The 111,041-nt window shown below is 58.1% G+C and carries 113 protein-coding genes and 1 tRNA gene (2 of these 114 only partly in view); 60 read left to right on the plus strand and 54 right to left on the minus strand.

Going from position 1 to position 111,041, the window contains the following annotated elements:
• The 5 genes from thrC to GOV79_RS15255 form a co-directional block, all read left to right on the plus strand.
• Positions 1-317: the 3' end of a threonine synthase gene (gene thrC, locus GOV79_RS15235; protein WP_170790400.1), read on the plus strand. Its footprint begins 1,072 nt before the window's first position; 317 of the gene's 1,389 nt are visible here — the last part of the coding sequence; the start codon falls outside the window, past its left edge; the stop codon is at positions 315-317.
• A complete protein-coding gene (locus GOV79_RS15240; RefSeq protein WP_170790401.1) occupies positions 314-1,576 on the plus strand; it encodes a M16 family metallopeptidase in 1,263 nt (420 codons plus the stop codon). The genes thrC and GOV79_RS15240 overlap by 4 nt, the downstream gene beginning before the upstream one ends.
• Entirely contained in the window at positions 1,576-2,160 is a 585-nt protein-coding gene (locus tag GOV79_RS15245; protein ID WP_170770610.1) for a GNAT family N-acetyltransferase, read from the plus strand. The genes GOV79_RS15240 and GOV79_RS15245 overlap by 1 nt, the downstream gene beginning before the upstream one ends.
• Before the next feature lie 102 nt (positions 2,161-2,262).
• Positions 2,263-3,081 carry an MBL fold metallo-hydrolase gene (locus GOV79_RS15250; protein WP_170790402.1) on the plus strand — a complete coding sequence of 273 codons (819 nt, stop codon included), beginning with the start codon at positions 2,263-2,265 and terminating at the stop codon, positions 3,079-3,081.
• A gap of 38 nt (positions 3,082-3,119) precedes the next feature.
• Entirely contained in the window at positions 3,120-4,535 is a 1,416-nt protein-coding gene (locus GOV79_RS15255) for an FAD-binding oxidoreductase (RefSeq protein WP_170790403.1), read from the plus strand.
• Between the two features lie 34 nt (positions 4,536-4,569).
• Here GOV79_RS15255 and GOV79_RS15260 read toward each other — a convergent pair whose 3' ends face one another.
• Entirely contained in the window at positions 4,570-5,049 is a 480-nt protein-coding gene (locus GOV79_RS15260) for a fasciclin domain-containing protein (protein WP_170770003.1), read from the minus strand.
• 170 nt (positions 5,050-5,219) lie between these two features.
• Positions 5,220-5,759: an adenine phosphoribosyltransferase gene (locus tag GOV79_RS15265; RefSeq protein ID WP_170770004.1), complete on the minus strand. Its 540-nt coding sequence runs from the start codon at positions 5,757-5,759 to the stop codon at positions 5,220-5,222.
• A gap of 312 nt (positions 5,760-6,071) precedes the next feature.
• Between GOV79_RS15265 and GOV79_RS15270 the strand changes: the two genes are divergently transcribed.
• Entirely contained in the window at positions 6,072-6,254 is a 183-nt protein-coding gene (locus GOV79_RS15270; protein ID WP_170770005.1) for a hypothetical protein, read from the plus strand.
• On the opposite strand, the gene GOV79_RS15275 is transcribed toward GOV79_RS15270, so the two are convergent.
• Complete coding sequence (locus tag GOV79_RS15275; RefSeq protein ID WP_170770006.1) at positions 6,251-6,880, minus strand: LysE family translocator; 630 nt, start codon at positions 6,878-6,880, stop codon at positions 6,251-6,253. The genes GOV79_RS15270 and GOV79_RS15275 overlap by 4 nt on opposite strands.
• A 52-nt stretch (positions 6,881-6,932) precedes the next feature.
• Entirely contained in the window at positions 6,933-7,949 is a 1,017-nt protein-coding gene (locus tag GOV79_RS15280; RefSeq protein ID WP_170790404.1) for a DUF418 domain-containing protein, read from the minus strand.
• Between the two features lie 241 nt (positions 7,950-8,190).
• On the opposite strand from GOV79_RS15280, the gene GOV79_RS15285 reads away from it, so the two are divergent.
• The gene (locus GOV79_RS15285) at positions 8,191-9,048 is read left to right on the plus strand and encodes an alpha/beta hydrolase (RefSeq protein WP_170790405.1); all 858 of its coding nucleotides are present in this window, start codon (positions 8,191-8,193) and stop codon (positions 9,046-9,048) included.
• A 3-nt stretch (positions 9,049-9,051) separates the two neighbouring features.
• Here the strand turns inward: GOV79_RS15285 and GOV79_RS15290 are convergent, their stop codons facing one another.
• On the minus strand, positions 9,052-9,924 hold the full coding sequence (locus GOV79_RS15290; RefSeq protein ID WP_170770009.1) for an S-methyl-5'-thioadenosine phosphorylase: 873 nt from the start codon (positions 9,922-9,924) through the stop codon (positions 9,052-9,054).
• A gap of 76 nt (positions 9,925-10,000) precedes the next feature.
• Positions 10,001-10,558: a hypothetical protein gene (locus GOV79_RS15295; RefSeq protein WP_170790406.1), complete on the minus strand. Its 558-nt coding sequence runs from the start codon at positions 10,556-10,558 to the stop codon at positions 10,001-10,003.
• Positions 10,559-10,721: 163 nt separating this feature from the next.
• Here GOV79_RS15295 and GOV79_RS15300 point away from each other — a divergent pair, with 163 nt between their 5' ends.
• On the plus strand, positions 10,722-12,356 hold the full coding sequence (locus GOV79_RS15300; protein WP_170790407.1) for a SulP family inorganic anion transporter: 1,635 nt from the start codon (positions 10,722-10,724) through the stop codon (positions 12,354-12,356).
• A 133-nt stretch (positions 12,357-12,489) separates the two neighbouring features.
• Here the strand turns inward: GOV79_RS15300 and GOV79_RS15305 are convergent, their stop codons facing one another.
• Positions 12,490-13,095, minus strand: a complete 606-nt coding sequence (locus tag GOV79_RS15305; protein WP_170782847.1) for a flavin reductase family protein — start codon at positions 13,093-13,095, stop codon at positions 12,490-12,492.
• Positions 13,096-13,167: 72 nt separating this feature from the next.
• On the opposite strand from GOV79_RS15305, the gene GOV79_RS15310 reads away from it, so the two are divergent.
• From GOV79_RS15310 to GOV79_RS15325, 4 genes are all read left to right on the plus strand, one after another.
• Complete coding sequence (locus GOV79_RS15310; protein ID WP_170790408.1) at positions 13,168-13,662, plus strand: GNAT family N-acetyltransferase; 495 nt, start codon at positions 13,168-13,170, stop codon at positions 13,660-13,662.
• Between the two features lie 53 nt (positions 13,663-13,715).
• A complete protein-coding gene (locus GOV79_RS15315; protein WP_170790409.1) occupies positions 13,716-14,459 on the plus strand; it encodes an EcsC family protein in 744 nt (247 codons plus the stop codon).
• A gap of 106 nt (positions 14,460-14,565) precedes the next feature.
• The gene (locus GOV79_RS15320; RefSeq protein ID WP_170790410.1) at positions 14,566-15,024 is read left to right on the plus strand and encodes an NUDIX hydrolase; all 459 of its coding nucleotides are present in this window, start codon (positions 14,566-14,568) and stop codon (positions 15,022-15,024) included.
• Positions 15,025-15,093: 69 nt separating this feature from the next.
• The gene (locus tag GOV79_RS15325; protein ID WP_170790411.1) at positions 15,094-15,549 is read left to right on the plus strand and encodes a DUF1178 family protein; all 456 of its coding nucleotides are present in this window, start codon (positions 15,094-15,096) and stop codon (positions 15,547-15,549) included.
• A gap of 8 nt (positions 15,550-15,557) precedes the next feature.
• Here GOV79_RS15325 and GOV79_RS15330 read toward each other — a convergent pair whose 3' ends face one another.
• Entirely contained in the window at positions 15,558-15,914 is a 357-nt protein-coding gene (locus GOV79_RS15330; protein WP_170790412.1) for a hypothetical protein, read from the minus strand.
• A 166-nt stretch (positions 15,915-16,080) separates the two neighbouring features.
• Between GOV79_RS15330 and GOV79_RS15335 the strand changes: the two genes are divergently transcribed.
• From GOV79_RS15335 to GOV79_RS15360, 6 genes are all read left to right on the plus strand, one after another.
• Positions 16,081-17,319, plus strand: a complete 1,239-nt coding sequence (locus GOV79_RS15335; protein WP_170782841.1) for an aspartate kinase — start codon at positions 16,081-16,083, stop codon at positions 17,317-17,319.
• 46 nt (positions 17,320-17,365) lie between these two features.
• On the plus strand, positions 17,366-19,609 hold the full coding sequence (gene ptsP, locus GOV79_RS15340; protein ID WP_170790413.1) for a phosphoenolpyruvate--protein phosphotransferase: 2,244 nt from the start codon (positions 17,366-17,368) through the stop codon (positions 19,607-19,609).
• A gap of 127 nt (positions 19,610-19,736) precedes the next feature.
• A complete protein-coding gene (gene zwf, locus GOV79_RS15345; RefSeq protein WP_170790414.1) occupies positions 19,737-21,182 on the plus strand; it encodes a glucose-6-phosphate dehydrogenase in 1,446 nt (481 codons plus the stop codon).
• A gap of 2 nt (positions 21,183-21,184) precedes the next feature.
• Positions 21,185-22,990 carry a phosphogluconate dehydratase gene (gene edd / locus GOV79_RS15350; RefSeq protein WP_174839491.1) on the plus strand — a complete coding sequence of 602 codons (1,806 nt, stop codon included), beginning with the start codon at positions 21,185-21,187 and terminating at the stop codon, positions 22,988-22,990.
• 3 nt (positions 22,991-22,993) lie between these two features.
• The gene (locus tag GOV79_RS15355; RefSeq protein ID WP_170782838.1) at positions 22,994-23,626 is read left to right on the plus strand and encodes a bifunctional 4-hydroxy-2-oxoglutarate aldolase/2-dehydro-3-deoxy-phosphogluconate aldolase; all 633 of its coding nucleotides are present in this window, start codon (positions 22,994-22,996) and stop codon (positions 23,624-23,626) included.
• Between the two features lie 51 nt (positions 23,627-23,677).
• Positions 23,678-24,868, plus strand: a complete 1,191-nt coding sequence (locus GOV79_RS15360) for a pyridoxal-phosphate-dependent aminotransferase family protein (protein WP_170790415.1) — start codon at positions 23,678-23,680, stop codon at positions 24,866-24,868.
• A 106-nt stretch (positions 24,869-24,974) separates the two neighbouring features.
• Here GOV79_RS15360 and GOV79_RS15365 read toward each other — a convergent pair whose 3' ends face one another.
• A complete protein-coding gene (locus GOV79_RS15365) occupies positions 24,975-26,084 on the minus strand; it encodes a pyridoxal phosphate-dependent aminotransferase (RefSeq protein WP_170790507.1) in 1,110 nt (369 codons plus the stop codon).
• A 95-nt stretch (positions 26,085-26,179) separates the two neighbouring features.
• On the opposite strand from GOV79_RS15365, the gene GOV79_RS15370 reads away from it, so the two are divergent.
• The gene (locus tag GOV79_RS15370) at positions 26,180-27,250 is read left to right on the plus strand and encodes an SMP-30/gluconolactonase/LRE family protein (RefSeq protein WP_170790416.1); all 1,071 of its coding nucleotides are present in this window, start codon (positions 26,180-26,182) and stop codon (positions 27,248-27,250) included.
• A gap of 64 nt (positions 27,251-27,314) precedes the next feature.
• Positions 27,315-28,097, plus strand: a complete 783-nt coding sequence (locus GOV79_RS15375; RefSeq protein WP_170790417.1) for a crotonase/enoyl-CoA hydratase family protein — start codon at positions 27,315-27,317, stop codon at positions 28,095-28,097.
• Here GOV79_RS15375 and GOV79_RS15380 read toward each other — a convergent pair whose 3' ends face one another.
• From GOV79_RS15380 to GOV79_RS15390, 3 genes are all read right to left on the minus strand, one after another.
• Positions 28,098-28,430, minus strand: a complete 333-nt coding sequence (locus GOV79_RS15380) for a DnaJ family domain-containing protein (protein WP_170790418.1) — start codon at positions 28,428-28,430, stop codon at positions 28,098-28,100.
• Between the two features lie 93 nt (positions 28,431-28,523).
• Positions 28,524-31,676 carry a valine--tRNA ligase gene (locus GOV79_RS15385; protein WP_170790419.1) on the minus strand — a complete coding sequence of 1,051 codons (3,153 nt, stop codon included), beginning with the start codon at positions 31,674-31,676 and terminating at the stop codon, positions 28,524-28,526.
• A 78-nt stretch (positions 31,677-31,754) separates the two neighbouring features.
• Entirely contained in the window at positions 31,755-32,486 is a 732-nt protein-coding gene (locus tag GOV79_RS15390) for a dienelactone hydrolase family protein (RefSeq protein WP_170790420.1), read from the minus strand.
• A 116-nt stretch (positions 32,487-32,602) separates the two neighbouring features.
• On the opposite strand from GOV79_RS15390, the gene GOV79_RS15395 reads away from it, so the two are divergent.
• The 3 genes from GOV79_RS15395 to GOV79_RS15405 all read left to right on the plus strand — a co-directional run bounded on the left by GOV79_RS15395 (position 32,603) and on the right by GOV79_RS15405 (position 38,072).
• Positions 32,603-34,894 (plus strand): xanthine dehydrogenase family protein molybdopterin-binding subunit, encoded by a 2,292-nt coding sequence (locus GOV79_RS15395; RefSeq protein WP_170790421.1) that lies wholly within the window; start codon positions 32,603-32,605, stop codon positions 34,892-34,894.
• Complete coding sequence (locus GOV79_RS15400; protein WP_170782830.1) at positions 34,872-35,948, plus strand: T6SS phospholipase effector Tle1-like catalytic domain-containing protein; 1,077 nt, start codon at positions 34,872-34,874, stop codon at positions 35,946-35,948. Before GOV79_RS15395 ends, GOV79_RS15400 begins: the two co-directional genes overlap by 23 nt.
• A 516-nt stretch (positions 35,949-36,464) precedes the next feature.
• Positions 36,465-38,072: a BCCT family transporter gene (locus GOV79_RS15405; RefSeq protein WP_170770029.1), complete on the plus strand. Its 1,608-nt coding sequence runs from the start codon at positions 36,465-36,467 to the stop codon at positions 38,070-38,072.
• Positions 38,073-38,147: 75 nt separating this feature from the next.
• Here the strand turns inward: GOV79_RS15405 and GOV79_RS15410 are convergent, their stop codons facing one another.
• On the minus strand, positions 38,148-38,561 hold the full coding sequence (locus tag GOV79_RS15410) for a universal stress protein (protein ID WP_170770030.1): 414 nt from the start codon (positions 38,559-38,561) through the stop codon (positions 38,148-38,150).
• Between the two features lie 242 nt (positions 38,562-38,803).
• Positions 38,804-40,750: a DUF3604 domain-containing protein gene (locus tag GOV79_RS15415; RefSeq protein WP_237218036.1), complete on the minus strand. Its 1,947-nt coding sequence runs from the start codon at positions 40,748-40,750 to the stop codon at positions 38,804-38,806.
• Positions 40,751-41,004: 254 nt separating this feature from the next.
• Here GOV79_RS15415 and GOV79_RS15420 point away from each other — a divergent pair, with 254 nt between their 5' ends.
• Entirely contained in the window at positions 41,005-42,441 is a 1,437-nt protein-coding gene (locus GOV79_RS15420; RefSeq protein ID WP_170790422.1) for an arylsulfatase, read from the plus strand.
• A 195-nt stretch (positions 42,442-42,636) separates the two neighbouring features.
• Here the strand turns inward: GOV79_RS15420 and GOV79_RS15425 are convergent, their stop codons facing one another.
• Complete coding sequence (locus GOV79_RS15425) at positions 42,637-43,215, minus strand: GcrA family cell cycle regulator (RefSeq protein WP_170770617.1); 579 nt, start codon at positions 43,213-43,215, stop codon at positions 42,637-42,639.
• Positions 43,216-43,341: 126 nt separating this feature from the next.
• Between GOV79_RS15425 and GOV79_RS15430 the strand changes: the two genes are divergently transcribed.
• Entirely contained in the window at positions 43,342-44,145 is an 804-nt protein-coding gene (locus tag GOV79_RS15430) for an ABC transporter permease (RefSeq protein ID WP_170790423.1), read from the plus strand.
• On the opposite strand, the gene GOV79_RS15435 is transcribed toward GOV79_RS15430, so the two are convergent.
• A complete protein-coding gene (locus GOV79_RS15435; protein ID WP_170790424.1) occupies positions 44,127-45,017 on the minus strand; it encodes a DMT family transporter in 891 nt (296 codons plus the stop codon). The two genes, GOV79_RS15430 and GOV79_RS15435, sit on opposite strands and share 19 nt — an antisense overlap.
• A 292-nt stretch (positions 45,018-45,309) precedes the next feature.
• On the opposite strand from GOV79_RS15435, the gene GOV79_RS15440 reads away from it, so the two are divergent.
• Positions 45,310-46,497, plus strand: coding sequence for an aspartate aminotransferase family protein (locus GOV79_RS15440; RefSeq protein WP_170790425.1), 1,188 nt, complete (start codon positions 45,310-45,312; stop codon positions 46,495-46,497).
• Between the two features lie 111 nt (positions 46,498-46,608).
• Positions 46,609-47,535 carry an ornithine carbamoyltransferase gene (gene argF, locus GOV79_RS15445; RefSeq protein WP_170790426.1) on the plus strand — a complete coding sequence of 309 codons (927 nt, stop codon included), beginning with the start codon at positions 46,609-46,611 and terminating at the stop codon, positions 47,533-47,535.
• Here argF and GOV79_RS15450 read toward each other — a convergent pair.
• Together GOV79_RS15450 and GOV79_RS15455 are read right to left on the minus strand one after the other, a co-directional pair.
• Positions 47,532-48,131: a ferric reductase-like transmembrane domain-containing protein gene (locus GOV79_RS15450; protein WP_170790427.1), complete on the minus strand. Its 600-nt coding sequence runs from the start codon at positions 48,129-48,131 to the stop codon at positions 47,532-47,534. The genes argF and GOV79_RS15450 overlap by 4 nt on opposite strands.
• The gene (locus GOV79_RS15455; RefSeq protein WP_170770038.1) at positions 48,132-48,611 is read right to left on the minus strand and encodes a peptidase associated/transthyretin-like domain-containing protein; all 480 of its coding nucleotides are present in this window, start codon (positions 48,609-48,611) and stop codon (positions 48,132-48,134) included.
• Positions 48,612-48,903: 292 nt separating this feature from the next.
• Between GOV79_RS15455 and GOV79_RS15460 the strand changes: the two genes are divergently transcribed.
• Positions 48,904-49,866, plus strand: a complete 963-nt coding sequence (locus GOV79_RS15460) for a pirin family protein (RefSeq protein WP_170790428.1) — start codon at positions 48,904-48,906, stop codon at positions 49,864-49,866.
• Between the two features lie 66 nt (positions 49,867-49,932).
• Positions 49,933-50,907 (plus strand): 2-dehydropantoate 2-reductase, encoded by a 975-nt coding sequence (locus GOV79_RS15465; RefSeq protein ID WP_170790429.1) that lies wholly within the window; start codon positions 49,933-49,935, stop codon positions 50,905-50,907.
• Here GOV79_RS15465 and GOV79_RS15470 read toward each other — a convergent pair.
• The 3 genes from GOV79_RS15470 to hrpB form a co-directional block, all read right to left on the minus strand.
• Positions 50,904-52,382: an inorganic phosphate transporter gene (locus GOV79_RS15470; RefSeq protein WP_170790430.1), complete on the minus strand. Its 1,479-nt coding sequence runs from the start codon at positions 52,380-52,382 to the stop codon at positions 50,904-50,906. The genes GOV79_RS15465 and GOV79_RS15470 overlap by 4 nt on opposite strands.
• Before the next feature lie 92 nt (positions 52,383-52,474).
• Entirely contained in the window at positions 52,475-52,933 is a 459-nt protein-coding gene (locus GOV79_RS15475; protein ID WP_170770042.1) for an NUDIX hydrolase, read from the minus strand.
• Positions 52,934-53,022: 89 nt separating this feature from the next.
• Positions 53,023-55,455, minus strand: coding sequence for an ATP-dependent helicase HrpB (gene hrpB / locus GOV79_RS15480; RefSeq protein WP_170790431.1), 2,433 nt, complete (start codon positions 55,453-55,455; stop codon positions 53,023-53,025).
• Positions 55,456-55,720: 265 nt separating this feature from the next.
• Between hrpB and meaB the strand changes: the two genes are divergently transcribed.
• The 4 genes from meaB (at position 55,721) to GOV79_RS15500 (ending at position 58,479) form a co-directional block, all read left to right on the plus strand.
• Positions 55,721-56,692 carry a methylmalonyl Co-A mutase-associated GTPase MeaB gene (gene meaB, locus GOV79_RS15485; RefSeq protein ID WP_170790432.1) on the plus strand — a complete coding sequence of 324 codons (972 nt, stop codon included), beginning with the start codon at positions 55,721-55,723 and terminating at the stop codon, positions 56,690-56,692.
• Between the two features lie 231 nt (positions 56,693-56,923).
• Positions 56,924-57,211: a 50S ribosomal protein L28 gene (gene rpmB, locus GOV79_RS15490; RefSeq protein ID WP_170326827.1), complete on the plus strand. Its 288-nt coding sequence runs from the start codon at positions 56,924-56,926 to the stop codon at positions 57,209-57,211.
• Between the two features lie 399 nt (positions 57,212-57,610).
• On the plus strand, positions 57,611-57,961 hold the full coding sequence (locus GOV79_RS15495) for a hypothetical protein (RefSeq protein WP_331252654.1): 351 nt from the start codon (positions 57,611-57,613) through the stop codon (positions 57,959-57,961).
• 44 nt (positions 57,962-58,005) lie between these two features.
• Positions 58,006-58,479 (plus strand): copper chaperone PCu(A)C, encoded by a 474-nt coding sequence (locus GOV79_RS15500; RefSeq protein ID WP_170790433.1) that lies wholly within the window; start codon positions 58,006-58,008, stop codon positions 58,477-58,479.
• 76 nt (positions 58,480-58,555) lie between these two features.
• On the opposite strand, the gene GOV79_RS15505 is transcribed toward GOV79_RS15500, so the two are convergent.
• Positions 58,556-59,164, minus strand: coding sequence for an HdeD family acid-resistance protein (locus GOV79_RS15505; RefSeq protein ID WP_170782814.1), 609 nt, complete (start codon positions 59,162-59,164; stop codon positions 58,556-58,558).
• A gap of 61 nt (positions 59,165-59,225) precedes the next feature.
• Positions 59,226-59,921 carry an NAD-dependent deacylase gene (locus GOV79_RS15510; protein WP_170790434.1) on the minus strand — a complete coding sequence of 232 codons (696 nt, stop codon included), beginning with the start codon at positions 59,919-59,921 and terminating at the stop codon, positions 59,226-59,228.
• Positions 59,922-59,949: 28 nt separating this feature from the next.
• On the opposite strand from GOV79_RS15510, the gene GOV79_RS15515 reads away from it, so the two are divergent.
• Positions 59,950-60,393 carry a low molecular weight protein-tyrosine-phosphatase gene (locus GOV79_RS15515; protein ID WP_170790510.1) on the plus strand — a complete coding sequence of 148 codons (444 nt, stop codon included), beginning with the start codon at positions 59,950-59,952 and terminating at the stop codon, positions 60,391-60,393.
• Here the strand turns inward: GOV79_RS15515 and GOV79_RS15520 are convergent.
• The 3 genes from GOV79_RS15520 to GOV79_RS22380 all read right to left on the minus strand — a co-directional run bounded on the left by GOV79_RS15520 (position 60,390) and on the right by GOV79_RS22380 (position 62,036).
• Positions 60,390-61,331 (minus strand): LysR family transcriptional regulator, encoded by a 942-nt coding sequence (locus GOV79_RS15520; protein ID WP_170790435.1) that lies wholly within the window; start codon positions 61,329-61,331, stop codon positions 60,390-60,392. The two genes, GOV79_RS15515 and GOV79_RS15520, sit on opposite strands and share 4 nt — an antisense overlap.
• Before the next feature lie 66 nt (positions 61,332-61,397).
• On the minus strand, positions 61,398-61,706 hold the full coding sequence (locus GOV79_RS15525; protein ID WP_170770048.1) for a hypothetical protein: 309 nt from the start codon (positions 61,704-61,706) through the stop codon (positions 61,398-61,400).
• Between the two features lie 84 nt (positions 61,707-61,790).
• Complete coding sequence (locus GOV79_RS22380) at positions 61,791-62,036, minus strand: hypothetical protein (RefSeq protein WP_237218043.1); 246 nt, start codon at positions 62,034-62,036, stop codon at positions 61,791-61,793.
• Between GOV79_RS22380 and GOV79_RS15530 the strand changes: the two genes are divergently transcribed.
• The gene (locus tag GOV79_RS15530; RefSeq protein ID WP_237218037.1) at positions 61,995-62,495 is read left to right on the plus strand and encodes an RNA ligase family protein; all 501 of its coding nucleotides are present in this window, start codon (positions 61,995-61,997) and stop codon (positions 62,493-62,495) included. The genes GOV79_RS22380 and GOV79_RS15530 overlap by 42 nt on opposite strands.
• Before the next feature lie 86 nt (positions 62,496-62,581).
• On the plus strand, positions 62,582-64,381 hold the full coding sequence (gene lepA / locus GOV79_RS15535) for a translation elongation factor 4 (RefSeq protein ID WP_170355008.1): 1,800 nt from the start codon (positions 62,582-62,584) through the stop codon (positions 64,379-64,381).
• Positions 64,382-64,415: 34 nt separating this feature from the next.
• Here lepA and GOV79_RS15540 read toward each other — a convergent pair whose 3' ends face one another.
• Positions 64,416-65,363 (minus strand): aldo/keto reductase, encoded by a 948-nt coding sequence (locus tag GOV79_RS15540; RefSeq protein WP_170790436.1) that lies wholly within the window; start codon positions 65,361-65,363, stop codon positions 64,416-64,418.
• A 191-nt stretch (positions 65,364-65,554) separates the two neighbouring features.
• Here GOV79_RS15540 and GOV79_RS15545 point away from each other — a divergent pair, with 191 nt between their 5' ends.
• The gene (locus tag GOV79_RS15545) at positions 65,555-65,869 is read left to right on the plus strand and encodes a hypothetical protein (protein ID WP_237218038.1); all 315 of its coding nucleotides are present in this window, start codon (positions 65,555-65,557) and stop codon (positions 65,867-65,869) included.
• Positions 65,870-65,985: 116 nt separating this feature from the next.
• Complete coding sequence (locus tag GOV79_RS15550) at positions 65,986-66,435, plus strand: hypothetical protein (protein WP_237215606.1); 450 nt, start codon at positions 65,986-65,988, stop codon at positions 66,433-66,435.
• Between the two features lie 1,078 nt (positions 66,436-67,513).
• Here the strand turns inward: GOV79_RS15550 and GOV79_RS15555 are convergent.
• The 4 genes from GOV79_RS15555 to GOV79_RS15570 all read right to left on the minus strand — a co-directional run bounded on the left by GOV79_RS15555 (position 67,514) and on the right by GOV79_RS15570 (position 69,739).
• Entirely contained in the window at positions 67,514-67,651 is a 138-nt protein-coding gene (locus GOV79_RS15555; RefSeq protein ID WP_170770051.1) for an entericidin A/B family lipoprotein, read from the minus strand.
• A 74-nt stretch (positions 67,652-67,725) separates the two neighbouring features.
• A complete protein-coding gene (locus GOV79_RS15560; RefSeq protein ID WP_170790437.1) occupies positions 67,726-68,520 on the minus strand; it encodes a metal ABC transporter permease in 795 nt (264 codons plus the stop codon).
• Positions 68,520-69,281, minus strand: coding sequence for a metal ABC transporter ATP-binding protein (locus GOV79_RS15565; RefSeq protein WP_170790438.1), 762 nt, complete (start codon positions 69,279-69,281; stop codon positions 68,520-68,522). The genes GOV79_RS15560 and GOV79_RS15565 overlap by 1 nt, the downstream gene beginning before the upstream one ends.
• Positions 69,260-69,739: a Fur family transcriptional regulator gene (locus tag GOV79_RS15570; protein WP_170790439.1), complete on the minus strand. Its 480-nt coding sequence runs from the start codon at positions 69,737-69,739 to the stop codon at positions 69,260-69,262. Before GOV79_RS15570 ends, GOV79_RS15565 begins: the two co-directional genes overlap by 22 nt.
• A 93-nt stretch (positions 69,740-69,832) precedes the next feature.
• Between GOV79_RS15570 and GOV79_RS15575 the strand changes: the two genes are divergently transcribed.
• Positions 69,833-70,954: a zinc ABC transporter substrate-binding protein gene (locus GOV79_RS15575; protein ID WP_170790440.1), complete on the plus strand. Its 1,122-nt coding sequence runs from the start codon at positions 69,833-69,835 to the stop codon at positions 70,952-70,954.
• Positions 70,955-70,961: 7 nt separating this feature from the next.
• Here GOV79_RS15575 and GOV79_RS15580 read toward each other — a convergent pair whose 3' ends face one another.
• On the minus strand, positions 70,962-71,303 hold the full coding sequence (locus GOV79_RS15580) for an ArsR/SmtB family transcription factor (RefSeq protein WP_170790441.1): 342 nt from the start codon (positions 71,301-71,303) through the stop codon (positions 70,962-70,964).
• Positions 71,304-71,623: 320 nt separating this feature from the next.
• Between GOV79_RS15580 and GOV79_RS15585 the strand changes: the two genes are divergently transcribed.
• The 6 genes from GOV79_RS15585 to GOV79_RS15610 all read left to right on the plus strand — a co-directional run bounded on the left by GOV79_RS15585 (position 71,624) and on the right by GOV79_RS15610 (position 75,372).
• Positions 71,624-72,256 carry an ATP-dependent Clp protease proteolytic subunit gene (locus tag GOV79_RS15585; protein ID WP_170770057.1) on the plus strand — a complete coding sequence of 211 codons (633 nt, stop codon included), beginning with the start codon at positions 71,624-71,626 and terminating at the stop codon, positions 72,254-72,256.
• Positions 72,257-72,391: 135 nt separating this feature from the next.
• Complete coding sequence (clpX, locus tag GOV79_RS15590) at positions 72,392-73,657, plus strand: ATP-dependent Clp protease ATP-binding subunit ClpX (RefSeq protein WP_170790442.1); 1,266 nt, start codon at positions 72,392-72,394, stop codon at positions 73,655-73,657.
• 62 nt (positions 73,658-73,719) lie between these two features.
• Positions 73,720-74,079, plus strand: a complete 360-nt coding sequence (locus GOV79_RS15595; RefSeq protein ID WP_170790443.1) for a RidA family protein — start codon at positions 73,720-73,722, stop codon at positions 74,077-74,079.
• Positions 74,080-74,158: 79 nt separating this feature from the next.
• A complete protein-coding gene (locus tag GOV79_RS15600; RefSeq protein ID WP_170770060.1) occupies positions 74,159-74,542 on the plus strand; it encodes an NADH:ubiquinone oxidoreductase subunit NDUFA12 in 384 nt (127 codons plus the stop codon).
• A gap of 12 nt (positions 74,543-74,554) precedes the next feature.
• Positions 74,555-75,004 carry an outer membrane lipid asymmetry maintenance protein MlaD gene (gene mlaD / locus GOV79_RS15605; RefSeq protein ID WP_170770061.1) on the plus strand — a complete coding sequence of 150 codons (450 nt, stop codon included), beginning with the start codon at positions 74,555-74,557 and terminating at the stop codon, positions 75,002-75,004.
• Positions 75,004-75,372: a DUF2155 domain-containing protein gene (locus GOV79_RS15610; protein ID WP_170770062.1), complete on the plus strand. Its 369-nt coding sequence runs from the start codon at positions 75,004-75,006 to the stop codon at positions 75,370-75,372. Before mlaD ends, GOV79_RS15610 begins: the two co-directional genes overlap by 1 nt.
• Here the strand turns inward: GOV79_RS15610 and aat are convergent.
• From aat to GOV79_RS15630, 4 genes are all read right to left on the minus strand, one after another.
• Complete coding sequence (aat, locus tag GOV79_RS15615; RefSeq protein WP_170790444.1) at positions 75,327-75,959, minus strand: leucyl/phenylalanyl-tRNA--protein transferase; 633 nt, start codon at positions 75,957-75,959, stop codon at positions 75,327-75,329. The genes GOV79_RS15610 and aat overlap by 46 nt on opposite strands.
• A 48-nt stretch (positions 75,960-76,007) precedes the next feature.
• Positions 76,008-77,357: an acetyl-CoA carboxylase biotin carboxylase subunit gene (gene accC, locus GOV79_RS15620; protein WP_170782801.1), complete on the minus strand. Its 1,350-nt coding sequence runs from the start codon at positions 77,355-77,357 to the stop codon at positions 76,008-76,010.
• 9 nt (positions 77,358-77,366) lie between these two features.
• The gene (accB, locus tag GOV79_RS15625) at positions 77,367-77,867 is read right to left on the minus strand and encodes an acetyl-CoA carboxylase biotin carboxyl carrier protein (protein WP_170770065.1); all 501 of its coding nucleotides are present in this window, start codon (positions 77,865-77,867) and stop codon (positions 77,367-77,369) included.
• A 149-nt stretch (positions 77,868-78,016) separates the two neighbouring features.
• Positions 78,017-78,553 carry a LuxR C-terminal-related transcriptional regulator gene (locus GOV79_RS15630; protein ID WP_170770066.1) on the minus strand — a complete coding sequence of 179 codons (537 nt, stop codon included), beginning with the start codon at positions 78,551-78,553 and terminating at the stop codon, positions 78,017-78,019.
• 177 nt (positions 78,554-78,730) lie between these two features.
• Here GOV79_RS15630 and GOV79_RS15635 point away from each other — a divergent pair, with 177 nt between their 5' ends.
• From GOV79_RS15635 to GOV79_RS15655, 5 genes are all read left to right on the plus strand, one after another.
• Positions 78,731-80,026, plus strand: a complete 1,296-nt coding sequence (locus tag GOV79_RS15635; RefSeq protein ID WP_170790445.1) for a helix-turn-helix domain-containing protein — start codon at positions 78,731-78,733, stop codon at positions 80,024-80,026.
• Positions 80,027-80,103: 77 nt separating this feature from the next.
• Positions 80,104-80,484 carry a response regulator transcription factor gene (locus tag GOV79_RS15640; protein WP_170770068.1) on the plus strand — a complete coding sequence of 127 codons (381 nt, stop codon included), beginning with the start codon at positions 80,104-80,106 and terminating at the stop codon, positions 80,482-80,484.
• Positions 80,481-80,792 (plus strand): hypothetical protein, encoded by a 312-nt coding sequence (locus tag GOV79_RS15645; protein ID WP_170790446.1) that lies wholly within the window; start codon positions 80,481-80,483, stop codon positions 80,790-80,792. The genes GOV79_RS15640 and GOV79_RS15645 overlap by 4 nt, the downstream gene beginning before the upstream one ends.
• Positions 80,780-83,458: an ATP-binding protein gene (locus GOV79_RS15650; RefSeq protein ID WP_170790447.1), complete on the plus strand. Its 2,679-nt coding sequence runs from the start codon at positions 80,780-80,782 to the stop codon at positions 83,456-83,458. The genes GOV79_RS15645 and GOV79_RS15650 overlap by 13 nt, the downstream gene beginning before the upstream one ends.
• Positions 83,459-83,531: 73 nt before the next feature.
• Positions 83,532-84,605 carry a FliM/FliN family flagellar motor C-terminal domain-containing protein gene (locus GOV79_RS15655; RefSeq protein ID WP_170770071.1) on the plus strand — a complete coding sequence of 358 codons (1,074 nt, stop codon included), beginning with the start codon at positions 83,532-83,534 and terminating at the stop codon, positions 84,603-84,605.
• Between the two features lie 9 nt (positions 84,606-84,614).
• On the opposite strand, the gene GOV79_RS15660 is transcribed toward GOV79_RS15655, so the two are convergent.
• The 4 genes from GOV79_RS15660 to GOV79_RS15675 are packed head-to-tail and all read right to left on the minus strand — an operon-like array spanning position 84,615 to position 86,795.
• Positions 84,615-85,046: a protein tyrosine phosphatase family protein gene (locus GOV79_RS15660; RefSeq protein ID WP_170790448.1), complete on the minus strand. Its 432-nt coding sequence runs from the start codon at positions 85,044-85,046 to the stop codon at positions 84,615-84,617.
• A gap of 9 nt (positions 85,047-85,055) precedes the next feature.
• A complete protein-coding gene (locus GOV79_RS15665; RefSeq protein ID WP_170770073.1) occupies positions 85,056-85,487 on the minus strand; it encodes a DUF6691 family protein in 432 nt (143 codons plus the stop codon).
• A complete protein-coding gene (locus GOV79_RS15670; protein ID WP_170790449.1) occupies positions 85,487-85,909 on the minus strand; it encodes a YeeE/YedE family protein in 423 nt (140 codons plus the stop codon). Before GOV79_RS15670 ends, GOV79_RS15665 begins: the two co-directional genes overlap by 1 nt.
• 22 nt (positions 85,910-85,931) lie before the next feature.
• Complete coding sequence (locus GOV79_RS15675) at positions 85,932-86,795, minus strand: MBL fold metallo-hydrolase (RefSeq protein ID WP_170790450.1); 864 nt, start codon at positions 86,793-86,795, stop codon at positions 85,932-85,934.
• 244 nt (positions 86,796-87,039) lie between these two features.
• Here GOV79_RS15675 and GOV79_RS15680 point away from each other — a divergent pair, with 244 nt between their 5' ends.
• Positions 87,040-87,255: a hypothetical protein gene (locus GOV79_RS15680; RefSeq protein WP_170770076.1), complete on the plus strand. Its 216-nt coding sequence runs from the start codon at positions 87,040-87,042 to the stop codon at positions 87,253-87,255.
• Positions 87,256-87,264: 9 nt separating this feature from the next.
• Here GOV79_RS15680 and GOV79_RS15685 read toward each other — a convergent pair whose 3' ends face one another.
• Positions 87,265-87,483 (minus strand): hypothetical protein, encoded by a 219-nt coding sequence (locus GOV79_RS15685; RefSeq protein WP_170770077.1) that lies wholly within the window; start codon positions 87,481-87,483, stop codon positions 87,265-87,267.
• A gap of 163 nt (positions 87,484-87,646) precedes the next feature.
• Between GOV79_RS15685 and GOV79_RS15690 the strand changes: the two genes are divergently transcribed.
• On the plus strand, positions 87,647-87,916 hold the full coding sequence (locus tag GOV79_RS15690) for a DUF2312 domain-containing protein (RefSeq protein WP_170614681.1): 270 nt from the start codon (positions 87,647-87,649) through the stop codon (positions 87,914-87,916).
• A gap of 48 nt (positions 87,917-87,964) precedes the next feature.
• Here GOV79_RS15690 and GOV79_RS15695 read toward each other — a convergent pair whose 3' ends face one another.
• On the minus strand, positions 87,965-88,873 hold the full coding sequence (locus GOV79_RS15695) for a hypothetical protein (protein ID WP_170790451.1): 909 nt from the start codon (positions 88,871-88,873) through the stop codon (positions 87,965-87,967).
• A gap of 163 nt (positions 88,874-89,036) precedes the next feature.
• On the opposite strand from GOV79_RS15695, the gene GOV79_RS15700 reads away from it, so the two are divergent.
• Positions 89,037-89,112 (plus strand) — tRNA-Thr (locus tag GOV79_RS15700).
• A 512-nt stretch (positions 89,113-89,624) separates the two neighbouring features.
• On the opposite strand, the gene GOV79_RS15705 is transcribed toward GOV79_RS15700, so the two are convergent.
• Positions 89,625-90,014 (minus strand): hypothetical protein, encoded by a 390-nt coding sequence (locus tag GOV79_RS15705; protein ID WP_170790452.1) that lies wholly within the window; start codon positions 90,012-90,014, stop codon positions 89,625-89,627.
• Between the two features lie 618 nt (positions 90,015-90,632).
• On the opposite strand from GOV79_RS15705, the gene GOV79_RS15710 reads away from it, so the two are divergent.
• Positions 90,633-91,759, plus strand: a protein-coding gene (locus tag GOV79_RS15710; RefSeq protein WP_170790453.1) for an IS3 family transposase whose coding sequence is annotated in 2 segments (ribosomal slippage) — positions 90,633-90,897 and positions 90,897-91,759 — 1,128 coding nt in all. Because the reading frame shifts where the segments join, the coding sequence is not laid out codon by codon here.
• A 17-nt stretch (positions 91,760-91,776) separates the two neighbouring features.
• Here GOV79_RS15710 and GOV79_RS15715 read toward each other — a convergent pair.
• The 3 genes from GOV79_RS15715 to GOV79_RS15725 form a co-directional block, all read right to left on the minus strand.
• Complete coding sequence (locus GOV79_RS15715; protein WP_170790454.1) at positions 91,777-92,058, minus strand: adenylate/guanylate cyclase domain-containing protein; 282 nt, start codon at positions 92,056-92,058, stop codon at positions 91,777-91,779.
• A gap of 478 nt (positions 92,059-92,536) precedes the next feature.
• Positions 92,537-92,992: a luciferase domain-containing protein gene (locus GOV79_RS15720; RefSeq protein ID WP_237218039.1), complete on the minus strand. Its 456-nt coding sequence runs from the start codon at positions 92,990-92,992 to the stop codon at positions 92,537-92,539.
• Between the two features lie 149 nt (positions 92,993-93,141).
• On the minus strand, positions 93,142-93,732 hold the full coding sequence (locus GOV79_RS15725) for a YceI family protein (protein ID WP_170790456.1): 591 nt from the start codon (positions 93,730-93,732) through the stop codon (positions 93,142-93,144).
• Between the two features lie 124 nt (positions 93,733-93,856).
• Between GOV79_RS15725 and GOV79_RS15730 the strand changes: the two genes are divergently transcribed.
• The gene (locus GOV79_RS15730; protein ID WP_170790457.1) at positions 93,857-94,438 is read left to right on the plus strand and encodes a TetR/AcrR family transcriptional regulator; all 582 of its coding nucleotides are present in this window, start codon (positions 93,857-93,859) and stop codon (positions 94,436-94,438) included.
• A 12-nt stretch (positions 94,439-94,450) separates the two neighbouring features.
• On the opposite strand, the gene GOV79_RS15735 is transcribed toward GOV79_RS15730, so the two are convergent.
• Both GOV79_RS15735 and GOV79_RS15740 read right to left on the minus strand, forming a co-directional pair.
• Positions 94,451-94,837, minus strand: a complete 387-nt coding sequence (locus GOV79_RS15735) for a hypothetical protein (RefSeq protein ID WP_170790458.1) — start codon at positions 94,835-94,837, stop codon at positions 94,451-94,453.
• Positions 94,838-94,959: 122 nt separating this feature from the next.
• Entirely contained in the window at positions 94,960-95,832 is an 873-nt protein-coding gene (locus GOV79_RS15740) for a bile acid:sodium symporter family protein (protein ID WP_170790459.1), read from the minus strand.
• 227 nt (positions 95,833-96,059) lie between these two features.
• Here GOV79_RS15740 and GOV79_RS15745 point away from each other — a divergent pair, with 227 nt between their 5' ends.
• From GOV79_RS15745 to GOV79_RS15760, 4 genes are all read left to right on the plus strand, one after another.
• A complete protein-coding gene (locus GOV79_RS15745; RefSeq protein WP_237218040.1) occupies positions 96,060-97,037 on the plus strand; it encodes an AraC family transcriptional regulator in 978 nt (325 codons plus the stop codon).
• A gap of 161 nt (positions 97,038-97,198) precedes the next feature.
• The gene (locus GOV79_RS15750) at positions 97,199-98,065 is read left to right on the plus strand and encodes a cysteine hydrolase family protein (RefSeq protein WP_170790461.1); all 867 of its coding nucleotides are present in this window, start codon (positions 97,199-97,201) and stop codon (positions 98,063-98,065) included.
• A 48-nt stretch (positions 98,066-98,113) separates the two neighbouring features.
• Positions 98,114-98,599 (plus strand): YHS domain-containing (seleno)protein, encoded by a 486-nt coding sequence (locus tag GOV79_RS15755; protein WP_170790462.1) that lies wholly within the window; start codon positions 98,114-98,116, stop codon positions 98,597-98,599.
• A 137-nt stretch (positions 98,600-98,736) separates the two neighbouring features.
• Positions 98,737-99,306, plus strand: a complete 570-nt coding sequence (locus tag GOV79_RS15760; protein WP_142639617.1) for a carboxymuconolactone decarboxylase family protein — start codon at positions 98,737-98,739, stop codon at positions 99,304-99,306.
• 73 nt (positions 99,307-99,379) lie between these two features.
• Here GOV79_RS15760 and GOV79_RS15765 read toward each other — a convergent pair whose 3' ends face one another.
• From GOV79_RS15765 to GOV79_RS15790, 6 genes are all read right to left on the minus strand, one after another.
• On the minus strand, positions 99,380-99,913 hold the full coding sequence (locus GOV79_RS15765) for a GNAT family N-acetyltransferase (RefSeq protein WP_170790463.1): 534 nt from the start codon (positions 99,911-99,913) through the stop codon (positions 99,380-99,382).
• Positions 99,914-99,922: 9 nt separating this feature from the next.
• A complete protein-coding gene (locus tag GOV79_RS15770) occupies positions 99,923-100,180 on the minus strand; it encodes a YjhX family toxin (protein WP_170790464.1) in 258 nt (85 codons plus the stop codon).
• A gap of 449 nt (positions 100,181-100,629) precedes the next feature.
• Positions 100,630-102,189 (minus strand): acetolactate synthase large subunit, encoded by a 1,560-nt coding sequence (locus GOV79_RS15775; protein ID WP_170790465.1) that lies wholly within the window; start codon positions 102,187-102,189, stop codon positions 100,630-100,632.
• 387 nt (positions 102,190-102,576) lie between these two features.
• Positions 102,577-104,376, minus strand: coding sequence for an NAD(P)/FAD-dependent oxidoreductase (locus tag GOV79_RS15780; protein WP_170790466.1), 1,800 nt, complete (start codon positions 104,374-104,376; stop codon positions 102,577-102,579).
• A 148-nt stretch (positions 104,377-104,524) separates the two neighbouring features.
• Complete coding sequence (locus GOV79_RS15785; protein ID WP_170790512.1) at positions 104,525-106,267, minus strand: sigma-54-dependent Fis family transcriptional regulator; 1,743 nt, start codon at positions 106,265-106,267, stop codon at positions 104,525-104,527.
• 258 nt (positions 106,268-106,525) lie between these two features.
• Positions 106,526-107,347 (minus strand): prephenate dehydrogenase/arogenate dehydrogenase family protein, encoded by an 822-nt coding sequence (locus tag GOV79_RS15790; protein ID WP_331252663.1) that lies wholly within the window; start codon positions 107,345-107,347, stop codon positions 106,526-106,528.
• 431 nt (positions 107,348-107,778) lie between these two features.
• Between GOV79_RS15790 and GOV79_RS15795 the strand changes: the two genes are divergently transcribed.
• A protein-coding gene (locus tag GOV79_RS15795) for a hypothetical protein (RefSeq protein WP_170790468.1) crosses the window boundary here: on the plus strand, positions 107,779-111,041 show its 5' portion. 106 nt of this gene lie beyond the right edge of the window; only the first 3,263 of its 3,369 coding nucleotides appear in the window; its start codon is at positions 107,779-107,781; its stop codon lies beyond the right edge, outside the window.

Consider the following 111,041-nt stretch of genomic DNA (forward strand, 5'->3'; position numbering starts at 1 on the left):
ACTCGGGACGTGTGTCCGAGGATGAAACGCTGACGACAATCAAACACACGCTGGCCCACAGTGCCGAACTGGTCTGCCCGCACACTGCCGTTGGAATTAAGGTCGCCGAAGAACAACGCGCAGTGGCGGTTCCGATGATCACTCTGGCCACCGCCCACCCGGCGAAATTCCCGGCAGCGGTCGAGAAGGCAAGCGGGGAACATCCGCCTCTTCCATCCCGCATGTCTGATCTGTATGAACGTCCGGAACGGGTGACACGGATTGCAAATGATCTGGGTGCCCTCGAGGATCATATCAAAGGGCATATCGCCGAGTGACTGTCAGACAAGACCAGCTGAAGAACGGATTTCGGATCGTCAGTGAGAACATGCCGGGGCTGCAATCTGCGGCCATCGGCATCTGGGTGACCGCGGGTGCGCGGAACGAGCGGATCGAACAGAACGGCATTGCGCATTTCCTTGAGCATATGGCGTTCAAGGGAACCGAGCGACGTTCGGCTTTGCAAATCGCCGAGGCGATCGAGGATGTGGGCGGCTATATCAACGCCTACACCTCGCGCGAGGTGACGGCCTATTATGCGCGTGTTCTGCAAGATGACGTAGCGCTGGCGATGGACGTGATCGGCGACATCGTTCTGAACCCCATCTTCGACCCGCGCGAGATCGAGGTCGAGCGCGGCGTGATCCTGCAAGAGATCGGTCAGGCTTATGACACGCCCGACGACGTGATTTTCGATTGGCTGCAAGAGCAGAGCTATCACGACCAACCTCTGGGCCGTACCATTCTGGGACCGTCCGAACGGGTCAGCGCGTTTTCGCGCGAGGACTTGTCGGGTTTCGTGGCTGAACACTATGGCCCTGAGCAGATGATCCTATCTGCGGCTGGCGCCGTGGATCATGACGCGCTGATGAAAATGGCCGAAGAGATGTTTGGCCATCTGCAACCGCGCAAGGGGTTGATTGCAGAAGCCGCGAAGTTCACCGGCGGCGAAGCGCGACAGGAGAAAGAGCTAGAACAGGCGCATTTTGCGCTGGCGTTGGAAAGCCCCGGCTACCGTGATGATGCGATCTATACCGCGCAGATTTACTCGACCGCTTTGGGTGGGGGTATGTCATCGCGCTTGTTCCAGGAGGTGCGCGAGACACGCGGGCTCTGCTATACGATCTTTGCGCAAACCGGGGCCTATGCGGATACCGGAACGACCACGATCTATGCAGGTACGTCAGCCGATCAGATAGGCGAGCTGGCGACGATCACAATCGACGAGATGAAGCGCGCTGCCGAAGATATGAGCCCCGAAGAGGTCGCCCGTGCGCGTGCGCAGATGAAGGCCGGAATGCTGATGGGGCTTGAAAGCCCCTCGAACCGGGCTGAGCGTCTGGCGCGGTTGGTGCAGATTTGGGGCCGGGTGCCCTCGCTTGAAGATACCGTGGCCAAGATTGATGCGGTCAGCACCGAGGACGTGCGTGCCTTTGCCGAAACCATGGCGATACAGGCCCCGGCGGCGCTGGCGCTGTATGGTCCGGTCTCGGGCGCGCCCACATTGGCGGAATTGCAGGAGAGGCGCGCGGCGTGATGCTTCTGGGCCGACGCAAGCTGAAACTTGAGACAGCGCGCCTCAGCCTGCGCCCGCCGGTGCATTCCGATTTCAACGACTGGGCGGCGCTGCGGCGGGCCTCAAAAGAGTTTCTCACTCCGTGGGAGCCGATCTGGGCCAAGGACCACCTAAGCCGCAAGTCTTTTACCAACCGGGTTTATTGGGCGCAGCGCTCGGTCGCGAGCGGGACGGCGATACCGCTGTTTCTGTTCCGGCGCGAGGATGACCGGCTGGTCGGCGCGATCACGCTGGACAATATTCGGCGGGGTCCTGCGCAGGCGGGAACACTGGGGTATTGGACCGGGCAGGCCTATGCGCGGAACGGCTATATGCGCGAGGCGATCGGGGCAGTTGTGCATCATGCCTTTACGCGCTTGGATCTGAGCCGGATCGAGGCGGCGTGTTTGCCCGAAAACAAGCCCTCGCGCGGGTTGCTGGAGCGGTCAGCCTTCAAATATGAGGGCGTGGCGCAATCCTATTTGCAGATCAATGGACGTTGGCGGACGCATGTTCTGTATGCGTGCCTGCGGTCGGACCGTCGCGGCAGGACCGACGCGGGCTAGGGGGCTCTGCCCCCGTCGCGGCAAGCCGCGCCTCCCCCGAGGTATTTTTGAACAGAAGAACAAGGGGCATGACTTGCGGCGCATCTGCGCTAGTATCGGGTTATGCGCTGGGTGGTTGCGATATTGTTGGTGATTTCGGGTGGGGCTGCGGCGCAGGAGCGGCGGCCAAGCCATTGTATTGCCATTGCGGATGCCGCACCTGGAATTGAGTATGTTCACAAAGCCGCCTGGACGGACCCGGTGCCGGAGTTTTCGGTGCGGATCAGCTATGTCGCCCATGCCTCGTTTCTGATTCAGACGCGGGGCGGGTTGAATGCGGTGACGGATTTCACAGGGTTTATTGGCAGTGCCGATCTGATCCCGGATGTGGTCACGATGAACCATGCTCATAGCACCCATTGGACGGCGCATCCCGACCCGGCGATTCCGCATGTCTTGCCCGGTTGGGGGGAGTTCGGGCAGGGGATCGAGCATCATCTGGATTTGGGTGAGATGCTGGTGCGCAATGTCTCGACCGACATTCGTTCGGTCTATGGCGGGGTTGAGGAGCGCGGAAACTCTATCTTTGTTTTCGAAATCGAGGGGCTGTGCATTGGCCATCTGGGGCATTTGCATCATGTCCCGTCGGACGAACAATTCGCAGCCTTGGGGCGGCTGGACGTGGTCATGGCCGCGGTAGATGGGGGCACGACCATGCCTCTGCCCGAGATGATTGAGGTGCTGAAGCGGTTGAAAAGCTCGGTCATTATTCCGATGCATTGGTTTTCGGGCTTTTCGCTGGACCGGTTTCTGGTCGATATCCGGGATGAGTTCCCGGTTGAGCGGGATGGTATCTCGGAATTGACTGTGTCGCTGCGCACATTGCCGGATCGGCCGACGGTGGTGGTGCTGGAGCCTCAATATCTGATCGAGCTTGAATAGGGCTTGCCGGGTCCGGCGGAGTTGGTCAAGGAATGCCTATGAGACTGAATCCTGCTAACCAAACCTTTGCTCAATCCATCCGCGACTCTCTGGGCGATGACGTTTTACGTGTTCCCGAGCTGCGATATGCAGAGGAGCCGCGCCGCAGATTTTCAGGACAGGTCGGTCTTGTCGCGGCCCCGCGTCGAACGGAAGAGGTCGCGGCGCTGATACGGTTGGCGTCTGCGGCGTCGATACCGGTTGTGCCTTATGGGGGCGGAACCGGGCTGGTCGGTGGGCAGGTGATGCCTGATGGGCCTGCGCCGCTGTTGATCTCGTTGGAGCGGATGACAGCTATCCGCGCGGTTTATCCGACCGAGAATATTCTGATTGCCGAGGCCGGAGCCGTTCTGGCTGATATTCAAGCGGCTGCCCGGCAAGCAATCCGCTTGTTTCCTCTGTCTCTGGCCGCGGAAGGGTCGTGCCGGATTGGCGGCAACCTTGCGACCAATGCGGGTGGGGTCAACGTCCTGCGCTATGGCAATGCACGCGATCTTTGCCTGGGGCTTGAGGCGGTTCTGCCCAATGGGGAGATCTGGCATGGGCTCAGCCGGTTGCGCAAGGACAATACCGGTTATGACCTGCGCAATTTGCTGATCGGGTCTGAGGGAACGTTGGGGATCATCACCGCGGCATCGCTTAAGCTGTCGCCGTGTCCTGCTGGGGTTGGAACGGCGATGGTGCAGGTCCCGTCGCCCGAAGCTGCCATTGATTTGTTGGCCCTGGCGCGGGATCAGCTGGGGGACTGTGTCAGCACGTTCGAACTGATCCACAGGCAGGGGCTGCACTTTCTGTCCGAGGTGCTGCCGGGTGTACGTCAGCCATTTGCATCCCCGCCGGAATGGTCCGTATTGATCGAGATTGGGTTGTTCGGCGATATCGCACCTCAGGAGGCACTTGAGACGCTCTATTCAGCGTCTGAGGCAAGGGGTTTGGTCCGGGATGCCGTGATCGCGCAAAGCGAGGCGCAGCGGGCTGATCTTTGGGCTGTGCGCGAGCGAATCCCCGAGGCGAACCGGCTGATCGGCTCAGTTTCGAGCCATGATATCTCAGTGCCGATCTCGGAAATCCCCGCGTTTATCCGACAGGGGGCAGAGGTTGTTGCCACGTTGGGGCCGTTTCGCATCAACTGTTTCGGTCATCTGGGGGACGGTAATCTTCACTACAACGTGTTTCCCCCGGCAGGGCGTAATCGCTCTGATTTCGATGTGCAGCGGGCCCCGATCAAGCGTGCCATCCACGATCTTGTGCACAAGTTCGGTGGATCGGTCAGCGCAGAGCATGGGATTGGACGGCTGAAGACAGATGATCTGGAACGCTACGGCGATCCGGCCAAGCTGGCTGCAATGCGGGCGATCAAGTCTGTGCTTGATCCCAAGGGGATCATGAACCCCGGGGCTGTTTTGTCGGTATAAGTGCGGCCCGGGTACCCCCGAGCCGCGCGCCGTTTTACGAGGATGGCAGGATCACTTTGTCGATAACGTGGATCACGCCATTCGTCGTTTCGATATCGGCCTGAACGACTGAGGCGTCATTTACCATCACGCCGTTGTCCAGATCGATTGTCACGTCGCCGCCTTGCACGGTCGCAGCCTTCATATCGTCGGACAGATCACCCGACATCACTTTGCCCGGTACCACGTGATAGGTCAGAACAGCGACCAGTTGATCTTTATTTTCGGGCTTGAGCAGAGACTCAACGGTCCCTTCAGGCAGGGCTGCGAAGGCTTCGTCAGTCGGGGCGAAGACCGTAAATGGACCTTCACCTTTCAAAGTATCCACCAACTCGGCGGCCTGAACAGCAGCGACCAGAGTCTCAAAGCTGCCCGCGCCGACAGCGGTATCCACTATGTCTTTCTTGGCTCCGGCTAAAGCAGCGGTGGCGATCAGGGCGCCGGACACGCCGGCAATTGCGAATTTGCGAAACATGATAAAAGGTTCCCTTGTTGGGATGCCCTTGGTGGCATCAACAGGGGTACGCGCGCTATTCAAAACAGGATCACTGAATATGTTGATGACTTTGACTTGAAGCCGCCAAACTCTGCGCTAAGCCAGCGTAGAACGAATTTTCAACTCACAGCTTTGTGATCAGTTTGCAGTCAGAGACCTTCGAATTCGCACAGGACATGCACATCCATGTCCATCTCCTCCAGCAATTTGCGACCGCCAAGGTCGGGTAGGTCGATGATGAACGCGCAAGAGATGATCTCACCGCCCAATCTTTCGATCAGTTTGATCCCGGCGGCAGCTGTGCCCCCGGTGGCCAGCAGATCATCGACCACCAGGATTTTTTCGCCGGGCTGGATCGCGTCGTCGTGGATCTCAACGATAGCCTCACCATATTCCAGCTTGTAGTCTTGGCTGATCGTCGTGCCGGGTAGCTTGCCCTTTTTGCGGATCGGGACGAACCCGACACTCAGTTGGTGGGCAATCGCGCCGCCCAGAATGAAGCCGCGGGCCTCAAGCCCCACAACCTTGTCAATCCGCTCGCCAGCATAAGGGTGCAGCATCTGATCAATCGCCATGCGAAACCCGCGCGGGTCGGCGAACAGCGTTGTCACGTCCCGGAACATGATCCCTTCATGGGGGAAATCGACGATGGTTCGGATGTAATCCTTGACCGTTTTGTTTCTGGACATGGAAGGACCCCTTTGGCGTCAAAACACGCTGGGCTGTTTGGCCCATTGGGGTCGGTCATGCAAGGATTGATTGCGAGTGTTTATTTATGACGTCCCGCAAGAATGGTCGGGAAGCTTTTATAGCGATACAGCGCCGAGGGCAGCCAAGCTAGGTGAGGTTTGCGCCAGTTGCGCTGGTCTTGCAAAAGAAATGCCTGAGCAGCATGAAGGTTCATTGCCATATTCCTTATTTATTGTTAGGTGCTCGATAACTACAATTTCTATGCGATGTATATACAATGCATCTCGGGAAGAATCAAGACTTTGTCAGGGATGTGCAGCGTGGCCAAGAAAGACGGTAAGGGTTCTACCAAGAAAAACAGTCAGTTGGTCCTGCGTCTGGACAAGGATGAGCGGGACGCTTTTGTCGAACTGTGCAAAGAGTTGGACACTTCGGCCGCCCGCGAAATTCGGCGGTTCATACGCGGCTTCATGAAGGAAAACGCCGAAGACTAGGCTGGACGGCGCAAAACCGCAGTCGCGACACCCATTCCGATCAGGGCCAGCCCTCCGAACCGGGTCATGGCAGTGATCACGCCCGCTCGTCCGATCATCACCCGCAGCCGATCTGCCAGCAGCGCATAGGCTAGCGCGTTCAGCCAAGCGAGTCCGACGAATGTGGCGATCAGGATGATGAATTGCGGGCCCAGAGGGTCCGAGGGGCGCAGGAATTGCGGCACGAACGCAATGAAAAATGCAATGGATTTCGGGTTTAGCGCCGTCACGGCTGCTGCGTGACCGAACACGCTGCGGGCAGTGACGTCCCGGCTGGTCTCGACGGTGCTCAACCCACCGGATGGGGCGCTGCGCAGCAATTTGATGCCAAGCCAGATCAGATAGGCTGCCCCCACCCATTTCAGGACCGAAAACAAGGTGGCCGAGGCCAGCACCAGTGCGCCTAAGCCCAGCAAAGACGCGGTCATGGCGATCAGATCTCCGACGGCAACGCCAGTGGCCGAGGCCACGGCAACGCTGCGTCCTTTCGACAGAGCATAACTTAGCACCAGCAGGACGGTCGGCCCGGGAATCAGCAACAGTGCAGTCGAGGCAGCCACAAAGGCCAGCCAGAGATCAAGGGACATGGGGGCTCCTGTCAGAATAGTACCGCCAGAAAGCCCTGCGATACCGAGAAGGTCAAGCCGCACGTGGCTGAGTCATGCGACGCATCAGGCCCTCAAGCGGTCCACGCGTGAACCAACGCGACCAAAGCAGGCCCGCCAGTGAAGACAGTATGCAAAAGCCCAGCGCATAGAAGACAATCTGAGCGGGGGAGAGAGAGCCGTCCAGCAGATCTGCTTCCTCTAGCGCGCCCATACCGATCAGGATATGCGCGACATACAGTGTCAGGCTGATCCGCCCCGGCGCTGTCAAAGCTGATGCGACGCCCAAGCGTTTGAGCTTTGGCCACAGTTTCAGCAGCAGCCCGATCACCACGCAGGCCGATCCGGTTCCGGCGAGGATATAGAATGGTCCGGGCGGAATGGATTCGGTGCCCAGGTAAGCGACCAGGTCAGGGTCCTTGACCAGCATCGAAGGAAACATTGCAAGCACGGCTGCGCCGAACCCCCACATGATCAGGCGGTGTTGGATACAGATCGTGTGGAGTTCTGACCGCCCAATTGCCATGCCAATCAGCAGGAACGCAGCCCATGGCAAAACCGGATGCCAGCCGTTGAAGACCGCGTTGCGCAGAAAACCGGGTAAAGTCCAGAGGTCGTTATACGTCAGGGTCGCCCAGTTCCATCCATTGCTGTAGTCGAAGGTCAGATTGGCCAGTACAGCCAACCCGACGATACCCAGAGCGCCCAACCAAAGGCTTCGCGCCGAGGCGGTCAAAAACGCTGCGCCGACCACAAAATACAATGCGTAGAAATGCAGGATGTCGGCGTCAAACACGTTCATGTTGATCAGCCCCAATCCAAAAAGGAACAAAGCACGCCGCAGCAGCAGAGGGGCCGCGATGTGTGACAGGCTGATGCCGATCCCGGCCAGGATCACGAACAAGGCCGCTGCACGCCCCTCCAGCGCATCGACCAGAGCCGTCGCCCAGCCGCCATCTGGCGCAACCTGCGCCGCGATCCGGAAATTAACCAACACCATACCGCAGAACGCCAAAAACCGGGCTGCGTCCAGTGCCTCTAACCGTTTCATGCTTGTCCTCATAGTTGTCGCCTGCGGTTCTGCTGGGTCTTTGTGGCGCAAGTGCGGCTGCACCCTGTAAACAAATCGCGAGCGGCTGCGCCTGTTTTCAACCTTGACCCTATCCAACCCGCGCACAGGGCGGTATTTCCGCAACAGTCTGAAGATTGCATTAAACCGCGCGGTCGCGCCTTGAAACACAGGGCAGGGTTCCCAGTCTATGAACAGGCAGATTTCAACCGGGAGGAGGCCTATGGCACAGGTGCAAACGGATCATCCGCACAACACGGGGCATGTACTCACAAGCGCGCGGCTCAAAAGGGCGCTGATCCTGTTGGTTGCGATCTGTGCTGCTGTCTATGCCGCGATCCTTGGGTATATGTACGCCAACCAACAATCGCTGTTGTTCAAACCGGGCGAGACGCTACCTGCGCCGGCTACGGTCGGTCTGGCGGATGTCGAGGTGCTTTCACTGCCCATGGCCGATGGTACCCAGCTGGCTGTTTGGACGGCTCCTCCGGCCACAGAAGGCGCGCCTACAGTGCTGTTTTTCCATGGTCAATCCGGCAGCCTGGGGGATCGCGCAGATCGGATGCGTGAAATCCTCAACAGTGGTTTCGGCCTGTTCGCCCCCAGCTATCGCGGCTTTCCGGGTAGTGAGGGCACGCCCTCTGAACCGGCGCTGATCGGCGATGGGATCCAGATGTATGACCGCCTTGCTGCGGCGGGTCACTCGGTCGTTCTGCATGGGCAAAGCCTTGGGACCGGCGTTGCCGCCGCCGTGGCCGCGCAGCGCCCTGATGCACGCCTGTTGGTGTTGGAGGCACCGTTCACCGCAACGGTCGATGTCGCAGCTGAACGTTATCCGTTCCTGCCGGTCTCAGCCCTTATGAAGGACCAATTCGCAACCCGCGACCTGATTGATCAAGTCAGCGTGCCAACGCTGATCTTCCACGGCACGGCGGACACGACCATCCCGGTCCACCACGGGCAGTCTCTGGCCGAAATGGCCGGAGACAACGCGCAGCTTTTCATCATTCCCGACGGTATGCATAACGACCTCTGGTCCTACGGCCTATGGGATCAAGTACAACAGGCGCTGATCAATTAGCGGTCAAAGGATCCGCCCGGCCACCGCATCCAGTTTGGCCAGCAGGGCCGGGTCACGTTTTTCCGGTGCTGTCAGAATGGCGTATTCCAACGCACGGTCACATCCATGCGGGCAGGGGGCACGGTCTGCCCCCAAAAGCACGGGCAACCCTTTGACCAGGGCCCTGCCTTTTTCCGCGTTGCCGGTCAGGGTGGCGATAATGGCGGTGACGTCAACCTCGCCGTGGTCAGGGTGCCAACTGTCGTAATCCGTGACCATCGCGATTGAGGCGTAGCACAGCTCGGCCTCGCGGGCGAGCTTGGCCTCAGGCATGTTGGTCATGCCGATCACGTCACAGCCCCAGTGTTCGCGGTACATTTTGGATTCCGCCAGCGATGAGAATTGCGGGCCTTCCATCGCCAGATAGGTGCCACCGCGGTGGATATTGATCCCGGCGGCCTTGCCTGCGGTTTCACACGCATCCGACAGGCGCGGGCAGGTTGGATGGGCCACGCTGACATGCGCCACGCAACCGGTGCCGAAAAAGCTTTTCTCGCGCGCAAAGGTCCGGTCGATGAACTGATCTACGATCACGAAGTCCCCCGGTGCCATATGATCGCGAAACGACCCGCAGGCAGAGACCGAGATCACATCGGTGACACCCAGCCGTTTCAACGCGTCGATATTGGCGCGATAGGGTACCTCGGTCGGAGAGTGCACGTGGCCGCGCCCATGGCGGGGCAGGAACGCCATTGCAACACCGTCCAATGACCCGGTCAGGATCTGGTCTGAAGGGTCTCCCCAGGGCGTCTCGACAGTGATCCATTCTGCATTTTCCAACCCGTCAATGTCGTAGATGCCTGATCCGCCGATGACGGCTATCTTGGTCTGGGTCACGTGCTTTCTCCGAGTTGTTGTGCGAGTTGAAGGATTTGTGCGCCGAGCGACGACGGCTGACAAGGGGCAATGCGGCTTATTGTGACGTCAACAGATTGCGCGCCTGCGCCTGTTGTTGGAAATCCGCCCAAGCGGGGCTGAATTCCTGCAATGGCCATGTTAGGTCCTGTGCCTGCCCATGCCTGTCGCGGAATTCGAACCGATAGGCCTCGCCCTTCAGCATGGCTTCAACGATCTCATCCGCACCGACGCCGTCAAACGTGCAGTTCAACCCGGTCAGACATCCAGGTCTGCGCGTGCGCCAAACCGCTCCGTCCTTTCCATCGATCCGAAAGCCGGATGGCCAGAACAACGTGCCGGGCTCGATACCGAACTCGATCTCCACGCCATCCGGGGCAGGGGTGATAAAGATGAACTGTGCTCCAAATTTCGGGCGCAGCGAAAACACCTCGGCCCGGCGAATGTAACAGCGTTGCTTGAGCGCGCCGTATTCCTCGCGCTCATCGCAGATGGAGTTCCAGACCCCGTAGGTTTCATAATGGGTCACACGCCAGTTGCTGGCAGTGTCATTGCCCTGCAAATCCTGCGCCAAGGCAGCAATAGGGGTCAGAATAAACAAGATCAGCCATAGCATGGCGCAAAGGTGTGCCCCCGGTGTGGCAGGTTCAACTCACGACTTTGTGAGATACCGGCTATGCGCCCCGTGCATAGCAGCCTCCCGCTTGATGCGGTGGCTCAGAGAGCGGATGACAGGTAGAAGGCCCCTTTCGCGCGCAGATCAACCGACAGGACATTCCATGCCCCGAGCCATGCTGGCAAGCTTTGCCAACCGTATTGCCAAACCCGACCTGCGTTGGGTGCCGGATGAAGGGCTGACACCGTCCCGTTTGCGGATCGAACTGCTGTCTGGCCTGACCGTGGCCCTTGCGCTGGTGCCCGAAGCGGTGGCATTTGCCTTTGTCGCAGGCGTGCATCCGTTGGTTGGCCTCTATGCTGCCTTCATGGTCGGCCTGATCACGGCGCTGATCGGCGGGCGTCCGGGCATGATCTCGGGTGCGACCGGGGCCTTGGCGGTTGTGATGGTGGCGCTGGTGGCGGAGCATGGCGTGGAATACCTGTTTGCGACCGTGGTTCTGATGGGCATCCTGCAAGTGATTGCCGGGGCCATGCATTGGGGCCGGTTTATCCGCTTGGTGCCGCATCCGGTGATGTTGGGCTTTGTAAACGGGCTGGCGATCGTGATCTTTCTGGCGCAGCTTGGGCAGTTCAAGGTTCCGGGCACAATGGAGAACACCGGCCACGGCATGGGCGGAGGTGAGTGGCTTTCGGGTCTGCAGCTTTACACCATGTTGGGCCTGGTCGCGCTGACCATGGCGGTGATTTGGGTCATGCCGCGCATCACGCGTGTTGTTCCGGCCCCTCTGGCCGGGATTGTCGTTGTTGCCGCGCTGGTGATCGGCTTTGGCCTGGATGTACCGCGCGTAGGCGATCTGGCCTCGATCGAAGGCGGCCTGCCGCCTTTCCACATTCCGATGGTGCCGCTGACCTGGGAAACCATTGAAATCATCCTGCCCTACGCCGTCATTCTGGCCGCCATCGGCCTGATTGAATCGCTGCTGACCCTTAATCTTGTGGGTGAAATCACGGGCAAACGGGGCGGAGCGTCACAGGAATGCATCGCGCAAGGCGTGTCCAACGTCGCTACCGGGTTCTTCGGTGGCATGGGCGGCTGCGCGATGATCGGCCAGTCGATGATCAACGTGAAATCCGGTGGTCGAACTCGAATCGCTGGCATCGCGGCAGCCTTGTTTTTGTTGATTTTCATCCTTTTCGCGTCCCCGCTGATCGAGCAGATTCCGCTGGCCGCATTGGTCGGCGTGATGTTCATGGTGGTCATCGGTACCTTCGCTTGGAACTCGTTCAACATCATGCGCAAAGTGCCCCTGATGGATGCGTTCGTCATCGTGCTGGTGACGGTTGTTACGGTGATGGAGGACCTTGCGGTTGCAGTTGTCGTCGGCGTCATCGTCTCGGCTCTGGCCTATGCCTGGAACAACGCCAAGCGCATCCATGCGATTACGCGGGATTCTGAAACAGAGAAAGGTGCGAAAGTCTATGAAATCCAAGGCCCTCTGTTCTTTGGTTCTTCTGACGGATTTGTCGAACTTTTCGATGTCCCGAATGATCCCGAGACCGTCATAGTGGATTTCGCCGAAAGCCGTGTGGTCGATCAATCTGCCCTTCAGGCGATCGAAAACATCGCTGGCAAATACGAAGCGGCCGGTAAACGCGTGATGCTGCGCCACCTGAGTCGAGATTGCCACAAGCTGCTGAACAAAGCCGGTCACCTTATGGTCGATAGCGACGATGACCCTGATTATGAAATCGCGGTCGATTATTCAGTTCGCACCGGCATTCTGGGCGGTCACTGAGGATTTAGCGAGGCTCCGCCTCGCGCTCCGGGATATTTGGGGCCAGATGAACGGAGGATCCCCTGCTTCATCTGGCTATAAATATCCCGGGGGAGTCGCCGAATAGGCGGCGGGGGCAGCGCCCCCTATACGCTCAGTCATCCGGGCGGTTGAGTGAGAACAGTTCAGTAACCACCGAATAGTCGCGGTATCCGAGCCGCGCCAGTGGCTGAAACGCCGTGACGTCGAACTTGCCATCCTTCAAACAGTCATCGCGCAGGTGGACACCGGTGACTTCGCCGAAAACAACGCGGTTCGCCGCGCCGGGCAGTGTGACGATCTGGGTCAGCTTGCATTCCAGGGCGGCGGGCGCGTCCTGAACCCTAGCACATGGGATCGTCTCGCACTCCACTGCAGTCAAACCTGCGTGGCCGAATTCATCCACATGTTTTGGTAACCCGGCAGAGCTGGCGTTCATCGCATCACGATGCGCATGGGCGACAACGTTGACGCAGAAAACGCCTGTTGCTTCGATATTGGCGAGACTGTCTTTGCCGCCGTCTTGGTCGGGTTTCGTCCCGGTCGTGGCAAACATCACCTGTGGCGGTGTATACGCGACCCCGTTGAAGAAGGAGTACGGTGCCAGATTGTTGATCCCATCGCCGTCGCGGGAAGAGATCCAGCCAATCGGGCGCGGGGTTATGATGGCGTTGAAAGGGTTATGCGGCAGGCCGTGGCCGTCTTCGGGGCGATAGAACATATGAACTCCAAGCGTTTGCCCAAGGCGTAACGAAGTGCTAGGGCGAATTCCAGCAAGGAAAAGAGGGCAGGGGTGCAGCAATTCACGATCAAGCCGGAGGACCCGGACGATTGGTGGGAGGTCGAGGCTTTGTACGACCTGTGCTTTGCGCCTGGGCGCGAGGCGCTGTCCTCGTACCGGTTGCGCGATGATGTTCCGCCGGTTGAGGGCTTGTCTCTAGTGGCCCGAGATGGTGAGGGCATTTTGGCGGGGGCGATCCGGTTCTGGCCCGTTCATGTGGGGACCTTCGATGCGTTGTTGCTGGGGCCGGTGGCCGTGCACCCCACCCATCAGGGGGAGGGCTTGGGCGGTTTCCTCATACACGAGGGCTTGCAGGCAGGTCTTACCAGAGGATGGGAGCGGGTGATGCTGGTGGGCGATGCACCTTATTACAGTCGTTTCGGCTTCGCCCGCCTGACCGGAGTTGAGATGCCGCCGCCCACCAATCCCGAACGGGTTCTGGGTGCTGAGCTTGCCTTGGACGCGTGGACGGATGTCAAAGGTCCTGTAACGCGTTGGGACCGATGAGCTATTGAAAAAACGGGGCATAGTGCCGATCTTTTTAGGACAGGAGGGCACGCATGCAGAACGTTGTTCTTGTCGAAAAACTGGATGCCGAGGCAGAGTTGGACCGGCTGGCCGGGTACTACCGCTCGGCGGGTGGGCCGGGTGTTCGGTTGCTCAACAGTCTGGGCGGATCTGCGGAAACCTTGCTGGATCAACTGCCCCCGTCAGTGCGAGAGGCGTTGACTGGCGCAACCGAGCAGGCGCTTTGGCTGGCCATGCATGCCGCCGAAGGGTCGCGCAGGGCGGTGCCGGATCAACGACCTTGGGTGAATACGGCTGTGACCACGGCCATGGGCGCAGCAGGCGGTGTGGGCGGAGTGTCGACCTCTTTGGTGGAATTGCCCGCAACGACCACGATGCTGTTGCGCGCCATACAAGGTGCTGCGGCACGAGAAGGGTTTGACCCATCGGAAGACGGTGTGAAATTCGATTGTGTGCAGGTTCTGTCCGCGGCGGGTCCGCTGTCCTTCGACGATGGTGCGGATTTCGGGTTTTTTTCAGCTCGGATGACGTTGACCGGACCGGCCCTTCAAAAGCTGATCGCCACCGTCGCGCCGAAACTGGCGGTGGTGCTGGGGCAAAAACTCGCCGCGCAATCCGTACCTGTTTTGGGGGCGCTTGCTGGGGGTGGGACGAATTATGTCTACACACGCTATTACCAGCGTATCGCCCGCGTGCATTTCGGTTTGCGCCGATTGGCCAGTGATGCCGATATCCCGCATGACGATCTTGTGCGAAAACTGGCCGCACGCATGTGACGCTTGGTGGAGTTCGCCAAGTATGGTAGTGGTTCTGCGACGACCCTCTAAATAAGTACAAAAACCAAAGCTTTGGGCGTCGCAGGCGTTGAAAGGGGCACAGGGCATGAGCAGGCTATGGCGGTATCAACCGCCGGAATCGGACAGGATTCCGGTTCTACAACAATCCGCCGCATTGTGTTACCGTTTACGTGCGGGCGCCCCCGAAGTTTTGCTGATCACAACTCGTAGGTCGGGCCGCTGGATTATTCCCAAGGGCGGATTGATCAAGGGGATGTCTTCGTCCGAGGCAGCGCGGCAGGAAGCCTGGGAAGAAGCGGGCGTGCGTGGGGTCTGTTCGGCTGAGATGATCGGGCGGTACACGCACATAAAACAACGGCGCAAAAAAGGAGCGGTCCTTTGCCTGGTGGATGTATTTCCGCTGATAGTAGTGTCCTTATCGGAGCGCTATCCCGAATGCGGTGATCGTGAGCGCGCATGGTTTTCGATGCAGGAAGCGGCAGCGCGGGTGGATCAGCCTGAACTCGCCCAAATGTTACGGCAGGTGGCAACGCAGTCGCATTGATCTGCAGACTGGGGCTTGTCATTGTTTTGATGGTCAGTATCTATTCGGCAATCGCAATCTGGACGGATCATGATTCAATACGCCTTGAAATGCAGCCAGGGCCACGCGTTTGACAGTTGGTTCCAATCGGCCGCCGCTTACGACAAGCTTGCCGGGGCAGGCATGGTGGTCTGTGCCATCTGTGGCGACGCTTGCGTTGAAAAGGCGATCATGACCCCGCGTGTGCGCCCAGCCCGAAAGGTCGAGGCGCGCAACGAAACACCTGCCAAGGAAGAAAACCCGGTCGAGATGTCGGTTCCACCCGCCGAGCTTGAGAAGGCGCTGTCCGAGTTGCGGCGCAAGGTCGAGGAAAACTCGGACTACGTGGGTAAGGATTTCGCGTCCGAGGCACGCAAGATGCATTTGGGCGATGCCCCAGAACGGGCTATCTATGGTGAAGCCAAACCCGAAGAGGCCAAGGCCCTGATTGAGGACGGCGTTCCTGTCGCGCCCTTGCCCTTTATCCCCAGCCGCAAAAGCAACTGATCCTAAGTTTACCGAGGGGCCAACGCCGCCGTGGGGATTTCGTAGACCTCGCCGGGGTCAACGAAGATCACCATGACGTTTCCCTGCGTCTCATAGCTGAGGCGCGCGGCGGAATCGGTGGATTCTGGGATGCCGTCGGCGAAATAGATGTTGCGTACCTCGCCATTGCCCATGCCAACTGCCAGAGTTATCCGTCCATCGTCGCGATGGCGCAGCTCGGCGTTGCAGCTGCGCAGCGGTTCACCCGCATTGGTGGCACAGGGTACGGTTCCAAGCGCGTTCTGCCCATCTGTTGCGGCAAGCGAGGCTTGCTGAGCCAAAGCGGGTGCGGACAACAAGACAAAAGCAAGGGCTAGGCGGGGCATGGGGAACCTCTTCACAAATGGAACGGGGCCAAGCTGACACCGTGGTGGGGGGATGTAAAGCACCCGTTAGACCGCAGTGGAAAAGGTTTTGAACACTTGCCCTTGCGGCCCCCCTGACATAAGACGCTCGGGATCTGAATTCCAAGGCGCGGAGACACCAGCCCCCATGCCCGTACTCGTGATGAAATTCGGCGGCACATCTGTCGCCAACCTGGACCGCATCCGTCGCGCTGCGAAACGTATCGGCGTCGAGGTGGCAAAGGGCTATGACGTCATTGTCATCGTCTCGGCCATGTCCGGCAAAACCAATGAGTTGGTAGGCTGGGTGAACGAAACCTCTCCGTTGTTTGATGCGCGCGAATATGATGCTGTTGTGTCCTCGGGCGAGAATGTGACCGCCGGCTTGATGGCGCTGACGCTTCAGGAAATGGATATCCCCGCCCGCAGCTGGCAGGGCTGGCAGGTGCCGCTGATGACCACCAGCGCCCACAGCCAGGCCCGGATCGAGGAAATCCCGACCGAGAACCTGAACCAGAAATTCGGCGAAGGCATGCGCGTTGCCGTCGTCGCCGGGTTCCAGGGCATCAGCCCCGAAGGCCGCATCACCACGCTGGGTCGCGGTGGATCGGACACGACGGCGGTGGCCTTTGCCGCAGCTTTTGGTGCGGAGCGCTGCGACATCTATACGGATGTGGACGGCGTCTATACCACCGACCCGCGCATCTGTGAAAAGGCGCGCAAGCTGGACAAGATTTCGTTCGAGGAAATGCTCGAATTGGCCTCGCTGGGGGCCAAGGTGCTGCAAACCCGCTCGGTCGAGCTGGCGATGCGCTACAAGGTGAAACTGCGCGTTCTCTCAAGTTTCGAAGAACAATCCGACGAGGCCGGTACGCTGGTCGTCGATGAGGAGGATATCATGGAATCCAATGTTGTGGCCGGTGTGGCCTATTCCCGCGACGAAGCTAAGATGACCGTCGTGTCCGTGGCAGACCGCCCCGGCATCGCCTCGATCATCTTTACCGCGCTCAGCGATGAGGGCGTAAATGTGGACATGATCGTGCAGAACATCTCGGACGAGGGACGCACCGACATGACGTTCTCGTGCCCGACCGATCAGGTGGCACGCGCCGAAAAGGCATTGCTGGCGATCAAGGATGCGGGTGAGTTGAACTATGCCGAACTGGTCGCCGACGAAGACGTCTGCAAGGTTTCGGTGGTTGGCATCGGCATGCGGTCGCAATCGGGTGTTGCGGCCAAGATGTTCAAAATTCTCTCGGATGAGGGGATCAACATCAAGGTCATCACAACCTCCGAGATTAAAATTTCCGTCCTTGTGGACAGGAAATACATGGAACTTGCGGTTCAGGCACTGCATGATGCCTTTGAACTGGACAAGGCGGCCTGAGCGTTTCAGCCAAAGGTCTTGCCTGACGCACTAATTTGGGTGGGCCATGGCGGACGGTACCGAAACTGAATCCCGCAAGCTGCTTGGGCGGCTGCGCGAAGAGATGGCGAGCGAGGCCGCCGGTCAGGAACGTCTTGACCGGATCACCCACCTGATCGCCGATAGTATCCGGGCCGAAGTGTGCTCGATCTATCTGTTTCGCGATGAAGACACATTGGAGCTCTGCGCGACCGAAGGGTTGTCACCCGAGGCTGTTCATAAGACCCGAATGCGCATGGGTGAGGGGCTTGTGGGTCGTGTAGCTAAGTTCGGCAAAATCGTGAATACACCGAATGCGCCTGCCGCCAAGGGTTTCCGTTATATGCCTGAAACCGGGGAAGAGAGATTCTCGTCTTTCCTGGGTGTGCCGATCCAACGTCTGGGTGAAAAACTTGGTGTTCTGGTGGTCCAATCCCGCGACGCGCGGGAATACTCGGCGGACGAGGTCTATGCGCTGGAAGTAGTCGCCATGGTGCTGGCCGAGATGACCGAACTGGGTGCCTTTGTGGGTGAGGGTGCGGCTCTGTCGCCACGACACCAGCAATCGGTACAGCTGAGCGGCGGCCCGGCGCAGGAAGGCTCGGCCGAGGGCCATGTCTGGTTGCACGAGCCGCGCGTGGTGGTCACCAACCCCATTGCCGAAGACCCTCATCGCGAACGTGAGCGGCTGACCGAGGCTGTCGATGAATTGCGGGTCGGCGTCGACAAGATGCTCGAGATATCAAAGGATGGCGATACCGAGCAGTTGCAGGTGCTGGAAGCCTACCGGATGTTCGCGAATTCCAAGGGCTGGATGCGCCGGATGGAGGAAGACATCGCTCGCGGCTTGAGCGCCGAGGCGGCTGTCGAAAAGGAGCAATCGCAGGCCCGGGTGCGGATGGGGCAAGTAACGGATCCCTACCTGCGCGAACGTTTGGCTGATCTGGACGACCTTAGCAACCGTCTGCTGCGTATTCTCACCGGGCAAGGCAACACCAATGGCGCGGATTTGCCGCCTGACCCGATCCTGATCGCTCGGAATATCGGGCCCGGAGACTTGCTGGAATATGGCAGGTCGTTGAAAGGGATTGTGCTGGAAGAAGGCTCGGTCGGAAGCCACGCAACGATTGTGGCGCGGGCCTTGGCGATTCCGCTGGTTGTGCATGTGGGCCGAATTACGACCGAGGCGTTGAACGGGGATCACATCCTTGTTGACGGTGACAACGGCAGCGTCCATCTGCGCCCCGAAGATTCCGTCGTCACTGCCTTCCGCGACAAGATCGCCATGCAGGCGCAGGCGCAAGAGAGATATGCCTCGATCCGCGAAACGCCTTGTGTGACCCGTGATGGCGAGCGGATTAATCTGGTGATGAATGCGGGTCTGATGGCGGATTTGCCCTCGCTGGGCAATTCGGGGGCCGAGGGCGTAGGCCTGTTTCGGACCGAGTTGCAATTCCTGATCCGCAATCAGATGCCGAAACGGTCCGAGCTTGTGACGCAGTATCAGCGGGTTCTGGACGCGGCGGGCGAAATGCGCGTGGTGTTCCGGACGCTGGACATCGGTTCGGACAAGGTTCTGCCCTACATGAAACACGTGGAAGAACCCAACCCCGCGCTGGGTTGGCGCGCAATTCGGGTGGGGCTGGACAAGCGCGGCGTGATGCGGATGCAGTTGCAGGCTTTGATGCGCGCTGCCAATGGCCGCCCGCTGACGATCATGTTCCCATTTGTGGCACAAGCTGACGAATTCCGTGATGCCAGATGGGAGGTCAACAAGACCATTGAACGCGAAAAGCGTCTGGGTCACGTCCTGCCGGAAAAGATCGAAGTTGGAGCGATGCTGGAAACGCCCTCGCTGGCTTTTGCGCCGCAGAAGTTCTTTGATGAGGTGGATTTTGTCTCGATCGGAGGCAATGACCTGAAACAGTTCTTCTTTGCAGCTGACCGCGAGAACGAACTGGTGCGCCGCCGCTATGATACGCTGAATGTCAGCTTCCTCAGCTTCATTGAACGCATCGTTGAACGCTGCAACATCTCGAACACGCCACTGTCGTTCTGCGGTGAGGATGCCGGCCGACCGGTCGAAGCGCTTTGCCTTGCTGCGATGGGCATCCGGTCGCTGTCGATGCGGCCGGCCTCAATCGGGCCGGTGAAAAGCGTTCTGTTACGGGCTGATCTGCAATCTCTGCGCAAGATCATCGCAGATGCGCGGCACCGGGGCGAACAATCCGTGCGCCCCGCCGTCATGGAGTGGCTGCGCAATCAGGGCTAAGCGGGCAGGGTTTTTGAAACTAATTTCAAATCCGGTGTTGATTTATGCGTCGGATTTCATTAGGTCGGCGGTGAATGTTAGCGATAACATAGCTGGTAAGTCCAGTGAGTTCTGAAGGAGCCTGTCGATGGTTTCACGCGTAATCCCGGTTAATCCCTTCGATCTGGTGCTGTTTGGCGCGACCGGAGATCTGGCGCAGCGCAAGATCCTGCCCGGCCTGTATCATCGCTTCGAGGTCGGCCAGATGCCGCCCGAGGCCCGGGTGATCGGCACCGCGCGCTCGGATATCGACAGCGCCGCGTTCCGAGATCAGGTCCGCGCGTCGATGAAGGAATTCGCGCCGGAGTTCAAAAAGGATGTGCTGGATCGGTTTCTGGCACAGGTCGAATATGTCTCGGTGGATGCACTGGGGAACAAAGGCTGGCCAGAGCTAGCCAAAATGCTGCGCCCGGACGTGGTGCGCGCCTTTTACCTGTCGGTCGGTCCCAGCCTGTTTTCCGGGATTGCACAACGCCTGAACGACCACGGCGTGGCAACGCCTGACAGCCGGATCGTCGTGGAAAAGCCGTTCGGGCACGATCTGGCCTCGGCCAAGGCGCTAAACGAAGGGCTGCGCGCCTGTTTCGAGGAACATCAGATTTACCGTATCGACCATTATTTGGGCAAGGAAACGGTGCAGAACCTGATGGCCTTGCGCTTTGCCAATTCCCTGTTCGAGCCGCTGTGGAACGCCACTCATGTCGACCACGTTCAGATCACCGTCGCTGAAACCGTCGGGGTCGAAGGGCGCGGGGCCTACTACGACCAATCCGGCGCGATGCGGGATATGATCCAGAACCATCTGGTACAACTTCTATGTCTGACGGCGATGGAGCCTCCGTCGAAATTCGCGCCCAACGCGGTGCGCGATGAAAAGGTGAAAGTGATCGAAGCTTTAGAACCGGTCGACGCAAGGGATATCGCCCGAGGTCAGTACCGTACCGACAAGGGTGGCGACGGCTATCTGGACCATGTAGGAGATCCGGCCAGCCGCACCGAAAGCTACATTGCGCTCAAGGCGCATATTGGCAACTGGCGCTGGGCCGGGGTGCCGTTTTATCTGCGCACGGGCAAGCGCCTGCGAGCCCGTGAATCCGAGATTGCGGTTTTCTTCCGCGACCCGCCGCATACGATTTTCCCGAATGTTGGCCCTCTGCATGGCAACGTGCTGGTGATCCGCCTTCAACCCGACGAAGGCATTACCCTGCGCACTACGATAAAAGACCCCGGCCCGGGCGGCTTCCGTCTGTCTGATGTGGCGCTGGATATGAGCTTTGCTGAGGCGCTGGGCGCAGATGCGCGGGCACAGGACGCCTATGAGCGACTGGTCATGGACGTCATTCGCGGCGACCAGACCCTGTTCATGCGCGGCGATGAGGCCGAGGCCGCCTGGGCCTGGGTCGATCCTATCATAAGCGGCTGGGAACAGCGTGGTGACCGGCCCGCTAAATACGATCAGGGTAGTTCTGGCCCAGAGGAAGCCCTGATGCTGATGCATCGGGACGGACGCCGCTGGCGTCAGATCGGAGGGTAATCATGGTTCATTCCGTCATCACCGACGTCACTCAGCGCATTATCACGCGCAGCGCCGATCTGCGGGACCCGCATCTGGAACGGATGGAGCAGGCCAAATCCAAAGGCCCCGCTCGCGCGCACCTGTCCTGCAGTGGACAGGCCCATGCCTATGCCGGTGCGGGCGAGGATCAGCAGTCCATGGCCACCGGCACGGCAGGCAATCTGGGCATCGTCACCGCCTATAACGACATGCTTTCGGCCCACCAGCCGTTCGAACGCTACCCCGCCCTGATCCGCGATGCGATCCGCGCGGCAGGCGGCACGGCGCAGGTCGCGGGCGGCGTGCCTGCCATGTGCGACGGCGTTACGCAAGGCGAAGCGGGGATGGAGTTGTCTTTGTTCTCGCGCGATGTGATCGCGCTGGCGACCGGCGTGGCCCTCAGTCACGACACCTATGACGCTGCCGTTTTCCTAGGCGTCTGCGACAAGATCGTCCCCGGCCTGATCATTGGGGCGCAGGCGTTTGGCCATCTGCCCGCCGTCTTCCTACCCGCCGGTCCTATGACCAGCGGCCTGCCAAACGACGAAAAGGCCAAGGTCCGCCAGAAATTCGCCGCCGGAGAAGTCGGTCGCGACGAGTTGATGAAGGCTGAAATGGCGGCCTATCATGGCCCTGGCACTTGTACCTTCTACGGTACTGCCAACACCAACCAGATGCTGATGGAGTTCATGGGCCTGCACCTGCCGGGCTCTAGCTTCGTCAACCCCAACACCCCCCTGCGTGATGCGCTGACCGAGGAAGGCGCGCGCCGCGCCCTGTCGCTCAGCGCGCTGGGCAACCACTATACGCCCGTATGCCAGATCCTCGACGAACGCGCTTTTGTGAACGGGATTGTCGGCTTGATGGCTACGGGGGGCTCCACCAACCTGCTGATCCACCTGATCGCCATGGCGCGGGCAGGGGGTATCGTGTTGGATTGGGAGGATTTCTCTGACATTTCCGCCGTGGTGCCTCTGGTCGCGCGGGTCTATCCCAACGGTCTGGCCGATGTGAACCATTTCCATGCTGCGGGCGGGCTGGGCTATTGTATCGGCACTTTGCTGGAAGACGGGCTCCTGCACCCCGATACGCTGACAGTCGCAGGGCAGGGGCTGAACAATTACACCAAAGAACCCAAGCTGAAAGATGGCGAGTTGGTCTGGGAAGAAGGTGCAGGACACAGCCTGAACGACAAGATCCTCCGTCCGGCCAGCGACCCGTTCCAACCCACCGGTGGCCTGTCACGCCTGACGGGCAATCTGGGAACGGGCGTCATGAAGGTCTCGGCTGTCGCGCCTGAACACAGGCAAGTCGAGGCTCCGGTCCGCGTGTTCCACGACCAAGACGAGGTGAAAGCCGCGTTCAAGGCCGGAGAGTTCACTGGCGATGTCATCGTCGTCGTCCGCTTTCAGGGACCAAAGGCCAACGGGATGCCCGAACTGCACTCGCTGACACCCATGTTGTCGATCTTGCAGGGCAGGGGTCACAAGGTCGCGCTTGTCACCGACGGCCGCATGTCGGGCGCTTCCGGCAAGGTCCCCGCTGCGATCCATGTGGTCCCCGAGGCGCTGGATAGCGGCCCCATCGCCTGCCTGCAAGACGGCGATATCCTGCGGGTCGACGCAGTAAAAGGCGATTTGGAGATCCTGACGCCCGGCGTGCTGGATCGTAGACCCGCCACCGCCGACCTCAGCGCCAATCAGCGCGGCGTGGGGCGCGACCTGTTCGGAGCCTTCCGCCAGAATGTCGGGTCCGCTGACACTGGCGCCAGCATTTTCGGAGTGTAAACCATGTCCAAAACCCAACGCACCCGCGAGATTTGCGCACTGGCCCCAATCGTGCCGGTTCTGGTCGTCGATGACGCGGCTCAAGCACGGCCTCTGGCCGAGGCTTTGGTCGCAGGAGGCCTCCCCGCGCTTGAGGTCACCCTGCGCACGCCTTCGGCGCTCAGCGCGATCCGCGCCATGGCTCAGGTGCCGGGTGGTGTGGTTGGTGCTGGTACGCTGATCACCCCAGAAGACGTCCGCGCAGCGAAAGAGGCGGGTGCGCAATTTGGTGTCTCACCGGGTGCAACCGACGCTTTGATCGCCGCATGTGAAGCCGAAGGCTTACCCCTGCTGCCGGGTGCGGCCACTGCCTCTGAGGCGATGCGCCTGTTTGAGCAGGGCTATGACATGCTGAAATTCTTCCCGGCCGAAGCGTCCGGTGGTGCCCCCGCGCTCAAAGCGATCGGCGCGCCGCTGCCGCAAATCACATTCTGCCCAACGGGTGGTGTGTCGCCGTCAAATGCACGCGATTACCTGTCTTTGTCGAATGTTGTTTGCGCAGGCGGTAGCTGGGTCGCGCCCAAACAGATGGTCATGGACGGCGACTGGACCGGCATCGAAAAACTTGCACGTGAGGCGTCGCAGCTGATGGATTGACGCCGCGCGGGACGTCACTAAATTGGGCGTCAATTCAGACAGGTTGACCCCATGACAAACCACATCTCTCTCGCGCAAGGGCGCGAGTATCTGGCCATTCCGGGCCCATCAGTTATGCCTGACGCCGTGCTGCAAGCGATGCATCGGCCGTCGCCCAATATCTATGATGGCGCACTGATCGAGATGATGCCCGACCTGACCCGCGACCTCAAGCGCGTGGCGCGAACCGAACACAACGTGGCGATCTACATCGCCAACGGTCACGGCACGTGGGAGGCGGCACTGTCCAACGTGATCGCTCCGGGTGAGGTGGTTCTAGCCCCAGCGTCTGGCCGCTTCACCTATGGTTGGGCCGAGATGGCCGAAGGCATAGGCGCCAAGCCGCAGTTGATTGATTTTGGGACCTCTTCGCCTTGGCATTTTGACCTCATCGCTGAAGCATTACGCGCCGACGAAGCACATGACATCAAAGCCGTTTTGGCAGTGCATGTGGATACGTCGACTTCCGTGCGCAACGACATTCCGGCATTGCGTGCCCTGCTGGATGACTTAAGCCATCCCGCTCTACTAATGGCCGATTGCATCGCATCGCTCGGGTGCGACCGGTTCGAGATGGATGCATGGGGCGTCGATGTCATGGTCACCGCCTGCCAGAAAGGGCTGATGACCCCGGCAGGAGTGGGCTTTGTCTTTTTCAACGAAAAAGCCGCCGCCAAACGCGCCACCATGCCCCGCGTTTCGCAATACTGGGATTGGGTGCCGCGCGCCCAGCCTGACCTGTTCTATCAGTATTTCGACGGTACCGCGCCGACCCATCATCTCTACGGCTTGCGCGCCGCGCTCGACCTGATCCACGCCGAAGGGCTCGAACATGTTTGGGCGCGCCACGAGCGCCTTGCCACCGCCATCTGGACCGCCTGCGAGACATGGGCAGAAGGCGGCGCGCTGCACCTGAATGTAGCCGACCGCGCGCATCGCAGTCACGCAGTCACAGCGCTGCGCCTATCAGACGGACAGGGCACTCCGCTGCGCCATTTCACCGAGACCCAACTCGGCCTAACCCTAGGCATCGGCTTGGGGATGGAGGACTGGGACGGCTGCTTCCGCGTCGGCCACATGGGCCACGTCAACGCCCAAATGGTGATGGCGATGCTGGGCGGGGTCGAAACCGCGCTCGCAGCGCTGAAAATCCCCCGCGGTAAAGGCGCGCTCGAAGCCGCCGCAGCCACTCTCGCGGCCTAAAGCGCAGTTCCGCCCTTCATCTGGCTAAAAATATCCTCGGGGGGAATCGCGCCCAAGCGCGATGGGGGGCAGACAGCCCCCCGCTCGCTCACCACACGAGCCCAGCTCAGGGAAAACGCGCCAGCGCCTCAGCCAGCGCCTTGGGCAAAGCTGATGCAAACGCATCCAGATCCTTCTCTGCACCGCAACTGATCCGAACGCATCGGTTCTGAGGCGCGGCAAACGGCATCCGCACGAAAATGCCCTGCGCAACCAGCGCGTCCAGCACCGCCTTGGCAAACTCCCCGTCACGCCCGCAATCAATGGCAACGAAATTGGTGGCCGAGGGCAGGGGCTCCAACCCGTGATCCCGCGCGATGACACCAATGCGGTCCCGCGCTGCCGCAATGCGTTGCTGAACATGGGCCAGCCATTCATCATCCTGCAACGCCGCCAAGGCCCCCGCCTGCGCCGCGCGGTTCATTCCGAAATGATTACGCACCTTGTTGAATGCTGAAATCAACGCCGGTGCCCCGATCCCATATCCAACCCGCGCGCCTGCCATGCCGTGAACTTTGGAAAAGGTACGCATCCGGATCAGACGCGGGTCGTCTGCATCAACCGGGGCGGCGGTGCCCTCGGGGGCGCATTCTACATAAGCCTCGTCAAGAACCAGCACGCAGCCTGAGGGTAGCTTGTCCATCGCGGCGACTATATCCGAACCCCTGTGCCAACTGCCCATCGGATTGTCCGGGTTGGCCAGATAAACCAGCTTGGCACCTACCTCGGCCGCCTTGGCAAACAGCGCCAGAGGGTCCTCATGGTCATCTCTATAGGGCACCTTGTGCAGCACCCCTCCGAACCCGGCCACGTGGTAGTTGAAGGTAGGATATGCCCCGTCCGAAGTCACAACAGCATCGCCCGGCCCGACAAATAGGCGCACCAGATACCCCAGCAGCCCGTCAATACCCTCGCCCACAACGATATTTTCAGGCGAAACGTCATGGTGATCCGCCAAAGCATGGCGCAAGTCGTGGTTTTCGGGATCGCCATACATCCAGATCCCGGTCCGCACCATCGCCTCGATCGCACGCGGGGAGGGGCCAAAGACGCTTTCATTGGCGCCCAATCGCGCCAGAAAAGGCGCACCGCGCTGCCGCTCCTGCGTTTCAGGGCCGATAAAAGGCACGGTGGCGGGCAGGGATTGGGCAAGGGGGGTAAAGCGGAACTCTGTCATGAAGGCAGATAAACGTAAGGTCATCCGTCAGGCAAGCTTGCGCTGCGGGCAAAACACCCGCACCCTTGCGCCAAGCCACAACGGAAGGAGCGCACATGCGCATCGCAATCGGTCTGATCCTAATTGGTCTCGCCTATCTGCTTTTTTGGCCGGTCGCAGTTGAGCCCGTCGTCTGGGACGCCCCAAAGGCCCCTGGTTTTACGGGCGAATTCGCCGAAAACAACGCGCTGGATCGGCTTGAACTGATCTCCCTGCCCGACGGCGAGGAGGGCCCTGAAGACATTGCTGATCTGCCTGATGGCACAGTCTTTACGACCACACAGTCCGGAGCGCTCTATCGCATTGATCAGGATGCGCCGCAGAAGGTCGACGATCTTGGCGGCCGGCCGTTGGGCCTGAAGGCCGCTCCTGACGGAGCCCTCTATATCTCGGACAGCTATCGCGGACTGATGCGCTGGACAGGGCCGGGGAGTTTGGAAACGCTGGTCTCTGAAATTGACGGCGCACCGGTCATCTACGCCAACAATCTGGATGTCGGGCGTGATGGCACGGTTTATTTCTCGAACTCGTCTGACCGTTTCGACCCCGAGACCATGGGGGGTACCAAACCCACTTCGGTTCTGACGATTTGGGAGCAATCGCCCACTGGCTATGTCGCCCGCTATTCCCCGGAGGGAGCCGTCGAAAAGATCGCCGAAGGTTTCGTTTATACCAATGGGGTCGCGCTGTCGCCTGACGAAGATTTTCTGCTGATTGCTGAGACCGGGCGCGCACGAGTGCACAGGCTGTGGCTGGCTGGACCCAAAGCGGGAACACAAGAGGTGTTTCTGGACAACCTGCCGGGCTATCCGGACAATATCAAAGCCCAGGGCGACGGCACCTATTGGCTGGCCTTCGCCAGCCCGCGCGTACCGACCGAGGCGCTGATGCCCTATCCGTTTCTGCGCAAGGTGATCTGGCGGTTGGGGCCGATGGTCCGGCCTGCCCCGATCCATCGGGGTATGGTGATCCGCTTCGACGGCGACGGGACGATCCTGCAAAATCTGCAAGACCCCGCTGGACGTTTGGGCATCACGACCGCAGGGCGGATTGTAGGTGATGACTTCTATGTCATGACACTGGATTCGCCGTGGTTCGGCCGAATGCCTGCCGAAAAGCTGCCCTAACGTTGATCTGGAACTTGGTGGCACTTGCAGGCATGCTTGCCTCAACCGGTAATGGGAGGTCCGCATGTCACGCGTATCCGTCGAATACAAAGATCACATCGCTCATGTCACGCTGACGCGCGGCGACAAGATGAACGCGTTGGATGACGCGATGATCAAGGCGATTTTGTCTGCGGGGCAAGAAGTGGCGGCTTCGGACGCGCGAGCGGTGGTGTTGTCGGGCGAAGGTAAGAGTTTCTGCGCTGGTCTGGATATGGCGAGCTTTGCCAAGATGGCCCATATCGACCCGCGCGAATGGCTGATGGCCCGCAGTCACGAAGATGCCAACGAGATGCAGGAACTGGCTTTGATCTGGCGACGCATACCCATGCCGGTAATTTGCGCAATTCAGGGCGTGGCCTATGGCGGCGGGTTGCAGATCGCCTTGGGTGCGGATGTGCGCATCGCGCATCCTGACACCAAACTGGCCGTGATGGAGATGAAGTGGGGCATCATCCCCGATATGGGCGGTATGGTGTTGCTGCCCAAGCTGGTCCGCTCGGACGTTCTGCGTCTGTTGACTTATACGGCGCGGCCTATCGGTGCGTCGCAGGCGGCGGATTGGGGTTTGGTGACCAAACTCTCTGACGATCCACTGACCGAGGCCATAGCGCTTGCCGAAGACATCGGGGGCCGCAGCCCGTCGGCCATCCGCGCGGCCAAGCGGCTGATCGATCTGGCCGAAACTCAGCCTCGCGCCGAGGTGCTGATGGCCGAATCCGCCGAACAGGTTGAGTTGATTGGCAAGCCCGAGCAGATGGAGGTCATCGCGGCCCAAATGCAAGGTCGCAAGCCCGTCTTCAAGTGATCAGCGCATAAATGCGCGGCGGGCGTCGCGGGCCATGTTATAGCGCATCTCAAGATCGGCGATGCGCGCCATCGCCCGTTTGCGCGCTTGCGGATCGCTCAGTGTGGCATAGTCCTGCCTGGCAGCGTCGAGTTGTTTCTTGATCGTGAATTCTTCGGGCAAAACACCGGCCTGCGCCATGATCCGATGCCCGGCGGCCAAAGCAGGATCGGTTTGCGCTTCGCCGGATCGGTCGGGCAGGGGGCGGCCTTCGCCTTCAAGGCCCTCTAGCTGCCCCTCGGCTTGCGCCTTTTGGATCTGGCGTTCGATGAGTTTTGCTAGCGACCCGAACATGGCACTATTCTAAAGGCTGTCTCTGAAACTGAAAACCCCGCCACGGGTGGTGCGGCGAGGTTTGGGATTTCCGTATATGGAACGAGAAAAAGATCAGGCTATTTCTTCCAAACGGGCCAGCGCCTCGTTCAGTTTAGCCTCTTCTTCTTCGCGGGCGGCGAGGTTGGCTTTGGCTTCTTCGACAACCTCTTCCGGGGCCGAGGCCACGAATTTGGGGTTGTTCAGACGCCCGCGCAGACCGCCCAGTTCCTTGGCCAGCTTGCCTTTGGCTTTTTCCAGCCGTTCCTTTTCGGCACCGATGTCGATGATATCGGCCAGCGGCAGGCCGAAGGACGCGCCGGGGGCGGCGATTGAGATGGTGCCTTTGGGCAGTTCATCCGCTTTGGTCAGGCTGTCGATGCGCGCCAATCGCTTGATCAGCGCCTCGTTGCGGTCCCATGCGGCTTGGCCGTGGGCGTCGATTTCTGTCACCAGCATCGGCACGTAGAGCCCCGCTGGAACCCGCATCTGGGCACGGGCCGAGCGGGTGTTTTCGATGACCGAGATCACCCAGTTCATCTCACGATCCGCATCGGCATCGACCAGTTCGGTGCCATATGTCGGCCAGTCGGCGTGGACGACCATTTTCGCGCGGTCGCCGGTCAGGCCCCAGAGTTCCTCGGTGATGAAGGGCATGATCGGGTGCAGCAGGACCATGCACTGATCCAGAACCCAGCGCATGGTGGCGCGGGTTTCGGCCTGCGCCTCGGCGTCATCGCCTTGCAGCAGGGGTTTCGACAATTCCACATACCAGTCGCAGACCTTGCCCCAGACAAAGGCATAGAGCCCGTTGGCCGCGTCGTTGAAGCGATAGCTTTCCAGCGCCGCGTCGACCTCGGCCCGCACGCGGGCGGTTTCGCCGATGATCCAGCGGTTTACGGCGGCTTTGGGCTTCAGGTCGGCCACGTCCAGTTGCGGCACGGCGTCGGTGAAAACCTCGTTCATCTCGGCAAAGCGGACGGCGTTCCACAGTTTGGTGCCGAAGTTCCGATAGCCGGTGATGCGCTCGCGGGACAGTTTCAGCACGCCGCCAATCGCCGCCATCGAGGCGTTGGTAAAGCGCAGGGCGTCGGCGCCGAATTCGTCCACGATCTCCAGCGGGTCGATGACGTTGCCGGTGGTCTTGGACATCTTCTTGCCCTTCTCGTCGCGGACGAGCTGGTGCAGGTAGACAGTGTGAAACGGGATCTGATCGACCACGGCCAGTTGCATCATCATCATCCGGGCGACCCAGAAGAACAGGATGTCAAAGCCGGTGATCAGAACATCGGTGGGGAAGTAGCGCTCCAGTTCCTCGGTCTGCTCGGGCCAGCCCAGCGTGCCGATGGGCCAGAGGCCGGAGGAGAACCACGTGTCGAGGACGTCGGGGTCGCGCCACACCGGATAGACCAGCTTGGTCGGGTCTTGTTCGACCGCGTAATGGGCAAGGCTTTCAGCGAACTGATGGATCGCTTCATGCTTGTCTGCGACTTCGATGACCGTCGCGTGGCTCAAAGGGCTAGGAATGTCAGCGTTATCGTCGAGGAATTTTTCAGTGACGGCCTCAAGGCTTGCGGCACATTCCATGACATTGCCACGATGCAGCATGCCGCCTTCGTTCAGCAAACGGCCCAATTCGACCAGATCAAGGTTGCCGTCGTTTTCGTCATCCTTGAAGTTCTCGGCCGACAGATCGAGCCCATACCAAACTGGAATCTGATGGCCCCACCACAGCTGACGCGAGATGCACCAGGGCTCGATGTTTTCCAGCCAGTGGTAATAGGTCTTCTCGCCCGACTCCGGGATGATCTTGACCGTGCCGTCCTTGACCGCATCCAGCGCAGGGCCGACGACCTTTTCGGCGTCGACGAACCACTGGTCAGTGAACATCGGCTCAATCACCACCTTCGAACGATCGCCGAAGGGCTGCATGATCGGTTTGCTCTCGACCAGCGGGACCAACGCCGCCGGGTCGTCATCCTCGCCCAGCTTGGTGCCCAGACGCGCATCATCGGCGCGGGTCATTACGGCCAGACCGTCGGCAGTGATCTCTTCGACCACCTTCGCGCGCGCCTCGAACCGGTCGAGGCCGCGCAGGTGATCGGGGATCAGGTTGATCGCGTCGATCTCGTTCTCTGTGAATTCGCGCCCACGCGCGTATTCCTGCGCTTTGTCGGCCTCTTCGGCGTAAGGCGCGCCATCCGCCCGCATTGCGCCTTTGGTGTCCATCAGGCGGTACATCGGAATGCCGCCGCGCTTGGCGACCATATTGTCGTTGAAGTCATGCGCGCCGGTGATCTTCACCGCGCCCGAGCCGAAATCGGGATCGGGATACTCATCGGTGATGATCGGAATCTGGCGGCGATGTTCTTTCGGACCAACCGGGATTTCGCAGAGTTTCCCGATGATTGGGGCGTAACGCTCATCCGACGGATGAACCGCAACCGCGCCGTCTCCCAGCATGGTTTCGGGGCGGGTCGTGGCGATCGAGATATAGTCGCGCTCTTCCTCAAGCACGACGTTCCCGTCCTCGTCCTTTTCGACATAGGTATAGGTTTCGCCGCCGGCCAGCGGGTATTTGAAGTGCCACATATGGCCGGGCGTTTCGATGTTCTCGACTTCCAAATCCGAGATCGCCGTCTCGAAATGCGGGTCCCAGTTGACCAGACGCTTGCCGCGATAGATCAGGCCCTTTTCGTACATATCGACGAAAACCTTGATGACCGCGTCGTGAAAATTCGCAGAATTTTCGTGGCCGGTGCGCGGGTCGCGCGGTGCGCCCGCCATGGTAAACGCATTGCGCGACCAGTCACAGCTGGAGCCCAGCCGTTTAAGCTGTTCGATGATGGTGCCGCCGTATTCGCCTTTCCATTCCCAGACCTTGTCCAGAAACGCCTCGCGCCCCAGCTCACGTCGTCCGGGTTGCTGGGTATTGGCCAGCATCTTTTCCACCTGCATCTGGGTGGCGATACCGGCGTGGTCCTGTCCGGGCTGCCACAGCGTGTCGAAGCCGCGCATCCGGTGCCAGCGGGTCAGGATATCCTGCAGCGTGTTGTTAAACGCGTGCCCCACATGAAGCGCGCCCGTCACGTTGGGCGGCGGGATCATGATGGTAAAGCTTTCGTCGCGCGAACGGTTCGCGCCTGCCTTGAAGGCTCCGGCCTGTTCCCAGGCCTCGTAGATGCGGGCCTCGGCCTCGGCCGCGTTGAATGTCTTTTCCATCGCCATGGGGTGCGTCCTGCGTCATCAATCTCGGGTCAGCGATTGCAATAGCGAATGCGCGCAAGAAGGGGAAGGGTGCGTGTGCTATCCGGCCTGGGCAAATCGGGCGCGGAAGTAATCCTGCACCCTCTGATAAGCCGGTTCGTGGAAATCCAACGTCAGCAGAGAGTGATCCTTGCCCTCATATTCCTGCGTTTCAAGGTCATCACCAAAGGCGTCTTGTAGCGCGCACATCAGCCGTTTCGGGGCCAGCTTGTCACCCGCATAACGCATCGCCAGCCCCGGACCTTTAGTCGCCATACCAGCACGGGCTTGTGCGACATCATTGGGGCTCATGTGCAGTTCATCGCCGCCGAAGATCGGCAGAGCGGGCTGGCTGGCGACGCCGCCCAGAACCGCGTCCTCAGCCATCATGGTCAGGGCAAAGCTTCCGGTCAGGCACATACCGATGACGCCCACGCCTGCTGCGTTGTCGCGGGACTTGATTTCGGCCGCCAGCGATCGCATCCAGCCCGCAATGGGGCTCTGACGGCCTTTGAGGAACATGTTGAACTCGCGCTGGACGCAGAACAGTCGGGCCATGTTGCGGCCCATCGTGACTTTGCCATAGGTGCCGAACATATGCGGCAGGTAGACACGAAACCCCGCCCCGTTCAGGCGTTTGGCCAGATCCAGCGTTTCCGGCCCAATCCCGGGCAATTCCTGCAGGATCAGGATGGGTGGGCCTTCGCCCCCGGCATAAACGTCATGGGTTGCGGTCTTGCCGCTCGTCATCGCGGCAGAGAAAGGGAAAACGGTATCATGTGTCCAGGTCATGGGGTCTGAGGCTATCGGAATCCCGCAGAACTTAAAGTCCAAACCCCTGTCTTTTTCTGGACATCGCCCACACTCGGGCTAGGGTCGCCTTCGGAACCGCGCAGGAGGGTCGCCCCATGGAAAAATTCGGCAGAAGCCAGCCCGTCAAACGGACCGAGGATCAGAGGTTTCTGACCGGGCAGGGGCACTACATGGATGACGTTGTACCAGAAGGTGCCCTGCACGCCGTGTTTGTCCGCTCGCAGGTGGCGCATGGGGTGATCACGGCGCTTGATCTGGACGCGGCGCGCGCAGCTGATGGGGTTCGGTTGGTGATGACGCTGGAGGATTTGAAAGAGGCCGAGATCGACACCGTGATCAATGCGGCGACGGTCAAGAACCGGGACGGATCGCCCGCAGCAGCGCCTGCGCGTCACATGCTGTCGACCGACCGGGTGCGCTTTGTTGGCGAACCGATCGCGGTGGTTATTGCTGACACTCAAGCCCAGGCCCGTGACGCCGCCGAACTGGTCTTGGTCGAGATTGACGAACGCCCCGCCAAGCTGGACGTGGATGCGGGCGGAGAGACCTTGCACCCCGAAGCGCCGAATAATCGCGCATTTGACTGGGGTCTGGGCAACGAGGCCGCGACCGAGGCCGCGTTTCAGGCTGCGGCGCATACTGTATCGCTCAATGTGGTGGATAATCGGGTCATCATTGCCTCGATCGAGCCGCGCGGCTGTCAGGCCAACTGGGTCGATGGTCGCCTGCATTTTGCTTATGGCGGACAGGGGGTTTGGGCCATGCGCGCTCAACTGGCGCAAAAGCTGCGGGTTGAGCCTGAAGACATCCGCGTCACCACTCCGGATGTAGGTGGCGGCTTTGGTATGAAGGTGATGCCCTACCCGGAATATTTCTGCACTGCCGTTGCAGCGAAGAAGCTGGGCAAACCCGTGCACTGGATGTCCGACCGGTCCGAGGCGATGCTGTCCGACCATCATGGCCGCGACCTGACCTCGCTGGCCGAACTGGCCTTTGATGCCGATCACCGGATCACGGCCTATCGCGTTCACAGCAAGATCAATCTGGGTGCCTATAACAGTCATTTCGGGCAGGCGATTCAGACTAGCCTGTTTAGCAAAGTTTTGATGGGCGTTTACGACGTCCAGACGACCTATCTGCGGGTCGAAGGGTTCTTTACCAACACCACACAGGTCGATGCCTATCGCGGTGCGGGCCGCCCCGAGGCGATTTATGTGCTAGAGCGCGTCATGGACCGCGCCGCGCGCGAACTGGGCGTGGACCCGTGGGAGCTGCGCCGCAAGAATTTCATCCGCCCCGAGGCGTTTCCCTACACCTCGGCCACCGGCGAGACCTATGATGTGGGCGACTTCAACATGATCCTGTCCCGCGCGGGCGAACAGACTGCGGGGTTTGCCGCCCGCAAGGCCGCCGATGCCGAACGCGGCCTGATCCGCGGGCAGGGCCTATGTTACTATATCGAAAGTATTTTGGGGGACCCTTCCGAGAACGCGAAAGTGGAGTTCTGCGAGGATGGCACCGTGAACCTCTATGTCGGCACCCAATCGAACGGGCAGGGGCATGAGACGGTTTATGCCCATTTCCTGTCAGATCAGACCGGGATTCCGGTGGACCGGATCAATGTGGTGCAGGGCGACAGCGATCAACTTCCTCATGGTGGCGGCACTGGTGGGTCTCGGTCCGTTACGGTGCAAAGCACAGCCACACTGGCGACAATCGACGTCATGATCGCTGCATTCACGCCCTATCTGGCTGATAAGATGAGGGTGGAGGAAAGCGATGTGACATTCGATCACGAAACCTTTCGCGCGGCGGGGTCGAACCTGACGCCCACCCTGACCGAGGCCGCGGATATGGCCCGCGCCGATGGCCGTACTGATCTGCTGCAACATCACGCGCGCGCCAACCTGGATGCGCGCAGCTATCCCAATGGCGCACATGTTGCCGAAATCGTCATTGATTCTTACACCGGAGAAACCTGGGTCGACCGCTATACAGTGGTCGATGATTTTGGTAACCTTATCAATCCGATGCTGGCCGAAGGGCAAGTACATGGCGGTGTGGTCCAAGGGATCGGACAGGCGCTAACCGAGCGTGTTGTGCATGATGCGCAGGGGCAACTGCTCACGGCTTCGTTGATGGACTATGCCTTGCCGCGCGCCGCCGAGATACCCATGATTAAGTTTACCTCGGCGCCGGTTCCGTCAACTTCAAACCCGATGGGGATGAAGGGATGCGGTGAGGCAGGCACCGTGGGCGCGCTGGCCGCAGTGGCAAATGCGGTTCAGGATGCGCTCTGGGATCACGGGGTGCGACAGGCGGATATGCCTTTCACACCTCAAAGAGTATGGGAGTTGCTGACGCATGGATCTGTCGCGGCTGAGTAGAAAGGTACTGGGATGGCTCGGACGGCCTCTGCGGTCCGAACACTCAGCCGAGTCGCGCCACCGTGAACCGATCAGCCATGTGATTATCCTCGACGGGACCATGTCGACGCTGGAACCGGGCCGAGAGACCCACGCAGGCCAAACTCTGCGTCTGTGTTGCGAGATGGGCAGCAAGGTCTCGGTATTTTACGAAGCTGGGGTACAGTGGGACAACTGGAAGTCCTCGCTGGACGTGATGATGGGGCGGGGGATCAACCGCCAGATCAGGCGTGCTTACGGCTATCTGGCGTCGCGCTACAAACCCGGCGACAGGATTTACTTCATCGGCTATTCGCGTGGAGCCTACGGGGTGCGCAGCCTTGCCGGGGTGATCGACTTGATCGGGTTGCTCAAGGCCGAACACGCGACCGAGCGGAACATCAAGCAGGCCTATCGTCACTATGAGTGCAACGCTAACGGCAAGGCCGCGGCTGAATTCCGGCAAGCCTTCTGCCACGAGGATGTGGCGATTGAGATGGTCGGCGTCTGGGACACGGTAAAAGCGCTGGGCCTACGTCTTCCACTACTGTGGCGCTGGGCCGAAGAACGCCACGCCTTTCACAACCACCAGCTGGGCCCGGCCACCCGCCACGGCTATCACGCCATGGCGCTTGACGAGACCCGCGAAGTGTTCGAGCCGGTCTTGTGGAAATGTACCCCTGATTTCAAGGGCCATGTGGAACAAGTCTGGTTCCGGGGAACGCATGGGGATGTCGGCGGTCAATTGAACGGGTTCGAAGAGGCGCGCCCACTCAGCAACATCTCTCTGATCTGGATGCTGGACAAGGCCGAGATGCACGGCCTGCCACTGCCTGACGGATGGCGCGACCGCTTCCCTACCGATACCGCTGCGCGGTCAGTGGGCACATGGCGCGGCTGGGGTAAGATTTTCCTGCTGCGCAAGCACCGGAAAGTGGGCAAGGACCGATCCGAGAGGCTGCACGTCTCGGTCTCGCCGGATGATCTGCCGGGCTGGGTACCGATGCCGGATTTGCCATCACATCCGGCGCAGTGAAGGGCTGACGATTTGCTAACGGCTCCAATGATCACCAACACTTCAAAGTCCGGTTCGAGCCCAAAACAGACATCTTAGGGAAGCAGAATTGGAGTTTTCGTGGCAACGCCAAAAGCAAGCTACATTAATTCGCCAAAACTGCCCAACCGACAGTTGGGCTGCCCGAGGCAATCGAGCCAGCGGCGAAGATGCAGGGGCTTTCAGCCAGAAGTGGACTTAACCTAAGTGGGGGGCTGCGTTGCAGTTGATCTGGCTATACGGGCCACAGAAAACAATGTCATAAAGTCTTGCAGGTCTCGGCGTTTTCGCGCGAACGTCTGGGTCGGTGCGCGGCAAGTTGATCCTGTTGAATTTTTCGCATTTGTAAGCCGATTTGACCGGTCCCGTTCGAAATCTCTGCTGTGTTGGCCCTTGTAACACCGTCAATCGTGGCAGCTGCGTCTGACTGAATGTTGGACAGATTGCCGCAGGTTGTGCAACGCTAAGGAGCATGACACATGCGCTTAGGGAGGTAAAATGTCAGATACAAGTCAAAAAAAGATGCTCGACCCAGACCCTCGCGTCTGGGATTTCGAGACTGAATATGAACTCGGACAGGACAACATCAGACCCCTCGGGTTAGACATCCATAACCCTGTCTTCATCGTTTCTGGTTTGCTGATCCTAGGCTTCGTGATCGTGGCATTGGCCAATCAGGAAGCGGCCGCTGCATTTTTTGGCTGGCTTCGGCCGTGGCTGACTAGCACCTTTGATTGGTTTCTTGTGTTGTCGGTGAATGCGATCACCTTGTTCTGCCTGGCGCTCATTGTCTTGCCGGTCGGAAAGGTCAGAATTGGCGGAAAAGATGCGAAACCCGACTACTCGTATGCGGGTTGGATCGCAATGATGTTTGCCGCAGGAATCGGGATCGGTCTACTGTTCTTCGGTGTATTGGAGCCCGTGTACTACAACTTCTCGGAAGATGGGAATGCGCGCCCCTTAAACATCGACATCACCGAGCCCGGCAATGAGTATATCGGTGTTGTTGGTACGATCCATCACTGGGGTCTCGAAGGTTGGGCTGTGTACGCTGCAGTGGGACTGGCACTGGCGATTTTTGCATACAACTTGAACCTGCCGCTGACGCTTAGGTCGGCGTTCTTTCCGCTACTCGGTGAACGTGTCTGGGGCTTCTGGGGGCATGTCATCGACACGCTGGCCGTGTTTGCGACCCTCTTCGGACTAACCACCTCGTTGGGCCTCGGTGCGCAACAGGTTGCCGCAGGTTTGAATGAAGTGTTTGGCATCACGCCTTCGCCCACATTGACCGTCATCATCATTGTCGCGATCACGCTTATTGCGCTTGGTTCTGTTTTGTTGGGAATGGATGCCGGTGTGAAACGGCTATCTGAGATCAACATGATCATGGCTGTGGGGCTGTTTATTTTTGTGATCGCAATGACCGGGGTGGCGGCCGCAATTGCTCGTTACGTTTCAGTCATGGTAGACTATGTCACGCTGCTACCTGCGCTCTCCAATCCCTTTGGCAGAGAGGATACCAGCTTTTTCCATGGGTGGACTACGTTCTACTGGGCATGGTGGATTGCATGGTCTCCTTTCGTGGGAATGTTCATTGCCCGGATCTCACGGGGTCGTACGGTGCGTGAGTTTGTTCTTTGTGCCCTTATTGCTCCTACGGCGGTCTGCGCATTGTGGATGTCCACTTTTGGAGGGGCTGCGATTGACATGCTGAACGCAGGTAGCGCTGAAGGCGTCAAAGCAACCGTCATCGACAGTTATGCGCCAGAGGGCGCCCTGTTTGGCTTCCTCAAGGAGTTGCCTCTGTACAATATCGTCGCCCCGATCTCGCTGATTTTGATTGTGATCTTCTTTGTCACGTCATCTGATTCAGGGTCGTTGGTTATCGATACTATCACCGCAGGTGGTAAACTGGATGCGCCCGTTGTTCAGCGTGTTTGGTGGTGCACTTTGGAAGGTTTGGTTGCAATTGCGCTTCTTCTAGGCGGTGGATTGAACGCCCTCCAAGGTGCTGCCGTGTCAATGGGGATTCCATTTACACTGGTGATCCTCATTATGTGCTACTGTCTGTGGTTGGCTCTGCGATCCGAGTACAAAAAGCTGTAGCAAGCGGACAAAATCAATGATGGCTTCCCAAAATAAGGGAGCCATCACATCGGGTTGCCGAGGTTTTTGAATCGACTAGTGCCGAACAACAAAAACCGAGCAACTGGCATGTGTCACTACGTGGCTGGCGGTCGTTCCCAGGAGGTAATCCTGAATCTTTGGGTTGGCCGCCTCCATCACGATCATATCCACGTTGCGTTCATCGGCGAGCTTTACGATTTGCCGATGCACAGCACCGGTTCGAACAACAGTTTCTAATTCGACGCCTTCCGCCGGGTGATCTTTCACAAACTTCTCCAATTGCTCGCTCCAATAGCCAACAGAGTCGCGAATATTCAAGTTTCGCTCCATTTCTGGCGCAACTGTCACCACGAGAAGCCGCGCTTCTCTGCGCCTGGCCATTGCGATTGCTTCTTCGTAGGCGCTGTAGTCCAACCTGACGTGACGAAGGTTTAGCGGGCATAGGATTAATTTCGTATCACGTGGCATCTATAACATCCCGTTTCACGCATTTGGCCAATAAGTATTGAATGACTTTGCAAAGCGAACAGTCAAGAGCGACCGCGTTCCATAAACAGCAGGCGCTTTGTCCGCTAAGCAGTTTCTGATGTACTACGCAACGAATGGCCGTGTCGCGTCTTAAGCGGACGTTCGCATGAACGCACTAGCCTAGTGTTGCTGCGACAGGAACTGCCGGGCTTTTGCCGTAACGATGACAGCTTAGGTATATTTCAGCCCCCGGGAGTATACCAAATTGGCGAAGTGTAAGCACGTTCCTGAGTTGACGTGGGCACCTCGGCAGGCAGTTCGTCTCCGAACCGAACAGCATCGTAAATTGTCCATCTCGGTGTGGGAATTTCCAAGACACGGGCATAGTAGAAAGCGCTCATAGAAGGATCGAAATCCGGGTCTTTCCAAACGGTGATCAGTTCCGGGGAACCTATTGAATTCGTAAACGTACCCGTTGCAACATCCACGGTGTTCCCCACCGCTGGCAGGTTGCCGTCCGCATCGCGTTCTCGGTCTCCCGACCAAGCCACGTCATAGACCCGCTCTTCAGTTTCGCCGCTGGAATTTAGCCAACCTTTCACAATCTGAACACGGTCGAGATTGCCGGAGAACGGATCTTTCAGCGCAGCAACCAGGAAGGTTGGGGCGTCCGCGCCTTGCGTCGCGTCCGCGAGGTCCCCACCCATCGGAACGCCTTTTTCATATCCTATTTCTGCGGGCAATCTAGATCTTGCGTCAGCTTCCGTAAAATCCCAACCACCAAAGAAACGAACCGCGATGCGACTACCGGTTGTCCCGTAAACTTCCTTCCGTTCCATCGCGTCGAAGATGGCTTCGCGTGTGTTGTCCTGAGCCCAAACCGCTGCATAGCCTGAGGCTGCCATTTCCCACCCGAGAATCCTCAAGGCATCGAACTCGCCAACGACATGCTGCCAACGGCCAGGTTCCGGCTCGACGCCAGAGTGTTTGCCAAAGAAATTGTCTTCTTCCGCCGTTGCCAAAGCAGTATGGCTGTCGGTCGAGCCCACTACTCCGAACTTGTATGGATTGGTGCCGAGCTGAGCTTCTAGCTTGAGACCGTTCTTCAAGGCCTCGCGGGCGTATTCGTACTGAAGCATCCAGTCTTCTTTGAGTGTCGGACCCAGATTGGATTTGTCCCAGGTTTCATAGTCAGCGAACTCATCGTTCGGGCTGAGAAACGGGTGAGTTTCTCCATCACCTTTGATCTGGGTAATCTCATACATCGGCTCCCACTTGGCACGCCGCTCTGCGTAGTCTTCTGTCAAAGGCTCACCCGTTTCAGGGTTTGTCTCGACCGGAAACATCAAACCGTTGGAGACGTTGCCGTTGTGGGCAAGGGCCAGTACACGACCACCAGTCTCTAGTTCATAAGTTTCCATCCAGTCCCAAAGCCGTTCCGGATTAAATGTTTCCGCAGTTGTGAAGGGCAACATTTGCCGAGCGCGAATGGCATCATCCCGGTAGATCACATTGCGGTGGAGGTTGTTGCCAGCTTCGGTAGATGTCCACTCGTATCCGATGAACGCAGTGAATGTGCCAGGGTCATTGTGATGATCCGCAGTTTGCGTGAACTCGTCCCATACGGATTGCACAAACCTTCGATCTGCAACAGCCTCGGGAAGTGCCTCGCCCGTGATGCCAGCAAAGGTTTCAATAACTTCCATAGTGGCGCCAAGTGCAACGTCTCCGCCCGCGTTAAGCCGTTCGCTCCAGTCTCTGAGCGTTGCATCGCGCATCAGTGTGGAGTTTCCCGCGATGATTTCATTCATTGCACCCATGGCGTCAGAATGATCGGATACAACAAGCCAGTCGAGCGGACGCGACAACTTCACACGGAGGCCATGTGATGTGGTGACTTCCTCACCACGTGCAAACCTATAGGCATCGTCGGGGCTCAGAATGACGCCAAATCCGCGGGCATCGAGTGAATTTGATGTGTGCAGGTGAGTGTCACCCCACAGCGGGCGTGTAGGAAAGTCTCGACCTGCATAGGGTGAGAAATCGGCGGGTGCGGGTTCACGCATATCATCAACCGATATGGTCATCTCTCCGACTAGCCCACCTTGTGCGGCCTCTTGAGCATGTGAAGAGCTTGTTATGAATGCTGCGGAAACTATTGCTGTCGATGTCGTTAGAAAAAACTTCATATGAACCTCCCAGCCGAGCTGAATGCCAGCTTATGGCAACATCTGAGTCGGTTGTTCGTCAAGGAAAACAACGGTTTTTCTTTGTTGAGCAAAAGAGAGCCTGAGGGAGATTCGACCAAAACCGGACCGCAGCTTCGCCCGCAATTCTGACGCTCTACCACTGTGAGAAAATACCGCAACGAGTGGCCGTTCTTGACGACTGGCAGCTTCGTTCGACAGTCTTGAGTCCGTGAGCCTAATTTGGAGATGTTGTTATGAAGTGGTTGTCCCGCACATTCCTACTGTCCTTATCTCTTCTATTTGCCGAGGCCGCTTCGGCTCAAGAAAAGCCTAACATCGTATTCATATTTTTAGATAATTTTGGGTGGGGCGAACCCGGGTTCAATGGAGGTGGCATAATCCGTGGTACTGCGACTCCCGAGATGGACGCCCTCGCTGCGGAAGGACTACGACTCACGAACTTCAACGTGGAAAGCCAGTGCACGCCGTCCCGCGCAGCGACCATGACTGGACGGTACGGCATCCGGAGCGGCAACCATACGGTCCCACTGGGAGGTGGCGTTTACGGTCTGACCCAATGGGAAATCACGATGGCCGAGATGCTGAAGGATGTAGGATACAGCACGGCCATGTACGGGAAATGGCACCTTGGATGGACCGAAGGGCGCTATCCAACGAATCAAGGATTCGATGAGTTTTACGGCGTTGAGACCACTGACGTAACAGTCTGGCGCACGCTTCCGGGTTTTGCCGATGCCAACATGGAAGAGCCGGTTGTGATGCAAGGTGTTGCTGGCGAGCCAGCAACCATCGCTCAAGACTACGATCTGGACTATCGCGGCGAAATAGATGGCGACCTGACGAAAAAAGCCATCGAATTTGTCGAAGCAAAGAGTACCGAAGACGGGCCGTTTTTCATCTATCTTGCTTATACTCAGACCCACTATCCAAACATCGTGTCCGAGGAGTTCGAAGGCGCCACTGGAAACGGCGTCTGGGCCGACATTCTGTTTCAAACAGATAGCTATATCGGGCGCATTGTTGATGCGATTGAGGCAGCAGGCGTTTCCGACGACACCGTGGTGATATTTACTGCTGACAACGGCCCCGAAGCTCTTCCGGTTGGGAACGCCAACGTCTCGCCAGTTCCTGCGGTACATGGTACGGCCGGACCTTGGCGCGGTACTCTATTCACCAGCCTCGAAGGAAGTATGCGTGTACCCTTTGCAATCAAGTGGCCGGGAAAGATCCCTGCCGGTTCTGAAAGCAACGATGTTGTCCACTCAATGGATCTCTATCCGACACTTGCGGCTTTCGCAGGGGGCAAGGTACCTGATGACAGAGCCTTTGATGGTGTCGACCAGTCAAAGTTCTTTCTTGGTGACCAACCAAACTCAAACCGAGAAGGCGTGATCGTCTACATGGGTGAGCAGATATTCGGCGTAAAATGGAAGGATTGGAAAGTTCTTTTCAAAGAGAATACGACGGCTTTTGGTGCAACGGAGTCTTTCGACACACCAAGGCTCTATAACCTTTTGAATGACCCACACGAGCGTGAAAGCGTACTCTTTCCGCACACATGGGCGGCTGAAAAGGCTCTGCCACAGTTACAGGAGCACCTCGCTACATTCGAGAAGTTTCCTCCGATCCCCCCGGGAACGCCGGATCCCTATGAACCACCCAACGACTGAGTGACGGCTTTGTCCGCCCAGCCGACGCTCGGACCCAAATCACCCTCGCAGCTTTCAGCGAGGGTGTTTTCCTTGTGAGGGCTCGTTGCGCCTTGCGTAGTTCTTGAATTTACAACACTTCCAGTAGGAGGCTTCACGAAACGCCTCCACTCTTTTCAAGCTCTACAATGTCTATTTAGGTTCCGGTGTTCCCAATCACCGCCTACGATCGCGGCGCGAGCTCATGGGTTGGAAGGCCACGCCCACATGCGCCTCGCAATAAGGCTTACCGGCCTCAACCGGCAGGCCGCAGAACCAGAAATCCTCGGTTGCGGGGTCGCCGACGGGCCATTTGCAGGTTTTCTCAGTCAGTTCCATCAGCGTCAGCTTCTTGGCCTTTTTCTCGACCTCGTTGACCTTGGCCAGAGCCTCGGGGCTGATTTCGTTGGCCGAAGGCTGCGGCGGCAGCGGTTGACCTGCCGGGATGATCTGGCGGCGGGCGGGCACGGCGGGCTTCGCCTCGGCCGTCGGAGCGGGTGCGGGGCGCGCGGGTTCGGTCTTGGGCGCGGGTTTCGGTTTGGCCTCGGCCTTGGGCGCAGCGGGGGCCGGTTTTTCCTTCGGTTCGGCCTTGGCCGGGGTCGCGCCGGTTGCGCGGTTCGACAGGCCCAGACGGTGAACCTTGCCGATCACCGCATTGCGGGTCACGCCGCCCAGTTCCTTGGCGATCTGGCTGGCCGACTGGCCCTCGCCCCACATCTTTTTCAGCAGCTCTACACGCTCGTCAGTCCAGGACATCATTTGCCTTTCAAAAGCGGAAAGCGGCCCCGGATTCGGGCCGCCTTGGGAAATCATCTCAGCGCCCTATTCTAATCACTGCCGCCCGAGTTACAAGCGGTTCTCGAATCAGCTATGGGGTGGGTCATGCAGAATCTGATCGAACAGGACGCGCGCCGCTTTGGCGCGGTGAATTGGATGGGCCTTTTCACCCTGGCGCAACGCGAAACGCTTCGGTTCATGGGGGTGTGGACACAGACCCTTTTAGCCCCTTTGGTAACGGCGGGCTTGTTTCTGCTGATCTTCAACATCGCCATCGGCCCCAGCCGTTCGGACGTTATGGGCGTGCCTTTCCTGACCTTTCTAGCGCCCGGGATCATGATGATGACCGTGATCCAGAACGCTTTTGCCAATACGTCTTCGTCGATGGTGATCGCCAAGGTGCAGGGCAACATTGTCGATACGCTGATGCCGCCCTTGTCGCCGCTGGAGATCCTGTTGGGTTATCTGGCAGGCGGGATTGCGCGGGGCGTTCTGATCGCGCTGGTGGTCGCCATAGCTTTGGCCCTGGTGTTGGGTATCGTGCCGCAAAACCCACTTATCGCGTTGATTTTTGTGGTACTGGGCGGGGCTTTCATGGGTGCACTTGGCCTGTTCGCCGGGATTTTCGCCAATAAATTCGACCAGATGGCGGCGATTACCAATTTTATCGTCACACCATTGGCGTTCCTGTCGGGCACATTTTACTCGGTAGAGGCTCTACCACCCGTATTGAACCGCCTGAGCCACGTGAACCCGGTTTTCTATCTGATCGACGGGCTGCGATATGGGATGATCGGGGTGTCCGATAGCTCTGCGTGGCTGGGGATGGTTATCTGCGCAGGCGCAACCCTTTTGGTAGGCGCGGCGACCTGGCAGATGTTGCGAACAGGTTATCGGCTCAAGGCCTGACGCTGCCGTCCTTCGCGCCAGACGAGGATCAGACCTCCGGTCAGGATGATCGTGGCGCCCAGCGTGCTAATCCAATCAGGCACAACGCGGAAAATGGCGAAATCATAGAACGCGGCAAAGATGAGCGTGACATAGCTGATCGGTGCAACAAATGATGCGTCCGCCCGCGCCATTCCGTTGACGAAACACGCCTGTGCACAGGCCATCAGCACTCCGATTCCGGCCAGTGCCGCCCATTGCTGTGGGGTGGGCATCTGGAACACGAAGCTGACCGCGACCGAGGCGATAGTCAGGCCCATCGCATTGTTGATCAGCAGAATCTGGATGGGAATCTCTCGGCCCGAGAGCTTCTTGATGAAAATCAGCTCCATCCCGATCACCACGGCAGCTGTCAGCGCCAGCAACGCGGCGGGTTGAAAGCTGTCGGGGGTGGGGCGCAGCAAGATCAAAGCTCCGGCCAAAGCGACCGCTGCTGCAAGCCAGCGCCACGGGCCGATGGTTTCCCGTAGCAATGGAATTGCTAGCACCATGGCGAAAACCGGGTTCAGGAAGGATATCGCAGTGGCATCGGCGAGCGGGATAAACGCGACCGAAGCGAACATCAGTGTGATCCCCAACCAGCCAAAGCTGGTGCGCCCGATATGCAGCCCCCAATGCGGGCGGCTCAGGCGCGGGCGCAGAATGCCAACTGCGCTGACAATGACCATAAACGCGAACATAAACCGCCCGTGGCTGATCTGCATCGGGTGCAGGGCTGGGCCCAACTCATCTGTTCCCAACGCCTTGGCCAGCAGGGTTGTCCCGGCAAGAAGCGCGCTGGCTGCAATGATCAGCAAGGCCGCGAGCGGCGGGTTATGGCGGGCGGGTGTCATGGGCCAGCGGTGCGCCAAGGAGCTTCAAATAGCAAGGGACAAGTTCACCCTTGGACGGAAATTCGACCACGCGTTCATTTCGGGGTTCCCAGTTGGTGCAGACCTCGCTATACGCGCTTGCATGATCAAGACTGCACATATCCTGCGCCTCCGACGTCGACGCATCACTGCGTAACCGGCCTGTTTGATCTATTGCGCACTGTAATTCTGCGCAAACTCCACCAAATCTGTTGACGAATAGGGCCTTCGTGTTTCACTCACGAGGCTCAATTGATCCAAAAAGGATGATCCCATGATCCCGTCCGTTCTGCCGACCTATAATCGCGCGCCTTTGACCTTTGTGAAAGGTGAGGGCGCCTGGCTGACCGAGGCGGATGGCCGACGTTTCCTTGATCTCGGCGCCGGGATCGCCGTGAACGCGCTGGGCCATGCGCATCCGGCGCTGGTGAACGCGTTGTCCGAACAGGCGCATGCGCTGTGGCACGTGTCGAACCTCTATCACATTCCCCAGCAGCAGGCCTTGGCCGACAAGCTGGTGGAACATACCTTTGCCGATACGGTGTTTTTCACCAATTCCGGAACGGAATCCTGTGAACTGGCCGTGAAAATGGCCCGCAAGCATTTCTATGACAAAGGTCAGCCAGAACGGGTCGAGATCATCACATTCGACGGCTCGTTCCACGGTCGCTCCTCGGCAGGTATCGCCGCTGCAGGGTCCGAGAAGATGACCAAGGGCTTTGGCCCGCTGCTGCCTGGCTTCGTGCACCTGACATTTGGCGATCTGGACGGTGTGACCAACGCCGTCACCGAGAAAACCGCCGCGATTCTGATCGAACCGGTGCAGGGTGAGGGCGGTATCCGCCCTGTCCCCGATGCGGAAATGAAAGCGCTGCGCCAGATCTGCGACGACAATGGCCTGCTGTTGATCCTTGACGAAGTGCAATGCGGCGTGGGCCGAACCGGCAAGCTCTTCGCCCACGAATGGGCCGGGATCACGCCCGATATCATGATGGTTGCCAAAGGCATAGGCGGAGGGTTCCCCCTGGGCGCTGTTCTGGCCACCGAGGATGCCGCCAACGGCATGACGGCGGGCACGCATGGATCGACCTATGGCGGCAACCCGCTGGGCTGCGCCGTGGGCTGCGCAGTGATTGACCAAGTGGCAACCCCTGCCTTCCTCGAAGGTGTGAACCGCAAGGCGGGCCTTCTGCGTCAGAAACTCGAAGGGCTGATTGCCGACCACCCGGATGTTTTCGAAGAGGTGCGCGGCACTGGTCTGATGCTGGGCCTGAAATGTAAGCCCACCAATATCGACGTGGTGAATGCGGGCTATGACAATGAGGTCATCACCGTCCCTGCTGCCGACAATGTGATCCGCCTGTTGCCACCGCTGACCCTGACCGAGGACGATATCGCGCAAGCCATGATCCGCCTGGAAAAAGCAGCGCAGCAGGTCCAGGCCAATCTGACCACTGCCTGATCCTTCTTATGTTCAAAAATACCTCGGGGGCCGCCATTCGGGCGCCATTGGTTCAAGATCCAATGACGACGGGCAGCGCCCCCGGCAACCAAAAGCCAAAAGCGAAACGAAATGAACCATTTTCTCGACATTCACAAAACCGAAGCAAGCGACCTGCGGGCTATGATCGACCAAGCCGGCGCAATGAAACAGGCGCGCCTTGGCCGCCCCAAAGCCGCCGTTGATGATGAACAACCCCTCAAGGATCGGATGGTTGCTCTGATCTTCGAAAAACCCTCGACCCGGACGCGCGTGTCTTTCGATGTCGGCGTGCGCCAAATGGGCGGGCAAACGATGGTGCTGTCCGGCAAAGACATGCAACTGGGTCACGGAGAAACCATCGCCGACACCGCGCGCGTGCTGTCGCGCTATGTCGACATGATCATGATCCGCACCTTTGACGAGACGATCCTTACGGAAATGGCCGAATTCTCGGACGTGCCGGTCATCAACGGCCTGACCGACCGCACCCATCCCTGTCAGATCATGGCCGATGTCCTGACATTTGAAGAACATCGCGGGCCGATCGCAGGCAAAAAGGTGGTCTGGACCGGCGACGGCAACAATGTCTGCGCATCCTTTCTTCATGCGGCCGGTCAATTTGACTTCGACTTCACATTCACAGGCCCTCCACAGCTTGACCCCGAAGAAGAGTTCATGGGATTCGCCCGCCAAAAAGGGTCGCAGATCGTGATCGAGCGTGATCCGTTCAAAGCCGTCCAAGGCGCCGATCTGGTGGTAGCCGACACGTGGGTCTCGATGCATGACAGCCAGTCTGCCAAGGAACGCCGCCACAACCTTCTGCGCCCCTATCAGGTCAATACCGAACTGATGTCACATGCTAAGCCGGACGCGCTGTTCATGCATTGCCTGCCGGCCCACCGCGAAGAAGAGGCGACATCCGAGGTCATGGACGGCCCGAACTCGGTGATCTTTGACGAGGCCGAAAACCGTCTGCACGCGCAAAAGGCTGTGATGCGCTGGTGTCTGGGCGTCTAACGCCTGCGCAGGTCCCATACTCGCAATCTGGCGAGCGTCCAAACGCTCGTCACCAGAACCAAACCACATAGGGCGGCTTTGGTCACAACCTCCATCGTGCCTTCAATCAGGAGCGCATGAGCGACGGTCCCGGCAATTGTCACAGAGGCTAAAACGGTGTGCAAAAGCCGCCAGATGCGAAACCGCAGGGCCAGCCGCTGCCTCAAAACGCCCAACCCACAAGCCACGAATGCAGTCCACATGGCGATGACGCCCCACACTGAGAATGGAGTGGGTGATGTGAAGGTCAAAGCATCTACAACATCCGGCGGGCTGGTGATCCACAACCCGGCGACGTGGATGATGATGGCACCGATCAAAATCAGGCCAACCCAGCGGTGCAGGCGGCGGCTGAGAAGTGGCGTTACTCCCGGTAGAGCTTTTGAGGCCAATAGCGGCTGCAACAACAATAAGCTCAGCGACAGCACCCCCGCGAAACCTGCAACGATGTAGATAGGACTTCGCCAGGCCAGATAGGGGCTGAAGCCAGCAGCAATGACTGGCACCAAAAGCGCAACAAACAAGGCCACCCAGACCAATGCGGTGCGACGAGCCACTTAGATAGGTTGCAACACGAAATGCGCCGCAAGGGTTTTGTCCCGTGCACTGGACATCACAGGGCGTAGGAAAACCGTCTCAAATTCGCCGCTATCATAGGCCAGATGCCCATGCGGTTGCCCAAAAGCAGGCACGATCTGCGGCATCTCCAGCCGGAACGCACCTTCCGCGTCGGTTAAGGTTGCGCCGTGGCTTTGGGGGTCGCGCTCATGACCTTCGGTTGTGTGCGCCCAGATTTGAATGCGTTGACCGGGCAGAGGGGCACCGTCACCTGCGCGGCGCACGGTACCCGTCATCCAGAACCCGCCGCCACCAATCCGTTCGACCACAGGAGCGCCGGGGCGATAGTTGTTCGATCCTCCGCGCATCGACGGCGTCGGCGCCAACCCTTTGGCGCGAGCAGGAACCAAAAGGCCCGAGGCCAACACAGCCCCGCCTCCTGCGATCAGAGAGCGACGATTGAGGGGCGAACCGGTCATGCAATCCTCCTGCGGTTTGACGCTAGATATAAATTAGCACGATCTCAGCTTATTCCGAGGAGGATATGCGAATTGTGAAGTGGCTCGAGGATGCGGGGGCCACCTCTGGGCGTTCGGAGCAGGGTTTCTTTGCTGCGACTAAACGAATGGTATGTGATAACATAATTGCAATGAAATGATGTAACTCGCAATGCGCACTAGTTATGTGCAAAAATTGCAGTATTAATGATGTTTTTTGGGGTATATGCTGCATCCACGAACAGAACCTACGTTTGCAACTGAGGACACCGGAATGAGTTGGAACCCCACCCACAGCCCCGAATGCCTGTCTGAGAGCGCCGCGCTTGAAACACTGATCATTCCTCGGGCTCGCGATCTCGGCGGGTTTGAGGTGCGACGGGCGCTGCCTTCGGTAAAACGTCAGCTTGTCGGACCATTTATTTTCTTCGACCAGATGGGCCCGGCGGAATTTATCACCGATGGTGGCATTGACGTGCGCCCGCACCCGCATATTGGGCTGGGTACCGTGACTTACCTGTATCAGGGTGAATTCGAACATCGCGACAGTCTGGGCACCCATCAGATGATCTATCCAGGCGAGGTGAACTGGATGGTGGCGGGGCGCGGTGTGACCCATTCGGAACGCACAAGCGCCGAAACACGCGGCAAAAAGCACAGCCTGTTCGGCATCCAGACCTGGATCGCACTGCCGGAACAGCACGAGGATATGGCCCCCGATTTCGAACATCACAAGCAATGTGCGTTGCAGCATATTCAGGACACAGGGGTCAGTGCGAGGCTCATCCTTGGATCGGCCTATGGCGCGTCCAGCCCCGTAAACATGCTGTCCGAAACCTTTTATCTGGATGTTCAACTTGACCCCGGCGCGGCCATTCCCTTGCCCGACGATCACGAGGATAGGGGCGTCTACGTGACACAGGGCTCGGTCGAGGTTGCAGGCGACGTTTTCGAAGCCGGCCGCATGATGGTGTTCCGGCCAGGCGATCGCCTTTCGGTCAGGGCAGGACCAACAGGGGCGCGGCTGATGCTGTTAGGGGGCGCAACATTGGGGCAAGATCGGTATATCTGGTGGAATTTTGTCTCATCCTCGAAGGAAAAGATCGAGACCGCCACGCGGGAATGGCAGGCCGCCGATTGGGCGAAGGGTGCTTTTCAACTGCCCCCCGGAGATGACGCCGAATATATCGAGATTTCTAAACAGCTTGTACGCACGAAGCCCAGATTGGCGCGGTGACGGAACGTCACGTGACCTTGCCCCAGTGGCCTATCCCGGCAATTCTTGTCTGAAGGGGAGGGCGCCATGAAAATCGCCATAGCGGGTGCAGGCAGTATCGGGTGTTATTGCGGCGGGTTGCTTGCTAGTGCCGGTCACGAGGTCACTCTGTTGGGGCGTGCCCGCGTTTTGGACCCGATCCGGCAACATGGCCTGACCCTGACGGATTTTGCCGGGCAGAACCGGCACATTGACACTTTGACCCTAGCCGAGGATCCGGTGTGCATGGCAGATGCCGAGGTGGTCATCGTCACCGTCAAATCCGGAGCGACGGCAGATATGGCTGCGCTGATTGGGCAATATGCGCCGCAGTCGGTAGTGCTGTCCTGGCAAAACGGGATCGAGAATGCGCGTGTACTGCGCGCTGCCTTGCCCGATCAGGATGTCCGCGCCGGAATGGTGCCGTTCAACGTTGTTCCTATGGAGGGCGGGCGGTTTCACCGGGCCACCTCGGGCGAGATTGTCATCCAATCCGGCGCAGGAGGTTTGGGGCAGGCGCTGGGATCTGCGGAATTGCCTGTTGTCGAAAACGACAGGATCGAGGCCGTTCAGTGGGGCAAGCTGGTCATCAACCTCAACAATGCGCTGAACGCCTTGTCCGGGATGACGTTGAAACAGCAGTTGATGGACCGGAACTGGCGTCAGCTCATGGCCGACCAAATGGCCGAGGCTCTGGCTGTTCTCAGGGCTGCGGATCATCCCGTTGCATCGACCACACCGTTGCCTGCTTGGGCTATTCCGCATGTTCTTCGCCTGCCGACGCCGTTGTTTTCAAAAATTGCGGCGCGGATGCTGACGATAGATCCTAATGCGCGCACCTCTATGGCATATGACCTGATGGCCGGGCGCGTTACCGAGATCGACAGCCTGCAAGGCGAGATTATCCGCCTCGGAGTGCAGCATGGCGTGGCGACGCCTTATTGCGCGGGTGTGCAGGCTTTGATCGAAGAGGCGCAGGATCAGCCTTTATCCGTTGATCAGGTCAGGCGCGCTGTGGATTAGTGGAAGGCCGTCAGAAGGCCGAAGATCATCGCCGACATGACGGCCGAGGCGGGTACTGTCACCATCCATGCCCCAAGGATCGTCATGAAATGCGACCGGCGGACAAGCTTGCGGCGTTGGCGTTCCTCGCGGGCACGTCGTTGTTCAGGCGGGCGCTGTTGGTTGGACTTTTTCCAGCGGCGATCTGTCTCCCATTCGCGGAAGAAACCCACCCCGAATACTGCGCCGATAGCGATATGGGTGGTGCTCACGGGTAAGCCCAGCCAACTGGCCAGAATGACGGTCAGAGCTGTGGCGAGGGCGATGCAAAAGGCACGCATCGAGTTCAGTTTCGTGATCTGGGTACCCACCATGCGGATCAGGCGCGGACCAAACAGGAATAAACCGAAAGAGATCCCAAACGCGCCGATCAGCATGATCCATTGCGGCACGGCTACCGTGGCGGCAAGGTCGTGGAATTCAGACACGTGGACGATCCCGGCCAAAGGGCCAATCGCGTTCGCCACGTCATTTGCCCCATGCGCGAAGCTGAGGAAAATGGCAGCGATGATCAGGGGAAGGCCAAACAGAGATTTCATCGCCCGGCGGCGGTTCTCTATGTTGCGGGTCCGCCTGTGCACCCATGGGATCGTAAGTCGCCAGAAAACAAGCCCCAAACCTCCACCGGTGCTCAATGCGATGACAGGATCAACTTGGACGACCCGCTCTAACCCTTTTACCGCCATATAGGTCGCAAAAGCACCTGCCATCAGCCCCACCAAAATAGGAACCCAGCGGCGCGCGGCGGTGATTTTGTTGTCCTGGCGCAGAATGCGCGCGCGGATAAAAGCCAGGAACATGGCGGCGACCGCGCCGCCAATCACGGGCGAGACCATCCAACTGAGTGCTATGGTGCCGACGGTGCTCCAGTTCACGGCGCTCAGACCTGCGGCTGCGACGCCTGCGCCGACCACGCCCCCAACGACCGAATGCGTGGTCGAAACCGGGGCCCTCACCCAAGTGGCGATATTGACCCACAACGCCGCCGACATCAGGGCCGCCAACATGGCCCAGATAAAGTGCGCTTCTGTTGTGACCGAATCCGGATGTACGATATCGCGCGAAATAGTCGTCACGACATCACCCCCGGCCAGCAGCGCACCTGCGCTTTCGGCGATGGCGGCGATTGTGATGGCGACACCCATCGGCAACGCGTTGGCGCCCACGGCGGGGCCCATGTTGTTGGCGACATCGTTGGCGCCCACATTGATCGCCATATAGGCGCCGAATACGGCGGCCGCGACCACAACCAGACGCCCGTCGGCCTGCCCAAACAACACTGCAGCGGTCAATCCCGCCAACACCACAAAGGCCAACGCAACGCCGGAGGCCAGCAGCGGGCGCGCAACGAACGCATTCGCGTGTTCAATACGCGAAATGCGGTGCAGGTCGCTGTCCAGCGCCTTCCATCGGCTGTTGGTGTGGATTTCAGTCATTGGGTTTTGCAAGTGGTTGCGGGCTAGCGCAGGCCGATACAAGGTTCGGGCTTGCTATTCAACCTTCTGCCCTTTCAGGGCTTGCGAATGTGTTAATACCGACGAAGAAGCGCACGCAATTCGGGCTCGTTCACCCGCTCTGCCGCCTCGGACGGGCGAACCCAGTGCCGCTCGCGCTGGCCGAGCTCCGGGAACTCGTCCGCCAACTCCTCTACCTCAATTCGGTACACGCTGGTCAGAACCGGAAGCAAAGATCCGTCGTTTAGCTTTTTGTCATATGTATAGCGCCCCACCGGGTCCCGGTGGATATGTGCGGCCTGAACGCCGGCCTCTTCCCATGCCTCTTGCGCAGCCGTTTCCGCACCGTCTTTGCCATCCATGGGCCAGCCCTTTGGGATGATCCAGCGACCGGTGTCGCGGCTGGTGATCAGTAGCACCTCGATCCCACTATCGGTTTGGCGCGTGCACAACGCTGCGACCTGCACCCTGCGGGGACGCAGGAACAGGGGGCGAAGGATCTCCTCCCAGGTATTTCGCAACCAATGTGACATGTATTTTTTACGCCGGCCTGCCCGAGCGCCTCCTCAAGCGGTCAAATAACAACGAAAGAAGATATATTCAATAAACCGGAGGGGCAGGCCTAATTGCGTCGTTTCGCACGCAAGGTTGGGTCGGCCTGTGTGGGGTCTTCGGGCCAGGGGTGTTTGGGGTATTGCGCGCGCATGTCCTTTCGGACATCAGCGTAGGAGCCCGCCCAGAACCCCGGCAGGTCGCGTGTGATCTGAATGGGGCGTTGGGCCGGGGACAGCAGGGTGATCTTCAGCGGTTCGCCTCCGACAACCGGATGGCGCGTGACACCGAACAGTTCCTGTAACCGGACCGAGATTTCCGGGATCGCCCCGCCATAATCAATCGGTACCTTGCGGCCCAACGGCGTCTGAAACGCGCCCGGCGCACGTCGGTCCAGTTCCTGCGTCTGGGTCCAGTCTAGCCGTACACGCAGGGCAGGCAGCAGATCAAACCGCTTCCAGTCCTCGGCCGAACGCACGCCTGACAGCATGGGCAGCAGCCAGTCTTCTAGAGTTTTCATCAACCCCTCGGGTGAGAAATCGGGCAGGTTGGCACCTTCGGCGCGGACAAGTTCGACCCGCGCCGCCAGCCGGGCGGAGGCCCCTTCGAGCCGCAGTCCGAGGTCGCGGACACCGTCCAACATCGCCAGTGCCAAGGTTTCGTCGGGCACGTCCTTCCAGATACGGTCATCCAAGGTAATCGCGCCCAGCCGTTCCTGCCTGCGGGCGATGACGCGGCGGTCGCGTTTGGACCACGCACAACTTTCGACCCAGGCGATCTGATCCGCGAAGAGATCACGGATTTCACGTTCCGAGATCTGCGCAGCCATGCGCACGCGCGCCTCGCGCGGATTGCCGTCGGTGTCGGTGACAACCAGATAGGGGGCTGCGGCCAGGGTGTCCGTGCTGTCCAGCACCACTCCCTTGCCACCCGACAAGACATAGCGCGGCTCATCGCCTTTGCGGCGTTGGCCGATGCGGTCGGGATAGGCCAGCGCGGCCATGGCGGCGGGGCTCAGGTCGGATGGGCTGCCCTTGCTGCGCAGCCGCTTGGCCTCGGCCTTGATGCGATCAAGCGCACCCGTATTTACTTGCCAGACGCGGTTGCGTTGAAATGCGCGCGGGTCGCGCAAGGCCTCAAGCCGCAACAACATATCAACAGGCGCGCCAAGCAGCGGGTCGCGCTCGGCCATCAACGCGGCCAGAGCGGCGGCGTCCGGCCCGGCACGTTCCAGCATATGTCCCAGCCTTGGGTGCAGGGGCAGGGCGGCCAGCGCGCGACCGTGATCGGTGATCCGCCCCTTGCGGTCCAGTGCGCCCAGCATGGTCAGCAAGGCGCGGGCCTCAGACATCGTGCCTTCGGGCGGAGGGGTCAGAAAGGCCAGATCGCCCGGTTCCGCCCCCCAAAGCGCCAGTTCCAGCGCCAGACAGGTCAGGTCGGCTGCCTCGATCTCGGCCGGTGGGTAAGCGGCCAGCGCGCCGTCTTCGCCCTTAGACCACAGGCGATAGCAAACGCCTTCAGCCACGCGTCCGGCACGGCCCGTGCGTTGGGTTGCCTCGGCGCGTGTGACCCGTTCCGTTACCAGCCGCGACATGCCTGATCCCGGATCAAACCGCGCCCGCCGTGCCTGTCCCATATCGACCACAACGCGGATGTCGGGAATGGTTAGAGAGGTTTCGGCAATCGACGTGGCCAGAACGACCTTGCGCCCCGTCTCGACCGGACCAATCGCCATGCGTTGGGCGGCGAAGGGCATCGCGCCGAATAGGGGGCGCACAACACACACATCGGGCAAGCGCCAGGCCAAGGCGTTTTCGGCGCGGCGAATCTCGCCCTCGCCTGGCAGGAAAACCAACATCCCGCCGGTTGTTTCGCGTTCGGCCTGCACCACCAGATCGACCAGAGCATCCAGCCGTCGCGCCTTCGTGCCCAAAGGATGGTCCAGCCAGCGTGTTTCAACCGGAAAGCTGCGGCCGGACGAGGTTATTAGTGGCGCGTTCATCAACCGCCCGACAGGTTCGGCGTCCAACGTGGCAGACATGGCCAAAAGGATCAGATCGTCGCGCAACGCGCTTGTCACCTCAAGGCACAGCGCCAGTCCCAAATCGGCATTAAGGGACCGTTCGTGGAATTCGTCAAAGATCACCGCGCCAACGCCGGGCAGGTCGGGTTCGGATTGTAGCATCCTGGTCAGGATGCCTTCGGTCACGACCTCGATCCGGGTGTTGGCCGACACCTTCGCTTCGCCCCGTACCCGGTAGCCCACCGTCTGCCCCGCACGTTCGCCCAGCGTTTCGGCCATGCGTTCCGCTGCCGCACGGGCGGCCAGACGGCGCGGTTCCAGCATCACGATCTTGCCGCCACACAACCCCGCCTCGAGCATCGCCAGAGGGACCCGTGTCGTCTTACCCGCGCCCGGAGGCGCTTGCAGTACGGCCCGCCCTGCGGATTTTAGGGCAGCCAGCAGTTCAGGAATGGCGTCGTCGATTGGCAGTCGAGTCATGCAGGCTTTATCCGCCAAGCGCCGGGCGGCGTCCAGTTCCTCTGCACCGGTTTCGTCAGAGGAGAGGCCTATCTCGCACGCCTTTACCCAAAGCGGGTCCGCACGCTGGGCCTGAGCAGCGACGGTGAAGGGGACAGAAACTAGACGCCAGGGTCACAAAAACAGCGCAGTTTGTTGGCATCCAGCGGGGTCTTCGCACAGTCCGGTCTGGACAAATCGGCTGTGGCGACGGCAATTAGTGGAGCCGCAGGAGGTTGGGACGAAAATGGACATAGACAACCTGAGTGACAGGATTTTGGACGGGGACCGGCGTGCGCTGGCCCGCGCGATCACTTTGGTCGAAAGCGGCCGTGCTGACCACCGGGCGCAGGCGGGTGAACTATTGGCGCGTCTGGCCAATTCCGGGCGGCAGGCGCTGCGCATCGGGCTGTCGGGCACGCCGGGCGTTGGCAAGTCCACATTTATCGAAAGCTTCGGCATGATGTTGATCGGGCAGGGGCTGCGCGTTGCTGTTCTTGCGGTCGATCCCAGCTCGGCCCGGTCCGGCGGGTCCATTTTAGGCGACAAGACCCGGATGGAGCGTCTGAGCCGCGAACGCGCCGCCTTTATCCGCCCGTCCCCAAGCCAAAGCCATCTGGGTGGTGTGGCCCGTCGCACCCGCGAGGCCATCGCCCTGTGCGAGGCCGCAGGGTTCGACGTGGTTCTGATTGAGACCGTTGGCGTGGGGCAATCCGAAACCGTGGTGTCCGAGATGTCGGACTTGTTCCTGCTCTTGCTTGCACCGGCGGGCGGGGACGAGTTGCAGGGGGTCAAGCGCGGCATCATGGAAATGGCGGATATGATTCTGGTCAACAAGGCGGATGGGGACCTCAAGGCTACTGCAACCCGTACCTGCGCAGATTATGCGGGAGCATTGCGGCTGTTGCGCAAGCGCCCGCAGGACCCTGAGGGCTTTCCCAAGGCAATGACGGTTTCAGCCGTCGAAGAACACGGGTTGGAACAGGCTTGGGTCGAGATGCAGGCGCTTAGCCAATGGCGCCGTGAAACAGGTCAATGGGCAGCGAACCGGTCCGATCAAGCCTGTTTCTGGTTCGATCAGGAGGTGCGCCATGCCCTGCTGGCCAGGCTGGAAACGCCCGAGGCCAAAGCTGAAATGGCATCGTTGAATGCCAAAGTCGCGCAAGGGGTGCTCAGCCCGGCTGCTGCTGCGCAACAGATGCTGTCTCATCTGGTTTAGGGGGCTATCAGTGGGGTGTTCTTTTTGCGAATTTTCCTGACAAAACCATGATGTGACTGGAGCGCCCCGGCGTCATGCAGCAAAGTCAAAGAATTCCGTTGATCCGTCTTGACCCTCTCGGCGATTCCCACTAAACGCATCCAACCAGTTTTCGGGCGCGACTTCGGGTTGTGCCCCTTGTGATTTGGCCGAGGGCGTTTTGCCTGGCCTCCAGAAACAAAGGAAGAAACCATGTCGCGCCGTTGCGAACTGACCGGAAAAGGCCCGATGACTGGCAACAATGTCAGCCACGCCAAAAACAGAACTCGTCGTCGTTTCCTGCCCAACCTGAACGACGTCACCTTGCAGTCCGAAGCTCTGGGCCGCGGCGTTAAGCTGCGCATCTCGGCGGCTGCGCTGCGCTCGGTCGACCACCGCGGTGGTCTGGACGCGTTCCTGGCCAAAGCCAAGGACGAAGAGCTGTCGGCCAACGCGCTGAAAGTGAAAAAAGAAATCGCTAAGGCACAGGCCTCCGCCTAAGCTTTTTCCTATCTGCGAATTTTGACCCTGCACCTGTCCGGTGCGGGGTCTTTTCGTTTACAGTCAAGACATTATGAGAAAAGCACTTCCAGCGTGACAATGTTCACATACAGTTGGCTGACGTAGGGTTAAGTTAAGTCATATTCATCTGGCGGAGTTCACTCTCATGTCTTTCAAATCCTACGATTTTCTTGCCCTGTTGACCGGTTTTTTCGGCAATACCTTTGGGACAGGTTTTCGGATGCAACGTCAGGTGAACCGGCTGCATACGAGCTTGACCAAAGGGTCCGTAAAACGACCGGAACTGGACCGTTGACGGTTCATTTTAAACCAAGGGCTTCTAGCGCTGCCGATTGTGCTTGAAGCCCGCTTTCCCTCGGGCTTATACCGTGGGTCAGAGTGAGACCCGTTCTGAAATATCTCTTGCCTTACATGCTATCGCTGCTGGTTGTCCTGACCGGTCAGAGCGTTGCGGCCTCGCGCGGGGTGGACGCCGCTGTAGGGCAGATGGTGCTGTGTACGGGCACAGGGCCGGTGGTCGTCTATATGGACGCCGAAGGACAACCGACGCAACCGCCGCACTATTGTCCGGACTATGCGCTGACATTGCTGGGGGCGATTGACGCGCCGCATGTGGACGTTCCGCCTGCGCCGCGCCCCAAGGTTGCCGTGCCGGCACGCACGCGCGGAAATCTGATCGCGGCACCCCGTCCACGTCATCCGGCGCGCGCGCCTCCGGCCGGTATTTGATCGCAAAATCAGTTCGTTCAAATTCTCAAGTCAGGAGAGGCGCAATGCCCTTTTCATCCAAATTCACGGCGGTGCTGGCCGCCGTTACCTTTGCTTCCGTGGCTATGGCGCAGGAAACTATCTCGGTCGAGGATGCCTATGCGCGTTCGGCTGGCAAAGCAGCCAAGGCCGGGGCGGCCTTTATGGTGATTAAAAACAGTGGCGATGCCGAGGACCGGCTGATCGGTGTGCAATCCGACGCGGCGGCGCGGGTCGAGTTGCATACCCACGAGATCGATGCAAACGGCGTTGCCAAGATGATCCATGTTGAGGAAGGCTTTGTGATCTCGGCGGGCGAGTCGCATATGCTGAAACGCGGCGGCGACCATGTGATGTTCATGGGACTTGCCGCTCCGTTCGAACAAGGTGAGACGGTTCCTGTGACGCTGATCTTCGAAAAAGCCGGTGAGGTCGTGATCGAGGTTCCCGTCGATTTGGAACGTCACGATACGGGCGGCCAAGGGTCGCATTCTAACTAGGCCTACGCCTGTCTTCGGGCCGCGATGCGGCCGTCATCCATGCGTCAGGCCGGGTAAAACCCGGCCTGTTTGCGCCTTAGCGGTTAACGACACGCGGGGCGACCCGGTCATGGGCGCGTTTGAAGCGCGCTGCCAGAAAGAACATGACGGCAGAGAAGGCCAGGGCTGAGAAGGCGATCGCCCAGCCAAGCGCGACCATACCACTACCGGGCCAAAACAACAGGACCAGCCCGATGATTAGGGCAACGATCCCCGAATTGCGAACAGTCCCCGCATCTGGGTTGCGTTCGGGCATTTGTCGCCACGCCATCAGCGCGCCGATCCCCACGATCAGCGCCCATGCGCCTAGCAGGAAAAAGGTCAAGCGCGCGACGCCTTCGGGCCAGATCAGTAGTACCAGACCGATCAGCAGCGCGCCGACGCCAACACCGCCGATCAGGCCGCGCCGCCCGAACCCCAGCAGGGTGAGGCCGCCATCCAATACCAGCAACACCCCCACCAGCCGCAGCAGCAGTGCGATACTACCCGTGGGCCAGAACAGCGCTGCAATTCCCAGCGCGCCTGCCAGAAGGCCGCGCAGCAGGAAGGTCCACCACAGATTGGCCAGTTGATCGCCCAGCGCATCGCGGCTGTCCATGCTGTGTGCCTCAAGGATCTCTGGCTGCGGGTTGTTCGGGTCGGTCATTGGGGCCTCCGGTATTGGCAAGGTTATTCAGCCCCAAAATAAATCGTTTTTCAACCGCAGGTTAGGAATGTGTCAGCAATCCGTCGACCCACTGCGGCACGATCTGAGTGGCTGGGCCCAGAATGACTTCATCATACCGCGAGGCGCCATCCGAGGGATCAAGGTTTAGTTCAACCGTTCGCGCTCCGGCCAAGGCAGCTTCGTGTACGAATGCAGCTGCCGGGTAGACCTGGCCCGACGTGCCGATTGATGCAAAAACGGTCGCCCCTGCCAAGTGGTCGTAAATGAGGTCCATGTGATACGGCATCTCGCCGAACCAGACCACGTCGGGTCGGGCAGAGGGGGCGGTGCAGGCCGGGCAAACCTCGCCCACGGACATCTCGGGTGGGGCAGTCCAGCGATGATCGCAAGTGGCACAGAGTGCTCCTGCAAGCGTGCCGTGCATGTGCAGGACGTTTTCGGCCCCGCCAGCCTCGTGCAGGTTGTCAACATTCTGGGTGACGATCACAACCTCCGACGGAAAGTCGCGTTGCAGGCGGGCGAGCGCCAGATGGGCGGCGTTGGGCTGCGCTTTGGCAGCCTGAATACGGCGGGCGTTGTAAAAGCCGTGAACCAACGCTGGATCACGTGCAAAGCCCTCGGGCGTGGCGACGTCTTCGATCCGGTGCTGGGACCACAGACCGCCTTCGTCGCGAAATGTGCCCAAACCGCTTTCGGCGGAAATCCCGGCACCTGTCAGAATGACGATCTTTCCCATCTTTGCCTCACGCGCTACACCTTGCCTCATGAGCCACCGTATCCTGTTTGTCTGTCTGGGCAATATCTGCCGTTCTCCTGCCGCCGAAGGTGCTTTTCGTACCCGTGCGCCCCATTTTGTCACCGACAGTGCCGGGACCTCGGGCTGGCATATCGGTGATTCGCCTTATGGGCCGATGCAAAAAGCGGCGCGGGCGCGCGGGATTAAGCTGGACGATCTACGGGCGCGGCAATTCGTGGCCGAGGATTTCCACCGGTTCGATCTGATCATCGGGATGGATGCCGACAACATCGCGAATATCGAGGATCTGCGGCCTGCGGGCAACGACACCCCGGTTCGTTTGCTGACCGATTTTGCACCGCAATCTGGTGCGGACCATGTGCCCGATCCTTACTATACCCGCGATTTCGACGGAGCGCTGGACCTGATCGAAGCGGCCGTCGTAGGCCTTGAGACGCATCTGCGCGCTTAGCCCATCACCTTTAGCCGGCTCTCCAGCCATGGCAGTTGCGATAGCGCCGGGTCCACGATCTGGCTGCGCATCAGGCGGCGCATCATGTCGGCCACCTCTTGCGGGACCTGATCGGACCAGTCAGTGCGGGTGAACAGGGAAATCATCCGCGAGAAATCCCCAAACGGGGCAGGGTGCGCCTCAAGCCCTTCATGGAACCGGGCGGCGCGCATGAACCCCAAGGGCGTGGTGATGGCCCAGCCGAGGCCACGCGCGACCATTGCCATCAGCGCAAGATGCGAGCCGATCTCGAACCGTTCCTCGAACTCTAGCTTCTGGCGGGCCAGATGTGCCTCGATCTGGCGGCTGATAAGCTGTTCACGGGCGTAGCGCAGAAACGGAAGCGTCTGCACCGCATCCTGCGCTCCTTTGGGAGTGACCAGAATGAACGGATCCTGCACCAGCGGGTATTCGGCCACGCCCTCAAGCACTTCACCGGAATGGGCCGAGACGGCCAGGTGCAGGCGCTGTGCCTCGAGCTCGGCAAACAGATCAAGGCTTGGCAGGGTGATCAGCTTGAATTTCGAACGCGTCAGGCTGTCGGCCAGCAATGTCGCCAGCCGGGGCGTCAGGTCATTGTCGAAATCGTCGATCAACCCGATGGAGAGGGTGGTCAGATGGCCCAGATCCATCACGGTCAATTCGCTCTGGGCCATTTGCAATTCGGCCAGAACGGTCTCGGCGCGGGCCAGAAAGCTGCGCCCGGCCTGCGTCAGCCGCATTGGTCGGCGTCCGTGGTCGACCAGTTCGGTGCCCAATGCGTTTTCCAGATTGCGCAATTGCTGGCTGACCGATGGCTGGCTGAGCCCGGTGATCTCGGCCGCCTGCGCCACCGAACCGGTGCGCGCCAAGGCCTCGAACACTTCAAGGCCCCGCAAAGTCAGCCCTTTTATCACCATCGCACACCCCTTTCACTGCGCCTTTTCTGCGGCGCAGGACGGGTCAGGTCAAGGATGCTGAGGTGTTTAGCTACAGATCGCCTGCGCCATCTGGCCGAAATTCTGATACCGATCCCAAAGCGCATCATCGCGCGCGCTGCGCGACATCTTCAACTCCTGCGCCTTATGGGGATCAGCGAACCATTTCGACACGGTCTTTTGGTCGCTGCGGGTCAACGCCTGATCGGCCACGCGCTGAATGCAACTGCATCGGTCGCGTGTCGCTGCCGAACGGTCGGATGCCAGACATGCCTGTTTGATCTGAGCGGCCCCGACGGCCAGCGGAGTGGTTGCCACAGATGCAGCGCAGAATGCGATCAGGAGGAACTTTTTCATGCTCGAGCCTCGTTTTTGCCTGCCCGGAGGGATCTTGCGCCCCTCTCGGCCTTTGGCGGAGTATGAATCAAACTGGATTCGGGATCAATCGGGCGTTTCAAAATTGTGATTGCGCAGGGGAACGAAGTCGCATTTGCTAAGGCAAGCCATCGGATTTGAGAACACAATGCTTAAGAAATACGGCCGTACATTCCACCTGCCGCAATCCCCCGGAGCCACCAGCGATGACAAAATCATGCGCAGGTCGACGGGCTGGGCGCCGCAAATGAGGTTGTATTCACCGAGAAAATGGACGGTGAGAATACGACTATTCACAACCAGGGTTGCCATCCCCGCAGCCTCGATGCCCGGTATCATCCGTCGCGCGATTGGATGAAAGCTTTTGCGGCTGGTATCTCGCCTCAACTGGCCGGGGACGAGCGCATAATTGGCGAATATCTCTTTGCGCGCCACTCTATCGCGTATGGCGCGTTACCATCCTATTTTCTTGGTTTTGCGTGGATCAAGCAGGAGGAAGTTCAGGCCTGGGATGCGACCCTTTTGCGCTTTGTCGAGCTTGGGATCGCTCCCGTACCGGAATTGTATCGCGGTCCGTTTTCGGATCAGGTTGTCAGTACGGTTCTTTCCGAACTTGATCTTGATAGGCAAGAGGGTTTCGTGGTTCGTGATACGGCTGCATTTGCGGAACAGGATACGCCAACCCACCTAGGCAAATACGTGCGCGAAGATCATGTGCAAAGTGACACGCATTGGATGAATGCCAAACTGGTCAAAAACGAGCTAGCCTGACAAGCTGCAAGCCCGGCAAACAAAGGCGTTCGAAGGGGGCTGTCCCACCTTGACCAGCGCCCGTTTTCGAACCATATCCCGTCGCTATGACAGACCTCGCTCATATCCGCAATTTCTCCATCGTCGCGCATATCGACCATGGCAAATCCACCCTTGCTGACCGGCTCATCCAAGAGACCGGAACGGTCAAGGATCGCGACATGAAGGAACAGCTGCTCGACAGCATGGATATCGAGCGCGAGCGTGGCATCACCATCAAGGCCAACACGGTCCGCATCGACTATACCGCCGACAATGGCGAGGCATATGTGCTGAACCTGATCGACACGCCCGGCCACGTGGATTTCGCCTATGAGGTCAGCCGCTCGATGCGCGCGGTCGAGGGCTCGCTGCTGGTTGTGGACTCGACCCAAGGGGTCGAGGCGCAGACGCTGGCGAATGTGTACCAAGCCATCGACGCCGATCATGAGATCGTGCCGGTGCTGAACAAGATCGACCTGCCCGCGTCCGATTGTGACCGCGTGGCCGAACAGATCGAGGATGTAATCGGCATCGACGCAACAGACGCCATTCAGGTCAGCGCCAAGACGGGGCAGGGCATCCACGAGACGCTTGAGGCCATCGTGCAGCAACTGCCCGCGCCGCAGGGCAATCTGGACGCGCCGCTCAAGGCGATGCTGGTGGATTCTTGGTACGACGCCTATCTCGGCGTCATCGTTCTGGTCCGCATCATGGACGGCACGCTGAAAAAGGGGATGCGGGTCAAGTTCATGTCGAACGGGACACTCCATCATGTGGACCGCGTCGGCGTCTTCCGCCCCGAGATGGAGATGGTCGACAGCCTCGGCCCCGGTGAGATCGGCTTTCTAACCGCTTCGATCAAACAGGTCCGCGACACCCGCGTCGGGGATACCATCACCAATGACCGCAACGGGACTGAGGACGCGCTGGACGGCTTCAAACCCGCGCAGCCGGTGGTGTTCTGCGGCCTCTTCCCCGTCGACAGTTCCGAATTCGAAGACCTGCGCGATGCGATCGACAAGCTGGCGCTGAACGACGCTTCGTTCTCGTTCGAAATGGAGACCTCGGCCGCGCTGGGCTTTGGCTTCCGCTGCGGCTTCCTTGGGCTGTTGCACCTTGAGGTCATTCGCGACCGGATCGAACGTGAATACGATATCGAGCTCATCACCACCGCGCCGTCGGTGATCTATCACGTCTACATGAAAGACGGCGAGATGATCGAGCTGCACAACCCTGCCGACATGCCCGACCCCTCCAAGGTCGACCATATCGAGGAACCGCGCATCAAGGCGACCATTCTGGTGCCCGACGAATACCTCGGCGACGTGCTGAAACTGTGCCAGGACCGCCGTGGTATCCAGCTGGACCTGACTTATGCAGGTAGCCGCGCGATGGTCGTCTATGACCTGCCGCTGAACGAGGTCGTCTTTGACTTCTACGACCGTCTGAAATCGGTGACCAAGGGCTACGCATCCTTCGACTACCAGATGACCGGCTATACAGAGGACAATCTGGTCAAGATGTCGGTGTTGGTGAATGACGAGCCGGTCGATGCACTGTCAACCATGGTTCACCGCGACCGGGCCGAGATGCGGGGCCGGGCGATGTGCGAAAAGCTCAAAGACCTGATCCCACGCCACATGTTCAAAATCCCGATCCAGGCCGCCATCGGAGGCAAGGTCATCGCCCGCGAGACCCTCTCGGCCCTGCGCAAGGACGTGACCGCCAAGTGTTACGGAGGCGACGCCACCCGGAAACGCAAACTGCTGGACAAGCAGAAGGCGGGAAAGAAAAAAATGCGCCAATTCGGGAAGGTCGATATCCCGCAAGAGGCGTTTATTTCGGCGTTGAAGATGGACAGCTAAGGCTGTCCATTTCTTCCTCTTGGTTTGTCTAAGTTTACGCGGATTCTGGATCGGCGTCCGATTGTCCGAGGTCGGTGAGTTCAGTCCAGACCGCCTCAGGTATGTCCCAATCGGCCCACTCAAGCGTTTGGTTTACATGCTGGGGCCACGTCACCCCGCAAACTGTTGAAGCAATGTTTGCATCTCGAAGCGAGAATTGCAGCGCCAGCGCGCCCATTGGAATGTCGTATCGGGCACAGATATCTTCGACCGCGCGCACAGGCGCGAGCATTTCTTCTGTTGCTGGCCGGTAAACGTAAAAGTGGTGAACCGCGCTACCTCTTGCCAGAATTCCTCCCGCGTAGGGTGCTGCATTTAAGACGGTGACACCCTTGGAAACGGCTTGTTCGATTAGGGGCGAAGCATTCACGTTTACAAGTGTGTGCCGGTTATGCGTCATCACGACATCGAAGTCCCAGTCGCGCAACATAGGCGACAGGACGTCCAGCCGTCCGCCGGCCAAACCAACGGCAGTTGCAAGGCCTTCCTCTTTGATTTTGAACAATTCGTCCAGCGCACCTCCGCTGCGCGTGATCTCTGACATATCACCAGCGTATTCCGGGTCGTGCAGGTGAAGGATGTCGACGCTGTCTACGCCGAGTGCCATTAAGCTTTGCTCTAGCGATCGCCTAGCTTGGGTAGCGTCGAACACGCTCGTCTCCATGTCGCGGTCGATTTTCGTGGACAATACACAGCCTTCTGGCAAACCACCGAGTTCACGAATTACGCTCCCAATGCGGTCTTCACTCCGGCCCATGGCATAGCCGCGGGCGGTATCGATAAACCCGTCGGGGCGGGTAAGTATTGTACGCAAGGTTTCTCGCGCCCTATTCTCATCAACTTCGTAGCCATAAATTTGCGGAATGCTACCTATCCCTGTTGACCCAAAACCAATTCGAGGAATTCGCACCCCGGTTAGACCGATTTCGTGAAACGTCGTCATGGCTCCCCTCCCTGAAAATTCGAATCAGAATATATGAATATTCAGCGGGACCGTTATGCACTTCAAGCTTGAGGGCTGAGTAAAATCACTTGAAATCCAAACAGGATATCCGAATCTGTGATCCAGCTCACAGCCCAACTTTTTAAAACTTGTTAGTGTTGACCTAGCGGCAACTTCGGCAGGAGGCCCCTATGTCCATGGTCCCCATAATCGCCCTCGGATCGGCAGGTCTCTATTCCATTGCCATGATCTCGATGAAGTTCTGGTGGAAAATCCCCGGCCTCGGCCTTAGCCTGTTGATCGTGGCAACCCTGCTGGCCGCCGCAACGCTGGAGCTTGCCGCGCTGCGCGAGGAGCGGTTGGGCATCATCTATACCGGCATTCTGGGGGCCGAGGTTGTGCTGATCGCCATCGCCTCGTTCTTCCTGTTCGGTGAAAATTTCTCGATGCGCGAAGGAATCGGGATTGCTTTGGTTGTCGCCGGAACCGCCTTGGCGTGGGCCTGATTAACCGCAATCTAAACCCTTCATGAAGCTTCCTTCACAAATGTTGTAACGTGTCCGCCTCCTCCCAATCTGTTGAGCAGGCCAGCATCGGCCCGGACACAAACGGAGGAGAGACCATGACCAGATTTATGACTGCCGGAGCAGCCGCTTTGGCCACGAGCCTCAGCCTTGCCACCGCAGCCGCAGCCGATACGCCGGACCTGCGCGGGACGTGGACGGGCAGCTATACCGCCGTCGGGCCGAACCGGACCTCGACCGGGGACGCGCCTCGGTTCAACAACGCCGAGTGGGTTCTGGATATCCAAAAGCAGCAGGACAATGTGTTTTGGGGGCCCAGTAAGTGGCGTCCGAATGCGGCTCAGACCTGGCGGGTGATGGACGCGACTGGCACCATCAGTCTGGATGACCCGACCCGGATCAGCATCGTCGAAAGCTCGGCCAACCCCGAGATCGGTGTGAATGCGCTTATTGATGCCCGGTATGAGGACGGCAAAATTTACGCGGATTTCCGTAGCCTGCGTCGTGGAACGACCTACAGCACCGTTCTGGAACGGCAGGTGAACTGAAGCGACCCTGACTCGGACGGGCTGTAGGGGGTACCGGCTGCTAAGGTATGCCGCGGCGTAGTAGGTAATTCCGGCCGGGTCAGGGCGCTTCTCAGGACTACCCGTCTCCGCAGGGAGGAGGCGGTTCGGGCGGCGGCGCGCCCCACATGCAACAGGCTTTTGCTCCTTTCCGCCAGATACGCAGCGTCTCTTGGCGGCAGGGGATTGGGCCCGCGACCTTCAGCGCGGTGTTGCAGTGGTTCGATGCTGTCGCCCGAGCTCTCTGGTTTTTCAGGTCGAATTGCGCGGTTTGATTCGGATTGGCAACGTGATTCTGCCTCTGCACCTTCAGGAAACCCATTTGCGGGTGCAGAAACGGGTGCGAAGGAGGCCATTTTTCACAAACGGGAGTTTTCCGTACTCAACAGCCCCTCGCGGCTGGGTTTCCAGACTTGTCCACAAATTCATCCCTGCGGATATCAACACTTTATCCACGGCTAATTTTCATGCTGCGGTGCTATTTTCTTGCCGGACTGCGGATCGGATGTAACAGTTTCGTTATCGCCAAGGCCTTTAGGGGTCACGGCGGGACGCAAAGGCCAAAGGGGCTACGCGGATGATGGGGAACTTTCGGGTTTTTCTGTGATCGCAGCGGGTTACCGGCTGGTTTCAAGGTGGTCCGGGCATCATGGCCGGACCGTTTCGAAACCTTATCAGATGGTTGATGCGGGCTGTGACGCGCTTTCACGAGCGTGGCACGGTGGTCGCGGTTCCTGCGGGGGCCGAGACAACTGGAACGGTGCGTCCCTCGGGTGTGCCGAACCGGCAAGGCGTCAGGAGTGTTCCGCAAGGGCACATGCAAAGACCGCGTCTGCGCACCTGACGCCTTTTCCTTTTCCCAGGCTATTGGGCAATCAGGCTGCCACTTACCTTTCGCCAAATGCGAGAAGGGGTTCTTGTGTGACCACAAGAACCCCAACGTCGTGTCAGATATGCAATGCCGCGTCTATGCACCTGTGGATCTATTATAGCCACGATATGCTGGATCATTCAACAATATATTGAGGGCGGCAAAGTTCTTGCCCCAAAATGGAGGGGATCAGATGTTTTCCTGAACGTCGCTTGCCGTGTTGGTAATTGCGTCCCCAGCTTTCTCGATATCCCGACCAACGCCTTTTGCAGTTTCGCAGGCGGTCAGGGCCAGCAGGGTCAGTCCAATCAGAGCGGTGCGGATCATCTGTGTCTCCATAGGTGTTTGCTATGCCGTGCCTAGCAGTTTTTCAAAAGCGAAACCAGCGTTTTGCAGCGGAATCAGTCCTTGCGGATGAAAGGGCCAAAAAGCGCGGTCAGCAGGAAGATTATAGCGGCGGCACAGACGATGCTGGGACCCGCCGGTGTGTCGGCCAGATAGGCACCGCCGAGCCCACCCAAAGCGGCGAGGGACCCGATCACGGCGGCGAAAACAGCCATGCTTTCCGGGGTTTTGACCAGCGACCGCGCCCCGGCTGCCGGAATGACCAACAGTGCGGCGATCAGCAGGATGCCAACCACTTTGATTGCGACTGCAACGGCCAGCGCCATGGCGAGGGTCAGCCAAAGCTCCTCGCGTTTGGGGTCGATGCCTGATGCATAGGCCAGATCGGGGTTCAGCGTGGCGACCAGCAAAGCAGACCACCTGAGTGTCATCACTGTCAGGATCAGCGCTCCTCCGATCCAGATGGTGGCAAGGTCCCCTTTGGTCACGGCCAGAATGTCGCCAAACAGAAAAGCGTTCAGGTCAAGACGTACATCTGACAACAGCGCCACCGTCACCAGACCTGCCGCCAGCGCGGTATGTGCGATGACGCCCAGCAAAGTGTCCATGGCAAAACCTTTGCCGCGCAACAACGTTACGGCCAAACCCATGGTAAGGGCCGAGGCCAGGATCGCGGGCAGAAGCGGAAGCGAGAAAGCTAGCGACAGCGCGACCCCAAGGACCGACGCATGGGCCGTGGCTTCTCCCATATAAGCCATTCGGCGCCAAACGACGAAACAACCCAAAGGGGCCGCGGCAATCGCCACGCCAACACCAGCCAGCGCTGCGCGCACCATGAAGTCATCCAGCATCAATGTGCCTCATCATGCGAGTGATCATGGTCATGCGAATGGCTGTGCTGATGCTGGTAGAGCGCCATGGTCCCCTTGGTGCCACTGCCGAACAGCGCACGGTATTCAGGCGCATCAGCAACCGTTCGCGGCGACCCTTCACAGCAGATATGTCCGTTCAGGCACAGAACCCGGTCCGAAGCCGCCATGACCACGTGCAGATCGTGACTGACCATGACGACTGCGCAGCCGATATCGCGGCGCACCTGCTCGATCCTTTGGTAAAAGGCCGCGGCGCCCGGTTGATCCAACCCTTGCGTGGCCTCATCCAGCAGAAGCACTTGGGGTTTCTCCAAAAGGGCGCGGGCCAGAAGGACACGCTGGAACTGCCCGCCGGACAGTTTGGTCATTTGCCGGTTTCTGAGATCCGGTACACCAGCCAATTCAAGGGCCTGAACGGCCTCTTGTGCCGAGACCCGTCGGGGTAGGCCGAGGAAACGCTGAACGGTCATCGGCAGGGCCGCATCCAAAGCCAATTTCTGAGGGACATATCCAATGCGCAGGTTTGGCGCACGGTGGACTGTTCCTTCTGCTGGCGGGATCGCACCGATCATGGCGCGCAACAAGGTTGACTTGCCCGATCCGTTCGGGCCGACAATCGTCACGATCTCAGCCTCGGACACCGATGCGTTGACGTTTTCCAGAATTGTGCGCCCATCCACCCGGATCGTCAGGTCTTTTAGAGTGATCAGAGGGGTCGTCACGCCTGTGTTCCAATACATTCCGGGCACAGGCCCTCTGCCTCGACTACGACGCGTTCGATTTGAAAGCCGGATGTGTTTGCGGCAACGCCCAGACGGCCCTGCGTTAGTTCGGTTTCGGTTTCGGCGACCGCTTTGCAAGACCGACAAATCAGAAAGGCGGGTACGTGTTCATGGGTGGGGTGCGCGCATGCTGCATAGGCATTGAGCTGCTCAATGCGGTGGACAAAGCCGTGTTGCACCAGAAAATCAAGTGCCCGATAGGCCACGGGGGGTTGTGACCCCATGCCTTCTGCGGCCAGCACGGCCAGGATGTCATAAGCCCCCATAGCCTTGTGTTTTTCCAGCAAAATCTCAAGAACACGCCGTCGAACTGGCGTAAATTGCAAACGTTTTGCTTTGCATTTCGCCTCGGCTTGGGCGAGGGCGGTATGTACGCAATGGGCGTGATCGTGCTGTCTGAAACCGACGGTGCTCATCCGGTGCTCCGAATTATTTTTGGCTTGATATGTTATAACGTCGGGCATATCAAGCGACCTAGAAATGTAATAACATATCATTCGAGGGTAATTATGCGACGGTCAGTTCTTTGTGCTGTGGGCTCTGTGTTGGCAAGTCAGGCGGTCGCCGAACCGCCCAAAGTGGCGGCGGATATTGCGCCTGTTCATTCGTTGGTCGCGCAGGTCATGACCGGTGTTGGAGAGCCCGCGTTGATCATCCCGGCCGGATCTTCGCCGCATGACCACGCCATGCGCCCATCCGAAGCGCGGGCGCTGCAATCTGCCGATGTCGTGTTCTGGGTCGGCGAAGAGCTAACGCCATGGATGGAGAAGCCGCTGGATGCACTGTCTGGCGATGCGCGCCTCGTCACTTTGTTGGATGCGGAAGGTACGGTGCTGTATGAATTCCGCGACGTGGTTGCAGATGACCATCACGATCATGACGAACATGAAGACCACGATGGTCACGATTCGCATGATGAACACGAAGAACATGACGATCACGCCGGGCATGACGATCACAAAGATCATGAAGAACATGCGGGACATGACGATCATGACGGTCATGACAAAGATGATGAGCACGCGGCGCACGAGGATCATGATGATCACGCCAGCCACGACGATGATCATGACGACCACGCAGACCACGATGACCATGGTCATGATCATGACGGCGTCGACCCGCATGCCTGGCTCGACCCTGCAAACGGGCGTGTTTGGGTCCATGTCATTGCTGAGACGCTGGCCGCGTCAGACCCGGAGAACGCCGCCATTTACAGGGAAAATGCAGAGCGCGCCAATGCGGAGCTGCTTGAGTTGGAAGCCCAGATCGCTACAAAAATCGCTGGGATGCAGGATCACCGGTTTATTACGTTCCACGACGCCTATCAGTATTTCGAAAACCGCTTTGGACTGCAAACATCTGGCTCCGTAAGTCTCGGCGACGCGTCCAACCCTGGGCCTGCGCGACTGGCCGCGCTGCAAGAGAAGGTAGCAGAGGATTCAATCCAATGTGCCTTCGCCGAACCTCAATACGACACGCGCCTTGTCGAGACAGCGATCGAAGGTTCTGGGGCCGGAGTTTATGAATTGGACCCGCTTGGCGTCGACGTCACCCCCGGAACCGATCATTACTCGGCGATGCTATTGGGGATGGCACAGGGTTACGTGAATTGTGCCAGCGGGTCCTGAGCCGCGCTTAGGCTGCTTCTTCGGTGCAAAACAGCTCGTAAACAAGTTCCAGCATCCGGCGGGGGCGATCATCTGCCAAACGGTAGAAGATCGCCTTGCCCTCGCGTCGGGGCGCGACCAGCCCCTCAAGACGCAGGCGAGACAGTTGTTGGGACACTGCGGCTTGTCGCGCCGACAAAAGTTCTTCCAGTTCGGTGACCGATTTTTCGCCAGAGACCAAATGGCACAAGATCATCAGCCGCCCTTCGTGGCTAATGGCTTTCAGGAAGTTCGACGCGTCCGTTGCGTTCCCCGCGATCTGTTCGAGGTTCTGAGGTGACATATCCTGTGAAATCTGGGGCAGTGCCATTTATATTTTCCTTGAGGGCCCGGTCGACGGGCGAGTGTTTTCGATTTTCAATGATCTCCGCTGTGCGGAGGCCGTCTGCCTGTATTTTGACCAATTGCCCCCATATGCATGAATCAAAATGACGTGATGGGATAATGCTTGCACATTATTGTGAGGCTCTGTGTGCAAGATGCGTGTTTTTCGAGTCCGAACGGTCTCATTTGCACAAGAAGATACAGAAGTCTTTGGCCCCCCTTGCAGCCCCTCAGTGGCAGCACTAAGACTCGGGTAACGTTTCTTCGGGTATTGTCCCGATCCATAGCAAAGCAGGCAGGTTCCGTATGTTCGATCCCGTTGATACCTATATGAATACGCTCGTCCCCATGGTGGTCGAACAGACAAGCCGTGGTGAACGCGCCTATGATATTTTCTCGCGCCTTCTGAAAGAGCGGATCATTTTCATCAACGGCCCGATCCATGACGGGATGAGCCATTTGATCGTGGCCCAGTTGCTGCATCTTGAGGCCGAGAACCCGAACAAGGAAATCTCGATCTACATTAATTCGCCCGGCGGCGTTGTGACCAGCGGTTTGTCGATCTACGACACAATGCAGTATATCAAGCCGAAATGTTCGACATTGGTGATCGGTCAGGCGGCCTCGATGGGGTCGGTTCTGCTGGCCGGGGGCGAGAAGGGGATGCGCTTTTCGCTGCCCAACAGCCGGATCATGGTGCACCAGCCCAGCGGTGGTTATCAGGGTCAGGCCAGCGATATCATGATCCACGCGGCCGAGACGCAAAAGCTGAAGGATCGTCTGTATGACATTTACGTGCGCCATACAGGACAGACAAAAAAGGCGGTTGAAAAGGCGCTGGACCGTGACAATTTCATGAGCCCGGAAGAAGCAAAAGAATGGGGCCATATCGACGAAATCGTCGAAAATCGTGCAAAAATGGACGGGGACGACGCGTAGGAATCTGTGCCCGTGTTGACCACGTTGGGTACATTTTTGAGATTGTAGCCGCCCCGGTGGTGGCCTAAGCTGCACCAACAAGCGGCAAACGCGGCCCCGGGCGGGGCCGCAGAGACGAAGCCCGAAAGGTATAACATGGCGACGAATTCAGGCGGCGACGGCAAAAATACGCTCTATTGCAGCTTTTGCGGCAAGAGCCAGCATGAGGTGCGCAAGCTGATTGCCGGACCCACAGTATTCATCTGTGACGAATGCGTCGAACTGTGCATGGACATCATCCGCGAAGAGACCAAGGCCAGTGGCCTGAAGTCCAGCGACGGGGTGCCGACGCCCAAGGATATCTGCGAGGTTCTAGACGATTACGTGATCGGTCAGGCCACCGCCAAGCGCGTTCTGTCGGTTGCGGTTCACAATCACTACAAACGTCTAAACCATGCTCAGAAAACGGGCAGCGATATTGAGCTGGCGAAGTCCAACATTCTGCTGATCGGCCCGACCGGCTGCGGCAAGACGCTGCTGGCCCAGACGCTGGCGCGTATTCTGGATGTGCCCTTCACCATGGCGGATGCGACGACCCTGACCGAAGCCGGGTATGTGGGCGAGGATGTCGAGAACATCATTCTGAAACTGCTGCAAGCGTCGGAATACAATGTCGAGCGTGCGCAACGCGGCATCGTCTATATTGACGAAGTCGACAAGATCACGCGCAAGTCCGAAAACCCCTCGATCACCCGCGACGTATCGGGTGAGGGCGTGCAGCAAGCGCTTCTGAAACTGATGGAAGGCACAGTGGCCAGCGTTCCGCCGCAGGGCGGACGCAAGCATCCGCAGCAGGAATTCCTGCAGGTGGACACCACGAATATCCTGTTCATCTGCGGTGGCGCATTTGCGGGTCTGGACAAGATCATCGCGCAGCGCGGCAAAGGTTCGGCCATGGGCTTTGGTGCTGATGTGCGTGACAATGATGACCGGGGCGTGGGCGAGATCTTCAAAGATCTTGAGCCCGAAGATCTGTTGAAATTCGGCTTGATCCCGGAATTCGTTGGCCGTCTGCCGGTTCTGGCAACGCTTGAGGATCTGGACGAGGATGCTCTGGTTACGATCCTGACCAAGCCCAAGAACGCGCTGGTCAAGCAATACCAGCGTCTGTTCGAGCTGGAAGATGCCGAGCTGGCCTTTACCGATGACGCACTTAAGGCGATTGCCAAGAAGGCGATCGAACGGAAAACCGGGGCACGTGGTCTGCGCTCGATCCTGGAAGATATCCTGCTGGATACGATGTTCGAACTTCCAGGTCTTAAAAACGTGACCGAAGTTGTGGTCAACGAAGAGGCCGTGACCTCAGAGTCGCAACCGCTCATCATCTATGCGGATGCAGCGGAATCTGCGTCAGCCGGGTAAACCGCTTAATTTCAAACACATACGGCGCGGTTTTCCGCGCCGTTTTCTTGTGAGGCGCAGGAATGATCAAACGTATTTCGTCCGGTGGTGAGTTTGAAGCCAAACTCGGATATTGCCGGGCTGTTGTTGCAGGTGGCTGGGTCCATGTTGCGGGCACAGTCGGGCAAGGCAATGACGTGGTCGAGCAGTGCCGTTCGGCGTTGACGATCATTGAAAAGGCGCTGGCTGAGGCCGGAGCTGGGTTTGCTGACGTGGTCCGCGTGACGTACATGTTGCCTGACAAGGCCGAGTTCGAACCCTGCTGGCCAATCCTGAGCGAGACATTCGGCGCGAACCCACCGGCGGCAACGATGATCGAATGTGGGTTGATTGACCCGAAATACCGGATTGAAATCGAAGTGACCGCATATCTGCCGGAATGACAGGTGTGATCCTTGTGAGACTGGACCTTGGCGCGCCTTTGGTCCATATCTGCGGAAACAGAATTGCCGGAGGCAGCCCATGGGTATCCTGAACAATCTCTTGCGAGCCGTGACTTGGTGGAACGGGGCGACCTTGAACACGCAGATCTATACTGCACGCAAGGGTGAGAAGGTTGGCGAAGATGACCAGGGTAACGTCTTTTATCGCAACGCCGATGACAGCAAGCGCTGGGTGATCTTCAATGGTGAGGCCGAAGCCAGCCGCATTGATCCTGACTGGCACGGTTGGCTGCACCGCACGTGGGATGAACCACCGACCGACAAGCCGCTGGCGCATAAATCATGGGAAAAACCGCATCAGGAAAACCTGACGGGCTCGGCGCTGGCATATGCACCGGCTGGGTCGCTGCGCCGCCCGGACCCGATTGAACGTTCCGATTACGAGGCCTGGAGCCCCGAATAAACGAGGCAATTTATGTCGAGCTATAACGTAACCGAAGTCCTAGTTGGCGGCGCTGTTTTAGCCTGTGCCGTTGCGTTTGGCATCTATGCCAGTCAATCCACCGGCCTGTCGCAGGGCGGTACAGGGTACGAACTGGGGGCCTCGTTCCGGTCGCTGGAGGGCGTGGGCGTAGGGACAGATGTGCGCCTTGCCGGGGTTAAAATCGGAACTGTGACGGGGGTAACCCTAAATTCCGATACCTACCGCGCAGATACAACCTTTTCGATATCGGACGGCATTCTGGTGCCTGATGACAGCGCGATCGTGATTTCCTCCGAAGGGCTGCTGGGCGGCAACTTCGTTGAGGTAATGCCTGGTGGTTCGCCCTTTTATTTTGAGCCGGGTGACGAAGTTACCGACACGCAGGGCGCGGTCAGCCTGATCTCTTTGCTGGTCAAATTCGTTGCCGGGGACGGCAGCTGATGCGACGCGCAGCCCTTGTCGCGGCATTGTTGACCGCAACGGGCGTTTCGGCCCAGCAAAAGGTCCAATCCGGGCCGGGCGCGATGTTGCGCGGGTTGGACAAAGTCAGCGGCCAGACCGTGGATATCCAGATGCAAAATGGTCAGACCGAGGCAATCTTTGGTTTGGATGTTGCCTTGGGCGACTGCCGATATCCGGCCGAGAACCCGACCGGTGACGCTTTTGCCTATCTGACGATTTGGGAAAATGGTAAGACAGATCAACTGTTTGACGGTTGGATGATTGCAACGGCTCCGGCGTTGAACGCCCTGGATCACGCGCGCTATGACGTCTGGGTCATCCGTTGTATCACGCCTTCGGCGGATTGATCCAAAGCCGCGACAAAGTCAGCCTCAAGTTTGATTGCCTCTTCCAGTTCCTGCCGGTATTGCACGCGCGGTATCTCAATCGCGCCCAGAGAGGCCAAGTGCGCTGTCAAAAACTGCGTGTCGAATAGCTGGAATCCGGTTCTTCGCAGCCGGTCAATCAGATAGGCCAACGCGATTTTCGACGCATCCGTACGGCGGGAAAACATGCTCTCACCAAAGAAAGCTGCGCCAAGGGTCACGCCATAGACGCCGCCAACCAACGCGGATTCGTCCCACACCTCCAGTGAATGCGCATGGCCCGAGCGGTGAAGCTGTTGGTAGAGCCGGTGCAATTCGCTATTGATCCACGTATCTGCGCGGTCGGCACAGCCATCGACCACCGAAGCGAAGTCTTGATTGATGCTGATCGAGAATCCGCATTTGCGCATCCGCCGCGCCAGACTGCGAGAAATGTGAAACCCGTCCAGCGGAAACACGCCGCGAATCTTGGGATCGACCCAGAACAACTCCGGGTCGTCGCGGTGCTCGGCCATCGGAAAAATGCCGACGGAATAGCCATGTAGTAAAAGTTCCGGCGAGAGGCTCATGCAGGACGTCCCGCGGTCGAAAGGCCAAGGCCCTTCGACCGGGTTGTGTTAATCGGCCATGTTCTCCGCAAGCCAGTGCTCCAGCCAGTGGATGTTGTAGTCACCGCTGTGAAGATCAGGCTCTTGCAGCAAGGCGTGGAACAGAGGCACGGTGGTGTCGATCCCGTCCACGATCAGCTCGCCCAAGGCACGTTCCAGACGCGCTAGCGCCTCGGCCCGGTCGCGGCCCTGTACGATCAGCTTGGCAATCAACGAGTCGTAGTAGGGCGGGATCGAATAGCCGTCATAGAGCGCCGAATCCATCCGTACGCCCAGACCACCCGGCGCGTGATACGCTGTGATCTTGCCGGGGCAGGGCGAGAAGTTGGGCAGCTTTTCCGCGTTGATCCGAACTTCGATGGCGTGGCCATTGATCTCCAGATCGTCTTGACCAAACGACATGTCTTCGCCGGCCGCCACGCGGATTTGCTCGCGCACCAGATCGACGCCGAAAATGCCCTCGGTCACCGGGTGTTCCACCTGCAGGCGGGTGTTCATTTCGATGAAATAGAACTCGCCGTTTTCGTACAGGAACTCGATTGTACCAGCGCCGATATAGTTGATCTTGGCCACCGCGTCCGCGCAGACCTTGCCGATCTTGGCGCGTTCCTCGGGGGTGATGCATGGCCCGGGGGCCTCTTCAAACACTTTCTGGTGGCGGCGCTGCAGGGAACAATCGCGTTCGCCCAGATGGACGGCATTGCCCTTGCCATCACCAAAGACCTGAATCTCGATATGGCGGGGCGTGGTAAGGTATTTCTCGATATAGACCTCGTCATTGCCAAAGGCAGCCTTGCCTTCGGCACGCGCGGTCATGAAGGCGCTTTCCATCTCATCCGCGTTCATCGCGACTTTCATGCCGCGTCCGCCGCCACCGGCGGTGGCTTTGATGATGACGGGATAGCCGAATTCTTCGCCGATACGTTTGGCGTCTTCCAGCGTGGGGACGCCGCCGTCGGAACCCGGAACGCAAGGCACGCCCAGTTCTTTCATCGTGTCCTTGGCGGTGATCTTGTCACCCATGACGCGGATATGTTCGGCGGTCGGGCCGATGAAAGTTATGCCATGATCTTCTACGATCTGCACGAACTCGGCATTCTCGGAAAGGAAGCCATAGCCGGGATGGATCGCCTGCGCGCCGGTGATCTCGCAGGCTGAGATGATAGCGGGCACGGACAGATAGCTTTGCGGGCTGGGCGGAGGGCCGATGCAAACCGACTCGTCCGCCATGCGCACATGCATCGCGTCGCTGTCGGCTGTCGAATGCACGGCGACCGTCTTAATCCCCATCTCGCGCGCGGCGCGGATGACGCGCAGGGCGATCTCGCCTCGATTGGCAATCAGGATTTTGTCGAACATGGGCCCGCCTTACTCAACGATGACCAGAGGCGTGCCGAATTCCACAGCGTCGCCGTCGCCCACCAAAATACGCTTGATGGTGCCGGATTTCGGCGCATGGATGTGGTTCATGGTTTTCATCGCTTCCACGATTAGCAGCGTGTCGCCCTCGGACACCGACGCACCGACCGAGATAAAGGCAGGCGCGCCCGGTTCGGGCTGCATGTAAACGGTGCCCACCATAGGCGAGGTTACGGCACCGGGGTGGCTAGCGGGGTCTTCGGCTGCCGCAGGGGCTTCGGCCGGAGCAGCAGCAGGTGCGGCTGCTGGGGCAGCAGCGGGGGCTGCTGCCGGGACGGCAACCTGAACAGGAGCGGCTGCGGCTTGGTTCATGCGGCTGACGCGCACGTTCAGGCTGTCTTCTTCGCCATATTCGCGTTTGACCTGCAACTCGGTCAGGTCGTTTTCGCGTAGCAATTCGGCAAGAGCCTTGATGAATGCCACATCCGCTTCGTGTTTAGTGTCTGTCATGAGTGTCCTCGACGGTTCCCCTTGGCCCGTCTGTGAGTTGCGGGCTTTGATCTGATTACGCAGCGTTATAATCTATGCGTCCAGCCATGAAAAGCGCGTCTCGGCCTGTCTGAACCGGGTTTGGTTAAGTTTTCGGTAGGGAAATAAACCTAGAGCGGCATTCCAGAAAGTTTCGCTACCAATTCCGGTAGTTTTCGCGCTCCGAATTTCTCCAGCAGCCGGGCACGGTAGGCCTCGATGGTGCGGTAACTCAGGCCCAGTTCCACGCCGATTTCCTTGGCCGACAGGCCACGGCAGGACAGGATCGCGACCTCGCGCTCGCGCGTGGTCAACTCGACCAAGGGGCGTTCTTCCGAGATGTCGGAAAAACTCCAGATTCCATGCCGGAATGGGTCGTCCGGCGTTAGGGACCGACCGCGTGCACGGCACCAGAACAGGTCGCCATTGCGCCGCCGCATGACCCGTTCGTCCGTGTAATATCCTGTGTCACGCATCACTTGAAGGCTGCGCGCGCCAATCCGTTCCCAATCCGCGACCGAGGGGTAAAGGTGCAGCAGAGGCATATTGCGGTACTCGAATTCTTCCCCGCCAAAGGTGCGGGCGAATTGCAAGTTGCACCGTCGGATGATCCGGTTCTCCAGCTCGACAAGGCCGATTGGGGCATATTCGAAGGCGGGGTCGCTCATCCCGCTATGGTGCCGGGATTTTAGTGGGATGAGAAGGGGGAAGGCCGGGAATATGTTCCTGGCTTGACCTGTGATTTTGTTAAGGTTGTAAAGATGGTGGGAAAATTTGACTATAAGTAATAGAAATATATCAAGAGTTCCGAAAATTCCACGGACAATGACAGGGAAAGTGCAGCTATGAGGGACGCGCTGACAGGAAGTCGAATCCGCGAAAGGCGTCAGATCGCTGGTCTACGTCAGGCCGAACTGGCGCGCCGTGTGGGTATTTCGGCTTCTTACCTGAACCTGATCGAACATAATCGCCGCCGGATCGGGGGGAAATTGCTGGTCGATATTGCGGCGGCTCTGTCGGTTGAGCCTTCGGTCTTGACGCAGGGGATCGAAGCCACCCTAATCTCGGCCCTGCGTGAGGCTGCAGTAGACGCAGTTGGTCAGCAGACTGAGGTTGATGCGCTTGAGGAATTTGCTGGGCGGTTTCCCGGTTGGGCGGGGGTTCTGGCGCAGATGCACCGCCGGGTGGTTTCGCTGGAACGCACCGTTGAAACCCTGTCCGACCGTCTGACCCATGACCCGCATTTGGCGGCGTCGATGCACGAGGTGCTGTCGACCGCCGCCGCGATTCGGTCCACAGCCGCCATTCTGGCTGAAACACATGAGATTGAGCCTGAATGGCAGGATCGATTCCACCGCAACCTTCACCAGGATGCGGAGAGGTTGGCAGATAGCTCCAAATCGCTGGTGGCTTACCTGGACGACACCGAAACCACCGATGATCGGAGCGGGGTGCCGCTGGAAGATGTTGAGGCGTTCTTTGAACGTCACGACCATCATTTCCCCGAGATCGAGGCTGGTGCGGACCCTGCAGACTTGGACCTGAGCGGTTTTGATTCGACGGCGGCCCGGACTGTGACCCGCGGGTTTCTGGACGTCTATGCAACCGATGCACGTGCTATGCCTTTGGACGCGGTGAAAGCGGTGCTGGACGGTGCAGAGCCAGACCCGCTGAAACTGGCTGCTCAATTCAACGTGGATATCGCGACCGTCCTGCGGCGACTTGCGGCTTTGCCCGAAGGCGTGCTGCGGCGACCGACAGGGCTGGTTATTTGCGATGCATCCGGCAGCATCCTGTTCACCAAATCCGTTCCGGGCTTCGCAATGCCCCGATTTGGCGAGGCCTGCCCCCTTTGGCCCCTGTTTCAGGCGCTGAATCGCCCTCTGGTTCCGATCCGTCGCCGGATCGTGCAGCTTGGTCGCTCGGCTGCCGAGTTCGATTGCTTTGCCTACGCGTGGCCGCAAGGGGTCGCAGGCTACGATGATGCGCCTGTTTACCATTCGGTCATGTTGGTCCGGTCGGTTGAAGAGGGTCAGCCCAGTGATCAGGCCGTCGCACGTGTAGGTCCCAGTTGCCGGGTGTGCCCCAACGATGATTGCGCGTCGCGCCGCGAACCATCGATTCTGAGCGAAGGTTTTTGACAGTTTCCCGACAGACGGCGTAAGCTGGCGCTGACGGTTTGTGGATGGATGATCCGTCTCGGGGAGGAATACGACAAATGAGCCGCAAGGTTCTGTTGATTGAGGATGAGCCCAACATTGCCGAGGCCATTCGGTTCCTGTTGACGCGTGAGGGTTGGCAGGTCGAAACGCACTCGGAAGGGACGGACGCTATCGAGGTGATCCAGGGCGCACAGCCTGATCTGGTGATTCTTGATGTCATGTTGCCGGGCAAAAGTGGCATGGACATTCTGCGTGACCTGCGCGAACTGGACGATATGCGCAGCTTGCCGGTTTTGATGCTGACCGCACGCGGGCAATCGCGCGACCGCGAGATGGCTGAAAATGCTGGGGTCAGCCGCTTTATGACTAAGCCGTTTTCCAATGCCGAGGTGCTGACAGCCGTACGCGACTTGCACGCTCAGGCCACGCAATCATGAGCAACGGCGGGGATCGACAGCCTCCGGGCGTTCGGCCTTCGCTATTTCTGGAACGCCAGAGTTACCGCCGCCGCCGGCTGATGGACGCCGCGCGACTGCTTCCGATTCTGGGGGCCGCGCTGATCGCCATTCCGTTGCTTTGGCCGGAATCCGAAGGCGACAACGGTGTGCCCCTGTCCTCGGCCATGTTCTACATTTTCATTTGCTGGGGCCTGCTGATCGGGGTCAGCTTGATCTTTGGCTTCGCAGCTAGGCGCAGCGCTAGCCGAGATGACGCCGAATCGGATGCGGACAAATGGCAACGCTGAACGTTCTAATCCTTGTTTGTCTGGGCTATGTCGTGCTGTTGTTTGGCGTCGCTTTTGCGGCGGACCGGTTGGCGGCGGCAGGCAAGGGTGCGTGGTTGCGCTCACCTCTGATCTATACGCTGTCTCTGTCAATCTATTGTACTGCCTGGACTTTTTACGGCGCTGTAGGCAATGCTGCCCGCTCGGGGCTGGAATTCGTTACGATCTATCTTGGCCCCACGCTGGTGATGATCAGCTGGTGGTGGGGTTTACGCAAACTGGTGCGGGTGGGGCGCAGTCAGCGGGTGACGTCAATCGCCGACCTGATCTCGTCCCGGTATGGCAAGTCGAACACGCTGGCAATCGGCGTGACCATACTGGCTGTGCTAGGCGGCACGCCTTATATCGCGCTGCAACTGCAATCCATCACACTGTCCTTTTCGATCTTTGCCGAGGCCGACCCCACAGGGCTTTACCGCGAAGGATCAAGCGTGTTTTGGGTTGCGGCAGGGCTGGCTGTTTTCGCCATTTTGTTTGGAACGCGAAATCTGGACGCCAACGAGCGCCACCACGGCGTGGTCACTGCAATTGCGGTTGAATCCGTCGTCAAACTTTTTGCGCTTCTGGCGGTGGGCATCTTTGTTGTCTGGGGCATTGCCGGCGGTGTCGCGCCAATGATGGACCGTATTGATGCCTCGGAGATAGGTCAGTGGAACGTCGATGCCGGTCGCTGGACAACCTTTGTCTTTCTGTCCGCCGCGGCCTTTGTTTGTCTGCCCCGCATGTTTCAGGTCATGGTCGTTGAGAACGCAGATGAAGCGCATCTGAGGACTGCCGCCTGGGCCTTTCCGCTGTATCTTCTGTTGATGAGCCTGTTCGTGGTGCCGATCGCCGTGGTCGGGCTTGACCTGTTGCCCGACGGCTCGAACCCCGATCTGTTTGTGCTGACGGTGCCGCTGTCGCAGGGCAATGAATGGCTGGCCATGCTGTCATTTATCGGAGGATTTTCGTCGGCCACATCCATGGTGATCGTCACCGCCATGGCGCTGTCGACTATGGTGTCGAACCATTTGGTCATGCCCATTTGGCTTAGCACGCAGGAAGGGGGCGGACCTGTCTCGGGCGATGTGCGCAACGTTGTTTTGATGGCGCGACGCGTGTCTATCGCGGTGATCATGGCGTTTGGGTACTATTATTACCGATTGTCAGGAGGAGGAGCGGCGCTTGCGTCAATCGGGTTGGTGGCTTTTGCCGGAATTTCGCAAATCTTACCCGCTTTGGTCGGCGGGTTGTTCTGGAGAGGGGCCACGCGGACGGGCGCGCTTGTGGGGCTGACGACCGGGTTTCTGCTTTGGATATATACGTTGTTGCTGCCCGGAATGGGCGGTGTCCTGATGACCGACAGCGTCTTGCAGCACGGACCTTTCGGGCTGGGCTGGTTACGCCCGCAGGCGCTGTTCGGGATCGAGGGCATGGATCCAATGGTCCACGCGGTGATGTGGTCGCTGTCGTTGAACACGGTGGCGTTCTGCGTGGCTTCGCTGCTGAGCTTTCCCAGCCCGCTGGAACGGTTGCAGGGCGCGCAATTCGTCAATGTATTTGACCATTCCGTTGCCCCACGTGGCTGGAGTGGATCGGTCGCACAAAGCGAAGACCTGATGATCATGACCCAGCGGATTCTGGGGGCCGGTCCTGCGCAGGAATTCTTTCAGGCCGAAGCCCAGCAACAGGGTGGCCGCACGCGCCTACCCGAGCCGACACCTGCCTTTCTGGAGCGGCTGGAACGGGAACTTAGCGGTTCGGTCGGGGCGGCGACGGCCCACGCGATGATCGGTCAGATCGTGGGAGGCTCGTCGGTTTCGGTCGAAGACCTGCTGGCGGTGGCCGACGAATCGGCGCAATTGTTGGAATATTCCAGCCAGCTTGAGGTGAAGTCAGCCGAACTCAGCCGCACTGCACGGCAACTGCGCGAGGCCAATACCAAGCTGACCCAAATCTCAGAGCAGAAAGACAGTTTCCTCAGCCAGGTCAGCCATGAATTGCGCACCCCCATGACCTCGATCCGGGCGTTTTCCGAGATCATGCGCGACACGGACGGGCTGAGCGTTCAGGAACAGACGCGCTATGCCGCCATCATCCATGACGAGGCGCTGCGCCTGACGCGGCTGCTGGACGATTTGTTGGACCTCAGCGTTCTGGAAAGCGGTCGGGTCAGTTTGAACATGGGTGGCGATACGCTGCGGTCCGTGCTGGATCGGGCTGTTTCCAGCGCTTTGGCCGGAGGAAGCCATACTTTGACCGTTCGGCGTTCAATCGCGTCTGAACGCCTGCCGCTCCATACCGATCTTGATCGTCTGGGGCAGGTCTTCATCAATCTGATCACGAACGCCCAGAAGTATTGCGACGCGGATGAGCCGGTTCTGACGATTTCCGCCCATGATGTAGGGGGACAAGTCGTGGTCGATTTCACCGATAACGGCAGCGGCATTCCTCCCGAGGCGCAGTCGATGGTGTTCGAGAAATTCGCTCGGATCGGCGGTGACAAAGCCGGCGGGGCGGGATTGGGTCTGGCGATCTGCCGGGAAATCATGCAGCGCCTTGGCGGAGAGATTACCTACTTGCCCGGTCAAGGCGGCGCAGCGTTCCGCGTTCGCGTGCCGTTGGCCTATCGGCAGGCCGCGCAATAGCTTTTTTGTAAAGACATTGGTAACCGCCGCTGGGTTAGACCAGAGAAGATGAAGTAATTTGGCGGTTTAGGCTATGGCACAACCGGTCAACGCGGTGTTGGCGCGCAAACTCTCGGTCGGGCAAGAAGGGCAGGGGGATGGCCCTCGTTCTGCCCTGCGCGCTTTTCGGCTGGGGTTTGCCCGCGCCGCGGGGGATCGGTTGAACTTACCTCTTTCAGTCATCGGGGCGAAGCAGTCAGCAAGATCTCCGGATGTACTGGGCGATTTTGCAGGCGACGATTGGTTGTTGTTGCGCTTCTCAGATCCCGATGGGGTCGCGGCAGCGGTATGTATGGATATCGGGGTGGTATCGGCCATCCTTCAGGTGCAAACGATCGGAGAGGTCATGCCTGACCCTCCTTCCGGTCGTTCGTTCACAGACACGGATGCCGCCATGGTCGCGCCAATGGTCGAAGAGGCACTGCGTCGCGCCGATGCTTTAGCCGATCCCACTGGCGGCCAGCCTGGCCTAACCGGTTATGAATTCAAAGCCCGTCTTGCTGATATGCGATCGTTGTCCCTGGCCATGGTTGAGGACGCATATTTGACCTTTGATCTGACGGTCGAATTGAGTGGCGGGTTGCGTCAGGGCCATATTGCACTGCTTTTGCCCGAGCGGGCGGGCACGGATGCTGAAATTGTGCCCGAAGACCCCTCGGGGCCGAGCCTGGAGCAGGCAACCGGGGTTGTGCGGGCCGAATTGAACACGGTGATTTGCCGAATGACCCTGCCGCTGGCTGCATTGTCGGGGCTCTCGGCGGGCGATGTATTGCCGCTTACCGGCTCCCGGTTGGATCGGGCCGAGGTTCTGACCATAGATCGCACCCGTGCCGCGGTCGGACGATTGGGCCAATGTGGCGGGATGCGAGCAGTGCGGTTAAATGAATATGCGCCACTGCCAGCACTGGCCAATACCGAAGAGTTTCTGGAAGCCCGGTTGGCCACCGAGCAACCTCACCACACAGAAACAGCGAGGCAAGAAGGTCAGCCCTCGATAAAGGCGCCCGATCTGACAGCAGAGACACTGGAATTCAACGACTCTGATCAGATCGCCGCCGAAATTTCCAAACTCGCTGGTTTGGAAAACAACCCGGATGCATTTGGGTAAAGCGGTAGATCAGTCTGTCGAGCCGCGAATTTGGTCCAGCGTCGGGCGCAGGTTCTCCAGTGCGTAACCCGCCTTGGTTGTGGCCTCTAGAATGTCATCGGTGCTCATCCGGTCACATTGTCCCAAGGCCCAGACAACCGAGCATCGCGTGCCAGAGGCGCAATAGGCCAGAACCGGCCCGGTGCAGTTTTCGGCAAGGTCACGCTGACGGGTCACGTTTTCCGGCGTCATCGTCTGGTGGGTCAGTTCCAGAACCTCATATTCCAGCCCTGCCGCCCGAACAGCCTGACCGATTGCGTCAGACTGCATATCGACCGGCACCTCAGTATTCGGGCGGTTGCAGATAACCTTCACGAAACCTGCATCGACAATGGCTGGGACATCCTCGACCGTGATTTGCGGCGAGACGGCGTAGCGGGGGGTGATGGGGCGAATCTCCATCCTGTTTGATTAGGCCGCGTTGGCCGCCCTGTCCAGTTTCGACCCCACCGCAGGGGCCGCATACATCCCCGCAATCATCGCAAGAAGGAACACAATCCCGCCAACTCCCCCATATGAGATCGACGCAATGGCCGGTCCAGGGCACAGGCCCGACAGCCCCCAACCCATCCCGAACATAACCGAGCCGATGATCAGGTTGCGGTCAAGCTCGGGAGCGGATGGGGCCGGAAACGTCCCGCCAGTCAACGGGCGGCGGTGCTCGGCCAGTCGCCAGGCAAAGAACATGGGCACGATCGCGCCGCCCATCACAAAGGCCAGCGTCGGGTCCCAATTTCCGAAAATGTCCAACCAACCCTGAACTTTGGTGGTGTCGGTCATGCCCGACAAAAGCAGCCCCGCGCCGAAAAGGGACCCTGCAAGGAGGGAAATCACCATACGCATCAGATCAACCCCAGCAGGTGGCGCAGGAACACCAAGATTACGGCACCGGCGCCAATATAAATTACCGTCGCCACGATGCCGCGCAGCGAAAACCGGGAGATGCCGCAAACCCCATGCCCCGACGTGCAGCCATTGGCGATCCGAGTGCCGACCCCAACCAGCAGGCCCGCAATAATGACGACCGAGAGATTGCCTGTCAGATGTGTCGCGGGCGCGGGAGATAGAAGCAGGCTGAGAATCAGGGGCATTCCGACAAGTCCTGCGATAAAGGCCAATCGCTCCTTTGTACGGTCCGAGCCGTCGATCAGCCCGCCTAAAATACCGCTGGCCCCCATGATGCGACCGTTACCCAACAGGTAAATGGCAGCGCCCAACCCGATCATCAGGCCGCCGCCGAATCCCCAAATCCATTCCGTTTGCATTGTTTGCCCTTTCGACGGATCGTTACAGCTTGTTCAGTGGAACCTTCAGAAAAACATCGCCTTTTTCGTCCGCTGGTGGCATCTGGCCGGCCCGCATGTTGACTTGAAGGGAAGGAAGGATCAGACGCGGCATTCCCAGGGTCGCATCGCGCGCATCCCGCATCTCGACGAATTCTTCGATCGGGCGGCCCTGACCGATATGCACGTTCAGCGCCTTTTGTTCGCCCACGGTGGTTTCCCACGCGAACTCATCGCGGCCGGGGGCTTTGTAGTCGTGACCAACAAAGATCCGAGTCTCGTCGGGCAGGGAAAGGATCTTTTGAATCGAGTCATATAAGACCTCCGAGGACCCACCGGGAAAGTCACAGCGCGCGGTTCCGAAATCGGGCATGAACAGGGTATCGCCGACAAAAGCCGCATCGCCGATCACATAGGTCATGCAAGCCGGAGTGTGGCCGGGCGTATGCAGGACATCACCCCGCATCTGGCCGATGTGAAAACTGTCGCCTTGGCGGAACAGGGCGTCGAATTGGCTGCCATCGCGCTGAAACTCGGTCCCTTCGTTGAAGATTTTGCCGAAGGTTTCCTGAATGGTGACGATCTGGTCGCCGATGCCAATTTTCCCACCCAGTTCCTGCTGAAGGTAAGGCGCAGCCGACAGGTGGTCGGCATGGACATGACTTTCCAAAATCCATTCGACCTTCAGCCCGTTGGCGCGGACATGGCTGATGATCGCGTCGGCTGAACTGGTGCTCGTGCGACCCGAGGCATGGTCGAAATCCAGAACGCTGTCGATAATCGCGCAGGCTGTGCCTTCGGGTTCTTGCACCAGATAAGACACCGTGAATGTATCGGTGTCGAAAAATGCCTTGACCTTGGGTGTCATCTTGCCCTCCGCTTGTCTTTCTCTTTATATAGTAAGTCTGGAATATATCGCAATCAAGCTTGCGTGACTTGATGCCTGTCAAGGCAGATTAGCCGGAAATCGACTAGACTTTAACCGTTCCGCAATTCGCCGCCGATTTTGCCTTACGTAACGGCAAGTTTATGCGCGACCGCGGGCGTGGATCAGCTAGTCTTAAAACAGTTACCTATATGGGTGTAGTCAGACAGCATTTGGGAGGATGACGATGTCTACAAGCAATTTGTATTCCGAAGCCGCGCAACTGGAAGAAAAGTTGCAGGGTGCCTGTCTGGAAACTCGTCTGGCCTTGCAGCCTAGCGTTACAAAGGTAATCGATCGGATGCGCCAGCAGGGCGTTCACGTGCCATCGCGGCTGCGTCGCCTGGATGCGGCCCTTTGCGAAGATGCAATGGAAGCGCAGTTCGACAACTTGCCAGTATGACGTACAGGTTTAGCTGAACGAAATTCCCAGGATCACCAGCATCAGGCCCAGGACCGACAAAAACAGGGATGCCAGATTCCACGGCAGAACCCCCTGAACAACGGCGCGCAGTTCATCGTCAGACAGGCCCGATTTGCGGGCCTTCATCACGCGCAGGATACACCAGACCAGCCCCAGGAGACCGGCAAGCGACAGGGCGGCTCCGCCCCAGGTGATGAGTTCGAACATTTGGCCTCGCAATCTTTTGCTGATGCGCATTGCGCTTACCGGATCGCATTGTGGCGCACAAGCCCGGCCTGCGATTGACCGCTTGCGGCGCCGGCGGGTGCGATGTATCCGGCATATTGCCGCTGCCACCGCGGCCGGACCGCAACCTCTGGGAGAGACGTAGATGGAAGATATGACCGAAGACCAGGCCACCGCCAATTACCGCGTGACCGCCGGAGAACTGCGCCAATTTATCGAGCGGTTCGAGCGTCTGGATGCCGAGAAAAAAGACATCGCAGAGCAGCAGAAAGAGGTTATGGCCGAAGCCAAGGCCCGCGGCTACGACACCAAGGTGATGCGCAAGGTCATTGCCCTACGTAAACGCGACAAGGACGACATCGCCGAGGAAGAGGCGGTCCTTGAAATGTACAAAGAAGCGCTTGGCATGAGCTAAAGGCCCTTTGCAAACGCCCACACCCGGCGTTTGCCCATCCCTCTGTACCTAGAGGGGCGCGTTGCGCGGGCTCAGAACCTGAACACCGCTCATATTTGCCAACCGAGCTACGTCCTGTTCGTACAGCTCCGAGAATGCATCAACGATTTCTGCGTTCCATCCGGGAAGCTCAAGCTCCTCTTCAAGCCTGTCCGTTTCGGCGTGTTCCTCAAAAATGTGGAACAACTGGACCTGAAGGGCTTCAGGATCGTTGGCTTCGGTGTCCAAGGCTGCCTGCGCCAGAACTTGCCCCTCTGCAGTCAACAACGACAAGATCAGGTCATATTCTCCGGTCAGGGCTGCGGTTTCTGGTATCCCGCTGACTTGGCGCACAACATTGCCCCAGATGAGGGGGGTGTCTTCGTTGCACCAAAGCGTAATCTTCACATCCGGGGCGAGATCACGAATATCCTCGATCATGCCAATCCAGCTCAGACAGCTTAGATCTGTTGTGCGCAGAATCTCTTCCCGATCTGGGTCGGGCAGGGCCATCAGCAGTTTCGGGATGAAACTGCCCGGATTTCTAAGGGCGAAATACAGATTTATAGGTTCTTCTGGAAAGGCCTGCTGCAACAGCGCCATCCTGCGCCCGGCATCGGGATAAAGTTGGCCGTCGCGCAGAAGATTCCCCTGATCACCCACGAAATTGTCGTTCAGGAAAATGGCACGCTTGGTCGCCGCGTCCACAGGCAAGGCCAGTCGCATTTTCTTGATTGCGTCAGGTGACAGAGTTCGAATATCCGGCCCGCCGAAATTCGGTTTGAAATACTGACGATACCGACGAGGGCCAAAGAACCGCGCGCCACACTCGCTGAGCAACGCACCATTCGCCTGAAGCGACCTTTGCAGCCGCCCCTGATCCGTAAAAGCGGCCCCAGCGTGGATCGCAAACTGCATATCCGGCTCTCGTCCCTGCATCTTCTTGCCTCGTTTGTCGGGTTACAGGTTGCAACCCGCGCAGTCAAACCCGCCTCAACTAACCCTTCGCTTGCCTCGCCAACGACGAAACAAGAATTTCCCTAAGTTGCGGTGAAATTTCGGGCTTGCAGTCGCGCGGCAGAGAAAGTAATCGACACCCAGTGCCCCTATAGCTCAGCTGGTAGAGCAACTGATTTGTAATCAGTAGGTCCGCGGTTCGAGTCCGTGTGGGGGCACCAGAAAATCAATAGCTTAGACGAAAAATCCCCACCTGAAAGACGGGGAAATGTGCACAGGGTAACGATTCGTCCTAACTGGGCCGTGCGCAATCATGAACTGATCGGGTCTCGGTTATGATGCCAACTCTGGCAGGTTTACGCTGTCCAGCTTGCTTTCCCGCGACTCAGCCATCTCAGCCGCTACCTTAAGAATGGTAGTGACGCCGCCAGCATAAGTCCCGTCGTTATCGATCACACTAGCAGATATGATGAGGAAGTATTTAAAACGGTTGCTCGGTGCGCGAAATACGAATTCGAAATGCCTACTCAAAAGGAGATTGACGAGGCAAGGACGCTTAATGCCATTGATCGAGAAGATGCTCTGCTAAAACTCGCCGTGTCGCTTTCTAAGCAGGTCGAAAAACTTCACGAAGACATTGTCACAATGCAGGAAAGTCCGCAGCCCCGGCGAAGTGGGTTCTGGAAGCGATAATCGATTTCAAAGGCGTATAGTGAATATTGTGTTTTACCCACTAGTGCGCCCTCGCAAACTTAGCGAACGGGTCGCTGTCGTCCCCTTCTTCTGTGTGGTGAACCCCGTGGCGACTTGTTGGCGTCGCTCCCATCGCGGTCAGATGCATCCGCAATTCGCGAATATGCGCGGCTGTCAGATCAGCCCCAGACAATACCCCAGAACGAAGAATACAGGCCGACTCCAACAGGGCCCGATCAGAGGCTACCAGCCAGGGCAACTCATCAACAAATATCGCCCATGACTCCTTTTGGGCTTCTGTAAGCCACTCAGGGGGATCACCGACTTTATCCAAGCCCTTTGGGGTGAACACGTCCTTATAGCGTTCAGGGTGCTTCTGCAGAGCGCCTGTAAGCCTAGCTTTCTCTATCGGGTTCTTGCGTCGTGCCATGTCTGCCTCTGATTTCTCAAATGGGGATGTGAACAAAAGCCGGGGTGGTCGGTATGCGGCCTAAAAGCCTCAAAGAATGAACCGCCCCCCCCCCTTAAGTCGAAGCCATGGAATGAAGTCGCCGTGCTTCGGCTGGACAAGTTAACCACCATCGCTTCGGCGTGCCCGACGTGAGTTGCGTCACAATTCATACTGAGGCGGGTTAGTTTGGTTTCTGGGGCGGGAGCTGTCGGTTTGAATTCTTGAGCTCTGTCACGTAGTTCATTTGTGGTTTGCACACCTTCATCGAAGGGGGGCTTAATTTCAGTCGGGATTTTCATAGCAGAATCCTATTCTGGAAAAGCCGTCATCATCTCGATGGGGCGTTCAGTATTCACGCTAGTATTTTCAGTTTGTCGGACTTCTTCTCAATTTCCAGCGTCACGCTTTGCATCGTTTGGTTGTGACGATCTTTCTTGACAAAAGTGGTAATATAATACCCCATATGAGTTCTACGGTCAAGCTTTGTTGTTGATCCTGAAGCATTGTTTTGGCCTATGCGCCTTCGGGACTAAACTGACCATGGAATGCCTCATCTGACTAGGTCCACCGTTATGTATAGTGAACGGAGGACAGAGAATGGCAAACAAGCGGCACAAGCCCGAGGAGATAGTTCAGAAGTTACGGCAGGTTGATGTGCTTGTCGGCCAGGGTATGCAGCGCGTGGATGCGATCCGCGAAGTGCGCATTACCGAGCAGACCTATTACCGATGGCGCAAGCAGTATGGCGGTATGGGAACCGACCAACTTAAGGAACTCAAACGGCTCCAGAAAGAGAATGAACGGCTTCGGAAAGCCGTGTCGGATCTGACCCTGGACAAGCTAATCCTTAAGGAAGCAGCCCGGGGAAACTTCTGAGCCCCGCCCGCCGGCGTGCCTGCATCGACCTGATCCGAAGTAGGATGAAGGTTTCAGAACGCAGGATCTGCCGGGTGCTGGGGCAGCATCGATCGACGCAAAGGTACTCTCCCCGAGGCCGGGAAAACGAAGACCGGCTTGTCGCGGACATGATTGAACTGGCCCGGCAATACGGCAGCTACGGTTACCGCCGCGTCGCCGTTCTGCTGAGAGATGCGGGCTGGCAGGTCAGCGTCGGCCGTGTTGAGCGGCTATGGAAGCGGGAGGGGCTGAAGGTGCCACGCAAGCAACCAAAGAAGAGCCGTCTCTGGCTGAACGACGGATCATGCATCCGCCTGAAGCCTGAGCACCGCAACCATGTCTGGAGCTACGACTTCGTGCATTGCCGCACTGACGACGGCAAGGCGTTCCGTACCTTGAACATCCTCGATGAGTTCAGCCGGGAATGCCTGTCAATCACAGTGAAGCGGAAGCTAAACTCGACCGACGTGATCGACGCTCTCACCGATCTCTTCATCCTGAGAGGGCCGCCGGCATTTGTGCGCAGCGACAATGGCCCCGAGTTCGTTGCCAAAGACGTCCGGGCATGGATCGAAGCCGTGGGAGCCAGGACGGCCTTCATCGAACCGGGCAGCCCTTGGGAGAACGGCTATGTGGAGAGCTTCAATGCCAGGTTCCGCGATGAACTTCTGAACCGAGAGATCTTCTACTCGCTGAGGGAGGCTCAGATTATCATCGAAGGCTGGCGGAAACACTACAACACTAAGCGGCCCCACAGCGCTCTCGGCTATCGGCCACCAGCTCCTGAAACCATCGTCCAGATGGACCCGAGGCCAGTCATGCACTAACAATCAAGTCGGACCAGTCAAATCAGGCCATCCACTCCTCGAAGTGTTACGTCTTCATCTCTCATCTGATTGAAAATCTGGCTGGCAGCATTAATTGCGTCTGTGGCTGCAACAAACTCAACCAAAGCACCATCTCCCATCAGCTTGAATATTCGTCCTTTGTTTTCATGGACCAACGGTCTGATCACATCGTCCAAAATGCGTTGTAGAGTGTTCAGCGTGGTCTCAGCATCCTCTGACATGCGCTTGGTATAATCGACGACATCGAGGCTTAGGATCGCAGCAATTTTCCGCTTCATCAGTCGATGTGATCCTTTTAGCTAAACCAATTCCTCTGAACCAAAATTAACAGACGAATAGATTTTTGTGACCAAAACTTGTGCCTGGGCATTTTGCTAAGCCTGCAAGTTCCCAAACTTGCGCTGAAACACAAAGCCGAGCAAAACGTCTTACTGGCTGGCGAAACCTAGAATTAAGGTGAATGATTAACGCATTTCACGTCGCTAACGAAGGTTCACTTCGAAATATCCAATCTAATGGTATCAGTCCGTAGTTCTTCTCATCTGTGACCGATGGCAGCCCGAAGCGGAACTTCGACTCCGAGCTTTGCAAAATCTAACAAGCGGACGGCAGCTACCATTAGTGTGAATGGCTTGAAGGTATCGAGCATTCGCCACGGCGACAATTTAAGAAAAAAATGACTGCGAGAAACAAGGTGGCTGAAACTGCTCTCAGACAGAAAACAGGCGTCCCCGCACACTTTCGCGCAATTCGAGCTTAGTCCAAGGTGTTTCCGGTGATGAAGGTGTACGAGCTTTCGACCAAATCGATGACGACATCCAACTCTTCTGGTGTGGTCGGTGTGTATATCATGACAAAGCCACTCCACCCAGGACGTTGCTTGGCCCAAGGGTGTGCAACGGCCCAACCAGCCTCAATTGCCCGTCGCGCCATTGCGGGGTGCAGCGAAGCGTGCAAGCTGCCATCAGGATGCATATGCGCAAATTCAAACCCACCGACGATAGAGCTCGGTTGAGACAACAACATGTCGGGATCAAGCTGAAAACCAATTGTCCCAGGAAGCGATATGCGTGTCGGGCCAAGCGCGACCCCTGGGAATTGCGCAACACGCTCCAGCAATAGCTGGGCTAACTCGGCATCAATTTCGACACCGATCTGAGTATGCGGTACGCCGCTTGTCGTTGCAGGACGGGGTGAGGTACGCTCCGGCAAGTAGGGCTCTTGTGCGAATGCCAACGGGCAGGTCAATGTAACTGCTGTTGTAGCGACTGCCAGTAGTCTAAAGAACACATTCATTTTGTTGCCAGCCCGTCAAAAGTTTAGAATGAGCGCTCAGCGCAGTATCAGCGCCCTTGCACACATTACTCAGCCTTTAATGCTTCGATATTGATCAAAAGCTCTATTTCGTCGCTCACCGCTGGCGCAAATGCCCCAAGTCCGAATTCAGACCGCGCGATAGTCGCCGTGGCAGCCAGCCCCAAGGTCGGCGTACCCTCCTTTTCGCCAAAAGGGTATGGCGCTGACTTGTTAAGCGTTGTTTCCAGAACAACAGGTTTGGTGACGCCATTCATGGTCAGGTCGCCAGAAATATCCGCGGTGTTTTCCCCGGTCACTTCAATGCTGGTTGAGGCGAATGTGACCACGTCACCGTCACTCGCGCTGAAAAAGTCATCGGACATGAAGTGTTGCAAACGGGCATCCCAGCCCGTGATCATGGATTTTACAGGCATAGACACTGTGACAGATGACGCAGACGGATCATCTTCGTTGAACTCTATCTCGCCACTAAAACCTGAGAACATTCCAAATGTTTCTGAGAACCCGATGTGGTCGTAGCTGAACAATACCTGGCTGTGTCCAGGATCCAGCTCGTAGGTGCCACTCTCGGACAATGCGGTTGTCGCGCCCATCGATAAGAGTACCGCCAGCGGGGTTGCTGCCACATTGAACATTGATACGCTCCCATTTTGACAAGACGTGTTTGCGGAATTGAGTATTGAGCTTTAGTTTTTAGCTGATCATATTAATAGAACAAAATGTTCTATAGCGCAACAAAGTGTTCTACAGGAGGGGCGATTGAAAGAAGATCCCAGGCTGATCGCCACACGGCAGGCCGCGCTTGATGCGGCGCAAAGGATACTGAGGGATGAGGGCGTACTGCACGTAACTCATGGCGCGGTTTCAAAGGCAACGGGTATTTCGCGGAGCACACTTTACAGGCACTGGCCAGATGCGCGCAGTCTGCGTGATGCAGCATTCAGGCGCGTCGCAACACCGCCGAACATACCGCCCAAAACCGATGGCCCGCTGCGATCTGACCTGCGCTGTTTACTCGGCGTACTGATGGGAGCCTTGAATGACACACCATGGGGCCAAATCGCGCCTCAGGTGGCCGCTGCTGCGTCCACCGACGAAGAAGCGCGGTTGGTGATCACTGAATTCATGAAAGACAGGTTCGCAAGTGTTGAAGCAGTGTTTGCAGCCGCAATAGACCGCGGTGAGATCGCCGCGGATGTTCCGGTTGAACAGCTTATAGAACTAGCAGTCGCTGCCCCTTATTTTCGCAAGCTCATACGTCACGAGGCCCTGGACGAAGACTGGTTGGATCAACATGTTGATCTGCTTTGCAGTATCGCGAAAACCAATTCGGGACAGTAACCTTCACCTGACTTAGAAATCAACGCGACCTGCAACTGGCGCGAGATTTCGACAGAACAACAAGTTATGATCAATAGCCTGTCCAGCTAGTTCCCAATAGCGGTTGCTCCAAAAGGTCTCGGCAAAGACTCGCAATGATCGTTCTTCGAATTTTGCAAAGTCCGCGTTCTGCGCATTTCTGTAATTCGGGCAACGCGCGGCATCGGCCAAAGTGGGCTCGATGCGGCCATTCTCCGCGGCTTGCATGTTTGGCAGGTCCAGCCCAATCCGGACACTTAATCCAAGACTTTGCAATTCCGACTTGCGGACAAAACTGACCTTGGCGTCTACACCTTCGCTGACGCAGGATCCACCGCACTGGCAGCAACAGCTCTTCCCTTCAACAGGGAAAATCGCCAAAGCGGCCGTTCCACAACGGGCTTTGGAGCTCCTTGATCGCTCTTTGACCAGACGGCGCTCTGGCATGGAAACGAAGGGGCTTGGCTCAGCGCATAACCAAAGCTAGAGAATAGGCGTCAGGATCATGAAATTGGGCTTCTTCGCGCAAGTAGGGCGAAGACAGGCAACATTGTTACGATCCAGACCACGCTATAAATTGCGGATGGTATGGCATATTCGCTTAACCCATTGGTGTTAGGCAACAGCAAAGTGGCAATTGCGATTCCCAAAGCTCCGTTTTGAACGCCGGTCTCAATTGAAATCGTCTTCGCCTCGATGTCTGTGCATCCGAGCATCCCTGAACTCATGATGCCAATAAACGTGAGTGACGCACCTACAACAAAAAGTGCGGGTCCAAGCCTAAGGTAGTTATCCGCGACCACCACCCAGTTTGAAATGATAGCGCCTCCGATGACCATCGCAAAAAGTAGCGTAGAGACCTTGCTAAAGATTGGTTCGACCGCAGCTACAATTCGCGGCGCCAAGGATCGCGCGATCACCCCGGCTAGGATCGGTGAAGCTGTTAAAAAAAACATTGCTAAAGCCGTCGAAGAAATGTCGATAGCGGGCGCAGTTGCCCCCATGAACATCTGCATCGAAAACCCCAGGATGAGCGGTACGGTAACGACACAAGTCAGACTGAAGACTGCTGTAAGAGTAACGGACAAAGCGACATCCCAATTCGAAAGCTTGGTCACGATGTTACTGATCGCCCCGCCCGGACAGGCCGCTAAAATCATGATGCCAACGGCTGCCTCAGCGGAAATCCCAAAGATAAAAGTCACCATCAAAGCGATGCAAGGCAGCAAAATGATCTGGTTGAGAGCGCCGACGCAAAAGGCCCGTGGACGTCGTCCGATGCGTTGAAAGTCAGCCGCTGTGAGTCCGAGGCCAAGGCAGAACATGATGACAACAACTGCGAGCGGCAGCAGCACAGATATGAAAATTTCGCCCATCTACCATGACCTCTATGGCTGCATGCTTCCGCACGCTTTCGGACGATACCGTTCAGAAAACCTGATGACGAGTGTTATCAGTTTGGCGCATTTATCCTCAAGCGCCCAAAGATCGAGGCTGTCTCTATTTATTATACCTATCACAGGGTTGGACGATCTGGCGTGAAAGAGCTTTCCAGTGCTAATCTCACTGTATGGCAAGTGTAACTTACGCATTCGCCCGCGCGATGGCCAACGCCGCCGGGATGACGCTAAACGACGATGGCGCCCTGATTTCGAATGGCGCTGTCGTGCTGCGTCTACCAGAAGCTCAAGACGGCCAATTGGCGGATGATGCGTATTTCGATCTGATCGATTGGATTCGTGCGCAACAAGCGGACGAGGCCGCGTTGGTTGAGGCCTATGCGAACGCGATTGGGACCGATGATCTCGGCGTCCTTGGCCTAGCTGTAAAGACAGCTCCGACCTTGCGGCAATCTTTGCAACGGATCGAGCGTTATTTTCGTCTCGTAACGGACACCGCAGTTTACAGACTTGATGAAACCAGCGATCCGGTCCTTTGGATTTTTGAGGGACAAACATCACATCGCGCTGCCTTGGAGCTGCGCAACGAATGCGCGCTTGCGGCCTTTGCGAGGAACATGCATCGGTTTGTGGGTGATGGGTTGTCGCTCGCATATGTCTCGTTTCAGCATCCATGCAGACAAGAACCAGAACGTTACGCCGAATATTTCGGGTGCCCGGTTCGATTTGGGAGCACCCACAACGCCATTGCTATGCGCCCTGCTATGCTGGAAAGCGAAAATCGTCTTGGCGATCCGGGGTTGTCAGATTTCATGACGAAGCACCTGGATGAGGAGTTCAACTCTCGCGATGACGACACCTCACTGAGCCAAGCAATTGTCCACCGGCTTACACCGGCCCTGAGTAACGGCGCGCCGCAAGCAGCGCATGTCGCACAAGAGATGGGAATGAGCGAGCGCACGCTTTACCGCAGGTTGGCCGAGGAAGGGCTGACCTATCGCGACGTTCTTGGTCAGGCACAAGTTGCACTTGCTCGTGACCTGCTCCGTGACGGTAAGGCTTCCATAGCCGAGATCGCCTTTATGACCGGGTTTTCGGAACAGAGCACGTTCAGCCGCGCCTTCAAGCGCTGGGTTGGCCAGGCTCCGGCACGATTCAGGCAGCAAGCGACCTCCGACTAGGCACACACCTCAAGACCACATGGCAGGTTCGGCCAAAACCTTGGCAGGGCGGGCCGATACCTCAATCGATGTGGTGCATAACTTCTTCTTTGTCAGATCCACCTGGGGCGCCGCCGAGTAAAGCAAACCCATTTGCCCCTCTCAGACAAAGGAAATTTGCAATGAGCAATCATGACCACAAACATGGAGCAAGCTGCGCTTGCGACGTCACGCCCGAACGCGTTGATATGGCGCGCCGGCGACTCTTGCAACAAGCCGCCGGTGCGGCCGCGGCAGGTACAACAATAGTGGCTGGCGGGCAGGCCCTTGCCGCGACCGGCGAAGCACGCGCCTACTATGCTGACCCGGAAAATCCAGGCCTTCCCCAAATCGACATGACCATCGAGCCGGGGCGTACTGCGCTTGTGGTGACCGACCCCCAGATTGATTTTTTGTCAGAGGACGGTGTGACGTGGGGCGTCGTTGGCGAAAGCGTGACCGAACAGGACACGGTCGACAATATCGAACGGCTTTTCATTGCCGCCAAGGCTGCGGGGATGCCGGTCTTCATCTCGCCCCACTATTACTACCCACATGACCACAAGTGGGAGTTCGAGGGCACTCTGGAAGCGACGATGCACAGCATCGGCATGTTTGACCGCCTGGGACCGCTCAATTTGGACAACTTCGAGGGCTCAGGTGCCGACTGGATGCCGCAATACAAGAAGTACATCGAGGATGGCGAAACCATCATTTGCTCGCCACACAAGGTTTACAGCCCTGCTCAGAATGACCTGAACCTGCAATTGCGTAAACGCAAGATCGACAAGGTGATCCTCGCGGGGATGTCGGCGAACCTGTGTACGCAGGCGCATCTCTACGAGCTGCTGGAGCTGGGCTACGAAGTCGCTGTCGTTCGCGATGCCACAGCCGGGGCCAAGGTGCCTGAAGGTGACGGGTATCTCGCCGCCATCATCAACTTCCGCATGGTCGCCAACGGCGTCTGGTGGACCGACGACGCGGTTGAGCGCATTGGCCAATCGGCCTGACCCAAATCGATCTTCAAATTTGATCCTAGCATCCTGAAAGGACATATCATGACACGCATCTTTACATTTCCCGCGCTTACAACAGCGTTGACTCTCGCCCTGGCGGCGGCGGCATTGGCTGACGATGAATACAACGTTTCGAACAGTCTTACCTTGACTGGGCAGCCCCTCGGCATGCATGGCGTCGATCCTGTATCGATGTTTGAAGCCGAAATACCCGAAATGGGCAACGCCACTTTTACATCGGCCCATGATGGAGTGGACTACTATTTTGCGTCGCAGGCAGCGAAAGCCACATTCGAGGCGGATCCGACGGCACATCTGCCTCAATTCGGCGGGTTCTGCGCCTTTGGCGTCTATGTAGGCAAGAAGCTTGATGGCGATGTTCGGTATGCCGATATCGTGGACGACAAGCTCTATCTCTTTGTGAATGAGGAAATCTTCAAGAAGTACCTTGAGGACAAAGAGACCGTGATCCAAGGCGCCCATGCCAAGTGGGCAGACATCCACCACACGCCTGTCGGCAGCCTTTGATCGAGGAATTTGGTGGCTTTTGCCGGTCGGAGCCACCGCTGCCTCTCCCCTCCCCAAAAGGCCGGCATTTCTCCAAGACACCCTGTCCGCAATGACAATTCTCGTGTGTCGAAAACTCTTCCCAAAGGAAACCAGACATGACTGATTTTGAGACATATACAATCGCCTCAGCCCCTGATGCCGCGAAACCAATTCTGGAAGCATCGCTGAAAGGATATGGTTTTGTACCCAACCTTTATGCGGCCATGGCCGAAGCGCCCGCAATTTTGGAAGGCTATACGACACTTTCCAGCATCTTTGGAAAGACCAGCCTGTCAGAGACTGAGCGCCAGATCATCCTTATGACTAACAACCGGTTGAACGGGTGCAAGTACTGCATGGCCGCCCATACCACTCTTTCACAGATGGCCGGTGTCCCCGAAGACGTGATCGCAGCGTTACGCGATGGCAGCCCTATCGCCGACCCCAAATTGGAAGCGCTGCGCAAATTCGCCATCGTGATCAACGAAAGCCGAGGCTGGCCCAGCGACGCACAGGTCGAGGCGTTTCTGACGGCTGGTTACACACGCCGATCTATGCTGGAAGTCATCCTCGGCACAGCGTTGAAAACCCTGTCGAACTATACGAACCATGTGGCGGAAACCGCGTTGGATGATGCCTTTGTGCCAAATGCATGGATCGCCTCGGTCGCGGCAGTGGCTGAATAGCGGACCAAACCAGACATTCTCCAATCGAGGCGAATGTCTGGTTCAGTTTTTGCGTTGAGTATACGCTATTCGATCAGTCGTGCTGCGACGTATCCCACCAATGCGCATCCATGAACTGCGGGATCGCCTGCGTTTTACCGCTCAGTTTCCCGACGGTGCCTTCAGTCAACTCAAGCGCCATCCATGCCTCGGGTGCCGTCAACAGATCGGGGTAAGGCGTATGCTTGTCGGTTGGGACAAACCCGTAGCGGGGATAGAAGGTCGGGACACCCAACACGAACACGGCGTCAGCCCCGATAGACTTTAGGTGCCCGATGCTGGTCTCCATCAATTCTTTCCCGACACCTGTACCCTGATGGTGTGGTGACACGCCGCACGGGGCCAGAAGGTAGCATTTGGTGTCGCGGTGGTCCGTAAAGACAAATGGCGTGAACAGCACGTTGCCCGCTAGTTTCCCCTCTCGTTCAACACTGATCGAGATTGTGTCTGGATTGTCGAGAAAGGCTTTGGCAAGCTGTGCAATCGCCTCTCCCTCAGCTTCTCCATCCGCTTGACCAAAGGCCTGTCGGTGGATGCCCAGAATGGCGTTGATGTCTGTTTGTTTCATAGTGTTCTCCTATCGTTGATTCATTTGGGCTCGTACGGATTTGATCCCCAGCGCAGACGCGCGATAGGGGGCACCGTTTTTCGAGCGGATCAGGCGCTTTTTAAGAAGGCGCTGAAAGATATTGAGGGTGCAGTCAGACAACACATGACCGCTGCGCGTATAGCAGGTGACATCATGTACTTTGCCGTTCGGCTGGCGTTCAAATTGGATGGACCCGCCAAGGGCGAGTTCATGCAAAACACGTTGCTCGTGCTTTGAGATGTTCATTGGGATGTCTCGATTTTACGAAAGTACAGAAACAGGGCACTCAGCGTTGCGCTTGAGTGTGCCTATCAATGTTGGTGTTCCTGAATTTGCTTCGCCAGGAACGGGCGTTAGGCCCGGGACTCTTTCATAAAATCTCCATAATGCGAGGCGCTACGCCTCAGACGAGACGGTCAAATAGGCATTCAAACGAGTCGCGTCAATATGGACGGCGGCCTTTTTTGGGGAGGCGGCGTGTTTCAATGCAGTCTTTCGCCGCGACACGCGTTTGTGGGAGGAATGGGCTCGTTCCAGTCGTTCGCTGTGCGGTGTGTGATTGACTGCATTGTGTAGAAAGCGGTAATTTGACCGCCGTTCGGTCCATCGCAAAGTCATTTCACAGTATCACATTAAACTGATCCGCAATTTGCACCCCTAGTCTCATCTGCTCTTCAGGTTCCGTGTTACAATACTCATACTGGCGTGGGACACACAACTTCGATCAGAGATGGCCCGTCGCTGGAGAGACCGGCAGAGAGCGCCTTCGCAAAGCTGTCCATGTCATCTGCGCGTGTCCCCGGAACACCATGGCCCTTCGCCAGAGATACCCAGTCCAGTGTCGGGTTATCCACGTCAAACATAGCTTGAGCATTCTGGCCATAGCTCGCCACACCGACATTTGTGAGTTCATCGCGCAGGATTTGATAACCGCGGTTCGCAAACACAACGATTGTCACGTCCAGATTTTCGCGGGCCATGGTCCACAATGATTGAAGAGTATACATGGCGGACCCGTCGCCGGTTAGTGCGATGACTTTTCGGTCGGGGCAGGCGATAGCCGCACCCGTCGCACAAGGCAAACACAACCCAATCGCGCCGCCGGTGCCTGCGAGTAGGTCATGCGGTCGAGCGGTGGCTGTCGGTGGAATGACGTGAAACCCGGACGTCACGGACTCATTACAGATGGTCGCGTTTTCCGGGATCAGTGCTGCCAACGCCAAACCAACTTTTTCGAGGGTCAACTGCCCGCTGGGAATGTCCGGCAGATCGAGCGGATGGGTTTTTGCCACCGTTTTGCTTGTGACCCCGACCGCGTCGGCGAGCGCTTGCAGCGTCCACTCGATATCATCTGTGGGCGTACACAAGTCGGTAATGGGGCAATACGGAGGTTCGGGTACGCTTGGTTTCCCGGGATAAGCAAAAAAGGCGACTGGCCTGTCTGTGCCAAGCAGAGTGATCGAAGACGTTGCTTCAAGCTGAGCGATCTTGGGCGATATCGGATAGGCCAGTTGGTCTAGCTTTGCTGTTCCTGCGCCTTTGGAAATGCGCGGTATCAGAGTATCGGCCAACAACCGGCACCCCGTCGCGGCAGCAATTTGTCCCGCTAGTTCACGCTGTGGTCCAAACAGGGCTGATCCGCCAATCATCAGCGCGGCGTTCGGCGTTACAAGACGGGCTGCCGCGGCCTCTATCTCGCCTATTGACGGTCGATGGAGTCTTTCTCTGTTGTCCAAACGGTTTGCCGCTGCGTTCGCTTCGTTCCAAGCTGTGTCGGCAGGCAGGACAAGGGTCGCGATCTGGCCGTTTTGCGCGCGGGCTGCTTGAACCCCTGCCGCTCCATCCGTAGCTACGTCGGTGGCATTAGACGATACTCGCGTCCACTGACTGACCGCTTGGCTGATACCGAGGATGTCTCCCTTCAAAGGGCTTTCGTAGCGCAGATGTTGCGTTGCATGATCGCCCACGATGTTAACGATCCCGGACCCTGCTTTTCTGGCATTGTGCAGATTAGCAAATGCGTTGCCAAAGCCTGGTGCAAGATGCAGCAGCGTGCCCGCAACATCACGTTTCATGCGAAAATATCCGTCCGCCGCCCCTGTCGTTCCTCCTTCGAACAGGCAAAGAACGCAATTCATCTCCGGGTGTTCATCCAAGGCAGCGACAAAGTGCATTTCAGAGGTGCCGGGATTTGCGAAGACTGTATCCACGCCATTGTTCAAAAGGGTTTTTACGAGTGATTGAGCGCCGTTCATTTTAACCCTAGCCTGATTTCAAGCGATCATTTGATGACAATGCTCGCACGAAAAGACCTTCTTTCTGAACATATTTTCCTCTCGACACTACACTTTACGACGCATGGCACCGCAACTGCTCGCGACGTGGAGCAGTCACCGGACTTAAGACCGTGCCTTTTGGCGGGGCCAAAACTTAGAGCGAAAGCAGTCAAACACTTGGTGAGATAGACACCGCGCGAGCACGCCCGCTTTGGGCTCTCCCGGCACATTCGCCGCGAGATCCATGAACGACGGCTTCGGGAAGGAGCGCCTTTCGCGGCGTGGCGCACGAACTGGCAAGATGCGGCCAAAGCAGACTTTCAGTCGAATAAATTGAAAGTCTGCTTCTCGGTCGCGGCACATGCTTTAACTGAGGTGATGCACTTCTTGCATGCCGTAGACCGGCGTTGGTACACCCTCCATTCGGGCCTTTATTTGCAGCGACAGGAATTGTGAATAATGTCGGGACTGATGCAGGTTACCACCATGCATCCAGAGGTTTGGAAGCTGTGTCGGCTTCCACATATTGCGTTGCTCGCCTTCCCAAGGCCCCGGGTCCTTGGTTGTGTCAGAGCCCAGACCCCAACACTTCCCAAGCCGATCCGCCATGTCCTGACCCATCAGGTCAGCAACCCAGCCGTTCATCGAATTATACCCGGTCGCATAGACCACCAGATCAGCATCCAGATGCGTTCCGTCATCAAGGATAACTCCGGTTTCATCAAGCGCAGTGACCTGACCGCGTTTCAGCTTGATCTCACCATCAATGATCAACTGGCTGGCCCCAATGTCGATGTAATAGCCTGATCCGCGGCGCAGGTATTTCATGAACAGCCCGCTGTCGTCGTCGCCCCAATCCAGCCAGAACCCGGCCTTTTCCAACCCATCATAGAACTCTTTGTCCTGTTCTTTCATCGCGGCATAGGCCGGAATCTGGAATTCGTGCAGAATGCGATAGGGCAGCGATGCAAAAATCAGATCGGCCTTTTCGGTTGTCATACCAGAACGCACCGCACGTTCAGAATAGAGATCGCCCAGTCCGATTTCCATGAGGGTGTCCGAGCGGACGATATGTGTTGATGACCGCTGCACCATTGTTACATCGGCATCGTTTTCCCAAAGCGCCGCGCAGATGTCGTGGGCCGAGTTGTTGGACCCCACCACAACGACCTTCTTACCGGCCCATTTGTCGGGACCTTCATGTTCCGAGGAATGCACCTGCTCGCCTTTGAAAACATCCATACCCGGAAAATCAGGCATGCGTTTCTTGCCGGACATCCCGGTCGCCATGATCAAATGCTTGGGCCGCAGTACAACCTCTTCGCCGTCCCGGTCCACCGTGATGGTCCACTCGCCCTTGTCTTCATCAAACGTGGCGGATTTGGCCGTCGTTCGCGTCCAATAGTTCAGCTCCATCACCTTGGTGTACATCTCAAGCCAGTCACCGATCTTGTCCTTGGGCGAGAAGACGGGCCAGTTTTCCGGGAACTTGATGTAAGGCAGATGGTCATACCAGACCGGATCATGCAGGCAGAGGGATTTGTAGCGATTGCGCCAACTGTCGCCAGGCCGGTCATTCCGTTCAACGATGATTGTCGGAACGCCGAGCTGTCGCAGCCGCGCGCCCATGGCGATCCCACCCTGACCACCGCCGATGATGACGCAGTAGGGCTGTGTTTTGTAACCCAGTTCAGCCTCTTCTTGGGCCCGTTCTTCCGCCCATGTGGTCCTGTGTTTACCCGCACCATGCTTGGCCCCAAGTGGGCGGTTGAACCCTTTGGGCTCTTCATGACCTTTCAGCTCGACCATCGTGGTCAGCAAGGTCCATATCTTGCCATCCTTGAGGCGGATTAACCCAAAGCCGCGTGCCACTTCGGTTTCGAACTTGATCCATGCGGTGGTTATTCCGCCATCTTCAGTGGGCACTTCACTTTCAGCTATTTTCCAACCGCTCGGCTTTGTTGTGGCCAACTGGTGCGCGAGCATATCTGCCACCTGCGCCTTGCCTTCGACCGTTTTGATATTCCAGGTAAAGCTGACCAGATCGCGCCAATAGCAATCGTCCTGGAACATATCGCAGGCGGCATCGATATCGCCTTGGGATAAAGCCGCACCGAAGTCATCCAGGAACCCCTGCACCTGATCCGAGAGTGTTGTGTCGAGCATGTCATCCTCCCTATCTCCACGGAGCAAAAGGCTGACAAATCCGCGTCCCTTCGGGCAAGTCGATTTGGCGGCTCAACGCTTGACTTCGGCCAAAAAACCCAAGACTTGTTGCGCGCGCAACAAGGGCGCAACACGAAGGCATGTGCGTTTATGCAGGTGGAATAAGCCCGGCCTTTCGCACACGGCGCAGGATTGTCGACCGGTTCACGCCAAGGCGTCGCGCCACTTGAGACATATTCCAATCGCAAGCACGCAGCAGTGCTTCCAGATCATCTGAGTCCAGCTTTTGCGCAGGGGCGAGCGCCGGGGCTGGCAAATCCGTCAAGTCGATGATGTTGTCCTGACACAGGGCGACCGCGCTGTGCAGCAGATGTTCCAGTTCACGAATATTGCCGCTCCATAGTCGTGATTTCAGATCGGCGCGCGCGACTGTCGACAGGTGAATATCATGGCTTGCAAACCGTCGAAGCAGGCGATCAATTAGCCAATCCAGATCCGCTCGGTGGCGCAAAGGCGGCAGAGAAAATGTGGCCCCCGCAATCCGGTGCAGCAGATCTTCACGCAGACCGCCCTGCAATCCCGCCGGGGGCTGCCGACATGAGGCAATGATCCTCAGATCAGCCCGCCGCTCAAGCACTGCTAAAAGAGAGGCCTGTGCAGGCTCGCTCAGGTCTTCAACACCGCGCAGGTACAGCGTGCCGGGGTCGATGGTTTGGCAGAAATCGAATGTCTCGGTATCGCAGCAGATCACTGTGTGGAAATCCTGTCTCGCAGGATCGGCCATGTGGATCGCACGCGCCAGTTTGGTCTTGCCCGTGCCGCTTTCACCAGTCAGCAAAAGCGGCAGGCTGGTCGGTGCAAGACGTGCAGCATTGTTCAAAAGCTGCTGAAGGTCTGCATCCGGCCCAGCAAAACTGCCAAGGGCTCCGGGCAGAACCTGTTCTCGCTTGCGCAGGGCCGCTGTCATCTGCGACGTCTGTGGCGCAACGGCATGACCATAGAGCGCGCGCCCGTCCTTGAGGCGCAATACCCGGTCTTCTGAGGGCCTGCCGCGCATGAATTCGGGCATGTCATCAACACTGATTTCAAGCCAGTCCTGCAATTGCGACCCGATCAGGTGGCCCGAACCGTCCGGGTCCAGTGCGCGTCGGGCCCCCGAGGTCATACCAATGATCTTGCCGCTTCCGTCCACTGCAACCGCCGCTTCAGGATCGACCTCAAGAAATTCGGGGCTAGCTGAAAAGCGCAGGACCCAATCGCGCCTGGTCGATGCCATCAGGTTTGCCATCTCGACGCGACGGGCGGAATTCGTCACCAATGTCATGGCCAGATTCTGCGACGCCTTAGGCGAAGGGCCACGCAACAACGAAACATCCAGAACAGCCGCTAGACCACCTTTGGTATCGAAAATAGGCGCTGCCGTACAAGACAGCGGCGTATGCGTGATCGAAAAATGATCCCCCTGATGGATCGTCACCGGCTGACCTGTAACGATGCACGACCCTACCCCGTTCGTTCCTGCCAACTCTTCCGTCCACTTGAATCCCAGATGAAGACCGGCAGTTCTGAGTTCGTCCTCAAAGTTCCGGTCGCCAAAGAAATCGACGCAGACGCCATCCGCATCAGCAAGCAGCAGGACGTAGTTCTGCCCTGCAACCTGCGCAAACAAAGATTGCAGCCCCGAGCGCGCTGTTGTGATCAGACGTTCCGATTGCTCCAGATGTTCACGGAATTTGGTGTCAGGCAGGATATGCGCGGGTTCCTGCCGTGAGGGATCCATACCATAGGTTTCAACGCAGCGCTGCCAGCTGTCCGCGACAAGCCGGTCTCTCCCTGTATCGAACCCGCTTAAGACACGGTCAATCTCTTTTGTGTGCTGGCGATCCAACAGCTTCCCGCCCTACAAATCCTCTCTAAAATTAGCATGAGGATGGCTTCGCGCCTATGTTCAAATTTCGTCTGGCAAACGTATTGGCGCTTTGCTTCGTCAAGCTGACCTTCGTTGAACGCGCAGCATTGAGCCCTTTCGGACTCTCCTGGCACCTTCGCCGCGATCTGCGCCAAGGGCCGGTCTGATAAGGATCGACGTTCGCTGCACGCGGCATGAACTGATAAGACGCGGACAAACCTGCCCTTCGATGCTGCTCCATCAATTTCCGTTTTCGGTGTGCGGTAGCGTCGTCGATGCTGTATCCAGCTCGACACTCAAACTTGCGGCCAAATCGAAAAACTGTCGTCGCACGGTCTCGGCGTAAGGATTGGCCTTCTCAATCGCTTCGAATACTTCAGGCGCATCGTGTTGAACCATGGAAATCGCTTCAGATAACAAGTCAAAGCTTTTCGTTGTCATGCGCGTTGGCAGCGGTCCCATTCTCAGTAGCACTTTGGCAATGAGGTGCGTGAGTCCCTGGACAACTGCTGCTTCTTGGTCGTGATCTTCTGGTGTTGTCATGATGACGGTCAGTCCGAGCGCTTTGCGTAAAAACGCAGCCAGCCTTGTATGCCGGTTTCCCTGAATGGGGCAGACCGCGATCTTTAGACCCTCAATACCTGTCGCGGCACTTTGAGGACCAAACAAGGGGTGGGTTGCGACGATGTCTACATGGTTCGGCATCAGCCGCCGCATGATTTCTGCGGGAATTACTTTAACTGAGCCAACATCGACAATCAGCGCGCCGGGTTTACAAGCAACCGCGATCTCTCTGACAACCGGCTCGAAAGAGGACACTGGTGCCGCAATGAGGATCACATCAGCCTGCGATACTGAGTGCAAGGATGATAGACGCACGCCGAGTTTCTTTGCGATCTTGGCAAGGTCCGGCGACGGATCGTAGGCCGATATCTCGAAGTGCTGTCCGAGATGAAGTGCTGCAAGTTGTCCGAACGCACCAAACCCCACGATGCCTAGCGACGTATTTTGACTACTGCTGTTGTTGTTCATTTTGCGACCTTTGAATTTGCCGCCCGGCACAAGGTCGTTTGCATGTTGACCGCTGTCAGGGGCAGCGGAAAACCAATGATAAATTGCCCGCAGCTATCGAAGCTGAGGATAATAGTCCTGCGATGCGAAGAACGATTTCACCATGAGGTCAGCGATAAGGCACCCAAGAGCGCAGAGTCAACGATATTGCTGCCTATAGGCTATGATGCAGCACTCTTTAGGAATGGGCTCAATCCGAACATGTGTCGCTTTCTGAACGAATTGCCGCTTCGGATCGCGAGACTGCAAAGGCTGCATAATTGCGACTTATGTTAAATCTCGAACTCCCGGCTTTCTGCCACAAAACCGGTGCGCGTTTTCGACAGTTTCAGGAAAACGAATGTTTCTTCCGGTGATGTCTTGAAGGACGATGCCCGCAGTATCACTATTAGACTAAGCGTCCTAAAACTAAGTCTTGTTCATTGTTTTCACTCCCTGATTGGCTGCGTTCCAAGCCACAGCAGCTCACCGAAGCAAATCAAAAGTCCGCAAGCGAGCTTGATGCCGAACCGGTTGCGAAGGTCGGCACCAATATCGACCGGCCCGTCATCAATCTTTATCGACCCCATATCACCTCCGGGGATTGTCTGATTGTCACCGGGTATCAGGATTTCTTGTCTTCGCTGTCGATTTTGATGAAAGAATTGCCCGAACTGCGGGTTCTGGAAAACGACAGCGATATCCGGATACGGATATCGTTCGGGATCGACACAGCGAATACCAAAAGGCTGACCAACCCCACACCAGTCACCGAAGAAATGAAACTCTACTGGCTGGAGCGCTCCGGGCTTCAAGTGGAAGAGGACCACGATCTTATCGCGGTGCTAGCAAAACACGCCATCAAAACCGGGAAAATAGATTTGCGTGTCTTCGATCCGAAACTCGCAAAACGCAAGTTGGGGATATCTGGGGATCGGCGGCTACACTCAAAAATCGTCAGCTCGCCAAAAGGTGCCGTCGCCGGATCCGCAAACTTTTCCTACTCAGGGCTCTACAGAAACATCGAGTACGCCGATGACCTGGATGCGGGCACTCATGAACTTCAGGTCGAACGCACAGAAGCAGCTGAGCAGGCTTGGGATGTATCTGTCGATTGGAATACCGAAGCGCTGGAGATACTCGAAAAACTCATCAAACCGGTGACCGCTGAAGATGCGATAGCGCGAACTATCTCGGAGCAAAAGGGGTTTGAACCCTGGCTCACCGGTGATCGAAAAGAGATCACGGGTCATACCCTGTTTGGGTATCAACAGGACCTGACCTATGAGGCGTGTTCCATCGTCTATGACCATGGTATCGCTTTCGTAGAAGCGCCAACCGGCTCGGGCAAAACCGAGATCGGATGTCACTTGGGAGAAGCTTTGACGAAGACCTACTCAAAGGTCGTGCCCAGCTCTCCGGTGCATGGTGTCGCGCGCAATAATGCGGTGGTGATTGCACCCCCTAAGGTCATCCCAAGTTGGGAAAAATACTCAACTCCATCTCTGGACGCGAAGCCGAATACCAAGTTGGCAAAACAGAACCTGCGAGGCGCTGGGGATGACAAGGAACCCGGGCTCAGGCTCGAACAATATGGCATTCTGATCATTGATGAGAGCCATACTGTTACACCGGGCTTTGAGCAGGCATCTCAAATGGCATCCGCTATTGAGCTTGCCCCGCCGAGCTGGAATGTTTGCCTGTCCGCAACCCTACTTGGGAACCGCGATGTCGATTGGTTGACCCATATGCAGGAGAAACGCGCGTCCATTTTCATGACGCCGACTTTCATTCAGGCCATGGGCGAGTTGTTCGAGCGCGAAACCCAAGTTCCTAAGGATATCTTCAACCAGGATGCGCAACTGGCCGTCCTATCAGAGCCTGACACGACGCTGACGCAAGAGGCTCGCACCGAACTCGCTCAGCTCGTTGCGCCGTTTTTGACACGCAGACAAAGGCGATGCATTGGCGAAGACAAAGATCCGAGCAAGCACAGCTACCCGAGACTTGAAAACCACGGCCGCCCGAAGAAACTTAAGGCGACAAAACCTCAGCAAACGCGCCTGGATGAGATTGTGGCCCTCTGCAAAGAACTTGCACCAGGTGGTAGGGTGACCGCGGTCGAGAAAAGCCGCTTCGGGCATGTGAGCACGCAACAAAGCACGCAAGATCAACTCTATATCCGCAACCTATTGAACATCCTGCGTGTGAATGCCGCCCAAGCCCATTGGGAGATGTCGCACGGAGCCATTGGCAACTCCCTCCGCGACTTCGAACGCGGAGTAAAATCGAAGAAAAAGGTGCTCCAAGGCAAACAATCAAACATGTTCGCCGCACTAGGAATTGACGAGCCCGCACCCGCAAAGAAATGTGACGCGCTAATCCAGAAGCTTGGACTGAGCGTCTTAAAAGAACTCGACGAAAAGCGGTACGAGGCCTGCCTGAGAATTCAAAGTGAAAAAGACCGGGTTGTGTTTCTCGCGGAGCGAACAGACACGCTTGAGATTTTCGCAGAGGCACTGTCGCGCAAAGGTCACCATATCAACTATGTCGTGGGGAACCAAACCAAGGGTGAAGATCGCGCCGTGAAGGCAATCTTTGGTGAGGGACCGGACACCTTTGAACGCATCACACAAGGCAAGTCTGTAGAGTCTTATTTCCGGCCAGGAGGAAAAAACGCTCCAGATGGACCGGCGTCGGTCTTTCTGACTTACAAAATGGCGGAGGGCATCAACCTACAGTCATCAGATACGTTGGTGTTGCTTGGCCTGACCTCAAACTTGAAAGAGCTCATCCAAGGTCTGGGTCGGATCGACAGGATCGACAGCGAATTTGGGATCGTAAATTACCATCTGGTTGACGTACCCGTCGGGCAATTTGCGTCCGATGAAAAAATCGCCCAGCGCATAGAGAACTATAAAACTTTGGCTGGGGAGGCGCTAATCGACGCCGTCTTAGAAGAAAGCACCGAAGACGCAGAACTGATCCTCGATAGCGTTGTTGAATATCTGCGATCCCCGCGGCGGCTTCGCGACAATAACTTTCACGACGTGCTGGAACGCACCAAGCAAACAATCCCCGAAGACCGCTACAAACTCATCGACAAGGCTAAAATCCAAGGCACCTGGGGCGCCGAGTTGGCGCTCCTATCGGCCCGTGAGAAATTCACGGCGCTACATCTCAAAGGACTTAGCAAGAGCAATAGCTTCTTTCCGCCTCGCCTGCTGCTTCTTAAGGATACTGCGCCGGGCCTTATACTGGAACGCGACCAGCTAGCCTGCGTCCAATCGCTGGAGACTGCATACGAACGGACCAGAAGCCTTGGCATGGAGCACGCCCACATGTCACTGGAAGATCTCTCTGAAGCGCTAGAGACGATTTCAGAGCAAATTGGCAAGCTGACCGAGTGGGACTTGCGCCCCGCTCGCGTTGAGAGTCTCATGAAAGCTTGCGCCGAGTTCATGGGACGCAAAGGTGGTGTCGAACTCAGTGATCAAGAATTGTTTGGCCATATGTCACTGCCTGCCGTGGAAATGGTGTGCGAGGCGTGGAGCCGTGAGCTTGATCCCTTCTGGGAAAAAGCGAAACACGAAGTGCGTGACAGCTTCGCCTATGAGGGTCTTCCCAAGGGGTACATCGCGCTTCAAGTTATCCTGGAAAAGCTCGAAAGCGATCATCAGGCGTCCGCAGAGATCCATGAGAAGAT

It is taken from the genome of Ruegeria lacuscaerulensis (genome assembly GCF_013034745.1).
Lineage (GTDB): Bacteria > Pseudomonadota > Alphaproteobacteria > Rhodobacterales > Rhodobacteraceae > Ruegeria > Ruegeria lacuscaerulensis_B.

Excerpts from the sequence above, each read along its gene's own strand:
- GOV79_RS15515 (WP_170790510.1), top strand. The coding sequence starts at position 59,950 with ATGAGCCACCGTATCCTGTTTGTCTGTCTGGGCAATATCTGCCGTTCT.
- GOV79_RS15595 (WP_170790443.1), top strand. The coding sequence starts at position 73,720 with ATGATCAAACGTATTTCGTCCGGTGGTGAGTTTGAAGCCAAACTCGGA.
- accC (WP_170782801.1), bottom strand. The coding sequence starts at position 77,357 with ATGTTCGACAAAATCCTGATTGCCAATCGAGGCGAGATCGCCCTGCGC.
- GOV79_RS15705 (WP_170790452.1), bottom strand. The coding sequence starts at position 90,014 with ATGGCACGACGCAAGAACCCGATAGAGAAAGCTAGGCTTACAGGCGCT.
- meaB (WP_170790432.1), top strand. The coding sequence starts at position 55,721 with ATGGACATAGACAACCTGAGTGACAGGATTTTGGACGGGGACCGGCGT.
- GOV79_RS15570 (WP_170790439.1), bottom strand. The coding sequence starts at position 69,739 with ATGAGCACCGTCGGTTTCAGACAGCACGATCACGCCCATTGCGTACAT.
- GOV79_RS15305 (WP_170782847.1), bottom strand. The coding sequence starts at position 13,095 with ATGTTCTATCGCCCCGAAGACGGCCACGGCCTGCCGCATAACCCTTTC.
- GOV79_RS15740 (WP_170790459.1), bottom strand. The coding sequence starts at position 95,832 with ATGGGCGAAATTTTCATATCTGTGCTGCTGCCGCTCGCAGTTGTTGTC.
- GOV79_RS15475 (WP_170770042.1), bottom strand. The coding sequence starts at position 52,933 with ATGTCACATTGGTTGCGAAATACCTGGGAGGAGATCCTTCGCCCCCTG.
- GOV79_RS15260 (WP_170770003.1), bottom strand. The coding sequence starts at position 5,049 with ATGTTTCGCAAATTCGCAATTGCCGGCGTGTCCGGCGCCCTGATCGCC.
- GOV79_RS15695 (WP_170790451.1), bottom strand. The coding sequence starts at position 88,873 with ATGCAGGGACGAGAGCCGGATATGCAGTTTGCGATCCACGCTGGGGCC.
- GOV79_RS15715 (WP_170790454.1), bottom strand. The coding sequence starts at position 92,058 with ATGAAGCGGAAAATTGCTGCGATCCTAAGCCTCGATGTCGTCGATTAT.
- GOV79_RS15755 (WP_170790462.1), top strand. The coding sequence starts at position 98,114 with ATGACACGCATCTTTACATTTCCCGCGCTTACAACAGCGTTGACTCTC.
- lepA (WP_170355008.1), top strand. The coding sequence starts at position 62,582 with ATGACAGACCTCGCTCATATCCGCAATTTCTCCATCGTCGCGCATATC.
- GOV79_RS15765 (WP_170790463.1), bottom strand. The coding sequence starts at position 99,913 with ATGAAACAAACAGACATCAACGCCATTCTGGGCATCCACCGACAGGCC.
- GOV79_RS15455 (WP_170770038.1), bottom strand. The coding sequence starts at position 48,611 with ATGACCGGTTCGCCCCTCAATCGTCGCTCTCTGATCGCAGGAGGCGGG.
- GOV79_RS15355 (WP_170782838.1), top strand. The coding sequence starts at position 22,994 with ATGTCCAAAACCCAACGCACCCGCGAGATTTGCGCACTGGCCCCAATC.
- GOV79_RS15550 (WP_237215606.1), top strand. The coding sequence starts at position 65,986 with ATGACCAGATTTATGACTGCCGGAGCAGCCGCTTTGGCCACGAGCCTC.
- GOV79_RS15660 (WP_170790448.1), bottom strand. The coding sequence starts at position 85,046 with ATGGAGATTCGCCCCATCACCCCCCGCTACGCCGTCTCGCCGCAAATC.
- GOV79_RS15395 (WP_170790421.1), top strand. The coding sequence starts at position 32,603 with ATGGAAAAATTCGGCAGAAGCCAGCCCGTCAAACGGACCGAGGATCAG.
- GOV79_RS15465 (WP_170790429.1), top strand. The coding sequence starts at position 49,933 with ATGAAAATCGCCATAGCGGGTGCAGGCAGTATCGGGTGTTATTGCGGC.
- GOV79_RS15510 (WP_170790434.1), bottom strand. The coding sequence starts at position 59,921 with ATGGGAAAGATCGTCATTCTGACAGGTGCCGGGATTTCCGCCGAAAGC.
- GOV79_RS15500 (WP_170790433.1), top strand. The coding sequence starts at position 58,006 with ATGCCCTTTTCATCCAAATTCACGGCGGTGCTGGCCGCCGTTACCTTT.
- GOV79_RS15560 (WP_170790437.1), bottom strand. The coding sequence starts at position 68,520 with ATGCTGGATGACTTCATGGTGCGCGCAGCGCTGGCTGGTGTTGGCGTG.
- GOV79_RS15680 (WP_170770076.1), top strand. The coding sequence starts at position 87,040 with ATGTCTACAAGCAATTTGTATTCCGAAGCCGCGCAACTGGAAGAAAAG.
- GOV79_RS15645 (WP_170790446.1), top strand. The coding sequence starts at position 80,481 with ATGAGCAACGGCGGGGATCGACAGCCTCCGGGCGTTCGGCCTTCGCTA.
- ptsP (WP_170790413.1), top strand. The coding sequence starts at position 17,366 with ATGGCGGACGGTACCGAAACTGAATCCCGCAAGCTGCTTGGGCGGCTG.
- GOV79_RS15470 (WP_170790430.1), bottom strand. The coding sequence starts at position 52,382 with ATGACTGAAATCCACACCAACAGCCGATGGAAGGCGCTGGACAGCGAC.
- aat (WP_170790444.1), bottom strand. The coding sequence starts at position 75,959 with ATGAGCCTCTCGCCGGAACTTTTACTACATGGCTATTCCGTCGGCATT.
- GOV79_RS15655 (WP_170770071.1), top strand. The coding sequence starts at position 83,532 with ATGGCACAACCGGTCAACGCGGTGTTGGCGCGCAAACTCTCGGTCGGG.
- GOV79_RS15375 (WP_170790417.1), top strand. The coding sequence starts at position 27,315 with ATGTCACGCGTATCCGTCGAATACAAAGATCACATCGCTCATGTCACG.
- GOV79_RS15425 (WP_170770617.1), bottom strand. The coding sequence starts at position 43,215 with ATGTCCTGGACTGACGAGCGTGTAGAGCTGCTGAAAAAGATGTGGGGC.
- GOV79_RS15285 (WP_170790405.1), top strand. The coding sequence starts at position 8,191 with ATGGCACAGGTGCAAACGGATCATCCGCACAACACGGGGCATGTACTC.
- GOV79_RS15405 (WP_170770029.1), top strand. The coding sequence starts at position 36,465 with ATGTCAGATACAAGTCAAAAAAAGATGCTCGACCCAGACCCTCGCGTC.
- GOV79_RS15600 (WP_170770060.1), top strand. The coding sequence starts at position 74,159 with ATGGGTATCCTGAACAATCTCTTGCGAGCCGTGACTTGGTGGAACGGG.
- GOV79_RS15630 (WP_170770066.1), bottom strand. The coding sequence starts at position 78,553 with ATGAGCGACCCCGCCTTCGAATATGCCCCAATCGGCCTTGTCGAGCTG.
- GOV79_RS15780 (WP_170790466.1), bottom strand. The coding sequence starts at position 104,376 with ATGCTCGACACAACACTCTCGGATCAGGTGCAGGGGTTCCTGGATGAC.
- GOV79_RS15280 (WP_170790404.1), bottom strand. The coding sequence starts at position 7,949 with ATGAAACGGTTAGAGGCACTGGACGCAGCCCGGTTTTTGGCGTTCTGC.
- GOV79_RS15435 (WP_170790424.1), bottom strand. The coding sequence starts at position 45,017 with ATGACACCCGCCCGCCATAACCCGCCGCTCGCGGCCTTGCTGATCATT.
- GOV79_RS15250 (WP_170790402.1), top strand. The coding sequence starts at position 2,263 with ATGCGCTGGGTGGTTGCGATATTGTTGGTGATTTCGGGTGGGGCTGCG.
- GOV79_RS15635 (WP_170790445.1), top strand. The coding sequence starts at position 78,731 with ATGAGGGACGCGCTGACAGGAAGTCGAATCCGCGAAAGGCGTCAGATC.
- edd (WP_174839491.1), top strand. The coding sequence starts at position 21,185 with ATGGTTCATTCCGTCATCACCGACGTCACTCAGCGCATTATCACGCGC.
- GOV79_RS15770 (WP_170790464.1), bottom strand. The coding sequence starts at position 100,180 with ATGAACATCTCAAAGCACGAGCAACGTGTTTTGCATGAACTCGCCCTT.
- GOV79_RS15585 (WP_170770057.1), top strand. The coding sequence starts at position 71,624 with ATGTTCGATCCCGTTGATACCTATATGAATACGCTCGTCCCCATGGTG.
- GOV79_RS15650 (WP_170790447.1), top strand. The coding sequence starts at position 80,780 with ATGGCAACGCTGAACGTTCTAATCCTTGTTTGTCTGGGCTATGTCGTG.
- GOV79_RS15255 (WP_170790403.1), top strand. The coding sequence starts at position 3,120 with ATGAGACTGAATCCTGCTAACCAAACCTTTGCTCAATCCATCCGCGAC.
- GOV79_RS15575 (WP_170790440.1), top strand. The coding sequence starts at position 69,833 with ATGCGACGGTCAGTTCTTTGTGCTGTGGGCTCTGTGTTGGCAAGTCAG.
- GOV79_RS15265 (WP_170770004.1), bottom strand. The coding sequence starts at position 5,759 with ATGTCCAGAAACAAAACGGTCAAGGATTACATCCGAACCATCGTCGAT.
- GOV79_RS15295 (WP_170790406.1), bottom strand. The coding sequence starts at position 10,558 with ATGCTATGGCTGATCTTGTTTATTCTGACCCCTATTGCTGCCTTGGCG.
- GOV79_RS15505 (WP_170782814.1), bottom strand. The coding sequence starts at position 59,164 with ATGACCGACCCGAACAACCCGCAGCCAGAGATCCTTGAGGCACACAGC.
- GOV79_RS15750 (WP_170790461.1), top strand. The coding sequence starts at position 97,199 with ATGAGCAATCATGACCACAAACATGGAGCAAGCTGCGCTTGCGACGTC.
- GOV79_RS15400 (WP_170782830.1), top strand. The coding sequence starts at position 34,872 with ATGGATCTGTCGCGGCTGAGTAGAAAGGTACTGGGATGGCTCGGACGG.
- GOV79_RS15520 (WP_170790435.1), bottom strand. The coding sequence starts at position 61,331 with ATGGTGATAAAAGGGCTGACTTTGCGGGGCCTTGAAGTGTTCGAGGCC.
- GOV79_RS15555 (WP_170770051.1), bottom strand. The coding sequence starts at position 67,651 with ATGATCCGCACCGCTCTGATTGGACTGACCCTGCTGGCCCTGACCGCC.
- GOV79_RS15545 (WP_237218038.1), top strand. The coding sequence starts at position 65,555 with ATGTCCATGGTCCCCATAATCGCCCTCGGATCGGCAGGTCTCTATTCC.
- GOV79_RS15440 (WP_170790425.1), top strand. The coding sequence starts at position 45,310 with ATGATCCCGTCCGTTCTGCCGACCTATAATCGCGCGCCTTTGACCTTT.
- GOV79_RS15335 (WP_170782841.1), top strand. The coding sequence starts at position 16,081 with ATGCCCGTACTCGTGATGAAATTCGGCGGCACATCTGTCGCCAACCTG.
- GOV79_RS15415 (WP_237218036.1), bottom strand. The coding sequence starts at position 40,750 with ATGAAGTTTTTTCTAACGACATCGACAGCAATAGTTTCCGCAGCATTC.
- clpX (WP_170790442.1), top strand. The coding sequence starts at position 72,392 with ATGGCGACGAATTCAGGCGGCGACGGCAAAAATACGCTCTATTGCAGC.
- GOV79_RS15390 (WP_170790420.1), bottom strand. The coding sequence starts at position 32,486 with ATGACCTGGACACATGATACCGTTTTCCCTTTCTCTGCCGCGATGACG.
- accB (WP_170770065.1), bottom strand. The coding sequence starts at position 77,867 with ATGACAGACACTAAACACGAAGCGGATGTGGCATTCATCAAGGCTCTT.
- GOV79_RS22380 (WP_237218043.1), bottom strand. The coding sequence starts at position 62,036 with ATGGCAACCCTGGTTGTGAATAGTCGTATTCTCACCGTCCATTTTCTC.
- argF (WP_170790426.1), top strand. The coding sequence starts at position 46,609 with ATGAACCATTTTCTCGACATTCACAAAACCGAAGCAAGCGACCTGCGG.
- rpmB (WP_170326827.1), top strand. The coding sequence starts at position 56,924 with ATGTCGCGCCGTTGCGAACTGACCGGAAAAGGCCCGATGACTGGCAAC.
- GOV79_RS15410 (WP_170770030.1), bottom strand. The coding sequence starts at position 38,561 with ATGCCACGTGATACGAAATTAATCCTATGCCCGCTAAACCTTCGTCAC.
- GOV79_RS15430 (WP_170790423.1), top strand. The coding sequence starts at position 43,342 with ATGCAGAATCTGATCGAACAGGACGCGCGCCGCTTTGGCGCGGTGAAT.
- GOV79_RS15320 (WP_170790410.1), top strand. The coding sequence starts at position 14,566 with ATGAGCAGGCTATGGCGGTATCAACCGCCGGAATCGGACAGGATTCCG.
- mlaD (WP_170770061.1), top strand. The coding sequence starts at position 74,555 with ATGTCGAGCTATAACGTAACCGAAGTCCTAGTTGGCGGCGCTGTTTTA.
- GOV79_RS15270 (WP_170770005.1), top strand. The coding sequence starts at position 6,072 with ATGTGCAGCGTGGCCAAGAAAGACGGTAAGGGTTCTACCAAGAAAAAC.
- GOV79_RS15365 (WP_170790507.1), bottom strand. The coding sequence starts at position 26,084 with ATGACAGAGTTCCGCTTTACCCCCCTTGCCCAATCCCTGCCCGCCACC.
- GOV79_RS15685 (WP_170770077.1), bottom strand. The coding sequence starts at position 87,483 with ATGTTCGAACTCATCACCTGGGGCGGAGCCGCCCTGTCGCTTGCCGGT.
- GOV79_RS15665 (WP_170770073.1), bottom strand. The coding sequence starts at position 85,487 with ATGCGTATGGTGATTTCCCTCCTTGCAGGGTCCCTTTTCGGCGCGGGG.
- GOV79_RS15315 (WP_170790409.1), top strand. The coding sequence starts at position 13,716 with ATGCAGAACGTTGTTCTTGTCGAAAAACTGGATGCCGAGGCAGAGTTG.
- GOV79_RS15675 (WP_170790450.1), bottom strand. The coding sequence starts at position 86,795 with ATGACACCCAAGGTCAAGGCATTTTTCGACACCGATACATTCACGGTG.
- GOV79_RS15760 (WP_142639617.1), top strand. The coding sequence starts at position 98,737 with ATGACTGATTTTGAGACATATACAATCGCCTCAGCCCCTGATGCCGCG.
- GOV79_RS15460 (WP_170790428.1), top strand. The coding sequence starts at position 48,904 with ATGAGTTGGAACCCCACCCACAGCCCCGAATGCCTGTCTGAGAGCGCC.
- GOV79_RS15245 (WP_170770610.1), top strand. The coding sequence starts at position 1,576 with ATGCTTCTGGGCCGACGCAAGCTGAAACTTGAGACAGCGCGCCTCAGC.
- GOV79_RS15565 (WP_170790438.1), bottom strand. The coding sequence starts at position 69,281 with ATGTATTGGAACACAGGCGTGACGACCCCTCTGATCACTCTAAAAGAC.
- zwf (WP_170790414.1), top strand. The coding sequence starts at position 19,737 with ATGGTTTCACGCGTAATCCCGGTTAATCCCTTCGATCTGGTGCTGTTT.
- GOV79_RS15330 (WP_170790412.1), bottom strand. The coding sequence starts at position 15,914 with ATGCCCCGCCTAGCCCTTGCTTTTGTCTTGTTGTCCGCACCCGCTTTG.
- GOV79_RS15380 (WP_170790418.1), bottom strand. The coding sequence starts at position 28,430 with ATGTTCGGGTCGCTAGCAAAACTCATCGAACGCCAGATCCAAAAGGCG.
- GOV79_RS15300 (WP_170790407.1), top strand. The coding sequence starts at position 10,722 with ATGCCCCGAGCCATGCTGGCAAGCTTTGCCAACCGTATTGCCAAACCC.
- GOV79_RS15385 (WP_170790419.1), bottom strand. The coding sequence starts at position 31,676 with ATGGCGATGGAAAAGACATTCAACGCGGCCGAGGCCGAGGCCCGCATC.
- GOV79_RS15370 (WP_170790416.1), top strand. The coding sequence starts at position 26,180 with ATGCGCATCGCAATCGGTCTGATCCTAATTGGTCTCGCCTATCTGCTT.
- GOV79_RS15640 (WP_170770068.1), top strand. The coding sequence starts at position 80,104 with ATGAGCCGCAAGGTTCTGTTGATTGAGGATGAGCCCAACATTGCCGAG.
- GOV79_RS15275 (WP_170770006.1), bottom strand. The coding sequence starts at position 6,880 with ATGTCCCTTGATCTCTGGCTGGCCTTTGTGGCTGCCTCGACTGCACTG.
- GOV79_RS15775 (WP_170790465.1), bottom strand. The coding sequence starts at position 102,189 with ATGAACGGCGCTCAATCACTCGTAAAAACCCTTTTGAACAATGGCGTG.
- GOV79_RS15530 (WP_237218037.1), top strand. The coding sequence starts at position 61,995 with ATGGACGGTGAGAATACGACTATTCACAACCAGGGTTGCCATCCCCGC.
- GOV79_RS15360 (WP_170790415.1), top strand. The coding sequence starts at position 23,678 with ATGACAAACCACATCTCTCTCGCGCAAGGGCGCGAGTATCTGGCCATT.
- GOV79_RS15745 (WP_237218040.1), top strand. The coding sequence starts at position 96,060 with ATGGCCAACGCCGCCGGGATGACGCTAAACGACGATGGCGCCCTGATT.
- GOV79_RS15725 (WP_170790456.1), bottom strand. The coding sequence starts at position 93,732 with ATGTTCAATGTGGCAGCAACCCCGCTGGCGGTACTCTTATCGATGGGC.
- GOV79_RS15420 (WP_170790422.1), top strand. The coding sequence starts at position 41,005 with ATGAAGTGGTTGTCCCGCACATTCCTACTGTCCTTATCTCTTCTATTT.
- GOV79_RS15670 (WP_170790449.1), bottom strand. The coding sequence starts at position 85,909 with ATGCAAACGGAATGGATTTGGGGATTCGGCGGCGGCCTGATGATCGGG.
- hrpB (WP_170790431.1), bottom strand. The coding sequence starts at position 55,455 with ATGACTCGACTGCCAATCGACGACGCCATTCCTGAACTGCTGGCTGCC.
- GOV79_RS15540 (WP_170790436.1), bottom strand. The coding sequence starts at position 65,363 with ATGACGACGTTTCACGAAATCGGTCTAACCGGGGTGCGAATTCCTCGA.
- GOV79_RS15610 (WP_170770062.1), top strand. The coding sequence starts at position 75,004 with ATGCGACGCGCAGCCCTTGTCGCGGCATTGTTGACCGCAACGGGCGTT.
- GOV79_RS15325 (WP_170790411.1), top strand. The coding sequence starts at position 15,094 with ATGATTCAATACGCCTTGAAATGCAGCCAGGGCCACGCGTTTGACAGT.
- GOV79_RS15690 (WP_170614681.1), top strand. The coding sequence starts at position 87,647 with ATGGAAGATATGACCGAAGACCAGGCCACCGCCAATTACCGCGTGACC.
- GOV79_RS15525 (WP_170770048.1), bottom strand. The coding sequence starts at position 61,706 with ATGAAAAAGTTCCTCCTGATCGCATTCTGCGCTGCATCTGTGGCAACC.
- GOV79_RS15580 (WP_170790441.1), bottom strand. The coding sequence starts at position 71,303 with ATGGCACTGCCCCAGATTTCACAGGATATGTCACCTCAGAACCTCGAA.